Genomic DNA, 102,021 nt, shown 5'->3' on the forward strand with positions numbered 1-102,021 from the left:
CTCTGCGAGGCCGGCCCGCCAGCAGTGTCCCAGGAAACCCTCGTGGACACCGTCACCAACCGGGTGGGGATTCCGCTCCCGGACTCCGCCGACCAGAACAACCGGCTCTCGGTCCGGCGGCGATCGCCGGGATCGCCGTGGGAGCCGGTACGGGCGCCGCCGTGTCGCCGGCCCACCGAGCCGGGCCCGGCTGCCCGGCCGGCTGGGCGGGGCGCTCCCCGGGGTGCTGGCCATGGTCGCCGCCGACGCGCCCCTCGCCGGCTTCGGGATCAGCGATCCCCGTACCTGGTCGGCCGCCGACCGGACCTCGGACGTGATGCCGCACCTCGTCCACGGCCTGGTCACCTACGGCCTGCCGGCCGCAAGGGACCAGCCGCCCTGACCGTCGCCGCTCATCCGGCCCGCCCGTGCGAGTTCGCCGTTTCCACCCGTTGATCAGGCAGGTAGGCGCCTTTTGATACGGGTTCCCGCTGATGCATGCTGGAGGAGCGGCTCGCCCCGATCCCAGAGGTGTGGCCTGTGGTGCGACCGAACCGGAGGAGACAGGCCATGAGCAACGATCAACAGAAGGCGCTGCTGGCGGGCGGGTGCTTCTGGGGCATGCAGGATCTGATCCGGACGCTCCCCGGCGTCCTCGGCACACGCGTGGGATACAGCGGCGGCGACACTCCGAATGCGACGTACCGCAACCACGGAAACCACGCCGAGGCGATCGAGATCGTCTTCGACCCCGCGGTGACCGACTACCGCACGATCCTCGAGTACTTCTTCCAGATTCACGACCCGACCACGAAGGACCGGCAGGGCGGCGACATAGGCGCCGACTACCGCTCCGCCATCTTCTACGTCGACGACGAGCAGAAGCGCGTCGCCGAAGACACCATCGCCGATGTCGAGGCTTCCGGCCTGTGGCCCGGAAACGTGGTCACCGAGGTCGCGCCGGCCGGTGCGTTCTGGGAGGCCGAACCGGAGCACCAGGACTATCTGCAGAAGTATCCGGAGGGGTACACCTGCCACTTCCCGCGGCCGAACTGGCAACTGCCGAAGCGCGCGGAGATCTAGGGCTTGTCGTCACAGGCAGGCCGCGTGCCGTGGCCTGCGTCGTCGAAATCGGCGGTACCGCGTCAACAGCATCTCTCCGCGTCCGAAGCCCGACGGTTCGGGCCGAGCGGAGGCGACTTCGGGCGCCGGGACACGGACGTCACTCAGCCCGACGCCTCCGAGTCGGCCGTCCCTGGCGGAGGGTCAGCCGGCCGGTTCAGCAGATAGCCGGCGACCGTGTTGGCCACTGCCACCAGGGGTACGGCGACGACAGCGCCGCCGATGCCGGCCACCAGCCCTCCGCCGGCCACCGAGAAGATCACCGCCAGCGGGTGCACGCGGACGGCGCGGCCGAGGATGAACGGCTGGAGGATGTGCCCTTCGAGCTGCTGTACGCCGAGCACGATGAGCAGGACCAGCAGCGCGGTGAACACGCCGTTGGCGACGAAGGCGACGACCACGGCCAGCAGTCCCGAGACGACCGCGCCCACCAGGGGGATGAACGCGCCGGCGAAGACGACGACGGCGAGTGGCAGGGCCAGCGGCACACCGAGGATGTAGATGCCCAGGCCGATGCAGACGGCGTCGATGAGGGCGACGATGAGCGTGCCGTGGACGTACGCGGTGAGGGTGTCCCACGCACGGGGACCGGCGCCGGCGAGTGCGGGGCGGGCGGCAGCCGGAGCGAGCTTGAGACTCCATTGCCAGATGCGCGGCCCGTCGTAGAGCAGGAACAGTGTGGAGAACAGGGCCAGCAGGCAGCCGGTGACCAGTTCCAGGACGACGGTCACACCGTGCAGGCCCGCGTCGGTCAGCTGTTCCCTGCTGGAGCCGAATCCGTCCCGCAGCATCCGGGTGAACTCGTCGATCTGCGCTTCCGTGACATGGAAAGGGCTGTTGAGCAGCCAGCGTTTGGCGTCGTCGATGCCGTCCTCGAGGCGGTCGGTGAGCTCGGCCAGATTGGTCACGACCTGCCAGATGACGAACCATCCGACGAGCCCCAGAAGGGCGAAGCCGAGGAGTGCCGTCATGACCGTGGCAGGCCCCTGCGGCACCCCGTGCCGGTGGAGGCGGGCCACGGTGGAGTGGAGAAGCGCGGTGATGAGGAGGGAAGCCACGAAGGCGAGCACGAGCACGCGTACAGCGCTGATCGCCTGCACCAGCACCCAGAGCGTGGCCGCGATGACGAGGAGACGCCACCCGGCTTCCGCGGCGACGCGAACGCCCCACGGGACGGCTGCGGCCGGTTGCGGCCGGGCACCGGTGGGAGGCACGGGGGCCCGGGGCGGCGAGGCCGGTTCAAGAGCGCCGGCGGACTGCCCGGAGGCAGCCGGACGGTCCGAGCCGTGCTTCTCGGTGCGGTGGCGCTTCAGGTTCAGCCACTTCTCACGTCGCACGTCCGCACCTCTCCCTCCGTCGTCCTGCGTTCAGCGGGCGCGCGTCTTCGCGATTCCGCCGGCCGGCTTCGCCGCGGCGAAGGGCGGGACGTCGGGCGCGGTCGGCCGGCTGAAGGTGTCGGTGCGGCGGTCGGCCGCTGCGGCGAACCACTGGGCGCACCCCTCGTCGTCCCACCCCGGGCCGCGGCCGATGTCCTTCGCGCGGGAGGCGCTGAACGCGTCGAGTCCCGCACAGCCGCTGCGGACACGGGGGTTGGGGCTCTCGGAGCAGACCGTCGCGGCCTCCTGCTCGGTTTCCCGGTACGCCCTCGGCGGAGGGGCCGGGAACTCCTGCGGCGTACGGACCCGCAACAGGGCCTTCGGCATCTCGGCCGCGTGGGTCCACCCCGTGTGGACGAAGGAGAGCTGTCCGCACAGCTTCCCCACCCTTGTGTCGTACGTCCACGCACCGACCGGACGCTGCTGAAGCCGTCGCGTCAGCCGCGTCATCGTGGCGCGGTTCGCCTCGGCGCTGCCCGCGGAGAACGCGCGGCGAGCAGTCGGCGCCCGCCCGCACAGTTCGAGGAACTGCCCGACACTTTCGGCCGCACCGAGATCCGAGCCCATGCGCGGCGCGGTGGCCAGGCGGGGTCCGCTGTTCATGGCGTCGTCCACGTGGTTGCGCGGGTCGACATCCTGGTCCAGGAGCGGGCCGCGCCACGCACGCGGCATCGACGGCCGGATACCGGGCCTGGCATCAGATCTCCTCCGCCGTCCGTGTGCCGGGCCGCCGTCGCCGGGGGCCGGTGGTCTGGACTCACCTCACCATCGCCGGGGGCAGGGCAGCACCCGTTGCGCACCCGAACGCGGTACGGCCCAGGGACGCCCCGGCTCCCGGCCGGCCGTCGATGTGCGCGGCGGGACGCGGGGGCGAAGATTGTAGGGAGCGGAGATCGCGAGGTGCGGACACCGGTCGCGTCGTACGAGTCGAGGAGCCGCCCATGTCGTCCGGTCCGACAGGCGAACAGTGGGAGATACGCCGGGACGGCCAACGGGCCGTGGTGGTCCAGCTCGGCGCGGCCCTGCGCCACTACGAGGCGGGCGGCAGGCCGGTGCTGGACGGCTTCGGCGCGGACGAGCCGATCAGCGGCGGGCGGGGGCAGATCCTCGTCCCCTGGCCCAACCGGGTGGGGGACGGGCGCTACCGCTTCGGCGGCGGCGATCTGCAACTGCCGCTCACCGAACCGGAGAAGCACAACGCGATCCACGGCCTGCTCCGCTGGAGCCCGTGGCGGCTGCTCGCCCACGCCGAGGACTCGGTGACGGCCGGCACGACCGTCTTTCCCCAACCGGGATATCCCTTCCGGCTGGACGTCGTCGCCGAGTACCGGCTCGGGCCCGGGGGACTCGACACCACCGTCTCCGCCACCAACACGGGCAGTGTCCCCGCTCCCTACGGCGTGGGGCAGCACCCGTACCTGACGGTCGGCACCGACCGGGTGGACGACGTCCTGCTGACCGTCCCCGCCCGGTACCGGCTGCGCAGCGACGAGAACGGGCTGCCCGTCGGCCGCGAAAGCGTCGACGGCACGGAATACGACTTCCGCACCGCCCGCCCCATCGGCGGCGCGCAGCTGGACACCGCCTTCACCGGGCTGGAGCGTGACCCGGCGGGCCGCGCCGTCGTACGGCTCGCGCACCCCACCGGGCGGCACGGTGTCGACCTCTGGCTCGGCGACGGCACGCGGTATGTGCAGGTCTACACGGGTGACACGCTCGACGAGTCCCACCGGCGCCGCGGCATCGCCGTGGAGGCCATGTCCTGTCCGGCGGACGCCTTCCGCAGCGGCACCGATCTCACCGTCCTGGAGCCGGGGGACGGTCATGTGCTGCGGTGGGGCCTGAGCCCTTGGGGGGCGGGATGACCTCACCTCCGCCGCCGGCCGGGGAGCGGATGACCGGGGACGCGTTCCGGTTGCTGTACACGCGGCTGCGCGAGGGGACGCGAACGGCCGATCCCCGCGGGGCGCTGCGCCATCTGACGCCCGAGCGGGTCGTGGCGGCCGCCGCCCGGGTGCGGCTCGGCCGTACGGTCTCGCTTGCCGCCCCGGTGGACACGCACCCCGGCCCGGACAACCCCGAACCGGCGGAACACCGGATGCTGGGGCCGGCCGCCGGTGAGGCGGGGGCGAAGGGGCTGCACTTCGCCCTGGACCGTATCGCCATGAACGTCCACGGGGACGCGACCAGCCATCTCGACGCCCTCTGCCATGTCCTGTACGACGGCGAGCTGTACGACGGGGTGCCCGCGAGCACCGTGACGGCCGAGGGGGCACGTGCGCTCTCCGTGGATCTGGTCGCGGAGGGGATCGTCGGCCGCGGGGTGCTGCTGGACATTCCCCGGCTGCGTGGCGTGCCCTGGCTGGAGCCAGGTGACTGGGTGACCCCGGACGATCTGACGGCGGCCGAGGCGGCCCAGAGCGTCCGGGTCTCTGCCGGTGATCTGCTGTTCGTACGCGTGGGGCACCGCCGGCGCCGCGACGAACTCGGCCCGTGGGACGTGGCCGGGGCGCGGGCCGGACTGCACCCGGACGCCGTGGCGTTCCTCGCCGAGCGGCAGGTCTCGGTCCTCGGCGGGGACGGCAACAACGACACCGCGCCGAGCGTGGTGGCGGACGTCGCCTTCCCGGTGCATGTGCTGGCCATCCACGCCATGGGGGTGCACCTGATGGACTACCTCCAGTTCGAGGAGCTGGCCCCGGCCTGCGCCGACGCGGGCCGCTGGGACTTTCTGTGCACGGTCGCGCCGCTGCGGGTGCCGGGGGCGACGGGCTCGCCCGTGAACCCGATCGCCGTGCTGTGACCGGGCGGGTGGCGGACCCGCGTCCGGTCGCAGCCCATCCGGAGGGCGGCTACGTTCGAAGGGGCGGGGCGACAGGTCTCCCGGGTGGGACAGCAGGTCTCCGCAGCGCGGAGTGACAGGTCCTGGCGGCGCCAGGGCAGGGCCGCGAGCGCAAGGACGGTGGTCGCGTGGGCGACTTCCCCCACTACGACGTCATCATCATCGGCACCGGCGCCGGCGGCGGCACCCTCGCCCACCGGCTCGCCCCTTCCGGCAAGCGGGTCCTCCTCGTCGAACGCGGCGGCCATCTGCCGCGTGAACGGGACAACTGGGACTCCACCGCCGTGTTCGTGAAGGGCAAGTACCGGGCCCCCGAGTTCTGGCTCGACCGGCACGGCGTCGAATTTCCGCCCGAGGTCAACTACTACGTCGGCGGGAACACCAAGTTCTTCGGCGCCGCGCTGTTCCGGCTGCGGCCCGAGGACTTCGGGGAGACCCGTCACCACGGCGGCCTCTCGCCCGCCTGGCCGCTCCGGTACGAGGACCTGGAGCCGTACTACACCGAGGCCGAGCACCTCTATCTCGTGCACGGGCAGCACGGGGAGGACCCGACGGAAGGGGCGGTGAGCGCGCAGTACGCCCACCCGCCGGTGGAACACGAGCCGCGTATCCAGAAGTTGAGCGACGACCTGGAGAAGCGCGGCCTGCATCCGTTCCATCTGCCCATCGGCGTCAACCTCAGCCAGGACGGCAGCGGCGCGGCCACACACGCGAGCGTCTGCATCCGGTGCGACCGGGTGGACGGCTTTCCGTGCCTGGTGCGAGGGAAGTCCGACGCCGAGGTGATCTGTGTGGAGCCGGCGCTGCGGCACCCCAACGTCGAGATGATCACCAACACCCGGGTGGTCCGGCTGGAGACCGATACGACCGGACGCAGCGTGAACGGGGTCGTCGGCCGGCTGGCAGACGGCTCGGAGGTCCGCCTCACGGCGGACGTCGTGGTCGTCTCCTGCGGGGCGGTCAACTCCGCCGCCCTGCTGCTGGCCTCGGCCGACGACCGCCACCCCGCGGGTCTCGCCAACAGCTCCGACGTGGTCGGCCGCTTCTACATGCGGCACAACAACCTGGCGCTGATGGCCGTCTCGAAGGAACCCAACGACACCCGGCTCCAGAAGACCCTCGCCCTGCACGACTGGTACTTCGGCGCCGACGACTGGGACTTCCCGCTGGGCGGCATCCAGATGCTCGGCAAGTCGGACGCCGAGCAGATCCACGGCGAAGCGCCGAGGTGGGCGGGCGCCGTGGCTCCCGACCTGCCGTTCGAGGTCCTGGCGCACCACGCCGTCGACTTCTGGCTGTGCGGCGAGGACCTCCCGCTGCCCGGCAACCGGGTCACCCTGGACGGCGACGCCCGTATCCGCCTGGCCCTCGACGAGACGAACAACACCGAGGGACTGAAGCGACTGCGGCACAAACTCCAGGGAATGCTCGGCCACTTGGGCATGCATGAACACCAACTGCTGTCCCACAGCATCTATCTCCACAAAGGCATGCCGATCGGCGCCACCGCACATCAGGCGGGCACCGTGCGTTTCGGCACCGACCCCGCCGCTTCCGCCCTCGACGTCAACTGCAAGGCCCACGACCTCGACAACCTCTACGTCGTCGACACGAGCTTCTTCCCGAGCATCGGCGCGGTGAACCCGTCGCTGACGGCCATCGCCAACGCCCTGCGGGTCGGTGACCACCTCGTGGAGCGGCTGAGCTGAGGGGCAGCGGCGTTGGTCCGCCCGGGCGAAGATGCTCCGCCAGGCGGACCAACCCCAGCTCGCCGAACGGGCCGCCCACCGCCGCCGGTGATTGCGTGACCCCGCCCCAGCCGGGTGGACCGGGGCGCCGCAGCGAGGAGGCAGGGCATCATGAGTTCCAGCGAGGGCGCACCTCAGGGGGTCATTCCGGAGCGCCTGCTCAAGGGCCAGAAAGCACTGGTCACGGGCGCCAATTCGGGCATCGGGAAAGCCACGGCCATCGGACTGGCCCGGGCCGGCGCGGACGTGGTCGTGAACTATGTGAGCGGCGCCGACGCCGCGCAGGACGTGGTCGACGAGATCACGGGGTTCGGGGGCCGGGCGGCCGCCTACGTGGCGGACGTCTCACAGGAGGACCAGGTCGTCGCCATGATGGACCGCATGGTCCAGGAGTTCGGGACGATCGACATCCTCGTCGCCAATGCCGGCTTGCAGCGCGACGCGCGCATCACCGACATGACCCTGGCGCAGTGGCAGAAGGTGATCGACGTCAACCTGACCGGTCAGTTCCTGTGCGCCCGCGAGGCGACCAGGGAGTTCCGGCGGCGCGGTGTCGTCCCCGAGGTCTCCCGGTCGGCCGGCAAGATCATCTGCATGAGCTCCGTGCACCAGCTCATCCCCTGGGCAGGCCACATCAACTATGCCTCGTCCAAGGGCGGGGTGCAGATGATGATGGCGACCCTGGCCCAGGAGCTGGCCCCGGAGAAGATCCGGGTGAACGCGGTCGCCCCCGGCGCCATCCAGACCCCGATCAACCGCGACGCCTGGGAGACGCCCGAGGCCCGCGAGGAACTGCTGAAGCTCATTCCGTACGGCCGCATCGGCGAACCCGGGGACATCGCCCAAGCCGTCGTCGGCCTCGTCTCCGACCTCATGGACTACGTGGTCGGCACGACCCTCTACGTCGACGGCGGAATGACCCTCTTCCCCGGCTTCGCCACCGGCGGCTGACCTTCCCTCACGTCCTGACGGCGAAGGCTCCGTCGCCCGCGTGGCTTCCCGCCTCGTCACGTCCCGTTTCCGCGGCCCTGGTTGAGGGTCGCGTCCAGGGTGATGGCCGCGTCGATGAGTGCGAGATGGGTGAAAGCCTGGGGGAAGTTACCCAGCTGTTGCCCCGTCAGGTCGATCTCCTCGGAGTACAGCCCGAGGTGGTTGGCGTACGTGAGCATCTTCTCCAGGACCAGCCTGGCCTGATCGGTCCGCCCGGCCCGGGCCAGCGCGTCGACGTACATGAACGTGCAGAGGGAGAACGTCCCTTCGGCGCCCTGCAGTCCGTCGGGCGAGGCCTCCGGGTTGTAGCGGTAGACCAGGCTGTCGGTGACCAGCTCGCGGTCCATCGCGTTCAGCGTGGACTGCCACATCGGGTCGTCGGGCGTGATGAAGCCGACCGTCGGCATCCGCAGCAGCGACGAGTCCAGCACATCGCTTCCGTAGTGCTGGACGAACGCCTTGCGCTCGGGGTCCCACCCCTTGGCCATGATCTGCTCGTAGATCGTGTCGCGTTCGGTGATCCAGCGACTGCGGGCAGCCGGACGGCCGTTCGCGGCGGCGATCCGCAGCGCGCGGTCGAAGGCGACCCACGACATGACCCTGCTGTAGGTGAAGTTCTCCCGGCCGCCGCGGGTCTCCCACAGTCCTTCGTCGGCCTGGTCCCAGTGGTCGACCAGCCAGTCGACGAGTGTGTGCAGCGAGGTCCAGCCGCTGTTGTCGAGCTGGATGCCGTGCTGGTGCGCGAAGTAGATGCTGTCCAGTGCCTCCCCGTAAATGTCCAGCTGGAGTTGGTTCGCGGCCCCGTTGCCGATGCGGACGGGAGCGGAGCCGCGGTAGCCCTCCCAGTGGCCGAGGGTCTCCTCGACCAGGTCGGAGGAGCCGTCGACCCTGTACATGATGTTCAGCGGGCCGGTGTCGCCGCCCGCCTTCTCCCGTACGCGGTCGCGCAGCCAGCTGATGAAGGACATCGCCTCTTCCTTGAAGCCCAGGCCGAGCAGGGCGTACACGGAGAAGGAGGCGTCGCGGATCCACGTGAACCGGTAGTCCCAGTTGCGTTCGCCGCCCAGTTGTTCGGGCAAACCGGCGGTCGGGGCGGCGACGAGCGCCCCACTCGGCGCGTATGTCATCAGCTTCAGCGTCACGGCCGAGCGTTCCACGGCCTCGCGCCAGCGTCCCGAGTAGCGGGACTGCCCCAGCCACCTCCGCCAGTAGCGGACCGTCTGGTCGAAGAGATCCTCGAACTCACCGAGGCGGATCTCGCGTGGGGGCCCCTCCGGCGCCGACTCCATCAGCACGCCTCGCTGCTGTCCCGCTTCAAGCGCGAGCCTGAAGCGCAGGTCCCTGTCACCCGACAGCGAGGTCAGCAGCCGGTCGTCATTCGGCTCGCGGACGGCGTGCACGGCGAGTTGCAGCTCTTCCGAGGTGAACATGGCGCCACGCTGCGAGATGTGCAGCTCATGGGGCTTGCGGCCGTAGTCGAACCGCGGCGCGATCTCCACATCGAAGGTCATGGAACCGCGTACACACCGCAGCATGCGGACGATCCGATGGCGGTCGGTGGCCTCCGTCCCGGTCACCGGCATGAAGTCGATCACCTCACCCGCACCGGCCTCGGTCATGAAACGGGTCACGAGAAGCGCGGTGTCGGGCAGATACAACTGCTTGGTCGCGTAGTTGTCCACGGCCGGCTTGACCGTGAAATGCCCGCCCTTTTTCCGGTCCAGCAGCGAGCCGAAGATACTGGGGGAATCGAAACGCGGACAGCAGAACCAGTCGATCGTCCCGTCGGTCGTCACGAGCGCCGCGGTCTGGAGATCTCCGATCAGCCCGTGATTCTCGATCAGCGGGTATTCGTCCATGACGAGCCCCTTTCGGACCGGGCCCGCCCGATGGCCTTTTCGCCGTCCATGACCCCGCGAATGGGATGAGGCTGCGCCGACCGCGCCGGGGTGGGTGCCCTTTGCCAGCTTAAGCACGGACCCCTTGGGCAGTCCTGCCGAGCGGTGCGGCGCCCGGCCGCGGGTCCTCTGAGTCGTGCCCGCCGAGCGCGTCGTTTCTGCTGTCGCGCCGCTGTGCCGGCTGTGCCCGTCGTTTCTGCTGCTGAGCCTGCCGTGCCCGCTGTGCTCGCGGTTTCTGCTGCTGCGCCCGCCCGCGCGCGGACTTACCGTGGTGCGGAAGGCTGTGCCGAGCCGGAATGGAGGGTGCGCCGTGCCGTACCGCCGAGCAGCGGCTCCCGCGATGTGCGCGATTCCCGCGATGTGCGCGGCTCCCGCGACTTTCACGAGGGGAAAGGCCTGTCCGTGCGGCGCATGACGTCCTGGGCATCCGTGTTCCGGCTGCGTCAGTACGTGAAGGCCAGTCTGTGGATCCTGCCCCTTTTCGGTATCGTGCTCGGTGTCCTTCTCGCCGAATGCGCCATTGTCGCGGACGGAGTGGACTGGCCGCCGGGCGGCTGGCGGTACTCCGCGACCACGGCGAGCGGAGTGCTCAGCTCCATTGTCGGGGCGATGGTGGCGCTGCTCGGATTCGTGGTGACCATCGGTGTTCTCGTCGTACAGCAGGCGACCGGAACTCTTTCCCCGCGGTATATGCGCCTGTGGTACCGGGACCGACTGCAGAAAGTCGTGCTCGCCACCTTCACCGGGACGTTCGCGTTCGCTTTCTCCCTGCTCCGCAGGATCGAGACGGACGCCGTGCCGGACCTCGGAATCAGCTTCGCCGGTGCGGCAGTTGCCGTCAGCCTGCTGCTCCTGCTCGTCTATCTCAACCGTTTCACCCACAACCTCAGGCCCGTGGCCATCGCTCAGATGGTCGGGACGATGGGGGCGGACGTCTTCTCGCACGGTGCCGAGACGGTCCGGGGCGCCGCGCCCGGGGCCGGTGAACGCGTGCCGTCCGGCGCCCCGGTCGCGGTTGTCCGCGCCGAACGCGGCGGAGCCATCCAGGCGTTCAATGTGACCGCGCTCGTGGCGGAGGCGGTGCGCCACGACTGCTGCCTCGTCGTGACCCATCTGATCGGCGACTTCGTACCGGCCGGCACTGTCCTCGTCGAGGTCCACGGCGGTACATCGGCGCCCGACGCGGCACGGGTGTCCGGCCTCGTCGCGCTCGGGCCCGAGCGCACCATCGAGCAGGACCCCGCCTTCGCCCTGCGCATTCTCGTCGACATCGCCATCCGGGCGCTCTCCCCGGCGGTGAACGACCCGACGACCGCGGTGCAGGTGATGAACTACATCGAGTCCTTCCTCCAGTTGGCCGGTGGCGAGCCGCTCCACGGCCGGTACGTCCTGGCCGACGGCCACGGCCGGCCACGGCTCGTGCTGCCGGGGCGGGACTGGGACGACTACGTGCAGCTGGGCCTCTGCGAGATTCGCGAGTACGGGGTGCATTCCGTGCAGGTCTGCCGTCGGCTCCGGGCGCTCCTCGCGTGCCTGCTGGACACACTGCCGGCCGCACGCCGTCCCGCTCTGCGGGTCCAGTCCGAGCTGCTCCGGGAAGCCGTCGAGCAGGTGTTCACGGACCCGGCCCGCCGGGCCTTCGCGCAAGTCGCCGACCGCCAGGGCATCGGCGGGCGGTACGGGTCCCCGGGGCGGGCGCCGGGGACAGCGGCGGGGGAGGTACCGGGGGCCTGAGGCGTGGTGCGTGTTCTCATCAGGCCTCGACGGGCCGCCGTGTGCAGCCTCGCTCACGGTGGGTGACGAGGTTGTCGCCGAGGGCCCGGGCCGCCCGGGACGGGGGTCGGGTACCGTTGACGGTTGCGAAGGGGAGTAGCCCCGCGAACCGGTCGTCGACACACTGGAGCCCCCGGGCTCCCGGTGGCCGGGCCTGCGGATGACGCGGGCGGGCGAGACCTTCGGTCAGGTATGACGTGCCCGCGCCCTGCGGGTTCGCCGTCGTGCCGGGCCGAGCGGTCCTCCGTCGCCTCTGGCGCTTCGCGAAGACCGGGGCCCGGCTCTCACAGAAAGCCACCCGGAATGAGCCTCGACCCTCTGGCGATCGTCACCGCCTTCGGTCTGATCTTCCTCGCGGAACTGCCCGACAAGACGATGTTCGCCTCCCTGGCGATGGGCACGCGGATGCGTCCCCTCTACGTCTGGTTCGGCACATCGAGCGCTTTCCTCGTGCACGTCGCGATCGCGGTCGGAGCGGGCAGCCTGATCGGGCTTCTGCCCGACTGGATCGTCAAGCTCGTCTCCGCTCTGCTCTTCGCCTTCGGAGCGTTCATGCTGCTGCGCGGCGGGGCCGGGGACGACGAGGAGGACGCCGGGGGCAAGACCGTGACCGGCTTCTGGCCCGTCTACTCCACCGCGTTCATGGCGGTGTTCATCAGCGAGTGGGGCGACCTCACCCAGATCACCACCGCCAACCTCGCCGCCAGTAACGGCACGTGGTCCACCGCCATCGGTTCCGCCGCCGCCCTCATGTCCGTCTCCGCCCTGGCACTGCTCGCGGGGCGCTTCATCGCCAAACGCGTTCCGCTCAAGACCGTGCAGCGCATCGGCGGCCTGTGCATGCTCGGCCTTGCGATCTGGTCCGTGACCGAGATCTTCACCAGCTGACACGGCCCGGCCCGGCGGGCACGCCCAGCCCGGCCGCAGCCGCCCCGGTGGCATCAGCACATGCGCCCCGTTGCGGCCGAATGTATGAAGGAAGGGCAGGCGGGGGGATCGGGCCGAAGCGCTCATCCCCGCCCTGGGCGGTCCGCGGGGCACGCAGAGGGGGGTACCGGAGGGAGAGGCATCTCATGGCCCGAACCAGAACAAGTCCGCAGTCGAAAACGCCGTTCTTCTCGCGGCCCGCCGTCCGCCGCCTCCTGCCGTTCGTCCTGATCACCGCGATCGCCCTGATCTTCATCTTCGAGAACCGCACGAGCGTCAGGATCCGCCTGCTGATCCCCGAGGTGACCATGCCGCTGTGGGGCGCCCTGCTGATCGCATGGGGCCTCGGGATGCTCGCCTGCCTCTTCACGGTGCGCCGGCGGACGTCCCGGCGAACGATGTGACGTACGTCCCGGCGAGCGATGTGACGCGATGCCGAACCCTCGCCGGGGCCGGGGCTCGCGGGCCGGGTGTCAGAGGTCGCGGTGGACCTTGGAGTTGGAGGCCTGGGCGCGGGGGCGGACCACCAGAAGGTCGATATTGACGTGGGAGGGGCGGGTGACCGCCCAGGTGATCGTGTCGGCCACGTCGTCCGCCGTCAGGGGTTCGGCCACACCCGCGTAGACCTTGGCGGCCTTCTCCGTGTCGCCGCGGAAGCGGGTCGTCGCGAACTCCTCGGTCCTGACCATCCCGGGCGCCACCTCGATCACACGGACCGGGGTGCCGACGATCTCCAGGCGGAGGGTCTCGGCGAGGACGTGCTCGCCGTGCTTGGCGGCCACGTAGCCCGCACCCCCCTCGTACGTGGAGAGACCGGCGGTGGAGGACAGGATCACGACCGTGCCGTCGCCGCTCTCGGTCAAAGCCGGCAGCAGGGCCTGGGTCGTGTGCAGCGTGCCGATGACGTTGACCTCGAACATCTGCCGCCAGTCGGCGGGGTCCCCGGTGGCGACCGGGTCCGCGCCGAGCGCGCCGCCCGCGTTGTTGACCAGGACGTCGCAGCGGTCGAGGCTCGCGGCGAAGGCGTCGACGGCCGGGCGGTCGGTCACGTCGAGGGCGTACGCCGTGGCCCGGTGACCCGCCGTGACAAGCTCCGCGGCGAGTGCCTCGATGCGGTCCTTGCGGCGGGCGGTGAGGACGACGTGATACCCCGCGGAGGCGAGTCCGCGGGCGGTCGCGGCGCCGATGCCACTGCTGGCTCCGGTGATGACGGCGACGGGGTTGCCGGCGGCGGTCATGTCCAACTCCTCGCGCATGTGATCGGTACGCGGCCCAGGATAGGCCGCCGCCGGTTCAGCGGCCGCGGGGTGCGTACATGATCAGCGCCATGCCGGCGAGGCACACCAGTGCGCCGACAACGTCCCAGCGGTCGGGGCGGTAACCGTCGGCGACCACGCCCCAGGCGAGGGAACCGGCGACGAACACACCGCCGTACGCGGCGAGGATCCTGCCGAACTCGCCGTCCGGCTGAAGTGTCGCGACCACGCCGTACGCACCGAGTGCGATGACCCCTGCCCCGATCCAGAGCCAGCCGCGGTGCTCCCTGAGGCCCTGCCAGACCAGCCAGGCGCCGCCGATCTCGAACAGCGCGGCGACGACGAACAGGAGGACCGAGCGGGCGACGAGCATGGGCACAGCGTGCCACGGGCGCCACTGGGACGCGCCGGGACTGATGGGCAATCAGTTATATAGGCACACAAAAGGTATCTTCGGGATATGTGTGTGATGCGCAAGGTGCTGCTCGCGGTGTCCGCGGCTGTCGTACTGGTGATCGGCATGGGCGGGGCGAGCGCCGGTGCCCGGGTGATCGCGCCCGAGGCGGACGTGGCGCACCACGGCCATGTCTCGCTGACCGGCGGGCGGCTGGGGATCGCGCTGGTGTCCCAGAGCCATGGTCCGGCGAGTCTGGACAATGCCACCGTGAAGCTCACGTTCTCGGTGCCGCTGGCGGGCGCCCAGGTACTGCCGGAGCGGTGCCTGTGGGGATCCGACCGGGTCGTGCTGTGTGCGGCCGGACCGCTGCGGGCCGGCGGCACGGGGCGGACCGTCGCGCTCGACCTGCGGACGCTGGGCGTCCCGGACGAGGTCGTGGTGAGGGTCGGCACCCACTGGAACGGCGGCGCGACCGACCGGAATGCGGCCAACAACGAGCACGAGGTGCTGGTGCCGTCCACCGGAGACCCGTACGTCTTCTGAGGCCGGGTCCACGGCGGCGGGTTCGGTCCGGGCGGGTGGATCCGGGTCCGCGTCGGTGGGTCCGGTCCGGGGCGGTGAGCCTCGGACCTCGCGAGTGGGTCCGGTCCGGGCCGGTGGCTTGGGGCCACGGCGGTAGGTCCCGTCCGGGCGGGTGGATCCGGGTCCGCGTCGGTGGGTCTGAACCGTGCCGGTGAGCTCTGGTCCACACTGGTCCCGTGATTGTCGAACGCGCGTACGCCCACCTCGCCTCCTGCGACGAGGACGCCTGGCCCTGGTCGGTGCCCTGCGTCCGGCAACTGCTCGACGAAGGGCTGCGCTTCACCGCGCCGGTGACCTTTCTGGTCGGTGAGAACGGCTCGGGCAAGTCGACCCTGGTCGAGGCCCTGGCGGAGGGCTTCGGCCTGGACTCCTACGGCGGGTCCCACGACTGGCGCTACTCCTCCGCCCGTGGCAAGTCGGCCCTCGGTGAACGTGTGCGCTTCGACGCCGCCCCGCGCGGACGCCGCATGGTCACCAGCTGGTCCGCCCGCAAAGGATTCTTCCTGCGGGCGGAGACGGCGCTGGACGCCCTGGACCGGGAAGGCTTCGCGCCGGACTTCGTCAGCCACGGTGAGGGCTTCCTCGCCGCGTTCCGCGGGAAGTTCCTCCAGGCGGGGCTCTATGTGATGGACGAGCCGGAGGCGGCACTCTCCTTCTCCTCCTGCCTCGAACTGATCGGACACATCGACCGGTTGACCAAGGAGGGTGGCCAAATCATCTGTGCCACGCACTCCCCGCTGCTGACCGCTCTGCCCGGCGCGGACATCGTGGAGGTGGGTGAGCACGGCATGCGCCGGGTCGCCTGGCGGGAACTCGGTGTCGTCGACCATTGGCGCCGCTACCTCGCCGACCCGCAGGCCTACCTGCGCCACATTCTCGAGACGTAGGCGCGGAATACTCCCAGGGGCAGGGGCAGGGGCAGGGGCAGGGGCAGGGGCCGGTCCGAGCCGGGAGGGCCGCTCGGTCGGGCGCACCTCGGTCGGCACTCCGCTCATCCGCCGTCCTCCGCCCAGGCGATGTACCCGTCGGGACGGATCAGGAGGGAATCTCCGCGGCCCGACACCCAGTGGGCCCGGACCACGCTCCCCGAAACAGTGGGTATGCCCCGCGGGCCCCTCGCGTCGCCAGAAGCGCCGGTGTCGGGGGTGACGAGCACGAACTCGCCCTTGCGCAGCAGCTCGTAGAGCCGACCCTCGCCGAGCTCCAGGTCCGGGGCACGCGTGCCGGTGAGACGGTGGACTCCGCGCGGTCTGTCGTACGCGATGCCGATGCCGGAGATCATGCCCATGGCCTTGGCGGCGGCCGGGCGGGTGGCGCTCACGAAGCGGGAGAGCAGGGAGCGGACCGCACGCCGCAGTGGGGTGTGGGCCATGGCGAGGCGGACGATGCCGCCGCTGGAACGCAGCACCATCGCGCCGACGGGGTGCCGCTCCGAGTGGTAGCTGTCGAGCAGTGCTTCGGGGGCGGGGGGCTGGCCCTTGAGGACGGACGCCAGCTTCCACGAGAGGTTGGCCGCGTCCTGGAGGCCGGTGTTCATCCCCTGGCCGCCGGCGGGGGAGTGGACGTGTGCCGCGTCGCCCGCGAGGAAGACCCGGCCCACGCGATAGGAGGGGACCTGGCGTTCGTCGCTGTGGAAACGAGAGATCCAGCGGGCGTCGTGCATCCCGTGGTCCGTGCCGAGGGCGAGGCGGGCGATCTCGCGCACCTCGTCGAGGTCGACGGGCTCGCTGTCCGGCACCTGGCGCGACCGGTTCCACCCCATGACGCGGTACCAGCCGTCCCCGAAGGGGGCGATGAAGGCGAAGGCGTCCCCCACGCCGTTCACCGTGAGCAGGCCCTCGGGCTCCTCGGTGAGCCGGACGTCCGCGAGGACGATGGAGCGGATGACGGAATCGCCGGGGAACGGCAGGTCCAGTGCCGAGCGCACCGCGCTGCGCACACCGTCGGCGCCGACGAGGTAGCGGGCGCGCACGGTGGTCCGCGCTCCGTCGCCGCCTCGGACCTCTGCCGTCACGGAGTCGCCGGACTGCTTCAGGTCCAGCAGCTCCGTCCCGTACCGGAAGGTGACGCCCGCGGCACGCGCACGGCGCTCCAGCAGTCGTTCCACCTCGTACTGCGGGGTGATGAGCAGGAACGGGAAGCGGGACCGCAGCAGTGAGAGGTCGAGGGAGAGCCGGCGGAAGAGTCGGAGCTCGGTGATGGGGGTGCCCGTCGTGATGAGCTCGTCGGCGAGGTCCCTCGCGTCCAGCTGCTCCAGCGTGCGGGCATGGACGCCGAAGGCCCGCGTCATGTTGCTCGTCTCGTGGGGACGGCGCTCGATCAAGGTCACCGAGATGCCCGCAGCGGCGAGGTCTCCCGCGAGCAGCATGCCGGTGGGACCGGCCCCCACGACCAGGACATCGGCGGTCACGCTCTCCGCGGTCACGGCATGGGTGGTCATGGCATCGGTGGTGCTGCCCGCTTCCTGTGCGGCCTTGTCGTTCATGGCGCCTCCTCAATGCCAACGCTTGTTGGTCAACGCTTGTTGGCAACGGTAGACCCGGAGGGCTGGCGTGTCAACACCCGTTGGCCTACAGTTGTTGGCATGACGACGGAAGCCCCCGGCCCCCCGCGCCGATCGGATGCCACAAGAGCCGCGATCCTCGAAGCCGCCCGCGAGCGCTTCGCGGAGGACGGATACGAGCGCGCCACCATCCGCGCCATCGCTCGCGACGCCGGGATCGACCCGTCGATGGTCATGCGGTACTACGGCAACAAGGAGGGGCTGTTCGCCGCGGCCTCCGAGTTCGACCTGCGGCTGCCGGGCCTGGGTGCCGTTCCCGACCGGCACATCGGCGCGGTCCTCGTCACCCACTTCCTCGACCGGTGGGAGCAGGACGACGTGCTGACCGCGCTGCTGCGGGCCGGCGTCACCAATACCGCGGCCTCGGAGCGCCTGCGCGAAATCTTCAAGGGGCAGATCGGACCTGTCGCCGTGGCGGTCTGCCCCGACCCGGCCGACGCTCCCCGCCGGGCCGCCCTCGTCGCCTCGCAGATACTGGGCATGGCCCTCGCCCGCTACGTGCTGCGCTTCCCACCCGCCGTGGAGATGTCCCGGGAGGAGGTGATCGCCTGGCTGGCCCCGACCGTCCAGCGCTACCTGACGGCGGAGCGGCCGTAGGCCTTTACCGGGGGCGCGCCACAGCGGCCCCGCATTCCCCGCCCCCACGACCGGGACCGAAGCCGGGGCCGGGGCCGGGCCCTACGGGTGAACTACGCCGGTGCGCCGCCGAATTCGCGGACCGCGTCGTCGACGATCGCCTCCAGCCGTGCGTGGTGCGCGCCCCTCCAGTACACCCGCCCGCACTCCAGGCACTGGGCGAACACGTCGTACGTGCGCTCGGTGCCCCGCTCCAGCCGGTCCTGGACCGCGTCCTTGTCGGCCGCGGTCAGCCGGCCGTTGCACGCGGTGCACCGTGTCCACGGTGCGAGCACGGGTGCGAACCGCTCCAGAACGTCGCGTAGTTGGTCGTCCGGCTTGTCGCTGTAGACGTAGGCACCGGCCCAGATCTCGCGGCGCCGCAGCAGTCCGCGGTCCCGGGAGAGCAGTACGCGCTTCTCCCGCGCGGACAGGGTCGCGAGCGCCGGGTCGCCGATGTCCTCGTTCTCGTACGACGCGTCCACGCCGAGCAGCCGCAGCCGCCGTGCCAGCGTGCCGAGGTGGACGTCCAGCAGGAAGCGCAGCGGGGCGCCGGGCACCTGTTGCGGTCGCTCGACGCCGAGCACCTCGACGCTCTCGCCCGCACTCGGAATGTGCGAGACAGCCACGACGCGGCCGTCGACCAGCAGCCGGCCGGCCTCCGTGAGCGGGACGCCGAGCGATTCGACGACATGGCCGAGTGTGAAGGAGCCGTCGGTGGCCAGGAGTGTCGTGCCCCGGCGGCGCTCCGGCGGTACGAAGAGGCGCAGCTCAGGGGCGACGCGCAGCTGGATTTCCGGTCCGTTCACGCGGCCAAGCATGTCATCGGGCGGCAGGGAAGGGGAGCGGGAAGCGTCCGGACAGGCCGAGGAGCCGACACCCGGACAGGCCTTCGAGCCCCGGCCCGCGGAAGGAGCGGAAATATCTTGAAAGCGCGGAAAGAGCCGTGCGCCGGGCCTCGCGGTCGCACCTCGCACGCCGCCCGGGTGGACAGGGACACGGACTCGGTCATGAGGCAGAGCCCCGCCCGGGCCTACGAGGCCGGCAGTGACTCCAGGTCGAGCCGCCAGTCGTTCGACCGCAGCGGATTGCCCGGCGGGTACTCGAAGTCGTACTCACCGAGCAACTCGAAACCGGCCTTCCGGCACACCCCGTTGGACGGCGCGTTCTCGACGGACGGGAAGGCGTGCAGATAACGGTGCTTGTGCTCGGCGCGAGCCGCCCGGGCCGCCGCGAGGGTGGCCGACGTGGCGATGCCGCGGCCCTGGAAACCGGGCAGGACGCTCCAGCCCGTCTCGTACACCTGCTGCCCCTGCCACTCGTGCTCCCAGAAGCCGACCGAGCCCGCCGCCTCCCCGGTCGCCTCGAGAACGACGCGGTACATCCTGCCCTTGCCGGTGCGGTCGGAACTCAGGTCCACATACCGCTTATGGCGCGTGACCAGCTGTTCATCGGATTCAGGACCGCCGAGGTGGTCCATCATCTCCGGGACGTTCGCCGCGCGCAGCAGCTCGAAGTCGCCCGCCGACCATGGCTCGATACGTACCGCCGATGCTTTGATCTCCATGGCACGCACTGTAGGAGGCAGGTCCGACAACCGGGGGTCAGGAAGATGAGCTTCACCGGTGTCTGGGCGATCGGCGCCGTTGCCGACGCCGCAGTCGCCGCGCTGCCCGCCCGGTTCAGCCATGCGGAAGGCGAGTGGACGACACCGCCGGGCTACGCCGAGGATCTGGCCTGGTGGATCGGGGGCGGCGACCGCGAGCCCTATTTCACACCCCTGCCGACACCGGCCGCGCACCGTTTCGCAGCCTTCGCCCGTAGCGGTGGGCCGAGTTCACCGGCCGTCGCCGCCATGAAGGAGGCGAGCATGGACCTGTTGCGCGACGCGGAGGGCGAGGCCGCCTTCGCCGCGGCCGCGCGCAAGGGTGATCCGGTCGTCGCCCTCTACTACGGCCTCGGGGCGGAGGCCGCGGCGCGGCTGCCCGGCTGGTTCGGCGACTTTCTGCTCACGGCGGCGGAGGTACGCGCCGTTCTGCCCCACGCCGAGTCCGTGCTCGCCGTGAACGGGCCGCGCCGGGCCGAGATCCTCGGCCGCATCGACGTATGGATGTCCGCCATGAGCGACGAACCCGGCTTCGACGCCGAGACGCTGCTGGACGGGCCGTTGCGGGTGCTGCGGTACGCCGTCGAGCACGGGGCGGGAGCGGTCGGGGTCAGCGAGACGTACTGAACCGTCCGGGGACGGGCGGTCCGCGCAGCGGACCTCAGGCCCAGAGGCCGGGCCGGCGTGCGTACGCGGTCGGCGGCACACCCACCGTCGCCGTGAAGTCCCGTACGAGATGGGCCTGATCGCTGTATCCGAGCTCGGCCGCCAGCGCCGCCCAGTCAGGCGCGGCCTGCGGATCCTCGCCCGACTCGGCGCGCTCCAACGCCTCATGGATGCGGTAGCGCAGGATCACCCACTTGGGTCCGACCCCGACGTACGCGGCGAACAGCCGTTGCAGCGACCGGGCCGACAGCCCTTCCGCCTCCGCCAGTTGTGCCACCCGGCGGATCGTGCGGTCGCTGCGCACCCGGTCCACCAGTTCCATGGCGCGCAGTGCCTGGGGGTCGGGCTCCGGGATGAGGCCGAGGAGGAACGCGTCGAGTGCGGCGACCCTGGCGTCCTCGTCGTCGGGGTCGCAGATCGCGGCCGGTGCGGCCACGGGGTCGGTGCCCGGCAGGGCGTCCGCGATCGGCACCCGGCGGCCGGTCCAGTCCGACACCTGCCGCTCGGGCGCGAACGGCCGGTAGCCGCCGGGCCGGAACTGCACCCCGCACACCCGGCCCTCGCCCTCCAGCTTCTGCGTGAACAGCTCCAGGCCGATACCCGCGACCTCGCCCCAGGGCGGCTCGCCGCCGTACCGCTGGAACACGATGTTGACGCAGGGGTGCGGCACGACGTGCGAGGCGTACGGCTCCGGCAGGTCCCAGTCGATGAGCCAGTAGTGCTCGAGGTACGGACGCAGCGCCGGCGTGGGCTCGCGGCGGCGGAAACGGACGCGGTTGAAGAGCTCCCGGGCTTCGACGATGCCGCGGGTGTCGCGGCGCGGACCTGCCATGACGGGGATCCTATGTCGCGTTTGTTCAATACGCAGGCGGGTTGCCGGGCCTACGGTCGGTCCATGACGACCACCATCAGTGATCTTCTCGAAGCGGCGGCGGAGTGTGCTGTTCCGGTGGTGCGCGGCATCACCGACGACCGGCTGGACGACCCGACGCCGTGTGCTGAGTACGACGTACGGGCCCTGGTCGACCATCTGACCCAGGTGGTGATCAACTTCCAGGCGCTGGCGGCGAAGAAGGACGCCGACTTCACCGTGGAGGCGCGCTTCGTCGACAGCGGCGGGGACTGGCGCGAGCGGTTCGCCGAGGAAACGGCGACGCTGGTCGGCGCGTGGGCGGCACCGGAGACGGAGGATGGCACCACGGGCACGTACGGCCTGCCTGCCAGGACGGTCGGGCACATGGTGTTGGGTGATCTGACCGTGCACGCGTGGGATCTGGCGAGGGCGACGGGACAGGAGTTCACGCCGCCGGCGGCGGTGGTGGCGGAGCTCGGTCCCGCGCTGGATCAGATGGCGCCGATGGCTCGCAAGGGGGGCGTGTTCGGTGAGCCGGTGGCGGTGGGTGAGGGGGCGTCCGCCTTCGAGAAGGTGCTGGCGGTCACGGGGCGGGATCCGGAGTGGGCGCGGGTGTAGCCCTCGGTGCGGGTCGCCTCGATCGCCGGCGCGGCGGATGGGGCATGGCCCGGTTTGATCCGCGCGGGCCCCTCGGCGCAGGGTTCGCCTCAATCGCCGGCGGGGCTTGATGTGGTTGCTCGGGCGCACGTATGGCCCGGGCCTTTGGGCGGAAGGTTCGCCTCAATCGCCGGCGGGGCTTGATGTGGTTGCGCCGGCTTGGTGCGCTCGGGTCGTGCCGGGGCGAGCCTGCCAGGGCTTGGTCTGCTCTGCCCCTGGCTCAGCTCCGCCTCGATCGCCGACGGATTCTCCAAGCGGTGGCCCGGCTTGATGTGCCCAGCTCCGCCTCGATCGCCGACGGGGCCCGAAGTGACGCCCGGGATAGATTCGCGCGGGTCTCCTGGAGGGGAGCGCGCCCGGGTGCTTGCTCCGTGCGGGCTCCTCGGTCCGGGCTCCGCCTCGATCGCCGGCGGTCCTTCAAGCGGGGGCCGGCTTGATGTGCTCGGGTCCCCCCGGCTCCGCCTCAACCGCCGGCGCGGCTTGTTCCGTGGTTGCCCCGGCGCGATCCGTTCCGGCGTGAGCTCGCCCGCGCTTGAAGCGGACCACGTCCCCCTACGGCCACACCAAGCAGTACGGCTGATGCCCCGCCTCGTGCAGCCTGTGGCTGAAGTCCTGCCATTCGTGCAGCAGCTGGTACACGTTGAACGCGTCCCGCGGCCCCCCGCGGTCCGGGACCGTCGACCAGATGAAGGCCGCCGCGCCCACCGATTCCTCGCCGATGTCCCGCAGCGGGTCGACCACCGTCATCGGGAGTTTGACCACCGCGTAATCCGGGTGCAGCACCACGAGCTCCAGCGGCGGCACCTTGTTCAGAGGCATGCCCTGGATTCCGGTCAGCACCATCGCCGCTATCGTCTCGGGCTTGATCTTGGTGAACAGCCCGCCCATACCGAGTTCGTCGCCGCCCAGCTCTTCCGGGCGCATCGAAATCGGCACCCGGGCAGCCGTGGCCCCGTCAGGTGCTCCGAAATATTTGTAGGTCACCCCCACTCGGCCGCTCCTGCTTCCTGTGGGCTCGTGCGCCTCCGATTCGCCTCGCCGGTGCTTTCCCCGCCGGGCAGGCTCGGGACCCAGGTCGTCGGTCCCCTCGCCCAGTCCGCCACCGCGATGCATATCTCCACCCGACCACTCGCAGCCCCCGCCGCGCAACCCGATCATCGTGACAGTGACCTCCCCCACGAACGTGCTGTGAAACACCCGTTCCGCGAGAACGTCACAGCCTCTGACACCATGGATTCCGTGAGCTTTCCCTGTGTCGCCCCAGTTTCGCAGACGCGAGGGGGGTGACGCCGTTTCGTAATACGAGGAGATCGCGCTCCCTGCTCACCGGTGGCCGAGATCATCCTCCTTGGCTGCCCGAACACTCGAACCGCAGATCAGGACCAAAGTGGCGTATTCATACGAAGCCCCAGTTTCGCAGGCGCTTTTCGACCGCGCGTCCCTCGTGACGCCCGGCGGCGTCAATTCTCCCGTGCGTGCCTTCCGGGCCGTGGGCGGTACGCCCCGGTTCATGGTGTCCGGTACCGGTCCGTACCTCACCGACGCGGACGGACGCGAGTACGTGGACCTCGTCTGCTCGTGGGGGCCGATGATCCTCGGGCACTCCCACCCGGCCGTCATCGAGGCGGTGCAGGCCGCGGTGGCGCGCGGTACTTCCTTCGGGACGCCCGGTGAGGGCGAAGTCGCCCTGGCCGAGGAGATCGTGGCCCGAGTCGCGCCCGTCGAGCAGGTACGGCTTGTTTCCAGCGGTACCGAGGCCACGATGTCGGCCATCCGGCTCGCCCGCGGATTCACCGGCCGTGCCAAGGTCGTGAAGTTCGCCGGCTGCTACCACGGTCACGTGGACGCGCTGCTGGCCTCCGCCGGCTCGGGCGTCGCGACGTTCGGGCTGCCCGACACGCCCGGGGTCACCGGCGCCCAGGCCGGGGAGACCGTCGTCCTTCCGTACAACGACCTGGAGGCCGTACGCCAGGCTTTCGCCGCGCACCCCGGCGAGATCGCCTGTGTGATCACCGAGGCCTCGCCCGGCAACATGGGCGTCGTCCCGCCGCTGCCGGGCTTCAACCAGGGTCTGAAGGACATCTGCCGGGAGAACGGCGCGCTCTACATCTCCGACGAGGTGATGACCGGCTTCCGCACCAGCAGGTCCGGCTGGTTCGGCGTGGACGGCGTCGAGGCCGACCTGCTGACCTTCGGCAAGGTCATGGGCGGCGGCTTCCCGGCGGCGGCGTTCGGCGGCCGGGCCGACGTCATGGCCCACCTCGCACCTGCCGGTCCCGTCTACCAGGCGGGCACGCTCTCCGGTAACCCGGTCGCGACGGCCGCGGGACTCGCGCAGCTGCGGCTGCTGGACGATGCCGCGTACGCCAAGGTCGACGCCGTGTCCGCGGAGATCCGGTCCCTGGTGACCGACGCGCTGAACAAGGAGGGCGTGGCACACCGGCTGCAGACCGCGAGCAACATGTTCTCCGTCTTCTTCACCGCGGACGAGGTGCGCGACTACGAGGACGCCAAGCGCCAGGAGGCCTTCCGCTTCACCGCCTTCTTCCACGCCATGCTGGCCGAGGGCGTCTACCTGCCGCCGTCCGCCTTCGAGTCCTTCTTCGTCTCGACCGCCCACGACGAGCGTGCTGTGGAGCGGATCGCCGCCGCACTGCCGTCCGCCGCCCGCGCCGCCGCGGAGGCGACGGCATGAGCGACAACAGGGCCGCCGACAGCGAGGCCGTCGCCGACAAGGACATCACCGTCGTCCACCTCATGCGGCACGGCGAGGTCGACAACCCCGACGGGGTGCTCTACGGCCGGCGCGCCGGCTATCACCTGTCCGACCTGGGTCGGCAGATGGCCGACCGGGTCGCCGAGCACCTCGCCGGCCGGGACGTCACCCATGTCGTCGCCTCCCCGCTGGAGCGCGCCCAGGAGACCGCCTCGCCGCTGGCCAAGAGCCACGGTCTGACGCTCGAGACCGACGACCGGCTGATCGAGGCGGGCAACGTCTTCGAGGGCAAGACCTTCGGTGTCGGCGACGGCGCGCTGCGCAAGCCGGCCAACTGGCGCCATCTCACCAACCCGTTCCGTCCCTCCTGGGGCGAGCCGTACGTCGACCAGGTCGTCCGCATGATGAGCGCGCTGAACGCCGCACGGGAAGCCGCCCGTGGGCACGAGGCCGTGTGCGTCAGTCACCAGCTGCCGATCTGGACGGTGCGCAGCTTCGTCGAGCGGCGCCGGCTGTGGCACGACCCGCGTCGCCGCCAGTGCACGCTGGCGTCGCTGACCACCTTCACCTATCAGGGCGACAGGATCGTTTCGGTGGGCTATTCGGAGCCTGCCCGCGATCTTGTCCCCGCGCATCTGCTTGCTGGTGCGAAGCCCGTGAAGGGTAAAGCGAAGGCATTCGGCGCGTAGTTATTCGCAAAAATGTGCTGTAGGCGCGGGAACCCCCGTCTTCTGTGGCCCATCTCAACCGGTGGCCGGTTTGTATGGGCTCTCTCCTCCGGGAGGGTGCGGATGGGATCGATATGCGCGACATCAGCCGAAGGGGCTTGCTCGGGGCAGGACTTGGAGCCGCAGCCGCGATGGGGATCGCGGGCTGCGGCTCCCTCGGGTCGGACAACAGCGGACAAACCGGGTCGAGTGGCAGTGGCAAGGGCGGGACGGGAAAGCCGTCGCCCTCCGAGAGTCAGGCCCGGCTCATAGGTGACGGCTCCACCTCCGACACCGGGGCGCAGCCGCATCAGCCGGCGAAACCGGTTCCCCTCGAACCCGGACAGACGCCCCCGCAGTTCGTCGTCTTCTCCTGGGACGGTGCCGGCGAGGTCGGGAACGGCCTCTTCCCCCGCTTCCTCGAACTGGCCAAGAACCACGACGCGGCCATGACGTTCTTCCTCTCCGGGATCTATCTGCTGCCCGAGTCGAAGAAGTCCCTCTACCGCCCGCCGAACAACGCCACCGGCGCCTCCGACATCGGCTACCTCACCGACGGACACATCAAGGAGACGCTGACGTACGTGCGCCAGGCCTGGCTGGAGGGCCATGAGATAGGCACGCACTTCAACGGGCACTTCTGCGCGGGCTCCGGATCGGTCGGCAACTGGTCGCCCGCCGACTGGGAGAACGAGACGGAGCAGGCTGTGTCGTTCGTCACCCGGTGGCGCACGAACAGTGGCTGGAAGGATCTCGACCCGCTGCCCTTCGACTACCGCAAGGAACTCGTCGGCGCCCGCACCCCCTGTCTGCTCGGACAGGACCGGCTGTTGCCGACGGCGAAGAAGCTCGGCTGGCGCTACGACGCCAGCTCGCCCGGCGGGCGCCAGAAGTGGCCGGAGAAGCGCAAGGGCCTGTGGGACCTGCCGCTCCAGCAGATACCTTTCCCCGGCCGCTCCTTCGAAGTCCTCTCGATGGACTACAACATCCTCGCCAACCAGTCGCAGAATTCGACCAAGGGCATGCCCGAGAACTACCCGCGCTGGAAGAAGCAGGCCACCAAGGCGTACCTCGAAGGATTCAAGCGCGCCTACGAGACCAATCGCGCGCCCTTCTTCATAGGCAACCACTTCGAGCAGTGGAACGGCGGCATCTACATGGACGCCGTCGAGGAGGCGATCAAGGGCATGGCCGGAAAGAAGGACGTACGGCTCGTGTCCTTCCGGCAGTTCTGCGACTGGATCGACGTCCAGGACCCGCAGGTGCTCGCCAAGCTCTGCTCGCTGGAGGTCGGCCAGGCCCCGGCGGGCGGCTGGAACACCTTCTTCAAGGCCGCCTGACACGCGGCCCGACAAACGCGCAGGGGGGCGCGGAAGATCGCCGGAAGGGCCATGCGAAACTTTTCACATGAGTCTTCGCCGTGCCCCTCGCGCCGTCCTGCTGGCCTCTTGCGCCGCGGCAGGCGCGCTCGTCCTGTTCGCCTGCACCGGCGAGGACTCCGGGAAGTCGGGCGGTGGCGGCGACACCAACTTCGTCACCGACACGGGTGGCATCTCCACCGTGGCCAAGGGCAAGCGCACGGCGCCCCACAAGCTCGCCGGTGAGACCCTCGACGGCGCGCAGCTCGACGTCGCCGACCTCAAGGGCAAGGTCGTCGTGATGAACGTCTGGGGCTCCTGGTGCCCGCCGTGCCGTGCCGAGGCGCGGCACTTCGCGAAGGTGGCCAAGGAGACCGAGCCGAAGGGCGTGGAGTTCGTCGGGATCAACACCCGCGACGCCAACAAGGGCCCGGCCATCTCCTTCGAGAAGGACTACGGCATCGAGTACCCGAGCCTTTACGACCCCGCCGGCAAGCTGATCGTCACGGGCTTCCCGAAGGGCAGTCTCAATCCGCAGGCCATTCCCTCCACGATCGTCCTCGACCGTGACGGAAAGATCGCGGCGCGTTCGCTGAAGGCGCTCGACGAGAGCGAACTCCGCAAGCTCGTCGAGCCGCTGATCGCGGAGAAGTGATGAACGAGACGGTCTTCAGCGGGGCCCTGCTGCTCGCCCTGCCCATCGCCGTACTCGGAGGGCTCGTCTCCTTCTTCTCGCCGTGCGTCCTGCCGCTGGTGCCGGGCTATCTCTCGTACGTCACGGGGGTCACCGGAACCGACCTCGCCGAGGCCAGGCGGGGCCGGATGGCGGCCGGCGCGGCGCTTTTCGTCCTCGGCTTCTCCGCCGTCTTCATCTCCGGGGGCGCGCTCTTCGGGTACTTCGGCTGGACGCTCCAGGAGCACCGCGAGACGCTGACCACCGTCCTCGGTGTGCTGATGATCGTCATGGGGATCTTCTTCGTGGGCCTCATGCCGTGGTTCACCCAGCGTGAGTTCCGCTTCCACAAACGTCCGGTGACCGGGCTGGTCGGTGCGCCGGTGCTGGGAGCCCTGTTCGGCATCGGCTGGACCCCGTGCATCGGACCCACCCTGACCTCGGTCAACGCGCTCGCCGCCGAACAGGCCAGCGCGGGTCGCGGAGCGATCCTGACCGCCGCGTACTGCGTGGGGCTCGGCCTGCCGTTCATCCTCGCCGCGATCGCCTTCCGCAAGGCGCTCGGCGCATTCGGCTGGGTCAAGCGGCACTATGCGTGGGTGATGCGGATCGGCGGCGGCATGATGGTCGCGACCGGTCTGCTGCTGCTCACAGGTGCGTGGGACAGCATGGTCCAGGAGATGCAGGGCTGGTCCGAAGGCTTCCAGGTGGGGATCTGATCCATGAGCAAGACCGAGACCGAAGAGCAGCGGGACAGCGGGGAGTACGCCGCCGCCGGCGCGCAGCTCTCCACCGCCCCCGCCGAGGAGGCCCCGGTCTCCGGGCGTTCGTTCGGGGTCGTCGCATGGGCCCGCTGGTTCTGGCGGCAGCTGACCTCGATGCGGGTCGCGCTGATCCTGCTGTTCCTGCTCTCGCTGGGCGCGATTCCCGGCTCGCTCGTACCGCAGAACAGCGTGGACGAGCTGAAGGTGCAGTCGTGGAAGGCCACCCACGAGTTCTGGACGCCGCTTTTCGAGCGGCTCCAGCTCTTCGACGTCTACAGCTCGGTGTGGTTCTCGGCGATCTACATCCTGCTGTTCGTCTCCCTCATCGGCTGCATCGTGCCGCGCTCCTGGCAGTTCGTCGGCCAGCTCCGCAGCCGCCCGCCGGGCGCGCCGGGCCGGCTGAACCGGATGCCCGCGTACACGACGTGGCGTACGGAGGCGGAGCCCGAGCGCGTACGTGAGGCCGCGCTCACGAACCTGCGGCGCCGCCGGTTCCGCGCGCACACCGTCGGCAACGCCGTCGCCGCCGAGAAGGGCTATCTGCGCGAGACCGGCAACCTCCTCTTCCACATCGCGCTGATCGTGATGCTGGTGGCGTTCGCGGCGGGCCAGCTCTTCAAGTCCGAGGGGGGCAAGCTGATCGTCGAGGGCGACGGGTTCTCCAACACGCTCACTCAGTACGACGACTTCAAGTCCGGTTCGCTGTTCAGCACGGACGAGCTGTCGCCGTTCAGCTTCACGCTCGACGGGTTCACGGGGACGTACGCCAAGAGCGGCCCGCAGCGCGGTACGCCGCGCACCTACGAGGCCGCCGTCTCCTACACGCGCGCCGACGGCACCGAGGGCAGGAAGACCATCGAGGTCAACAAGCCCCTCGTGTTCGACGACACCAAGGTCTATCTCAACGGTCACGGGTACGCGCCCGTCGTCACCGTCCGGGACGGCAAGGGCGATGTCGTCTTCAACGGCGCCGTGCCGCTGCTGCCCATCGACAACAACGTCACCTCGACGGGCGCGATCAAGGTGATGGACGGCTACCGGGACAGAACCGGCAAGAAGGACCAGCTCGGTTTCCCGGCGATGTTCGTGCCCACGTACGCGGGCAAGGGCAAGGGCCAGATGTTCTCCCTGTTCCCGGGGCTGGAGTTCCCGGTGCTGAACGTCGGCGCCTACCACGGCAGCCTGGGCGTGGACTCGGGTCTGCCGCAGAACGTGTACCAGCTCGACACCCGCAAGATGAAGCCGTTCAAGGACGCCGACGGCAACATCCTGAAGAAGAACCTGCTGCCCGGCGAGACGCTGACCCTGCCGGACGGCGCGGGCTCCATCACGTTCGAGAAGGACGTGAAGGAGTGGGCGACCTTCCAAATCACGCACCAGCCGGCCACCGGCTGGGCGCTGACCGGAGCGATCGTCGCCATCGCGGGTCTGATCGGCTCCCTGTTCATCCAGCGCCGCCGCGTCTGGGTGCGGGCCGTCACCGGCGACGACGGTGTCACCGTCGTCGAGATGGCGGGCCTCGGCCGCAGCGAGTCCGCGAAGCTGCCCGAAGAACTGGCCGACCTGGCCGCGACCCTCAACGCAGAGGCGCCCACCGCGCCCGAACCAGTGGAAGTTTCTTCCGAAGGGGCTGAGAAGTGACTCTCGCCGCCGCAACCAACGAGAACCTGGCGAACATCAGCAATGTGCTGATCTATTCGGCGATGGCCGTCTACACGCTCGCGTTCTTCGCCCACATCGCCGAGTGGGTCTTCGGCAGCCGCAGCAAGGTCGGCCGCACGGCCGCCGCGCTGACCGGTGCCGCCTCCGCCTCGGCCCCGGCGGTCACCGTCCGCTCGAAGCAGGGCGGTTCGACCACCGTGCTCGACCGGCCGAAGGTCGTCACGCGCTCGGCGGCGGGCACCCGCGACGTTCCGGACGGCCCCGGCGCGGCCGGCGGCACGGAGAAGGGCGATCTGTACGGCCGGATCGCCGTCTCGCTGACCGTTCTGGCCTTCCTGATCGAGGCCGGCGGCGTCGTCGCGCGGGCCATGTCGGTGCAGCGCGCCCCCTGGGGCAACATGTACGAGTTCTCCATCACCTTCTCCACGGTGGCGGTCGGCGCGTACCTCGCGTTCCTGCTCGCGAAGAAGAACATCCGCTGGGTCGGTCTGCCGCTGGTCACCACGGTCCTGCTGGACCTGGGCATCGCGACCACCGTGCTGTATACCGAGAGCGACCAGCTCGTGCCGGCGCTGCACTCGTACTGGCTGTGGATCCACGTCTCCACCGCGATCATCTGCGGCGCGGTGTTCTACCTGGGCGCGGTCGGCACGGCGCTGTACCTCTTCCGCGACAGTTACGAGAACAAGCTCGCCAAGGGTGGCAGGCCCGGCGCCTTCGCCACCTCGGTCCTCGACCGGCTGCCGTCCGCGGCCTCGCTGGACAAGTTCGCGTACCGCGTCAACGCGGCGGTCTTCCCGCTGTGGACGTTCACGATCATCGCCGGCGCGATCTGGGCGGGCGACGCCTGGGGCCGCTACTGGGGCTGGGACCCCAAGGAGGTCTGGTCGTTCATCACCTGGGTCGCGTACGCCTGTTACCTGCACGCCCGGGCGACGGCCGGCTGGAAGGGCCGCAAGGCCGCCTACTTGGCGCTGATCGCCTTCGGCTGCTGGTTGTTCAACTACTACGGCGTGAACATCTTCGTGACCGGCAAGCACAGCTACGCGGGCGTGTAACTCCCGCGGTCCGATGGCGTCCAGCCGGGCGCGCGGCCCGGCTACAGGCCGATCGCGTCGAGCTGGGCGCGGAGATGGACGTGCGAGTCCACGCCCCGCACATCGGTGCCGGGATCGCACTCGTAGAAGAAGACCAGCGACATCAGCTCCTCCGCCGGCGCGTCCGCCGGCGGAGGCAGCACCCGGTGGCGGCCCGAGCGCCAGCGGCCGTCCGTCCAGCGGGCCATCAGATCACCGATGTTGATGGTGAAGGCGTCCGGGGCGAAGGGCGCGTCCTCCCAGCCGGCCTCGTCGGTGAAGATCTGCAGACCGCCCCTGCCCTCCTGCCGGTCCAGCACGGTGACCGTGCCGAAGTCGGTGTGCGGGCCGATGCGGAACTGGCCCGGCCGCGGGTCACCGATGCGGTCCCGGCCCGGATACCAGTTGATGTTGAAGCCCCAGGTGGGGTGTCCCGTGTGCCGGGTGAAGAAGGACTCCGGCTCGCCGAGCGCGACGCCCAGGAGTTCCAGAAGGCCGTCCGACAGGGCTCGCATCTGCCCGAGGTACGTCTCCACCAGGGCCTTGAGCCGGGGCGCCTCGCCGGGCCACGTGTTGGGCAGGAACCACTCGGCGTCCACCGCCGGGTCGCCGGTCGGCTCGTCGGACGCGAAGGACAGCGACTCCTTGAGGTCCGGCGGTGTCTCGGTGCCCTCCGCATAGCCGTTGGCCTCGGCGCCCGGCCCGAGCCAGCCACGTCCGCCGGGGCGTACCGCGTACGGCTCCTTCACGCTGTGCGGCAGACAGAAGAACTCCCGCGCCACGTCCCGGATCTCCGCGCGTACCTCCGGGTCGACTCCATGACCCGTGACGAGGAGGAAGCCGGCGCGGCGCAGTGCCTCGTCGACGACCGCCGCGATGTCCGCGCGGTCCTTGGCGTCCCCGTCGTGCCAGTGGCGCAGATCGATGGTGGGAATCCCGCGTCCGGTCACCGAAGTCCTCTCAGCGGTCGTCGTCCTCGCGCTCGCGGCGCCGCAGCTCCTCCGCGTCGGCGTCCTTCGCCGCCTGGGCCTCATCCGCTTCCTTCGCCGCCCGTGCGTCCTTCTCGGCCGTCTCGTCCTTCAGGGACTTGAGGAAGTCGGGGTTGTCGTCCGGGGCGACCCACTGGGTGCGGCGGCGCTCGAACGGCGAGCCGCCGCCCCCGGCCCGCTTGCGCGGGCGGCCCGCGACCAGCCAGGCGACGGGGCCGAGCAGCACCTCTCCGAAGAGCAGCACGATGATCACCCAGACGACCTTCGGCAGGTGCCGGACCTCCTTCTCGGGAGTGTTCAGGCAGTCGATGAAGGCATAGATCCACAGGGCCAGGACCAGGAGGAAGGGCAGATACCTGAGCATGGTCGTACGGTCCCCCAGGAAGAGGCGGAAGGGCGCGGAACGGGCCCCGGTGACGCGGCCAGGGTAGCTCGTACCGGATACTGGAGCGCATGGCTTACGACGATCTTCGCTCCCTGCTCAGGGCGCTGGAGCGCGAGGGTGACCTCAAGCGCATCAAGGCCGAGGTCGACCCGTATCTCGAGGTCGGCGAGATCGTCGACCGGGTGAACAAGGCCGGCGGCCCGGCCCTGCTCTTCGAGAACGTGCGCGGCTCGGCGATGCCCCTGGCGATGAACGTGTTCGGCACGGACCGCAGGCTGCTCAAGTCGCTCGGACTGAAGTCCTACTCCGAGATCAGCGACAAGATCGGCGGTCTGCTGAAGCCCGAGCTGCCGCACGGCTTCGTCGGGGTGCGCGAGGCGTTCGGCAAGCTCGGCACGATGGTGCACGTCCCGCCGAAGAAGGTGAAGGACGCCCCCGTGCAGGAGGTCGTCCTGCACGGCGACGACGTCGACCTGGACCGGCTGCCCGCGCTGTTCACCTGGCCCGAGGACGGCGGCTCCTTCTTCAACCTGGGGCTCACGCACACCAAGGACCCGGAGTCGGGGGTGCGCAACCTCGGTCTCTACCGGCTCCAGCGGCACGACCGGAACACCATCGGTATGCACTGGCAGATCCACAAGGACAGCCGCAACCACTACCAGGTGGCGGCCAGGAGGGGGGAGCGGCTGCCGGTCGCGATCGCCTTCGGCTGCCCGCCCGCGGTCACCTACGCCTCCACGGCGCCGCTCCCGGGCGACATCGACGAGTACCTGTTCGCCGGCTTCGTCTCGGGCAAGCGGATCGAGATGGTCGACTGCAAGACCGTTCCGCTCCAGGTCCCGGCGCAGGCCGAGGTCGTGCTGGAGGGCTGGCTGGAGCCCGGGAAGACGCTTCCCGAGGGGCCGTTCGGCGACCACACGGGCTTCTACACCCCGCAGGAGCCGTTCCCGGCGCTCACCATCGACTGTGTGACCATGCGCAAGCGGCCGTTGCTCCAGTCCATCGTGGTGGGACGCCCGCCGACGGAGGACGGTCCGCTCGGCCGGGCGACGGAGCGCTTCTTCCTGCCGCTGCTCAAGATCATCGTGCCGGACATCGTGGACTACCACCTCCCCGAGTCGGGCGGCTTCCACAACTGCGCGATCGTCTCGATCGACAAGAAGTACCCGAAGCACGCGCAGAAGGTCATGCACGCGATCTGGGGCGCGCACATGATGTCGCTGACGAAGCTGATCGTGGTCGTCGACGCGGACTGCGACGTGCACGATCTGCACGAGGTGTCCTGGCGCGCACTCGGCAACACCGACTACGCGAGGGACCTGACCGTCGTCGAGGGGCCGGTGGACCATCTCGACCACGCCTCCTACCAGCAGTTCTGGGGCGGCAAGGCGGGCATCGACGCGACGAGGAAGCTTCCCGAGGAGGGATACACCCGGGACGGCGGCTGGCCGGAGATGGTCGAGTCCGACCCGGAGACGGCGGCGAAGGTCGACCGCCGCTGGAAGGAGTACGGCCTGTGAGCCCGATCGACGTGGGCGGCCCCGCTCTGTTCCTCGGGGCCGACACACCGTGCGTCGCCCTGCTGCGCCCGGAGATCGACCCCGGCCGGCCGGAGGTACGCGAGGCGGCCGAGCGCGCGGGCGTCACCCCCGAGGAGTTCGCCGGACCGTCGGGCCTGTGGCAGCTGATCGCCGACCGTACGGACGGCGAGGGGCTGGAGGTCGCGCTGCCCGAGTTCGGCAACGCGGCGGCGGCCGACTTCGCGGACCGGCTGCTGGCCGCCCTGGACGATCGTGACGCGGAGTTCACCGAGGCACTGACCGTGTCAGGCAGTGAGTTGCTGCGTCTGAACGGCCGCCCGGCCGGTGCGGGTTTCGCGTTCCTGGCGCGGCTCACCCCGCCGGAGTCGGCTCCGCTCGATGTGGAGATCGGCCCCACGTCCACGGCGGACCTGCGCGCCGAGCTCGAACTGTTCCGGAGGAACCTCGGATGATGACGACCGCCGACGGCGTGGCCCGGTCCGGCCCGGCGCCGCAGTCCGGACACACGAAGGCGTTCCTGCGCCTGGTGATGATCGAGCACTCGGTCTTCGCGCTGCCGTTCGCCTACATCGCCGCGCTGACCGCGATGTTCGAGCTGGACAAGAACATCCACTGGGGCCGGCTGCTGCTCGTCACCGTCGCGATGGTGGGGCTGCGGACCTTCGCCATGGCCTGCAACCGCATCATCGACCGGGAGATCGACGCCCGGAACCCGCGCACGGCCTCCCGCGAACTGGTCACCGGAGCGGTGAGTGTGCGCTCGGCGTGGACCGGGGCGCTCGTCGCGGTCGTGGTCTTCCTGGGCGCCGCCGCCGCGCTGAACCCGTTGTGCCTGGCGCTCGCGCCCATCGCGGTGATCCCGATGGTGGTCTATCCGTACGGCAAGCGGTTCACCGACTTCCCGCACGCGATCCTCGGTCTCGCCCAGGCGATGGGCCCGGTCGGCGCCTGGATCGCGGTCACCGGGTCGTGGTCGTGGGACGCGGTGATCCTGGGTCTCGCCGTCGGCATCTGGATCGGCGGCTTCGACCTGATCTTCGCCTGTCAGGACGTGCAGGCGGACCGCGCCCACGGCGTGAAGTCGGTCCCGGCCCGCTTCGGCATCCCGGCGGCGCTGTACGGCGCACGCGGCTGCCACGTCGTGACGATGGCGCTCTTCGCCTGGTACGCGCTGGCGACGGACGCGGGCGTGTTCCTGTGGCTGGGCATCGCGCTCGTGGCGGCGGCGTTCCTCTACGAGCACTCGATCGTGCGCCCGCACGACCTGTCGAGGCTGAACAGGGCGTTCTTCACCGTCAACGGCTTCATCGGCATTGCCCTGTTCGTGTGCGCGCTGCTCGATCTCCTGGTTCGCGGCCTGACCGTGTAGCTACGGTGCGCCTACCATCGGGTGCAGGGAATGGAGGCCGACGTGACCATCTCGGAGAGCGACCGCCTGCACTCACAACTCAGCCGGTTCGAGGACATGTTCCCCGGTTACCGGACGGAGATCGTCGAGGGCAACATCGTGCTGAGTCCGGTCAAGCCGCACCACGCCGAGACGATCCGGCGTGTGTGGAACGCGCTGGAGTCCCGGGTCCCGGACGAATGGGGTTTTCTCAGTGATGTCGCCGTGCCCATGGACGACACCAACGAGTTCTGCCCCGATCTCGCCGTGATCCCCGCCGACGAGGTGGCCAAGAACCTCAGTGCGTACTCCCCCGAACTGATCGAGATCGCGATCGAGGTCGTCTCGCCGAGCAGTGTGCGCAACGACTACGAGGTGAAGGACCGGGCGTACGCCCGGCGCGGCATTCCGCACTACCTGATCTTCGACCCGTATCGGAAGCACTGCGTGACGCTGTGGAACCCGGGCCCCGGCGGCTACCTCGGGCGGGACACGATCCCCTACAGCAAGCAGGTCACCGTGGTGAGCGGCATCGGGACGCTCTCGGTCGACACCGCCGCGCTGCCGGTGGACCCCACGGCCGCCTGACCCGGCCGGGGAACGCCGGGCGCACCGCGTTCGGTTCCGTGTCCGCGGCGCCGGATAGGCTCACGGTGTGGAGCAAGGAGAAGTGAACGGCCGCCGGCCCTGGATCGTCGGAGTGTCCGGCGCGTCCGGGACGCCGTACGCCGCTGCCGTGCTGCGGGGTCTGCTCGCCGCGGGCGAGAGTGTGGACCTGGTCGTCAGCCGGGCGTCGCGGCTGACGCTGCTGGACGAGACCGGGATCGCCTTCCGCGACGCGCACTGGCGCGACGATCTGCGGGAGTGGCTGGCGCGCGGTGCCGACGGCAAGCCGGGCACCTTCAAGGTGGACGTGGACGACGTCCGGCACTGGGCCGCCGGTGATCTCGCCGCCGGGCCGTCCTCGGGGTCGTACCCCGTGAAGGGGATGCTGATCGTGCCGGCGTCGACGGCGTCGGTGGCCGGGGTGGCACTCGGGCTGTCGAAGGATCTGCTCCAGCGCGCGGCGAGCGTGACGCTCAAGGAGCGCCGGACCCTGGTGGTCGCGGTCCGTGAGACCCCGCTCAACGGGCAGACGCTCAGGCATCTGGTGACGCTGGACGAGGCGGGCGCCGTGGTGCTGCCCGCCTCTCCTGCCTTCTACGCCGGGGCGACGCACATCCAGGACCTGGTGGACTTCGTCGCCGGGCGGGTGCTGGACGCGGCAGGGGTGCCGCACCGGCTCTACCGCCGCTGGGAAGGAGAGCTCGGTGGCTCTCGTACGGATTAGGGGGTGTCCGAAGACTCCCCCTCAGGCCTTCTTCCCGGCCTTGCGCGCCTTGTCGGTGCGGCGGGCGGCCGCCGGGTGGTGGGCACGCGAGCGGTTGGCCAGCTCCTGAAGCTGTCGCATGTGGGCGTGGGCCATCTCGATCGTGTACACGGTGAAGCACGCTCCTGAAGGATCGTCGCTGATTTTTTGAAAGATTCGCAGGGTCATTGCCCCTGCATGCCTTAGATTCTATACGTAAACTCGCTGGATCGCTGAACAATGGAAGGCTCCAGGCATATGGACGCGGTGGACAGGCAGCTCATCCAGGCGCTGCGGGAGAACGGCAGAGCCTCGTACGCCGAGCTCGGACGGCTTGTCGGCCTGTCCGGACCGAGCGTCACGGACCGCATCAACCGCCTCGAAGCGGCGGGCGTCATCACCGGATACCGCGCCACCGTCGACGCGGCCTCGCTCGGCCTCGGTGTCACCGCACTCATCGGCATCTCGCTCTCCGACGCCGCCGACCACGAGGACGTGGCCCGCCGGCTGAAGGACCTCGCCGAGATCGAGGACTGCTGGTTCATCGCGGGCGACGACTCGTACATGCTCAAGGTGCGGGCGAGCGACGTGGACGGTCTGGAGAAGACGATCCGCAGACTGTCCGGCACCCGGGGCGTCTCGCGCACCCGTACCACCATCGTGCTGTCCACGAAGTGGGAGAACCGGGTCGGCGACTTGCCCGAAGAGGGCTAGACGTAGTCTGGGTGGGTTGGTGGAGCCCGATTGGCATACGTATGGGAGGCCGTCGCACATGGACGTGGGACTCAAGCGCGAGCTAGAGGAGAAAGTCCGGGCCGGAGAGCGGCTGACCCGTGAGGACGGCATCGCCCTCTACGAGTCGGACGACCTCGCCTGGCTCGGCGGCCTCGCCCACGAGGTGCGCACGCGCAAGAACGGCGACGTCGTCCACTTCAACGTCAACCGTCACCTCAACATGACGAACGTGTGCACCGCTTCGTGCGCCTACTGCTCGTTCCAGCGCAAGCCGGGCGAGAAGGACGCGTACACCATGCGCATCGAGGAAGCCGTCCGTCTCGCCAAGGCGATGGAGGGCGAGAACCTCACCGAGCTGCACATCGTCAACGGCCTCCACCCCAACCTGCCGTGGCGTTACTACCCGCGGTCCCTCAGCGAGCTCAAGAAGGCGCTGCCCAACGTCTCGCTGAAGGCCTTCACCGCCACCGAGATCCACCACTTCGAGACGATCTCCGGGATGTCGGCGTCCGACATCCTCGACGAGCTGATCGAGGCGGGCCTCGAATCGCTCACCGGCGGCGGCGCCGAGATCTTCGACTGGGAAGTGCGTCAGCACATCGTCGACCACCGCACCCACTGGGAGGACTGGTCGCGCATCCACCGCCTCGCGCACGCGAAGGGTCTGAAGACCCCGAGCACGATGCTGTACGGGCACATCGAGGAGCCCCGTCACCGCGTCGACCACGTGCTGCGGCTGCGTGAACTCCAGGACGAGACCGGCGGTTTCCAGGTCTTCATCCCGCTGCGCTACCAGCACGACTTCGTCGACATGCAGGACGGCAAGGTCCGCAACCGCCTCCAGGCGCGCACCACCATGGCGACGGGGGCCGAGGCGCTCAAGACCTTCGCGGTCTCCCGGCTGCTGTTCGACAACGTCCCGCACGTCAAGGTGTTCTGGGTGATGCACGGTGTGCAGACCGCTCAGCTCGCGCTCCAGCACGGCGCCGACGACATGGACGGCTCGGTCGTCGAGTACAAGATCACGCACGACGCGGACAACTACGGCACGCCGAACAAGCTGACCCGCGACGATCTGCTCGACCTGATCCGCGACGCCGGCTTCCGGCCCGTCGAGCGCAACACCCGCTACGAGATCATCCGCGAGTACCCGGGCCCGGACGCCGACCGCCGTGAGTCGCCGCAGCCCATGCGCCTCTGATGGCGCTGGCGTTCACCCTGGATCCCGCCGTCGACCGCACGCTGCACGACGGCCTCGTCACGCTCTGGACCGATGTGTCCAACGCGGGCGGCGCCGTCGGCTTCGTGCCCCCGGTCACGGCCGATGCCGTGCGCCCCGAACTGGTCAAGCACCTCGCGTCGATGACCGAGGGCCGCACCCGGCTGCTCGTGGGTCACGACGCGAACGGTGAGGTCGCCGCCGCGGCCTTCCTCACCCTCAACACGCACCGGCTCATGCGGCACTGGATCTGGCTCTACACGGTGATGGTCCACCCCGCCCACCAGGGCAAGGGATACGGTCGCGACCTCCTGGCCTCCGCGGCCGAGGCGGCCCGCGGTCTGGACGGCATCGAGGCGATACGGCTCACCTGCCGCGGCGGCACCGGGGCCGACCGGTTCTACGAGGCGTGCGGCTACAAGGAAGTCGGCCGGGTGCCCGGCGCGATCCGGGTCGCCGAGGGCGACGACCGCGACGACGTCGTGATGCTGCTACCGCTGTACTGAGCCGCCGTGGGTCGTGCTTCACTGGTTTGGCACGATCTGTCGTACGAAGAGAGAAGGCCCACCGTGTCCGCCAAGTCGAGCGCCGCGATCCGGTACACCACTCTGCGCCTCGCCATCTTCATCGGCTGCTTCCTCGCCGTGGGCGGTCTCGTGCAGATCGGCGCGCTCCCCAAGGGACTCGGGGACTCCAACTTCGTCTGGGTCGTCCTGCTCTCCTTGCTCATCTCCGCGCCGCTCAGCTACGTGCTGCTGCGCAAGCAGCGCGACGCGATGTCCGAGCAGATCGTCAACAAGGTCGACCACGCGAAGGCGCGCCTGGACGCCAACCGGTCGCAGGAGGACGGTGCGGTGCAGTAGCCGGCGCACCGCAGTAACCGGTCCACGTCACGCACCCGACACCGGTCCACGTCACCCCGCACGAACGTCCGCGTCGCACCCCCGCACACCGTCCGCGGCACACCCCGGACGTTGTCTGCGTCACACACCCCGGACGGAAGCAGCCGCTTCCGCCGGGGTTTTCCGTTACCCCGAAGGCCACTTGGGATTCTCCGCCCTCAAAGCGGTCCTTTGAGCAGCTCAAAGTTCAAGTGTTAACGTGTTCGACGTGACGACAGCAGTGCGCCTCCACGATGCCGCGAGCCCCCCGCTCGTGGCGCGCCTGCATGTCGATCTCTGCCGCTGTATGTCCGCGGTCTGTTGCCGCTCGGTCTGACCCCGGCATCTCAGCGGCGCCGCGCCATCGCGCACCGGGCGCCGCTCTCCTTGCTCCGTATGGCCCGCATCCCCTGTGTCCCCGCATCCGCCGTATCCACCCGATACGCCGCAACTGGAGTGTGTCCGTGTCCGCGAACGCCGCGTCCACCACGACGGAAGAGCCCTCGGGCTCCGGTTTCCGCATACCCAAGGTCCCGTTCTGGGTCCAGATCGTCGCCGGTCTCGTCCTCGGTGTCCTGCTCGGATGGCTCGCCCGCAGCCAGGACATCAACTGGCTCTACAAGACGCTGGAGCAGGTCGGCGACATCTTCGTCCAGCTGCTGAAGCTCGCGGTCGCGCCCCTGGTCTTCTTCGCCATCCTGGTGTCGATCACCAACCTGCGGAAGGTCAACAACGCCGCCCGGCTGGCCACCCGCACCCTGCTCTGGTTCATGATCACCTCGCTGATCGCCGTCGCGATCGGCCTGGCCATCGGCCTGATCACCAACCCCGGCGCCGGTACCGGCCTGACCCCGAAGGACGGCGAGAAGCCCGAGAACGCGGGCAGCTGGATCGACTTCCTCACCGGCATCGTCCCCACCGACGTCATCACGCCGTTCACCGAGCTGAACGTCCTGCAGATCGTCTTCATGGCCGCCGTCGCCGGTGTCGCCGCGCTCAAGCTCGGTGAGAAGGCCCAGCCGATCCTCGCACTCAGCGAGTCCGTGCTGGAGCTGCTGCAGAAGGCCCTGTGGTGGGTCATCCGGCTGGCGCCGATCGGCACCGTCGGCCTCATCGGCTTCGCCATCGCCGACTACGGCTGGGACCTGATCGGCAAGTACGCGACCTTCACCGCCGACGTCTACATCGGCTGCGCGCTGGTCCTCTTCGGCGTTTACCCGCTGCTGCTCGCGACGGTCGCCAAGGTCAACCCGATCCACTTCTTCCGGGGCGCCTGGCCCGCGATCCAGCTGGCGTTCGTCTCCCGCTCCTCGGTCGGCACGATGCCGGTGACCCAGAAGGTCACCGAGCGGCTCGGTGTGCCGAAGGAGTACACGTCCTTCGCCGTGCCGTTCGGCGCGACGACGAAGATGGACGGCTGCGCCGCGATCTACCCGGCACTGGCCGCGATCTTCATCGCGCAGATCTTCGATGTGCAGCTGGGCATCCAGGACTACCTGCTGATCGCCTTCGTCTCGGTCGTCGGCTCAGCGGCCACGGCGGGCCTCACCGGCGCGACGGTGATGCTCACCCTGACGCTGTCCACGCTCGGTCTCCCGCTGGAGGGGGTGGGTCTGCTGATGGCGATCGACCCGATTCTGGACATGATGCGGACCGCGACGAACGTCGCCGGTCAGGCGCTCGTTCCCGTGATCGTCGCGGCCCGGGAGAAGATCCTGGACCACGACGCGTACAACTCGGCCACCTCGTCCCCGATCGACGAGGCCGAGCCGCGCCCCACCGAGCAGAAGACGGCGGTGCCCGTCGCCGCCTGAGCGGGCCCCCGACGACGCAGGTGAACAGCATGTGGCCCCCCTTCCGTAAGGGAGGGGGGCCTTCGCACGTCGTGCCGCCTTGCGGCCGGCCGTAGGCTTACCGCGGAGTAGGGGTGCGGGGGCGGAGGGATGTTCTGAGATGAGTGCGGTGAAGGGCGTGAAGAGCAAGCGCATGCCGAGGGCGGTGCGCGAGCGGCAGATGATGGACGCCGCTGTGCAGACCTTCGGGCAGCGCGGCTACCGGGCGGCCTCGATGGACGAGATCGCCGAGCTGGCCGGGGTCTCCAAGCCCTTGGTCTATCTGTATCTGAACTCCAAGGAGGAGTTGTTCACGGCGTGCATCCGCCGCGAGGCCGCCGCTCTGATCGCGGCCGTGGAGGCGGCGGTGGAGCCGGGGCTGCCGGCGGACCGGCAGCTGTGGGCGGGGCTCACGGCGTTCTTCACGCACACCGCCGAGCACCCGGACGGCTGGGCCGTGCTGCACCAGCAGGCGCGGACGCACGGGGAACCGTTCGCGCTCGAAGTGGCGGCGATGCGCGACGAGATCGTCACCTTTGTGACCGGTCTGATCGCGACCGCGGCTCGCGAGGCGGGCGCGGCCCGGCAGGATCCCGAACTGGCCGACCGGGACGTGGCGGGCCTCGCGCAGGCGCTGGTCGGCGCGGCCGAGTCGCTGGCCGGGTGGATGAACCAGACCGGTGCGGTGTCGGCGAAGGAAGCCGCCGCGACGCTGATGAACTTCGCCTGGATGGGCCTCGGCGAGCTCATGAAGGGTGAGCGCTGGTCCTCCCACTGAGATGGATCCGGTCGCCGCTGCGGAGCTGGAACACGGTGCCGGAGCCGGCCGGCGCGGCGGCGTACGTCACGGAGGCGGGCAGCAGCACCGGGGCTCTGAACTCGGCACTCGCCGAGGCGAGTTGCGGGATGTCCGACTCCGCGAGGCAGCGGGCGAAGGTCCACATCCCGTGGGCGATCGCCCGGGGGAAGCCGAAGGCCCTGGCGGTCAGCGGATGCAGATGGATGGGGTTGCGGTCCCCGGATGCCGCGCCGTAACGGCGTCCCAGGTCCGCCGGGAGCTGCCAGGTGCCGAGGGCGGGCAGGGGCTCGTCGGCGGCGGGGTGGCCGGTGGCCGGGCGCCGCGTCTCGGGTGCGGGGGGATCCGTGTCCTGCGAGGTCCGGTGCCGCGTCTCGGGAGCCGGGTGATCCGTGTCGTACGAGGTCCGGTGCCGGGCCAGATAGCCGCTGCGGGACTCCCACACGAGGTCGTCGTCCTGGTGCGCCTGGGTGACGATCGTGACCTCGGTGCCCCGCCGGTGCGGGGTCAGCGCCTCGGCGTGGACGGTCAGGACGGGCGTGTCCTCGGGGTGCAGCGGCCGGCGCCCGGTGATCTCGATACGCGTGTGGACCAGCCCGAGCAGCGGGAGCGGGAAGCGCCGGGCTGCCATCAGCCGCATGGCGAGCGGGAAGCCCAGCACATGCGGATAGGGGAGCGGCAGCGGCCCGCCGCGGGGGAAGCCGCAGATGCGTGCGTACGCGGCGAGGCGTGCGGGATCGATGCGGACGGGGCCGCCGATCCTGGTCGCGGGCAGTTCGGCGTCCGCGTGGACGCCGCGCTTCAGCGCTGAGGTGAGGGCCCCGCGGGCCAGCGTGAGGGCGAGGGGCACGTCAGGCTCCCAGCAGGCTCTGGCCGCAGACGCGCAGCACCTGCCCGGTGACCGCGCCGGACCCGGGGTGGGCGAACCAGGCCGTGGCCTCGGCGACGTCGACGGGGAGCCCGCCCTGGGCGAGGGAGTTCATCCGGCGTCCCGCCTCCCGGACGAGCAGGGGAACGGCGGCCGTCATCCGGGTCTCGATGAAGCCGGGCGCGACGGCGTTGACGGTGATGCCCCGATCGGCGAGCCGGGGAGCGAGGGAGCGGACGAGGCCGATGATCCCGGCCTTGCTCGCCGCGTAGTTGGTCTGGCCGGTGTTCCCGGCGATACCGGCGATGGAGGAGGTCGCGACGATCCGGCCGCCGTCGCCGATCACGCCGGCCTTCAGGAGCGCGTCGGTGATGTCGAGTACGGCGGTGAGATTGACGTCCAGCACCGAACTCCATCGGTCCGCCGGCATGTTGACGAGGCGTCGGTCGCGGGTGATGCCCGCGTTGTGGACCAGGATGTCGAGGCCGCCGGGGAGGGCGGCGACGATGCGGTCGGCCGCGTCGGCAGCGGTGATGTCGAGCGTGAGCACGGTGCCGCCGATGCGGTCGGCGGTGGCCCGGAGGTCGGCCGCGGCCCCCGGCACGTCCAGGCAGAGAACGTCCGCGCCGTCGCGGGCGAGGGTCTCGGCGACGGCCGCTCCGATGCCGCGTGCCGCGCCGGTGACCAGAGCCGTACGCCCGGCGAGCGGGCGCGCGGAATCCACGGCGCGCCCGTCGTCCGCCGGACGTTCCGCCGCCGGCCGCCCCTCGTCCGCCACCTGCTCCTCGTGGGTCACCCGTCCCTCGTCCACCGCCCGCCCGGCGACCTCGATGACCTGCCCGCTGATGTACGCCGACTTGGGCGAGAGCAGGAAGCGCAGCGTCGACTCGGCCGCGGCGGGTGCGGTGAGGCGGACGAGGTTGGCGGTGCGCCCGCGGCCCAGCTCCTTGCCCAGGGAGCGGGTGAATCCCTCCAGCGCCTGCTGGGCGGCGGCCTGGTGGTGGTCGTCGGCCGACAGCGGTGAGCCGAGGACGACCACCCGGCCGCCGGCACCGAGCGACCGTACGGCCGGGTGCAGCGCGGCGTGCACCTCGCGCAGTCCGGCGGCCGTGGTGACGCCGGTCGCGTCGAGGACGAGAGCGGCGGGCGCCTGCCGCCCAGCCGGTTCTTCGTCCGGCGCGATGAGCGGCAGTCCGGTGTCGGACAGCGGCTCCCGCAGTGCCGAACCCCCGGCGGTGAGCCGCAGCAGCGGCCCGTCCAAGGCGGGCGCGCCGGCGCTCCAGCGGCGCAGCGGGTGCGGCTGGGGCAGGCCGAGCCGGCGGATCAGAAACCGGCCGGGTGCTGTGCGGGTGAGGTGCAGATAGCGATCGGCCATTGTCCTTGCTCCCAGCTCGGTCGTATATTTACTCCAGAGTAAGGTTACTGATAGGTCAGGAGCTGGTCGAGATGTTCGCTCACGCGCCTCGCCGGGTCGCGGTGATCGGTGGCAGCCGTATCCCCTTCGCCAGGTCCGACGGTGCCTACGCCACCGCCTCCAACCAGGAGATGCTGGGCGCTGCGCTGGACGGGCTCGTCGAGCGGTACGGCCTCCGAGGGCCGGACGCGGTGGGCGAGTTCGTCGCCGGTGCCGTCCTCAAGCACAGCCGCGACTTCAACCTCGCCCGCGAGACCGTCCTCGGCTCGGCACTCGACCCGCGGACTCCGGCATACGACATCCAGCAGGCGTGCGGCACCGGGCTTCAGGCGGTCATCGCCGTGGCGAACAAGATCGCGCTCGGCGCGGTGGAGAGCGGGATCGCGGGCGGCGCCGACACCGCGAGCGACGCACCGCTCGGCGTCAACGACGAGCTGCGCCGGATCCTGCTCGAAGCGCGCCGGGCGAAGAGCGCGAGCGGGCGGCTGCGGACCCTCGCACGGATCCGGCCCCGGCACCTCGTGCCCGACATCCCGCGCAACGCCGAACCTCGCACCCGACTGTCGATGGGGGAGCACGCCGCGATCACCGCACGGGAGTGGGGGATCGGCCGCACCGAGCAGGACGAGCTGACCGTCGAGAGCCACCGCCGGCTGGCAGCCGCGTACGACCGCGGGCTTCTGGACGACCTCGTCGTGCCGTACCGGGGCCTGGCCCGGGACGGGAACCTGCGGCCCGACTCCACCGTGGAGAAACTCGCCACGCTCAAGCCGGTGTTCGGCACCGCGCACCCCGACGCGACGATGACCGCCGCCAACTCCACCCCGCTCACCGACGGCGCGGCCACCGTGCTGCTGGCGAGCGAGGAATGGGCGGCGGCGCGTGGTCTGCGGCCGCTCGCCTTCCTCACGGCGTACGAGACGGCCGCCGTCGACCATGCCGGCGGGCGCGACGGACTGCTGATGGCACCCGCGTACGCCGTCCCCCGGATGCTGGAGCGGGCCGGGCTCACCCTCGGTGACTTCGATCTGGTCGAGATCCACGAGGCGTTCGCCTCACAGGTGCTTGCCACGCTGGCCGCCTGGGAGAAGCAGGGCCTCGCTCCGGTGGACCGGGCGCGGCTGAACGTCGCCGGCTCCTCGCTCGCGACCGGGCACCCGTTCGCCGCGACGGGCGCGCGGATCGTCGCCACGCTCGCCGCGCTGCTCGCGGAGCGGGAGGGGCCGGGGCGCGGACTCGTCTCGGTCTGCGCGGCGGGCGGCCAGGGGGTCACGGCGATCCTCGAACGCGCCTGAAACGCGCTGTTCCGTCGAGCAGTTGGCCCGCGCCGACGCGCCCCCACAGATCCCCCCGCGCACACCCCACGCGTACAAGGAGTCGCCCGTGACCGTCGAACCGGTCCAGCCGAGCAAGAGCCTTCAGGGCGATGTCGTACGCGAGGTCTCGTCGCCGCCGCTCGTGCCCGTCGTCCGGCACGGTTCGCTCGCCGACATCCCCTTCGACAACGCACGCGAGGCGCCCACCGAGGCCGTCCTCAGCCGCAAGGGCCCCGGCGGCGACTGGAAGGACGTGACGGCCACTGAGTTCGCGGACCAGGTGCTAGCGGTGGCCAAGGGCCTGATCGCGGAAGGGCTGCGGCCCGGCGACCGGCTCGCGATCATGTCCCGTACGACCTACGAGTGGACCCTGCTCGACTTCGCGGCCTGGGCCGCCGGGCTGATCACCGTCCCTGTCTACCCGACCTCGTCCGCCTTCCAGGCCCGCTGGATCCTCCAGGACTCGGGAGCTGTCGCGTGCGTCGTGGAGGACACCGCCCAGGCGCGGCTGATCAGCCAGGAACGCAAGCAACTGCCCGATCTCACACGGCTGTGGGCGTTCGCGACGGGCGCGGTGGACTCGCTCATGAAGGCGGGCGCGCAGATACCCGACACGGTCGTCACCGCGCGAAGGGGCGGCCTGGGGCCGGAGTCGGTCGCGACACTGCTCTACACCTCGGGAACCACCGGCCGCCCCAAGGGCTGCGTGCTCACGCACGGGAACTTCTTCGCCGAGGTGGACAACGCGATCGAGCTGCTGCACCCGGTCTTCCGGTCGCTCAGCCGCGAACCCGCCGCCACGCTGCTCTTCCTGCCGCTGTCCCACGTCTTCGGGCGGATGGTCGCGGTGGCCTGTCTGCGGGCCCGGGTACGGCTCGGGCACGCCCCCTCCATCCGGACCGAGGACCTGCTCGCCGACCTGGCCGGCTTCCGGCCCACCTTCCTGCTCGCCATTCCCTACGTCCTGGAGAAGGTCTTCAACACCGGCCGCGCGACGGCCGAGAAGCTGGGCCGGGCCTCGTCGTTCGACCGGGCCGCGAGGATCGCCCGGCGCTACGGGGAGGCGGTGGAGGCGGCCCACCACGGCACCGGCCCGGGCCCCTCGCGTTCCCTGCGGGCGGCCCGCGCGCTGTACGACCCGCTGGTCTACCGGCGTATCCGGGCCGCGCTCGGCGGCAAGGTCCGGTACGCGATCTGCGGCGGCTCCCCGCTCGGACGCCGGCTCGCCGCCTTCTACGCCGGAGCCGGTGTCCAGATCTTCGAGGGGTACGGGCTCACCGAGACGACGGCCGCGGCCACCGTGACGCCACCGCTCAAGCCCCGGATGGGCACGGTCGGTTGGCCACTGCCCGGAACGGCTGTCCGGATCGCCGACGACGGCGAGGTGCTGCTCCGCGGCGGCCAGGTGTTCAGCGGGTACTGGGACCGGGAGCGGGGTGCGGTCGTGCCGGTGACCCGGGACGGCTGGTTCGCCACCGGCGACCTCGGCTCGATCGACGCGGACGGCTATCTGACCATCACCGGGCGCACGAAGGACATCCTCATCACCTCTGCCGGGAAGAACGTCGCCCCGGCACCGCTGGAGGACTGGCTGCGCGCCCACCCGCTCGTCGGCCAGTGCATGGTGATCGGCGACAACCGCCCCTATGTCACAGCCCTGTTGACGCTGGAGCCCGACGGCATCGCGCACTGGTGCCGTATGAAGCGGAAGCAGCACCTCACCGCGGCGCAACTGGCCGTGGACGAGGACCTGCTGGCGGCGCTCCAGCGCGCTGTGGACGAGGCGAACCGACTGGTGTCGAGGGCCGAATCGATCCGCCGCTTCCGAGTCCTGGAGGCGGACTTCACGGAGGAGAGCGGCCATCTGACGCCCTCGCTGAAACTGCGGCGGAGCGCGATCGCCCGGGACTTCACGGCGGAGATCGACAGCCTCTATCGGTGACGGCGCGACACCGCCGCCCGCGCGGTGGCACGCGCCTGGCACGTGCTGTGCGGATCATGGGTCCGGACAAGTGCCGCGGAGTCACCCGGGGTGACGCGACCGGCACCCTGGGGAGGGGATAAGGGCCGATTCGTGCGTGCCCTTCGCCACAGTCGGACCCTTCTCCACGCGCCGGTGGACCGCCTTTCGCGGTCGCCGATTCTCGGGGGCGAGCTGCGACGATGCCCGTCTGTCCGGGGTCCTGCGGGCCGGTGCCACTTACGCGCCCTGTGCCCCGGACAACAGGCGAGTCGGGTCAACGCTGGATAAACTCCTCGTTTGCCGTGCGCGGAACGGGGATTCGCAGCGCACTCCACGACCGAGGGAGAGTGAGAGATGCGTACGAGCCCGTCGCGTGTCGACCGGGGCGAGCCCGGTCCCCGGGATCTGTCCGCCGGCGAACGGCGGACTGCATGACCGTCGCCCCGGAGACCCCGGCTCTCCTCGAAACCCTTCTGGCCGAAGCGCCCGCTCCGGCGCTCTACACCGCCGGTGGCGCCGCACCCGAGCGCACCCTCGTGGACATCCTCGACGAGACCGTCCGCCGCCACCCGGACGCTCTCGCCATCGACGACGGCGTCGCCCCCCTCACCTACCGTGCGCTGCTCGACGAGGTCGAGACGCTGCGCCGGCGGCTCGCCGAGACCGGCACGGGGACCGGCGACCGGGTGGGCATACGCGTCCCCTCGGGGACCTCCGACCTGTATGTGTCCATCCTCGCCGTCCTCGCGGCCGGCGCCGCCTACGTACCCGTCGACGCCGAGGACCCCGACGAGCGCGCCGACCTCGTCTTCACCGAGGCCGCGGTGAGCGCCGTGATCGGCGAAGGCCGCACCATCGTCCCGAGCAGCACTCCCGGCGGCGACACCGGCCGCAGGCCGGCGCCGGACGACGACGCGTGGATCATCTTCACCTCCGGCTCCACAGGCAGGCCCAAGGGCGTCGCCGTCACGCACCGCAACGCCGCGGCGTTCGTCGACGCGGAGGCCGGCCTCTTCCTCACCGGCGCCCCGCTCGGCCCCGGCGACCGCGTCCTCGGCGGCCTGTCCGTCGCCTTCGACGCCTCCTGCGAGGAGATGTGGCTGGCCTGGCGGCACGGCGCCTGCCTGGTGCCCGCCCCCCGCTCCCTCGTCCGCACCGGACTCGACCTCGGCCCCTGGCTCGTCGAACAGCGCGTCACCGTCGTCTCGACGGTCCCCACACTCGCGGCCCTGTGGCCCGCGGAAGCGCTCGACGAGGTACGTCTGCTGATCTTCGGCGGTGAGGCCTGCCCGCCCGAGCTGGCGGAACGCATGGCGGTCCCCGGTCGCGAGGTGTGGAACACCTACGGCCCCACCGAGGCCACCGTCGTCGCGTGCGCCGCCCCGCTGACCGGCGAGAACCCGGTGCGCATCGGCCTGCCGCTCGACGGCTGGGAGCTCGCCGTCGTGGACGGCGGCGGCGACATCGTGGCGATGGGCGAGACCGGCGAGCTGGTGATCGGCGGCGTCGGCCTGGCGCGCTACCTGGACGAGGCGAAGGACGCCGAGAAGTACGCCCCCCTGCCCGCACTCGGCTGGGACCGCGCCTACCGCAGCGGTGACCTGGTGCGCGCGGAGGAGGAGGGCCTGCTGTTCGTGGGCCGTGCCGACGAGCAGATCAAGCTCGGTGGCCGCCGTATCGAGCTGGGCGAGATCGACGCGGCGCTCCAGGCGCTGCCGGGCGTGGCCGGCGCGGCGGCGGCGGTCCGCACGACCGCCGCCGGCCACCAGCTGCTGGTGGGCTACGTCGTCCCGGCGGCGCCGGACGGCGTGACGCCCGCGGACACGCTCGACGACACGGCGGAGGTGCCGGGGACCGAGGACGCCGAGGCCGTGGCGCCGGCAACGGGCGCGCCCGCCGGTGCACAGGAAGCCGACGGCGGCCCCGCCGGTGCACCCGACGCGGACGGCAGCGATGCCGTGCCCGGCGCCGATGCCGTGTTCGACCTCGACGACTCGCTCGCGCGGCTGCGCAAGGAGCTGCCCGCCGCGCTCGTCCCGCTCATCGCCGTCGTCGACGATCTGCCGACCCGCACCTCCGGCAAGGTCGACCGCAACGCTCTGCCCTGGCCGCTGCCGAACGCCGGCACCGGCGCGCAGGCCGCCGAGCTCACCGAGACCGAGGCCTGGCTCGCCGAGCAGTGGACCGACCTCCTCGGCGTGCCGGTGAGCGGACCCGACGCCGACTTCTTCGCCGGTGGGGGCGGCAGCCTCGCCGCCGCACAGCTCGTCTCGCGGATCCGTGAGCAGTACGCCACCGGCTCCGTCGGCGACATCTACCAGAACCCCACGCTCGGCGCCCTCGCGCTCACGCTGGAGCGGACCTCCCCGCGCAGCACGAAGGCCCGCTCCGTGCGGCCGGTGCCGCGCAGGACCGGGATCGCGCAGATCCTGCTCATGCTCCCGCTGCTGACCGTCACAGGACTGCGCTGGTCCGTCGTCGCGGCCGCCGTCAACAACCTCGTCGCCCTGCCCTGGGCCCCCACCGTCTCCTGGTGGTGGGTGGCGCTCGGCTGGCTTCTGTTCCTCAGCCCGGCCGGGCGGATCGTCATCGCCGCCGGCGGCGCGCGGATGCTGCTGCGCGGGGTGCGCCCCGGCACGTACGCGCGCGGCGGCGGCACCCACCTGCGTCTGTGGACCGCCGAACGCCTCGCCGAACTCAGCGGTGCGACCAACCTCGCGGGCACCTGGCTCACCTACTACGCCCGCGCCCTCGGCGTCCGGATCGGCGAGGACGTCGATCTGCACTCCCTGCCGCCGGTGACCGGCATGCTCCGGCTCGGCCGGGGCAGCGCCGTGGAGCCCGAGGTGGACCTCTCCGGCCACTGGCTGGACGGCGACCGGCTGCACATCGGAGCCGTACGCATCGGCGCTGGAGCCACCGTCGGCGCCCGCAGCACGCTCTTCCCCGGCGCGCGGATCGGCAAGCGGGCCGGGATCGCGCCCGGCTCCGGCGTGACCGGGACCGTGCCGGCCGACGAGCGCTGGTCCGGCGTGCCGGCCACCCGCAAGGGCAAGGCCAACCGCCGGCTTCCCGAGGGCCGTCCGCCGCGCAGACGCCGCTGGACCGCCGTCTACTCCCTGACCTCGCTGTTCCTCAGCCTGCTGCCTGCGCTCGCGGCGCTGCCCGCGCTGCTGGTGATGGGTGCCTTCGTGGACGGCACGCACGGACTCGGTGACGCCCTGGCCGCCGCGCTGACCGCCGTACCGCTCGCCACGCTGGTGGCGATGGCCGGTTACGCCCTGCTGATCATCGCCGGCGTCCGTACGCTCGGCATCGGTCTGCGCGAGGGTCACCACCCCGTGCACGGCCGGATCGCCTGGCAGGCATGGGCGACCGAGCGGCTCATGGACATGGCGCGCGTCCATCTCTTCCCCCTCTACGCGAGCCTGTTCACGCCTGTGTGGCTGCGGGCGCTGGGCATGAAGGTGGGACGCGGGGTCGAGGCGTCGACGGTGCTCGCGCTCCCCGCGATGACCACGGTCGGCGACGGCGCGTTCCTGGCCGACGACACGCTGGTGGCCTCCTACGAACTGGGCGGCGGCTGGTTGCGGATCGCCGAGGCCCGGGTCGGCAAGCGCGCGTTCCTCGGCAACTCCGGGATGACCGCCGCCGGGCGCCGGGTGCCCAAGCGCGGTCTCGTCGGTGTGCTGTCGTCGACTCCGAAGCGGGCGAAGGCGGGCTCGTCCTGGCTCGGTATGCCTCCCATGAAGCTGCCGCGTTCGGCGGAGGAGAGCGACCAGAGCCGTACCTTCGCCCCGCCCGCCCGGCTGAAGTGGGCGCGCGCGTGCGTCGAGCTCTGCCGGATCGTGCCGGTGATGTGCAGCGTGGCGCTCGCCGTCCTCGGGCTCGCGGTCTTCGAACTGCTCGCGGCCCGGTACGGATTCGCCGTCGCCATGCTGCTCGGCGGAGTGGTGCTGTTCGTCGCCGGCGTGGTGGCGTGCCTGGTGGCGATCGCGGTGAAGTGGCTGCTGGTGGGCCGGTTCAAGGCCGTCGAGCACCCGCTGTGGTCGTCGTTCGTGTGGCGCAACGAACTCGCGGACACCTTCGTCGAGGTGCTGGCCGTGCCGTGGCTGGTCGGTGCGAGCGCCGGCACCCCGCTGATGAACCTGTGGCTGCGCGGGCTCGGCGCCCGCATCGGACGCGGTGCCTGGTGCGACACGTACTGGCTGCCCGAGGCGGACCTGGTCCGCGTCGGCAGCGGCGCCAGCGTCAATCGCGGCTGCGTCGTCCAGACCCACCTCTTCCATGACCGGATCATGCGCATGGACAATGTCGTTCTCGGCGCGGGCGCGACACTTGGCCCGCACGGCATCGCGCTGCCCGGCGCGGTGATCGGCGACCGGGCCACGGTCGGTCCGGCGTCGCTGGTGATGCGCGGGGAGAGCGTGCCCGCGGACACCCGCTGGCTGGGCAACCCGATCGCGGCATGGCGGAAGTGAGCACGGGCGCGACAGCGCAGTACACGCAAGACCCAAAGGACGCACGGGTGACGGATTCGTATCTGCCGCAGCACGGCGACAGCGGCTACCGGACGACGCGGTACGACCTGGAGCTGGACTACATCCCGCACACCGGGCGACTGTCCGGCCGGGCCGTGATCACCGCTGTCGCCGAGCGCGCGCTGCCCGAAATCGTCCTCGACCTCGGGCAGTTCCGGCTGAGCAAGGTGCTGGTGGACGGCGCTCGCCCGGCTCGGTACACGCACCGCGGGGACAAACTCCGGATACGTCCGGCGCGACCCCTGCGGGCGGGCGCCGACTTCACCGTCGAGGTGCGGTACACGGGAGTGCCGCATCCCGTGCGCACCCGTGACTGGGGCGACCTCGGCTGGGAGCAGCTGGACGAGGGCGCGCTGGTGGCCTCGCAGCCGCACGGCGCCCGGTCCTGGTTCCCGTGCAACGACCGCCCCGACGACAAGGCCGTCTACCGGATCGCGGTGACCGCGCCCTCGCCGTACACGGTGATCGCGAACGGCACGCTCACCTCGCGCACGATGAGCGCCTCCACGACGACGTGGGTGTACGAGCAGTCCGCCCCGATGGCCACATATCTCGCCACCGTGCAGATCGGTCCCTACGAACTCGTCGACGTCCCGCACGCGGGAGCCGTGCCGCAACCCGCCGCCGTACCGCGTCCGCTCCTCGGGCGCTTCGGGCGCGACTTCGCGCGCCAGCCGCAGATGATGACCGTCTTCCAGGACCTGTTCGGGCCCTATCCCTTCGACGACTATGCGGTCGTGGTCGTCGACGAGGAGCTGGACGTGCCGGTGGAGGCCCAGGGCCTGTCCATCTTCGGCGCGAACCACGTCGACGGGCGGCGCGGCAGCGAGCGTCTGGTGGCGCACGAACTGGCCCACCAGTGGTTCGGCAACAGCCTCACGGTCGCCGACTGGCGGCACATCTGGCTCAACGAGGGCTTCGCGAAGTACGCCGAGTGGTTGTGGTCCGAGATGTCGGGCGGCCCCTCCGCGTCGGCGATGGCCGCGAAGTCCCGGGCGCGCCTGGCGCTGCTGCGGCAGGACGTCCGCATCGCCGACCCCGGTCTGCGGCGGCTGTTCGACGACCGGGTCTACGAACGCGGCGCGCTGACGCTGCACGCGCTGCGCCTGGAGATCGGGCACGCGGCGTTCGTGGGGCTGCTGCGGCAGTGGACGTCGTCGCACCGGCACGGTGTGGTCACGACCGAGGAGTTCATCGCGCTGGCCCGCGAGCACTCACCGCGCCCGCTGGACAAGCTGTTCACGACATGGCTGTACGAGCCGAAGCTGCCGCCGCTGCCGAGGCAGCGGTGAGGTGAGCGGCTGACCGCGCGGGATGTCCGGGTCGGAGCGCGGCTGACCGCTCGGCGGCGCGGGATGTCCGGGGCCGGCCCCTCGGCCCTCCGGGCAACGGTCGGTCCTTTGCGCGTCAGCCCTTCGCGCGGGCTTCGCGCCACTCGGTGAGGACCGTGTCGATGTCGAACGGCCTGCGTCCCAGCGGCGGGCCCGGCGGCGGGCGGCGGATCGCCGCGGTGATCTTCTCGTTGATCTCGGTGAGGATGCGCCGGACCTCGGACTCCGTCGTGGCGCGGTCCACCGCGTCCCGGGCGTCCTCCGCCTCCTTGCGCAGCGCCAGCGTCGGCGGCAGGACGGAGACGCCCTCACGGTGCATCTTGCTCTTGACCCACCACAGTTCGTCGTACGGCGCCTTGTCGTCCGGCAGCGGCTTTCCGAAGCCGGGAAGTGAGGTGAAGTCACCGCGTTCCGTCGCGTCGCGGATCTGCTTGTCCACCCACGACTCGAAACTGACACCCGGGGGCTTTCGCTCGGTCACGGCCCGACCTCCCGTCTCGGTCCCTCCATCGTAGGCGGGCCGGGAGAGCGAGGGGGGCGGCCGTGGTCACGGCCGCCCCCGGCCCCGGCAGCGTCAGCAGTTGCCCGCGGCCGTCCTCCCCGCGAACCGGTCCGCCAGCCAGTTCGCCGCCGGAATCGCCTCGGTGATCACTCCCGTGACGTGTTCGCCGAGCACCATCGTCCGCCACTTGACGTTCGCGCCCTTCGCGCACCAGTCCCTGCGCAGCTGTGACCCCTGGCCGTAGGGGATCAGCTCGTCCGCCAGCGCGTGGTACAGGTACACGGGATGGTCGGGCCGGTGCGAGCCGAGGTCGGATTCGTGCAGCCGCTTCTGCCACTGCGGTGTCTCCAGCGGATTGCGCACCGTCATGTCGGAGATCTTCTTGAAGGACCCGACGGTGGTGTCGAGGGCCACGCAGTTGTTGCGCAGGAACGAGATGAGCGCCCTGCCCGCCGGGTTCAGATACGAGTCGAGCTTCAGCTCGGGGAAGGCCGCGTCCTGGCCGGCCGCCGCCATGAACAGCAGCCCCGAACCGTAGGAGCCGTCGTGTACGGGGGCGAGCCCGGTCAGCCGGGCCGGTACGCCGCCGGTCACCGTGCCTCTGACCTTCAGCTCCGGCGCGTACGAGTCGTGCAGTTCGGCCGCCCAGCTCGATGCCTGTCCGCCCTGTGAATAGCCCATGATCCCCACCGGGGAGTCGGCGGAGAGCCCGGCCTCCGGCAGCGCGATCGCCGCGCGGGCCGCGTCCAGCACGGCGTGGCCGGCCGAGCGGCCCACCGTGTAGGTGTGCTCGCCCGGGGTGCCGAGCCCTTCGTAGTCGGTGACCGCGACGGCCCAGCCGCGCAGGGTCAGCTGCTGGATCAGATTGGCCTCGACGGTCGTGCCGGTGGGGAATCCGGCGCTCGGTGCGCAGCTGTCGGCGAGGCCGACCGTGCCGACGGCGTAGCTGACCAGAGGACGGGGGCCGGTGCGGCCGTCCTGCGGGACGATCACCGTGCCGGAGACGGTGTTCGGGGCGCCGTCGGCGGTGGTGGAGCGGTAGGTGATCCGCCAGGCCTTGGTCGCGGTGGGCTGTCCGGGAAGGGGGTGGAAAGCGCTCGGCGCCGAGCCGACGATGTCGCCGGGGCCTACGGCCCGCGTGTCGTCCGCGGACGCTGTGGGGGTGGCTGCCGAGAGGGCGAGTGCGGCCATGACGGCCAGCACCCGGGTGGGTACACGCATTGCGGCTCTCCCAACGGTCCAGTGATGCTGGGCAGTTGACGGAAAGGTAGTGACCCGTGAGTAAGTTCCGTCCTGACCGGGCAGCTCAGCTTCACTGACTGAGGGTCAACTCGCGTCGGTCGACCCGCCGTGATCAACGACGTCGGCCTGTCCGCGGTACGCACCCGGTGTCGTCCCCGTCCACCGCCGGAACGCCCGGTGGAAGGACGTGTCCTCGGAGAAACCCAGGCGCGCCGCGAGTTCCGCTATCGGCTCGTGCCTCTCGGCGAGACCGGCGATCGCCGCGTCCCGCCGCACCGCGTCCTTCAGTTGCCGGTAGGACGTCTCCTCCTGCTGAAGCCTCCGCCGCAGCGTCGCCGGGCTGACCGCCAGCCGGGCTGCGGTCTCGTCCAGCGAGGGGAGCCTCGGGGAAGCCCGCAGTGAGCGGGCGAGCGCGCGGCGCACCTGCTCGCCGACGGTCGCCGCGTACTCCCGCCGGCTCAGCAACTCGAAGGGCGAGGCCCGCAGCATCTCCTCCAGCGCCGGCTCGTCCCGCAGCAGCGGCGATGCGAGCCACTGGGCGGAGAAGACGGCCGTGGTGACGGGCTCCCCGTAGCGGACGGGGCAGCCGAAGAGGTACGGGTACTCGTCGTGGTGCGGCGGCGGGGGGTAGCCGAACCCGGCTCGCAGCAGCGGGATGCGGCGGCCGATGAACCAGCTGCACAGCCGGTGCCAGATGACCACCAGACACTCGGCGAGGAAGCGGTCCTCGTCCCGGCCGAGGTCGTTGCGCACGACGAACGCCGCTTCGTCGCCGTCCCGGGTGAGGGCGAGGTCGGGGCCGCCGGGGAACAGCCCGTAGAAGGCGGCGCCGCGCTCGATCGCAGCGCCCAGATCGCGGCAGCCCAGCGTGGCGTGGCACATCATCGCGAAGGTGCCCGGGCGGCTCGGCGCCGAGCCGAGACCGAGGAACTCGTCGTGGGTCGCCCGGTACAGCGCCCGGAACAGCAGGCCGAACTGGTCGAGGGTGACCCGGGCCCGGTCGTCGCTCAGCAGCAGCGGGGGAATGCCGGCGGTCTGCAGCAGCGGGACGGTGTCGAGGCCGTGACGCTCCGCCCCGCGCAGCACCGCCCGCACATGGTGCACGGTGATCGTCCGCTTCCCCATGGTCATCGACGGTAGCGGGGTTGAGCGGTGGGGTCAGCGGGCGTGACGGTTTCCGTCGTGCCACCGCCGGTGGCCACGTCCTGACGTTCGGTGCATGACAGATGAAGAGCGGGAACGGCCCGGCACGCTCGCGGTGTGCGCCGAGTGGGCCGCCGACCGTACGCGGACCATCCCGCGCTGCCGTTCACGCGGGGCGGCTCCTGGCACACGGTGTCGTACGCCGGACTGCGCGACACCGTCCGGACGATCGGGCAGGGGCTGATGGGCCTCGGCGTGCAGGTCGGGGACCGGGAGGTGCTCGACCAGGAGGGCCGGCTGCACACCGGGGACCTGGGCCCATTCAAGACCGGCGACGCGGATCCGGCGGCCGTCCGCGCCCTGGTCCGAGAAGCCGTCGACGCGGCGAACGCGCAGGCCGCCCGGCCGGCCCGGATCCGGGCCTTCGCTGTGTCGGAGGAGGACTTCACCATCGGGGACGGAGTGCTCACGCCCGCCCTGAAGGTCCGCCGGCGGGCCGTGCCGGAGCGGTACGCCGATGTCATCGACGGGCTCTACGGCGACAGCTGAGGGTCCCGACGGACCAAGGCAGGAGCCCTGCCCCGCACTGGACGTACGGGGCAGGGCTCCTTGGTACTGCTAAGTCGTGCGCGATCGACGACCCGTGGCTGATTAGGCCGGGGTCACGTTCTCCGCCTGCGGGCCCTTCGGGCCCTGAGTGACGTCGAAGTTCACGACCTGGTTCTCCTCGAGGGAGCGGAAGCCAGACGCGTTGATCGCGGAGTAGTGGACGAAGACATCCGGGCCGCCGCCGTCCTGGGCGATGAAGCCGAAGCCCTTTTCAGCGTTGAACCACTTGACGGTTCCGGTAGCCATAAGCCCTCCTTGGGCCAAAGGGTTGCCCTGCTCCAGAACCTGCAAACAAGTCTGAAAACTACAAAAGCCTGCGGGTCACATGCTCCGCAGGCTCTGTACTGCAAGGGAAACCAAACTGCAACTTGCGTCGAGCCTAGCACGCAGGGTGTTCACAGCGGTAGAGGGAAAGATCACGTCACCCGGACGTTTGAAAAGATCTTGGTCTGCTGACGAATCGCAGCTCGGGAGGGGCGCGGCCGGCGTCCACGTGCCCGCCCGGCGCGTGCCGCGCACGCCCCCGGCGCGTCGTGCCGGGCTCCACGGGTCTAGCCTCGCGATGTGGACAGTATTGGAGAAAGCACAGCAGTCGACCACCGTCGCAGCCGCCCCCGCGTGGGACACATCCAGTTCCTCAACTGTCTCCCCCTGTACTGGGGGCTGGCGCGCACCGGAACCCTCCTCGATCTCGAGCTGTCGAAGGACACCCCGGAGAAGCTCAGCGAGCAGCTGGTGCGCGGCGACCTGGACATCGCGCCCGTCACCCTCGTGGAATTCCTGCGCAACGCGGACCGGCTCGTCGCCTTCCCCGACCTCGCGGTCGGCTGTGACGGACCGGTCATGTCCTGCGTGATCGTGTCTCAGGTGCCACTGGAGAAGCTCTCCGGCGCGCGGGTCGCGCTCGGTTCCACCTCCCGCACCTCGGTACGCCTGGCGCAGCTGCTGCTGGCCGAGCAGTACCAGGTCACTCCGGACTACTACACGTGCCCGCCCGACCTCGGCCAGATGATGCTGGAGGCCGAGGCCGCCGTGCTGATCGGGGACGCCGCGCTGCGCGCCTCGCTGCACGACGCGCCGCGCCTCGGTCTCCAGGTCCACGATCTGGGGCTGATGTGGAAGGAGTGGACCGGGCTGCCGTTCGTCTTCGCGGTGTGGGCTGCGCGCAAGGACTATCTGGCCCGGGAGCCCGAGGTGGTGCACGAGGTCCACAAGGCCTTCCTCGCCTCCCGAGACCTCTCCCTCCAGGAGGTCGCCAAGGTCTCCGAGCAGGCCGCACGCTGGGAGACCTTCGACGCGGAGCTGCTGGAACGGTACTTCCGTACGCTCGACTTCCGCTTCGGTCCCGACCAGCTCGCCGGGGTGCGCGAGTTCGCCCGCCGAACGGGGCCGGCCACCGGCTACCCGTCGGACGTGGCGGTCGAACTGCTCGGCGCCCGATGACCGCCGGCCCGTGTGACCGCCGGGCCGCGTGATCGTTTCAGCGCGCTGACCCGCAGGGGTGCGCCGATCCGGAGGCCGCGCGCGGACCCACGGGCCGTGCTCTGGTCCTCAGGACGTGGGGACGGGCGCCTGCATGTGCTTGCTGATCCACTCGATGGATCCGTCACCCATCCCCTGCACATAGGTCTTGGCGTTGTGCTCGCCGTCCTGGATGACCTGGAGGCGGGTCTTCACCGGGCCCTTGCCGTAGTCGCGCACGAACTTCTTCACCCGCGCGACCCCCGACTCCTTCGAGCCCACCTGGAACGCCAGATAGACCGCGTTGGCCCGGGTGTCCGGCCTCGCGCCGAGCGTCTCGGCGAGCTTCTCCGGGTTGTTGGCCTGCCGTTGGGGCTCGTGGCCGGACCAGAGCGGGGAGTCCGGCACGGTGTCCGGGCCCGAGGCGATGACGGCCTTGAACCGGTCCGGCCGCTGGAGCACGGACTTCAGGCCCACGAACGCGCCGGAGGACGAGCCCATGAACGCCCAGCCGTCGCGGCTGGTGAAGGTGCGGAAGTTGGCCTTCACGAAGTCGGGGACGTCCTCGGTCATCCAGGTGCCCATCTTCGCCTGCCCGGGGATGTCGCTGCCGTCGTAGTAGTTCTTCGCGTCCGGGTTCAGCACCGGCATCACCACGATGAAGGGAAGGCTTTTGCCCTCCTTCGACCACGCGGCGATGCTGCTCTGGAGCTTGAGGTCGGTGCCCATCCAGTAGTTGTTGGGATAGCCGTTGCCGCCCGGCAGGGCTATCAGGACGGGGAAGCCGCTGCTCGCGTACTTCTCGTCGAAGTACTGCTCGGGCGCCCAGACCCAGACCTTGCCGGTGAAGCCGGACTTCCTGCCCTCCAGGGTGGTGACGCCGATCCGGGTGCCGTCGTCCAGCGTGTTCTGGGTGGTGAAGGAGGCCTTGGGGCCGGTCGGCATCAGCGTCTTCGCGGCGGCCTCGGCCGCCGCCCCGCCTCCGGACTGTGCGCCGCCGCCCCCGGCGGGGGCCTTCACGGACGGCCCGTCGAAGCTGACCGGTTCGCCCTCGTCGGAGCAGCCCGTGGCGAGCAGGACGGAGCCGAGGGCGACGGCGGTTATGAGGGCCTGGGAGAGGCGATTCACGAAGGGAGCTCCGAGGGTTCCGGCGCGGTCGGCGGCGCGGGCGGGGCGCAGGCATCTTTTCGGACAAGCTGCGCGAACGGCGACCAGGGAGACGGTCGGTGCCCGGGATCGGTTGGCCTGTGGACGCGGGCAATCCCCGTGATGCCGGACACGCCGGGGCCTACCCTGATGAGCAGCAGGGGCGGGCGTGGCAGACACGGAACAACCGGGGGAGTACAGATGCAGCCGCTGGATCCGGGCGAGCCGCGCAGCATCGGCGCGTACCGGCTGCTCGGGCGGCTGGGGGCGGGCGGAATGGGCCGCGTCTACCTCGGGCGCAGTGCCGGCGGCCGTACCGTCGCGGTGAAGATCGTCCATCCGCACTTCGCGCTCGACGAGGAGTTCCGGGCCCGCTTCCGCCGCGAGGTCGACGCGGCACGGCGGGTCGGCGGTCAGTGGACGGCACCCGTGCTCGACGCCGACCCGGAGGCGTCCGTGCCGTGGGTGGCGACCGGATATGTGGCCGGACCCCCGCTGTCCCAGGCGGTGACGGAACACGGCCCGCTGCCCAACCACTCGGTACGGGTGCTGGGCGCGGGTCTCGCCGAGGCGCTGGCGGCCGTGCACGCGCTGGAGCTGGTGCACCGCGATGTGAAGCCGTCCAACGTGCTCCTCACGCTCGACGGGCCGCGGCTGATCGACTTCGGGATCGCCCGCGCCACCGAGGGCACCGCTTCCCTCACCTCCACTGGTGTCTCCGTCGGATCGCCCGGCTACATGTCGCCCGAGCAGATCCTCGGCAAGGGCATCACCGGGGCCGCCGACGTCTTCTCGCTGGGCGCGGTCCTCGCCTTCGCGGCGACGGGCACGGCTCCCTTTCCCGGCGACTCCTCGGCGGCGCTGCTCTACAAGGTGGTGCACGAGGAACCCGAACTGGCCGGTCTGGAGGGCGATCTGCGGGATCTGGTGGCCCAATGCCTCGTCAAGGACCCCTCCGTGCGGCCGTCACCCGGTGAGATCGCGCGCCGGCTCGCGCCCGGCGGCGCCGCCGCGCTGGTCGCCGCCGGCTGGCTGCCGGGACCGTTGGTCGAGCAGGTGAGCCGGTCCGCGGTGACGCTGCTGAACCTGGAGCCCGCGGACGAGGCCGTGCCGGAGGCCGTGTCGGGGCCGGTGGCCTTCAGCAGTCCGGCGATCGGGACGTTCGGACCGCCGGTCGACCCCGTCGGCGGAGGGCCCTCCCACCCCGGCGGGGTGACGGCAGGGCCGGCCGCGCCACCCACCGGCGCCCCCGGCGCCCCCGGCGCCCCCGGGGCACCGCGCGGCAGGCGCAGGGTGAGCTGCACCGTGACCCTGACAGTCGCCGCCGCGCTGGCCGCGGTGACGATCGGCGGCGGCTTCCTGTTCGATCTGTGGCCGGGCACGGGCAGCGGAGCCGGCGACACCGACGCGGGGGCAGAACCCCCGGGCTCCGGCGCTGCGTCCACCCCCGGCCCGTCCACTCCCCGCCCCTCCGCCTCGGCCTCGCAGGAGCCCGGGGACCAGGTGACCGCCATACCGAAGGCCTTCATCGGCAGTTGGGAGGGCCCCTTCAAGGTCAGCCTCGCCGGCAGCGAACTGGAGGCGGGCACCTTCACCGTCGTCATCCGGGCGGGTAGGACGGGGGCGACCTTCGGCACGGTCAGCCAGTACGACGCGCTCGGCAACCTCTCCTGCGAGGACAACCTCGTCCTGCGGGGCGCGACGACCGCCGAACTCGTCGCCGACGGCAGCTCCAGCGGCAAACCCGGCAACACCTGCACACCGGGCACCCACACGGTGAAGCTGCGCCTGGACGGGGACCGGGTCCAGTACACCTCGCGCGAGCCGCGGGCGGGCGATCCGCGCGCCACGCTGGAGCGTACGGACTGACTCCGGGCACCGGCCGGAAGGCCGCCGAAGCGGCTGGCGTAGGCTGGAGCGGCCCGCAGATGCTCCGAAAAACCGCCGAAAGGTGACACCCGGTGACCGAGAAGGCCGACCTTCAGTCCGTGCTGGACCGTGCCGCTGAGGGCGGTCGGATCACGCCCGAGGAAGCGCTGGAGCTGTACCGCTCGGCCCCGCTGCACGCACTGGGCACGGCGGCCGACGCCGTCCGCCGAAGGCGCTACGCCGGTACCGAGCACATCGCGACGTACATCATCGAGCGCAACATCAACTACACCAACGTGTGTGTCACGGCCTGCAAGTTCTGCGCCTTCTACGCGCCGCCGAAGGACACCGCGAAGGGCTGGACCCGCGACCTCGAGGACATCCTGCGGCGCTGCGCCGAGACGGTCGAACTGGGCGGCACCCAGATCATGTTCCAGGGCGGTCACCACCCGGACTTCGGCGTGGAGTACTACGAGGAGCACTTCTCGGCGATCAAGAAGGCGTACCCGCAGCTGGTCATCCACTCCCTCGGTGCCTCCGAGGTCGAGCACATGGCCCGGATCTCGGGCGTGAGCGCCGAGGACGCGATCCGCCGCATCCACGCCGCGGGCCTCGACTCGTTCGCGGGCGCCGGCGCCGAATTGCTCCCGGCCCGCCCCCGCCAGGCGATCGCGCCGCTGAAGGAGTCCGGCGAACGCTGGCTGGAGATCATGGAGATCGCGCACCGCCTGGGCGTGGAGTCCACCTCCACCATGCTGATGGGTACCGGCGAGACCAACGCCGAGCGGATCGAGCACCTGCGCATGATCCGCGACGTGCAGGACCGGACCGGCGGCTTCCGCGCCTTCATCCCGTACACCTACCAGCCGCAGAACAACAAGCTGAAGGGCCAGACCCAGGCCACGCTCTTCGAGTACCTGCGCATCATCGCCATCGCCCGCCTCTTCCTCGACAACGTCGCCCACATCCAGGGCTCCTGGCTCACCACCGGCAAGGAGGTCGGCCAGCTCACCCTGCACTACGGCGCGGACGACCTCGGCTCGGTGATGCTGGAGGAGAACGTCGTCTCCTCGGCCGGCGCCAAGCACCGCTCCAACCTGCACGAGATCATCGAGATGATCCGCACCGCCGACCGCGTTCCGGCGCAGCGCTCCACGACCTACGAGCACATCGTCGTGCACGACGACCCGGCGAACGACCCGGTCGACGAGCGCGTGGCGTCGCACATCTCCTCGACGGCGATCGAGGGCGGCACGGCCCACCCGGAGCTCAAGCTGCTGAACGCCAACTGAGGCCGCCGTGCTGACGATCCATGTGGCCGACACCGTGTTCGCCGGCCACAGGGACGTGCGCGCGGTCGCCGTCGACGCCGGGCTCGTCGTCGGGACGGGCTCCTACGACGCGATGACCGCGGCCCGCCCGCAGGCGCGGGTGCGGACCTGGCCCGGGCTGCTGGTGCCGGGCCTGCGCCACCCCCGGGCCGTCGAACTGCTGGAGTCCGCCTACCACCCCGATCCCCGAGAGGCAGACGAGCTCGGCACCGAGCCGCTGACCGGGGATGCCCTGGCGGCCCTGGAGCTGGACGACAACCGTCTCGGCGGCAGCGCCCGCCGAGGAATCCAGCGGATGCTCGGACACGGTGTCACCGCCGTCACCGGCCCCTTCACCCGGACCCCGGTCCGCACGGCAGTGGCCCGCTCCGGACTGCGGGTCCGCGAGCCCGTGCAGGTCCGGGCGACGGACGTCGTCCCGCTCGATCCCTTGCGGATCCTTCCGCTGAGCGCGCTGCTCGACGGCGAGCTCGCGAACGGATCACCGGCCGACTTCGCCGTCTTCGACGTTCCCGTGGACGGACCGCCCGAAAAAGCGCTGCGCCTGCACGGCGCCGGGAAGTGTGTGGCGACGGTCCTCGGCGGCCGGCTGGTGTACCGGCGCGCCTAGGCGATCCCCGCGGCTGCTTGAATGGGCTGCGTGATCCGAGCCTCCCTGGACAAGCAGCCGCACGAAGTCGCCTCGATGTTCGACGACGTGGCGGCGAACTACGACCTCACCAACGACGTCCTCTCGCTGGGCCAGGACCGGCGGTGGCGCAAGGAGGTCGCGAAGGCGGTGGACGCGCGTCCGGCGCAGAAGATCCTCGACCTCGCGGCCGGCACCGGCACCTCCTCGCTGCCGTTCACCGCGGCCGGTGCGTACGTCGTGCCCTGCGACTTCTCCCTCGGCATGCTCCGTGAGGGCAAGAAGCGCAACGCCTGGCTGCCGCTGACCGCGGGCGACGCGACGCGACTGCCGTTCCGCGACGGCGTCTTCGACGCGGTGACGATCTCCTTCGGCCTGCGCAACGTGCAGGAGACGGACACGGCCCTGCGCGAGATGTACCGGGTGACCAGGCCCGGCGGACGCATCGTGATCTGCGAGTTCTCGCACCCCACGTGGGCCCCGTTCCGGACGGTGTACGAGGAGTACCTGATGCGGGCGCTGCCGCCGGTCGCGCGCGCGGTCTCCTCCAACCCCGACGCGTACGTCTACCTCGCCGAGTCCATCCAGTCCTGGCCCGACCAGCCCGAACTCGCGGCGAAGCTCCAGCGCGCGGGCTGGGCGAAGGTGGCCTGGCGGAACCTGTCGGGCGGGATCGTGGCGCTGCACCGGGGCACCAAGCCGGCCTGAGCCGTGCGCGGCGGGAACAACGGGCGAGCACGTCGGGGGAGTTGACGGGAACCGTCCGGCGGGCAGGATGTGTCAGTTCACTCGCAGCCCCGTTCCCCACGGTCCCGGAGTCCCCATGGCCTCGTACTGTCCGCACTGCGGTTCCCCGTCCCCGGACGAGGCACGCTTCTGCATGAAATGCGGGCGTGAGCGGCTTCCGGCCGCCGAGACCGGCCCACCGCCCGTGCCCCCGGCCCTGCCGCCCGCTCCTGTCGCGCTGCCCGCTCCCGCCCTCCCGCCACCTCCCGCCGGGCCCTCGCCCGTCGGGCAGTTCGCCGGCCGGGTCCTGCGCGGCGACTGGGCGCAGCCCGCGAAGGCCGCGCTCTTCCCGGCCGGGCTGCTGCTCGTGCTGGGCGTGGCCCTCGCGTTCCCCTCGTACGGACAGGACGACGAGGTCGTCGTCGGCTGGGTCGCACGGCTGCGGATCGCGCTCGCGATGCTGCTCCAAGGGGTCGGCGGCGGGTTCGAGATCAAGGCCGCGGAAGGAGGCTCGCCCTTCGGTGGGGACTTCGGGTCGGACTCGGGCCCGGGCTCGGACTCAGGCTCCGGCTCCGGCTTCGGCTCGGATTCCGGGTCCGGCTTCGGTGACGGATTCGGCTCGTCCGACGCCGCCATGGGCAGCGCCTCGCTCTCCCTGGTGCCGCTCACCGTGACCCTGCTCTTCGTCGCCGCGCTGTATCTGGGCGCCCGGATGCTGCGTACGCGCGGCGCCGGACCGGAGGCGGCCGTACGGCTGTCGCTCGTGGTCACCGCGGCGGTGCTGGTCCTCGGACTGTTCGCCCAGCCCGACATCGACGGCGTCGAGGTCTCCTCGTCGCCGCTGCTCGCGATGTTCGGAGCGCTGGCGATCTCGCTCGTCGTGAGCTGCGCCGTCCTCCTGCGCGACCACCTCGCCGGCCGGCTGGGCATGCGCCCGGGTGCCGCATCGGCGGTCCGTGCCCTCGGCACGGCGGTACGGGCGCTCGGCGCGGTCATCGCGCTCTGCTCGGTGGTGGGCTTCATCGTGTACGCGGTCCAGGACGACGTGGACGGTACGGCGCTGCTGGGCGCTCTGCCGTTCCTGCCCAACATCGGGTTCGCGGTGCTCGGAATGAGCTGGGGCGTACCAGTGGAGTACGACATCCAGGGGGAGGCCGGTGCCTTCGGATCGAGCTCGGCGAGCGGCGCCTTCGGACTGTCGGAGATCGGCGACCTGTGGGGCAACGCCGCGGTCGCCGGAGCCCTGGCGCTCGGTGTGGTCTGCGCGCTGACCCTCGGCATCCTGACGGCCCTGCGCTCACCGGACCGCCGTGAGCATCTGCTGACCGGCGGCTTCCTGCTCGGCCTGATCCTGCTGTTCCTGGGGCTCAGCGGACTCGCGGCGGATGTCTCGGGCGGTGTGGGCGACTTCGGCGGCCAGGGCCGTTCGGAGGTGGCCCCGAGCGTTCCGGACGCGTTCCTGTTCGGTCTGCTGTGGGTGGGAGGTGCGGTGTTTCTGGCCCCTTACGCAGCGAAATTGACGGGGCGTCAGCCAGCTGCTCCGCCGTACGCCCCGGGGCCGTCGGCCCACCCGCCGGCGCCCATGGCTCCGGGAGCCGCGGGCGCGACTGTCGCGGGCGCCTGGCCGGTGGCGGGCGCGCCGGGCCAGGGTGGAGCGGATGGGACCGACGGGCACGCGGTGGTGGCCGACGCGGGTCCGCCGCCGACCTCGGGTCACGATCTGCCGGCGACCGGGGAGGCACCCGTGGGACAGCCGCAGCCGGCGGCCCCGGACAAGCCGGCCGACCCGGCCCCCTCCGGCACGCCGGCCGCACCGGCAATCGCGCCGCCCGGCCCGGGCGTTCCGCCCGACGCTGCGCCCGCGGGTCCGCCGCTGCCCGGAACCCCCGGCGCCCCGGCGGCTCCCGGTGCGTACGGGCCGGGCGCTCCCGTGCCGGTGTACGACGCCGAGACGCATGTGCCGTCCGGCTACGGCCCCCAGACCTTCGACCTGGCCGCGAGGCACGTGACCGTGCCCCCGCCCGGGAACGACCAGGCCGCCGCGGCACGCCGGCGCAAGGTGCTCGTCTGGACCGGGACCCTCGTCGCCGCGTTCGTCATCGGCGGCGGTGTCGCGGCCGGAGTGCTGCTCCTGCAGAAGGACGACGGCGGTTCCGACCGCGGGTCGGACAAGTCCGCCGCCTCGCCCTCACAGGCGCCCTCGGCGCCCGCGTCCCCCTCGCCCTCTCCGACTCCTTCGCAGGAGCCCACCGCGGGGCCGGGCGCCAGTACGCCGCCCGGAGCCGACGCGACTCCCTCGCGGCCGGCCGACGGCGCACTGCCCGCCGGATTCGTCCTCAAGAACGACCCCGCCGGATTCACCGTCGCCGTCATGGACGGCTGGCAGCGGCGGCAGACCGGCAGCCAGATCTTCTACGAGGCTCCCACCGGGGGCTCGTACCTCCAGATCGGCGTCATCAAGAACGCGCCGCTGTCGTCCTACGAAAACTTCCTCGACCTGGAAAGCAAGCGCCAGGCGATTCCCGAGGTCCGGTACCAGCGTCTGCAACTGGTCCGGAACACCTTCCAGGGACGCCCCGGCGCGCTGTGGGAGTTCACCAACATCCCCGATCCCGAGAAGAGCACCGTGCTGCGCCATGTCATCGACCAGGCCTTCGTGGCGGCCGACGGCACGGAGTACGCGATCCTCTCCGGCGACCGGGCGGACCTGTGGGACGGCGAGAACGACGTGGTCTTCTCGACGGCTCTCAGCACCTTCAAGCCGAACTAGCCGACCAGACGAACTACCGACCGGCCGAACCCGGGGCGCGCACCTGGCCGTGCACCAGCCGAACAGGCCCAACCGCCCCGGGGCCGGTCCGGACCGCCGGGACCGGCCCACCGCCCCGGGGCCCGGTCCGCCGGCTCAGGCGTCGGCCAGGTCCAGCCGGAAGCAGTACCCCTGCCGCTTCGACACCGGGGCCGTGAACGTCTCCGACAACCGCATCCCGAGCCGCTCGGTCACCGCGATCGAGCGCGCGTTGGCCGGGGCGACCATGGCCACGACCTCGCCGACCCCCGCCGCCCGTACCCGCTCCAGCGTGGTGCGGGCGGCGGCGGTCACATAGCCCCTGCCCCAGGCACGCCGCGCCAGCCGCCAGCCGATCTCGATCTCGCCGACCGGTCCGAAGTCGGTGTGCGGCCAGGGCTGCGCGCCCGTGAAACCGATGACCTCGCCCTGCTCGTCGAGCATCGTCCAGAAGCAGAAGCCGCGCTCCGCGTCGTGCCGGCGCTGGCGTGCCGTGAGCTCCTCGTACACCGACAACTCGGCCGCCCTGCCGCCATGGAACTCCATGACCTCCGGGTCGGCGAAGACCCGGTGCCAGGCGACGGCGTCCTCGTCGGTGGGCACGCGGAGCTGTACGGCGGGGAGGAGCCTGCTCATAGGGGAGCCCTTCGGTCGCGGATCTGTACGCCCCCATAGACTGCACACGTCCAGTGCCATCCGGTACGCAATATCGAGTCTTCGGGAGAACCCGCCGTGACCGAGCCGCTCGCCAAGAACACGGCGCACACCGCGGATGTGATCGTTGTAGGGGCAGGCCCGGCCGGCTCCACGACCGCCTACCATCTCGCCAAGTCGGGCCTGGACGTTCTGCTGCTGGAGAAGACCGCGTTCCCGCGCGAGAAGGTGTGCGGCGACGGGCTGACCCCGCGCGCCACCAAGCAGCTGGTGGGCATGGGCATCGACATCTCCGAAGAGGCCGGCTGGCTGCGCAACAAGGGCCTGCGGATCATCGGCGGCGGAGTGCGGCTCCAGCTCGACTGGCCGGAACTCGCCTCGTTCCCGGACTACGGACTCGTCCGCAAGCGCGACGACTTCGACGAGCAGCTGGCCCGCCAGGCGCAGAAGGCGGGCGCACGGCTCCACGAGCGCTGCAACGTGGGCGCCCCGATCATCGACGAGCGGACCGGCCGGATCACCGGTGTGGAGGCCAAGCTCGGCGAGGAGAAGACCCCGGTCACCTTCCACGCCCCGCTGGTCGTCGCCGCCGACGGCAACTCCTCGCGCATCTCCCTCGCCATGGGTCTGCACCGCCGCGACGACCGCCCGATGGGCGTGGCCGTGCGCACGTACTTCACGAGCCCCCGCCACGACGACGACTACCTGGAGTCGTGGCTGGAGCTGTGGGACCGCCGCGGCCCGGGCGAGGACCGGCTGCTGCCGGGCTACGGCTGGATCTTCGGCATGGGCGACGGCACCTCCAACGTCGGCCTCGGTGTCCTCAACACCTCGGCGGCGTTCAAGGAGCTGGACTGGCGCGAGGTGCTGAAGGCCTGGTGCGCCTCGATGCCGGAGGACTGGGGCTACACCGAGGAGAACATGACGGGCCCGATCCGCGGCGCAGCCCTCCCGATGGCCTTCAACCGCCAGCCGCACTACACCAAGGGCCTGCTGCTCGTCGGTGACGCGGGCGGCCTGGTCAACCCGTTCAACGGCGAGGGCATCGCGTACGCCATGGAGTCCGGGGAGATCGCGGCCGACGTGATCGTCCAGGCGCACTCCCGCCGGACCCCCGCCCAGCGCGAGCTGGCGCTGCACCGCTACCCGAAGGTCCTCAAGGACACCTACGGCGGCTACTACACGCTGGGCCGCGCCTTCGTGAAGCTGATCGGCAACCCGAAGGTCATGAAGATCGCGACCCAGCGCGGTCTGTCCCACCCGATGCTGATGCGATTCACGCTGAAGATGCTGGCCAACCTCACCGACCCGACGGGCGGCGACGCGATGGACCGCATCATCAACGGCCTCTCCAAGGTGGCTCCGAAGGCCTGACGGCGGCCGAGCCCCGGCCCGTACGGTTCACACGGGTCAGGGGCGCTCGCACAGCGGGTCGTCGACGGCGCTCACGGTGTACGGAGGCTGCCCCGGCGGCTCGTCGTTCTGGCTGTTGACCACGTAGAGCCGGCATCCGTACCGGGCGAGCGTGGTCGGCAGGTCGAACCGCTCGCCGGTGAGCCGGTGCGTCACGGACCCGTTGCGCAGTTCTGGGTCCAGTCGGGCGATGTGAACGCCGTGCGGGGCACCGTGGTTGAGCACGGCGTACAGGGTGCGGCCGTGCAGCACCATGCCGTCCGCGCCGAACGACTCGCCGCCCAGCCCGAGTTGTTCCGTCCGCCGCGTGGCGACGTCCACCCGCCAGACGGCCTCGGTCCCGTTCGAGGCCACCAGGAGGGTCCGGCCGGCCGGGTCCGCCACGATCCCGTTCAGCAGCCAGTACTGCGGCGGGAACTGCGGGAAGGCCGAGCGGATGTCGAGCCATGGTTCGAGGGGGCCGAGGGTGCCGCCGCGGAGCGTGGCGCGGTGGACGACGGGATTGGCCCAGTCCGTGACGTAGACGGCGTCCCTCGTGATCACGAAGTCGTTGAGATCCGGTGCGCCGAGCGGACCGTCCGACGCGGTACGGGTGGCCGACAGCCGCCCGTGGCGGTCGTGGACGGTCAGCGTGGCGCCGCCCACCGAGAGCACCCGCCCGCGCGCGTCCGTGTGCACGCCGAGTGTGCTGGTGCGGTTCGCGGCCCCCCGCACGGGGAACGGCCGCAGCCGGGCGTCGCGGACGTGCCCGCGGTACAGCGCGCCGGTGCCGTCCGAGGAGACGTACAGGGTGCCGTCGCGGTCCACGGTGATTCCCTCGGGCAGGACGCCGGGGGAGCGTGAGACCACGTAGGTGCGCGGCAGTTCGTGGGCGCCGGCGGGGGCGGCCGGGCCGCCGAGGGCGACCAGCAGCGCCGAGGCGGCGAGGCACAGGAGTCGGGGAGAGCCGGGCATCGTGGTGTCTCCTTCGGGATCGGTGAACGGATGCCCGGAGCGTGGCGGAGCAGCGGGACGGCTTCATCGCCTTTCACATCTGGGCGAAAGGCTCCGGCGGGCCGATAATCGGTCCGTGTGATCCGTCTACACTTCTCCGACGCCGATCTGCGTCGGATCACTGTGGCCCCGGCGCCCAACGCCCTGTGGGAAACGGCGCTCAGCGTGCGCCGGCTGCGCGGTGTGCGGTCGTCCGGCGGCCGGGCACGGCCCGCGGCCGAGGCCTGGCAGCGGACGATGAACGCCGGCCTGCCGGCCCGGGCGGGCGTCCTGCTGGAGCTGGTGGGCCGGGACGGCTTCGTGCCGGACTTCCTGCTCCAGCCGTCCGCCCCCGACTTCGCGACGGCCGTCGAGTTGGCCGCGGGAGCGTCGGCCGGGCAACTGGCCGTCGATCTGGGGCTCTCCGACGCCCCGGGCTGGAACGGCGGCCTGGCCCGGCCCACCCGGTGGTCGAAGGAGCTCGCCGGCGGATCGCCGGCCGCCCGGCAGACGCTGGCGACGGATCTGCGCCGCTACCACTCCTCGTCGATCGCCCCGCTGTGGCCGCGGGTCCGCGCCGACGCACTGGCCGACCGGGCGCTGCGCTCCGAGGTGCTGCTGCGCGGCGGCGTGGACGCCCTGCTCACCACGCTGGGCCCGAACTGGCGCTGGCAACCGCCAACTTTGCACCTTTTGTCATCTTCCACGTACGACATCCCGTTGTGCGGCCGGGGGCTGCTGCTGATGCCGTCCTGGTTCGCGACCGGTCCGATGGTGATGTACCGGCCGGACGCGGCGACGGTCCTGGTGCATCCGATGCGTCACGCGGAGCGGCAGCCGGCCCCCACCGATGTGCTGGGGCCGCTGCTCGGGCACACCCGGGCCGCCGTGCTCGGAGCCCTGCGCGATCCGGCGACCACGACCGCGCTCGCGGAGCGCGTCGGCGTCGCGCCGGCCACCGCCAGCCAGCACGCCACGGTCCTGCGCAACGCCGGTCTGGTGGACACGGTCCGGACCGGGATCGCGGTGCTCCACAGCCTGACCCCTCTCGGACGGGCCCTGCTGGGCGCCTGAGGGCCAAAGAGGGGATCGCCGAAGGGCCGCGGCTCCGGCGGGAGCCACGGCCCTTCAGAAGGCTGGTGCAGGTGTCAGAGAACCCGGACCGCACCGCTCGCCGGGTAGCCCGACAGGTCCTGGATGACGACGCCCTTGCTGGGGTTGGCGGCGTCGAGGTACTGGCCGTCGCCGATGTAGACGCCGACGTGGTACGCGCTGCCGGCGCCACCCCAGTACAGGATGTCGCCGATCTGGAGGTTGCTGGTGCCCACCTGGGTGCCCGCCACCGACTGGTCCTGCGAGACGCGGGGGAGGTCGACGCCGACCTGCCGGAACGCGGCCTGGACGAGGCTGGAGCAGTCCCACGAGTTGGGGCCGGTGGCGCCCATGACGTAGGCGTCGCCGAGCTGGGCCTTGAGGAAGGCCACCACGGTCGCGGCGGAGCCGGTCGCGTTGGAGCTGCTGCTGCTGTCGCTGCTGTACGCGGCGAGCGTGGAACGCTCGCTGGTACGGGAGGCGCGCTCCTGGGACGCGGCCTCGGCACGCTGCTTCGCCTCGGCCTTCTCGGCCTCGGCCTTGCGGACCGCCTCGGCCTTGGCCTTCTTGGCGGCCTGCGCGGCCTTCGTGGCGGCAGCGTCCTCCTGCGCCTGCAACTCCTGGTCGAGAGCGACCTGCTGGGTCGCCTCGGCGGACTGCGCCACGGCTTGGGAGAGACCGGCGGTCAGGGTGGGCATCTCCATGGTCTCGGTGACCGGGTCGGCGTTGGCCGGTCCGGCGGCTCCGGCCACTGCGATCGTGCTGAGGACGCCACCGGCAACTCCGGCCCGGAGCGCCATCGTCGAGGCGCTGCGCCGGCGGGGTTTCCGGTGGCTGGGTATGTGAGCGGTGTGGGACATGGGACAACCGCTATCAGGGGGAACCGGTTCCCTTCAAGAAACGTGTGTTGCGCCACAGTTACGACCGGAACCTTTCAATCCGCTCCGGTCGGCGCTTTATTGACGCCCTAACGGGCAAACCGGGCATGCGTGATCACGGCTGTGATCATGGGCTTTCCGTAAAAGGTCCGAATTGCCTGGCGCTTACCATCGCTTCACACCGATGGCCAAGCCCGCTTTTGTTGAGAGTTTGAGCGAGTGGTACAGGTCACAGAAAGGTCACCTCCCGGACCCCCGGAAGTTCGTGGACGCGTGCACGCGTCCACCTTCGTCCGCGCAGGCGCTCGCCCGGGTGACGCGGCGTCCTCTATCACCCGATGCGGTCCATCGCCAATTTGCCCGACCGGGCCGTGCCTTGCTATGCCCGCACCCCTCCCACCAGCGGTAACGCAGGCAGATGTCACTTCTCGTGACCGCTCGGGCGCTTCGCGTATGAAGATCACCGCTCATCCGGCTTCATGATCCTTCGCCGGGTGGTGGAGATCACAAAGGCGTTGTCGTACCCCGTGTCGCAGATCACAGACCGGCAGGCATAGGATGCGGGGCAGTCGGGCTTGTGAACTGCCTCACATACACGCGATCTTCGAGGCGGCGAGGCGGATGCCCGGTGCGGTCCAACGGTCAAGGACGACTGGAAGGAGCGAGGAGGGTGAATGCTTACGCGCCCATCCTTGTGCTCGGCGCCCTCGGGGCAGGGTTTGCGATCTTCTCCGTGGTCATGGCCACGCTTATCGGCCCGAAGCGCTACAACAGGGCGAAACAAGAGGCGTACGAGTGCGGCATCGAACCCACTCCCACGCCGGCCGGCGGCGGCCGCTTTCCCATCAAGTACTACCTGACGGCGATGCTCTTCATCGTCTTCGACATCGAGATCGTCTTCCTCTACCCCTGGGCGGTCACCTTCGACGCCCTGGGGCTTTTCGGGCTCGTGGAGATGCTGCTCTTCGTGCTCACCGTCTTCGTCGCCTATGCGTATGTGTGGCGGCGCGGCGGTCTGGAATGGGACTGAGGGGCTGAGGGGCACCAATGGGACTCGAAGAGAAACTGCCGAGCGGTTTCCTGCTGACCACCGTCGAACAGGCCTCGGGCTGGGTGCGCAAGTCATCCGTCTTCCCGGCCACGTTCGGTCTGGCCTGCTGCGCCATCGAGATGATGACGACCGGTGCCGGACGGTACGACCTGGCCCGGTTCGGCATGGAGGTCTTCCGCGGCTCACCGCGCCAGGCCGACCTGATGATCGTGGCGGGCCGGGTGAGCCAGAAGATGGCGCCCGTCCTGCGGCAGGTCTACGACCAGATGCCCAACCCGAAGTGGGTCATCTCCATGGGCGTGTGCGCATCGTCGGGCGGAATGTTCAACAACTACGCCATTGTGCAGGGCGTCGACCATGTCGTCCCTGTCGACATCTATCTGCCCGGCTGCCCGCCGCGTCCGGAGATGCTGATGGACGCCATTCTCAAGCTCCACCAGAAGATCCAGTCCTCCAAGCTCGGCGTGAACGCGGAGGAAGCGGCCCGCGAGGCGGAGGAAGCGGCGCTCAAGGCGCTTCCTCTGATCGAGATGAAGGGGCTGCTCCGGTGAGTGACGTACCCGCGGCCGCCGTGCCGCAGACGACGAAGGATTCCGCACCCCTGTCCCCCCTGCCTTCGGCGGGCGGTACCCCGAGCGCGGGCGGAGAAGCGATTCAGGGGGTGCAGCGATGACGGACCAGCCGAACCCCGAGAAGGAGCTCAGCGAGCAGAACCTTCCGGGACAGCGTGGTGAGGGCGGCGAGGAGATCCGCGTCCAGCGGGGCATGTTCGGCGCCGACAGCGGCGGCGACACCTCGGGCTACGGTGGCCTCGTCCGCTCCATCCGGCTGCCCGGCCCGACGAACCGCCCCTACGGCGGCTACTTCGACGAGGTCGCCGACGAGCTCGAGGGCGCGCTGGAGGAACAGGGCCTCGTCCCCGGGAACGTCATCGAGAAGACGGTCGTCGACCGCGGGGAGCTCACCTTCCACGTCGCGCGCGAGCTGCTGACGCAGGTGGCCCGCACCCTGAGGGACGACCCGGCCCTGCGCTTCGAGCTGTGTACCGGTGTCAGCGGTGTCCACTATCCCGAGGACAAGGGCCGCGAGCTGCACGCCGTCTACCACCTGCGCTCGCTCACCCACGGCCGGCTGATCCGCCTCGAGGTCTCCGCCCCGGACAGCGACCCGCACGTGCCCTCCCTCGTCGCCGTCTATCCGACCAACGACTGGCACGAGCGCGAGACGTACGACTTCTTCGGGCTCGTCTTCGACGGCCACCCCGCCCTCACCCGGATCATGATGCCGGACGACTGGCAGGGCTACCCGCAGCGCAAGGACTATCCGCTCGGCGGCATCGCCGTCGAGTACAAAGGCGCCCAGATCCCGGCTCCTGACCAGCGGAGGTCGTACTCGTGAGTACATCGCACGCATCCGCACGCGAGACCACCGAGGGGACTGTATATACAGTCACCGGCGGCGACTGGGACGAGGTCGTGCAGAGCGCGGCCAAGGCCGACGACGAGCGCATCGTCGTCAACATGGGCCCGCAGCACCCCTCGACCCACGGCGTGCTCCGGCTGATCCTGGAGATCGACGGCGAGACGGTCACCGAGGCCCGCTGCGGCATCGGCTATCTCCACACCGGCATCGAGAAGAACCTCGAGTACCGGACCTGGACGCAGGGCACCACCTTCGTCACGCGCATGGATTACCTGACGCCGTTCTTCAACGAGACGGCGTACTGCCTCGCCGTGGAGAAGCTGCTCGGCATCGAGGACCAGATCCCCGACCGCGCGACGGTCATCCGCGTCCTGCTGATGGAGCTGAACCGGCTCTCCTCGCACCTGGTGTGCATCGCCACCGGCGGCATGGAGCTCGGCGCCACCACGATCATGATCTACGGCTTCCGCGATCGTGAACTGATTCTCGACATCTACGAACTGATCACCGGCCTGCGGATGAACCACGCGTACATCCGCCCCGGAGGCCTCGCCCAGGACCTGCCGCCGGGCGCCGTGGACCAGCTCCGCGAGTTCGTGAAGACGATGAAGAAGAACCTGCCGGAGTACGACAAGCTCGCCACCGGCAACCCGATCTTCAAGGCACGTATGCAGGACATCGGGTACCTCGACCTCACCGGGTGCATGGCGCTGGGCGCCACCGGACCGATCCTGCGCTCGGCGGGCCTCGCCCACGACCTGCGCAAGACCGACCCGTACTGCGGCTACGAGACGTACGACTTCGACGTCCCGACCGCCGACACCTGCGACTCCTACGGCCGCTTCCTCATCCGGCTGGAGGAGATGCGGCAGTCGCTGCGCATCGTCGAGCAGTGCCTGGACCGGCTGGAGCCCGGCCCGGTCATGGTCGCGGACAAGAAGATCGCCTGGCCCGCGCAGCTCGCGCTCGGGCCCGACGGACTCGGCAACTCCCTCGACCACATCAAGAAGATCATGGGCACCTCCATGGAGGCGCTGATCCACCACTTCAAGCTGGTGACCGAGGGCTTCCGGGTCCCCGCCGGGCAGGCGTACGCCGCCGTCGAGTCCCCCAAGGGCGAGCTCGGTGTCCATGTCGTCTCCGACGGGGGCACCCGCCCCTACCGGGTCCACTTCCGTGACCCGTCCTTCACCAACCTTCAGGCCATGGCGGCGATGTGCGAGGGCGGCCAGGTCGCCGACGTCATCGTCGCCGTCGCGTCCATCGACCCCGTGATGGGAGGCGTCGACCGGTGACCGCAAATCAAGAGGTGAGCCTGGGCATGCCCCAGCTCCCCGCCCCCGACTACCCGGCCGATGTACGCGCCAGGCTCGAAGCGGACGCGAAGGAGATCGTCGCCCGCTACCCCGACAGCCGGTCCGCCCTGCTGCCGCTGCTGCACCTGGTGCAGTCCGAGGAAGGCCATGTCACCCGTACCGGCGTGCGGTTCTGCTCCGAGGTGCTGGAGCTGACCACCGCCGAGGTCACCGCGGTGTCGACCTTCTACTCGATGTACCGGCGCAAGCCCTCCGGCGACTACCAGGTCGGGGTGTGCACCAACACGCTCTGCGCGGTGATGGGCGGCGACGCCATCTTCGACGACCTGAAGGAATACCTCGGGGTCGGCAACGGCGGACCCGACACCACGGCGGACGGCAAGGTCACCCTCGAACACATCGAGTGCAACGCGGCCTGCGACTTCGCCCCCGTCGTGATGGTCAACTGGGAGTTCTTCGACAACCAGACGCCCGAGTCCGCCCGCCGGCTCGTCGACGACCTGCGCGAGGGACGGCCCGTCGAGCCGACCCGCGGTGCGCCGCTGTGCACCTTCAAGGAGACCGCGCGCATCCTCGCCGGCTTCCCCGACGAGCGCCCCGGCGCCGTCGAGGCCACCGGCGGAGCGGGTCCCGCGTCGCTGATCGGACTGCGCCTCGCCAAAGGCGAGGCGACGGCCGCCCGGGTGGTCTCGCCACGCGCCGAGTCCCGCCAGGACGCCCCCCAGCCCGGTTCCGAGCACCTCAGCTCGCACGACGCACCGCAGCAGACCTCGGACTCCGACCCGGAGCACCCGGCCGGCCCGGTGACCGAGGAGGGGAAGTGATGACCGTGTCCACCGAATTCGGGGGCAGCGCCCAGGGCGAGAGCAGCCCCGAGAAGCTGCTCGCGCCGGTGCTGTCGGCCTTCTGGGACGAGGCCGAGTCCTGGACGCTGGAGACCTATCGGCGGCACGACGGCTACGAGGGTCTGCGCAAGGCACTGGCCATGTCGCCCGACGACCTCATCGCCTACGTCAAGGACTCCGGTCTGCGCGGTCGCGGCGGCGCCGGCTTCCCCACCGGAATGAAGTGGCAGTTCATTCCGCAGGGCGACGGCAAGCCGCACTACCTCGTCGTCAACGCCGACGAGTCGGAGCCGGGCACCTGCAAGGACATCCCGCTCCTCTTCGCCAACCCGCACTCCCTCATCGAGGGCATCGTGATCGCCTGTTACGCGATCCGCTCGAAGCATGCCTTCATCTATCTGCGCGGTGAGGTCGTCCCCGTACTGCGGCGGCTGCACGAGGCCGTGCGCGAGGCGTACGAAGCGGGCTTCCTCGGCACGGACATCCTCGGCAGCGGACTCGACCTCGAACTCACCGTGCACGCGGGCGCGGGCGCCTACATCTGCGGTGAGGAGACCGCGCTGCTGGACTCCCTGGAGGGCCGGCGCGGCCAGCCCCGGCTGCGCCCGCCCTTCCCCGCGGTCGCCGGTCTGTACGCCTGCCCCACGGTGGTGAACAACGTCGAGTCCATCGCGTCCGTTCCCGCGATCCTCCACAGGGGCAAGGACTGGTTCAAGTCGATGGGCAGCGAGAAGTCCCCGGGCTTCACGCTGTACTCGCTCAGCGGGCACGTCACCAGCCCCGGCCAGTACGAGGCCCCGCTCGGGATCACCCTGCGCCAGCTGCTCGACATGAGCGGCGGCATGCGGGCGGGCCACCGCCTCAAGTTCTGGACGCCGGGCGGCTCCTCCACCCCGATGTTCACTGACGAGCACCTCGACGTCCCGCTGGACTACGAGGGCGTCGGTGCGGCCGGTTCGATGCTCGGCACCAAGGCACTCCAGTGCTTCGACGAGACCACCTGTGTCGTCAGGGCGGTGACCCGCTGGACCGAGTTCTACGCGCACGAGTCCTGCGGCAAGTGCACACCGTGCCGTGAAGGCACCTACTGGCTCGTCCAGTTGCTGCGCGACATCGAGGCGGGCAAGGGCGAGATGGCCGACCTCGACAAGCTCAACGACATCGCCGACAACATCAACGGCAAGTCGTTCTGCGCGCTCGGCGACGGCGCCGCGTCCCCGATCTTCTCCTCGCTCAAGTACTTCCGCGAGGAGTACGAGCAGCACATCACCGGCAAGGGCTGCCCCTTCGACCCCGCCCTGTCGACCCTCTGGGCCGACCGGCACACCACTACGGAGGTGAACGCATGACGGTCACTACAAGCGCTCCCTCCGGGGGCGGGGAGGCGGCTGTGCCGCCCGAGGACCTCGTCTCGCTGACGATCGACGGCGTGGAGATCTCCGTCCCCAAGGGGACGCTGGTCATCCGGGCCGCCGAGCTGCTCGGCATCGAGATCCCGCGGTTCTGCGACCACCCCCTGCTCGACCCGGCCGGTGCCTGCCGGCAGTGCATCGTCGAGGTCGAGGGCCAGCGCAAGCCGATGGCCTCCTGCACCATCACCTGCACCGACGGCATGGTCGTCAAGTCGCAGCTCACCTCGCCCGTCGCCGAGAAGGCGCAGAAGGGCGTGATGGAGCTGCTGCTGATCAACCATCCGCTCGACTGCCCGGTCTGCGACAAGGGCGGCGAGTGCCCGCTGCAGAACCAGGCGATGTCGCACGGCGGCGCCGAGTCCCGCTTCGAGGGAAAGAAGCGGACGTTCGAGAAGCCGGTGCCGATCTCCACCCAGGTGCTGCTGGACCGCGAGCGGTGCGTGCTCTGCGCACGCTGCACCCGCTTCTCCAACCAGGTCGCCGGCGACCCGATGATCGAACTCCTGGAGCGCGGTGCGCTCCAGCAGGTCGGCACCGGCGAGGGCGATCCCTTCGAGTCGTACTTCTCCGGCAACACCATCCAGATCTGCCCGGTGGGCGCGCTGACCTCGGCGGCGTACCGATTCCGCTCCCGCCCCTTCGACCTGGTCTCCTCGCCGAGCGTGTGCGAGCACTGCTCGAGCGGCTGCGCGACCCGCACCGACCACCGGCGTGGCAAGGTCATGCGGCGGCTCGCGGCCGACGACCCCGAGGTCAACGAGGAGTGGATCTGCGACAAGGGGCGCTTCGGCTTCCGCTACGCGCAGCGCCACGACCGTCTGACCACCCCGCTCGTGCGCAACCCCGGGACCCGCGAGCTGGAACCGGCTAGCTGGCCCGAGGCGCTGGCCGCCGCGGCCGCCGGACTGACCGCGGCCCGCGGCCGGGCCGGCGTCCTGCTGGGCGGCCGGCTCACCGTCGAGGACTCCTACGCGTACGCCAAGTTCGCCCGGGTCGCCCTCGACACCAACGATGTCGACTTCCGTGCCCGGGTGCATTCCTCCGAGGAGGCCGACTTCCTGGCCAACCGGGTCGCCGGCCGCGGCCGCGACCTGGACGGCAGCGGGCTCACCTACCGGGCGCTGGAGAAGGCGCCCGCGGTCCTGCTCGTCGGATTCGAGTCCGAGGAGGAGGCCGCCGGGGTCTTCCTGCGGCTGCGCAAGGCGCACCGCAAGCACGGCCAGCGCACCTTCTCCCTGGCCACCCACGCCACCCGCGGTCTGGAGAAGGCGGGCGGCGTCCTGCTGCCCGCGGCCCCCGGCACCGAGACCGAGTGGCTGGACGCGCTCAGCAGCAACGTCGGCCTGGAGGGCGACGGTTCGGCCGCGGCCGACGCGCTGCGCGCCGAGGGCGCGGTGATCGTGGTGGGCGAGCGGCTCGCGGCCGTGCCCGGCGGGCTCACCGCCGCCGTACGGACGGCGACCGCGACCGGCGCCCAGCTGGTGTGGATCCCGCGCAGGGCGGGCGAGCGCGGCGCGGTCGAGGCGGGCGCGATCCCCTCACTGCTGCCCGGCGGCCGCCCGGCCACCGACCCGCGGGCCCGCGAGGAGACCGCCGAGGTCTGGCGGGTCCGCGAACTCCCGCACCGCTACGGCCGCGACACCGGCCAGATCGTCGAGGCCGCCGCCACCGGCGAACTGGGCGCGCTGGTCGTCGCGGGCGTCGAGGTCGCGGACCTGCCGGACCCGGCGCGCGCGCGTGAGGCGCTCGACTCGGTCGGCTTCCTGGTCTCCCTGGAGCTGCGGCCGAGCGAGGTCACCGAGCGGGCCGACGTGGTCTTCCCGGTCGCCGCCGTCGCCGAGAAGTCCGGCACCTTCCTCAACTGGGAAGGCCGGGCGCGGATGTTCGAGGCCGCGCTCAAGCCGGAACAGATGACGCGCCGGCTGGCGCCGTCCGACGCGCGGGTGCTGCACATGCTCGCCGACGAACTCGACGTCCCCTTCGGACTGCCCGACCTCAGGTCGGCCCGCAGGGAGCTGGACCGGCTCGGCTCATGGGACGGCCCGCGGGCCACCGAACCGATGGAGTCCGCACAGTCGCTGCCCCGCCCCGGCGAGGGCGAGGCGGTACTGGCCGGACACCGGCTGCTGCTCGACCAGGGCCTGCTCCAGCAGGGCGACGAGGCGCTGGCGGGCACCCGCCACGCGGCGGTCGCCCGGCTCTCGGCGACGACCGCGGCCGAGACCGGCGTCAAGGACGGCGACGTCCTGTCCGTCTCGGGCCCGTCGGGTTCGGTCAGCTTCCCGCTCCGGGTGACGGCGATGCCGGACCGGGTGGTGTGGCTGCCGCTGAACTCCGCGGGCGGCGGCGTCACGTCGGACACCGGCGCCCTCCCCGGACAGCTGGTCCGCATCGGCCCGGCCGCGGCCCAGGCCGTCACCACTGAGGTACCGGAGGTGCGAGCGTGAATGCCCTCGCTCATTTCGCGGAAGCCCAGCAGAGCGTTCTCGCCGCCGAGGATCTCTCGATGTTCGGGCGCGACCCGTGGTGGCTCGTCGTCATCAAGGCCGTGTTCTGCTTCGCCTTCCTGATGATCACCGTGCTGTTCTCCATCGTGTGGGAGCGCAAGGTGGTGGCCTGGATGCAGCTGCGCATCGGGCCCAACCGGCACGGCCCCTGGGGCATGCTCCAGTCGCTCGCCGACGGCATCAAGCTCATGCTCAAGGAAGACCTGATCGTCAAGCGCGCGGACAAGGTCGTCTACGTCCTCGCGCCGGTCGTCGCCGCGATCCCGGCCTTCATGGCGATCGCGGTGATCCCGTTCGGCCCGGCCGGCAACGAGGTCTCGATCTTCGGCCACCGCACCACGATGCAGCTGACCGACCTGCCGATCGCGATGCTCTACATCCTCGCGATCGCCTCGGTCGGCATCTACGGCATCGTGCTCGCGGGCTGGTCGTCCGGCTCCACGTACCCGCTCCTCGGCGGACTCCGCTCCTGCGCGCAGATGATCTCGTACGAGATCGCGATGGGCGCGGCCTTCGCCTCCGTCTTCCTCTACTCGGGGTCGATGTCGACCTCGGCGATCGTCGAGGCACAGGCGGACCGCTGGTACATCATCCTGCTGCCGGTCTCGTTCATCATCTATGTGATCACGATGGTCGGTGAGACCAACCGGGCGCCGTTCGACATGCCGGAGTCCGAGGGCGACCTGGTCGGCGGCTTCAACACCGAGTACAGCTCGATCAAGTTCGCGATGTTCATGCTGGCCGAGTACGTCAACATGGTCACCGTCTCCGCCGTCTCGGTCACCCTCTTCCTGGGCGGCTGGCGGGCCCCCTACCCGATCTCCACCTTCTGGGAGGGCGCGAACCACGGCTGGTGGCCGATGCTCTGGTTCGTCATCAAGGTCCAACTGCTGTTGTTCTTCTTCATCTGGCTGCGCGGCACGCTTCCCCGGGTCCGCTACGACCAGCTGATGAAGCTCGGCTGGAAGGTCCTCATCCCCGTCTCCGTGGTGTGGCTGATGCTGGTCGCGACCGTGCGGGCGCTGCGGAACGAGAACTACGACTTCCAGCAGATCGTGCTCTACGTCGGCGGCGCGGTCATCGCCGTCCTGCTGCTCTCCTTCGTCTTCGACATCTTCCGAGGCAAGAAGGAGAAGGAGGCGGAGGACCGAGCGGCGAAGGAACCGCCCGCGGCCTTCGACCCGATGGCGGGCGGATTCCCCGTACCGCCGCTGCCGGGACAGGAGTTGCCGCCGGTGCCGCGCAGGCGTCCGCGCCGGGAGCGCGAGCTGATTGTCAGTGGCGGACCCGATACTCAGGGTGACGGACCTCGTGACGGAAAGGAGGCTGACGGTGTCTGAGGGATCCGAGAACAAGTTCCAGAATCCGGTTGCCGGCTTCGGCGTGACCTTCAAGGCCATGTTCAAGAAGCGGCTGACCGAGCAGTACCCGGAGGAGCAGAAGGTCACGGCGCCGCGCTTCCACGGCCGGCACCAGCTCAACCGGCACCCGGACGGCCTCGAGAAGTGCATCGGGTGCGAACTGTGCGCCTGGGCCTGTCCGGCGGACGCGATCTATGTGGAGGGCGCGGACAACACCGAGGAGGAGCGCTACTCCCCGGGCGAGAGGTACGGCCGCGTCTACCAGATCAACTACGCCCGCTGCATCCTGTGCGGGCTGTGCATCGAGGCCTGCCCGACCCGGGCGCTGACGATGACGAACGACTTCGAGCTGGCCGACAACTCCCGCGAGGCGCTGATCTACACCAAGGAGCAGCTCCTCGCCGGACTCGAGGAGGGCATGGTCGACTCGCCCCACTCGATCTTCCCCGGCACGGACGAGCAGGACTACTACCGGGGTCTGGTCACCGAGGCCGCTCCCGGCACGGTCCAGCAGGTCGCCCTCTCCAAGCAGGAGAAGCCGCAGGAAGGCGCCTCCACATTCGGTGACGAGGAACCGGCCTCGGGGAAGGTGGTCGGCTCATGAACGCCCTCGCCGCCACCACCACGTCGACGGGTGAGGCCGTCCAGTTCTGGGTGCTCGGCACCGTCGCCGTGATCGGCGCGCTCTGCACGATCCTGATGCGGCGGGCCGTGCACAGCGCGCTCTGCCTCGCCGGGACCATGATCGTCCTGGCGGTCTTCTACCTCGCCAACGGCGCCTACTTCCTCGGCGTCGTGCAGATCGTCGTCTACACCGGCGCGATCATGATGCTGTTCCTCTTCGTCGTCATGCTGGTCGGCGTCACCGCCGCCGACTCGCTCAAGGAGACGCTGAAGGGCCAGCGCTGGCTCGCCGCGGCCTGCGGACTCGGCTTCGGCATCCTGCTGATCGCCGGCATCGGCAACGCCTCGCTGAAGAACTTCAACGGACTCGGCACGGCCAACAGCGTCCACGGCGGCAACGTCGAAGGACTCGCCGCCCTGATCTTCACCAAGTACGTCTTCGCCTTCGAGATCACCGGCGCGCTGCTGATCACCGCGGCCGTCGGCGCGATGGTGCTCACCCACCGGGAGCGCACCGAGCGGGCCAAGACGCAGCGGGAGCTGTCCGAAGAGCGGGTCCGCGAGGGCAAGCACCTGCCTCCGCTGCCGGCTCCCGGTGTCTACGCCCGGCACAACGCCGTGGACATCGCCGGTCTGCTCCCGGACGGCACACCGTCCGAGCTCACGGTCATGCAGACGCTGCGGCAGCGCGGCCAGATCCGCGACGTGTCGGACGAGGCGCTGGCGGACCTCAAGGCGCTGGAGCGGCGCTCGGAGGACCGGCTCGGCCGTGACCACGACGAGCACGAAGAGGAGGTCGCGAAGTGAATCCCGTCAATTATCTGTATCTCGCAGCGCTGTTGTTCACCATCGGCGCGGCCGGGGTGCTGATCCGGCGGAACGCGATCGTCGTCTTCATGTGCGTCGAGCTGATGCTCAACGCCTGCAACCTCGCGTTCGTCGCCTTCTCCCGTATGCACGGCAACCTCGACGGCCAGATCATCGCGTTCTTCACGATGGTCGTCGCCGCCGCGGAGGTCGTCGTCGGGCTCGCGATCATCGTGTCGCTGTTCCGTTCCCGCCACTCGGCCTCGGTCGACGACGCCAGCCTGATGAAGCTGTAAGGGGTCGCAGACTCGTGGACAATGCAGAGAATTTGATTGCGCTGCTCGTCGCGGCGCCTTTGCTCGGAGCGGCGGTCCTGCTGTGCGGCGGGCGGCGGCTCGACCGCGCCGGCCACCTGCTCGGCACCGTGTTCGCCGGCGCCTCGTTCGTCATCGGCGTCGTGCTGTTCGCGGACATGCTGGGCAGGAGCGGTGAGGACCGGGCGCTGCACAGCACGCTCTACAGCTGGATCCCCGTCGAGGGCTTCCAGGCGGACGTCGCCTTCCAGCTCGACCAGTTGTCGATGACGTTCGTCCTGCTGATCACCGGTGTGGGCACCCTGATCCACATCTACTCCATCGGGTACATGGAGCACGACGAGCGGCGCCGCCGCTTCTTCGGCTATCTGAACCTGTTCCTCGCGGCCATGCTGCTGCTGGTCCTCGCCGACAACTACCTGCTGCTGTACGTCGGATGGGAGGGCGTCGGCCTCGCCTCGTACCTCCTCATCGGCTTCTGGCAGCACAAGCCCAGCGCGGCGACCGCGGCGAAGAAGGCCTTCCTCGTCAACCGCGTCGGCGACATGGGCCTGTCGATCGCGATCATGCTGATGTTCACCACCTTCGGGACCTTCGCCTTCGGGCCGGTTCTGGAGGCGACGGGCGAGACGAGCGAGGGCAAGCTGACGGCCATCGGCCTGCTGCTGCTGCTGGCGGCCTGCGGCAAGTCCGCCCAGGTGCCGCTGCAGTCCTGGCTCGGGGATGCGATGGAGGGCCCGACCCCGGTCTCCGCCCTCATCCACGCCGCGACCATGGTGACCGCCGGTGTGTATCTGATCGTCCGCTCCGGCGCGATCTTCAACGCCGCACCCGACGCCCAGCTGGCCGTCGTGATCGTCGGCGCCGTCACGCTCCTGTTCGGTGCGATCGTCGGTTGCGCCAAGGACGACATCAAGAAGGCCCTCGCCGGCTCGACGATGTCGCAGATCGGCTACATGATCCTGGCGGCCGGTCTCGGCCCGATCGGATACGCCTTCGCGATCATGCACCTGGTGACGCACGGCTTCTTCAAGGCCGGGCTGTTCCTCGGCGCCGGTTCGGTCATGCACGGCATGAACGACGAGGTCGACATGCGCAAGTACGGCGGCCTGCGGAAGTACATGCCGGTCACCTTCGTCACCTTCGGGCTCGGCTACCTCGCGATCATCGGATTCCCGGGGCTGTCCGGCTTCTGGTCCAAGGACAAGATCATCGAGGCGGCCTTCGCGTACGACGACGGCATCCGCGGCTGGATCTTCGGCGGAGTCGCCCTGCTGGGCGCCGGCATCACCGCGTTCTACATGACGCGCGTGATGATCATGACCTTCTTCGGTGAGAAGCGCTGGCAGCCCGACGCGGAAGGCCATGAGCCGCATCCGCACGAGTCGCCCAAGTCGATGACGATCCCGATGGTCGTGCTCGCCTTCGGATCGGTCTTCGCCGGTGGACTGTTCAGCCTGAACGAGTCCTTCGTGAAGTGGCTCGAGCCGGTCACCCAGTTCGAGCACCCGCACCCGGTGATCAGCGTCCCGGCCATCACGGCCTCCACGGTCGTCGTGCTGCTGCTCGGCGCCGGACTCGCCTATCTGATGTACGGGCGCAAGCCGGTACCGGTGGTGGCGCCGCGCGCCTCGCTGCTCACCCGGGCCGCGCGTCGCGACCTGTACCAGGACGACGTCAACCACGTGGTCCTGGTCCGCGGCGGCGAACACCTCACCCGCTCCCTGGTCTACGTCGACCACACCCTGGTCGACGGCGTGGTGAACGGCACGGCCGCCTCGGTCGGCGGGCTCTCGGGCCGCCTGCGCAAGCTGCAGAACGGCTACGCCCGCTCGTACGCCGTCTCGATGTTCGGAGGTACGGCGGTGCTGATCGCCGCGACCCTGCTGATGAGGGCGGTGTAACTGCTATGTCTTTCCCGCTCCTTACGGTGACGGCGGTACTTCCGGCAGTCGGTGCGATCGCCACCGCCGCGGTGCCCGCCGCGCGGCGGACCGCAGCGAAGTGGCTGGCGCTGCTGTTCTCGCTCGCCACACTCGTGCTCGCCGCGATCGTGCTCGTACGGTTCGAGCCCGGCGGTGACCGCTACCAGCTCACCGAGTCGCACGCCTGGATCGCGGACTTCGGCGTCCGGTACGAACTGGGCGTCGACGGCATCGGGGTGGCGCTGATCGCGCTCACCGCGCTGCTCATCCCGTTCGTCATCGGCGCCGGATGGAACGACGCCGAGCCCCAGGAGACCGGCAGCAAGCGCTGGCGGCCCACCCAGGGGTTCTTCGCGCTGATCCTCATGGTCGAGGCGATGGTGATCCTCTCCTTCGAGGCCACCGACGTCTTCCTCTTCTACATCCTGTTCGAAGCCATGCTCATCCCGATGTACTTCCTCATCGGCGGCTTCGGCGACCGGGCCCACGCGGGCGGGGACGAGGCGGCGGCGACCCAGCGGTCGTACGCGGCCGTGAAGTTCCTCCTCTACAACCTGGTCGGCGGACTGATCATGCTGGCCGCGGTCATCGGTCTCTACGTCGTCGCGGGGAGCTTCTCGCTCTCCGAGATCGCGGAGGCCCGGGCGAGCGGTCAGCTGGACATGGCGACCAACACCGAACGGTGGCTGTTCCTCGGCTTCTTCTTCGCCTTCGCGATCAAGGCGCCGCTGTGGCCGCTGCACACCTGGCTGCCGAACGCGATGGGGGAGGCGACCGCACCGGTCGCCGTGCTGATCACCGCGGTCGTCGACAAGGTCGGCACCTTCGCGATGCTCCGCTTCTGCCTCCAGCTCTTCCCCGAGGCCTCCAAGTGGGCCACGCCGGTGATCCTGGTGCTGGCGCTGATCAGCATCGTCTACGGCGCCCTGCTCGCCGTCGGTCAGCGCGACATCAAGCGACTGGTCGCCTACGCCTCGATCTCGCACTTCGGCTTCATCGTCCTGGGCATCTTCGCGATGACCTCCCAGGGCCAGTCGGGCGCGACGCTCTACATGGTCAACCACGGGATCTCGACGGCCGCGCTGATGCTGGTGGCCGGCTTCCTGATCACCCGGCGCGGCTCGCGGCTCATCGCGGACTACGGCGGAGTGCAGAAGGTCGCGCCGGTGCTCGCCGGCACCTTCCTGATCGGCGGCCTCGCGACGCTCTCGCTGCCCGGACTGGCCCCGTTCGTCAGTGAGTTCCTGGTCCTGGTCGGCACGTTCGCGCGCTATCCGGTGGCCGGCATCATCGCCACCTTCGGCATCGTGCTCGCCGCGCTCTACACCCTCGTCCTCTACCAGCGGACGATGACCGGGCCGGTGAAGGCCGAGGTGCGGGGCATGCCCGACCTCAAGGCCCGTGAGCTGGCGGTGGTGGCGCCGCTGATCGCGCTGCTGATCTTCCTCGGCGTCTTCCCGAAGCCGCTGACGGACATCGTGAACCCGGCGGTCGAGCACACGATGTCCGACGTCCAGGAGAAGGACCCCCAGCCCGAGGTGGAGGCGGCCAAGTGAGCGCTACAGCTGTCCACAGCCTGTGGACGACGGCGGCTACGGCCGCACCGACGCCGCCGATCGACAAGATCCCGGCCCCGCACATCGAATACGCCCAGCTGGCGCCGGTACTGATCGTCGTCGGTGCCGCCGTCCTCGGTGTGCTGGTGGAGGCGTTCGTACCGCGCAAGGCCCGGTACCACACCCAGCTGTTCCTGACCGTCGTCGCTCTCGCCGCCGCGTTCGCCGCGATCGTCGGGCTCGCCGCCGGGGGATATGGCACCACCAAGGCGCACATCGCCGCGATGGGCGCGATCGCCGTCGACGGTCCCGCCCTCTTCCTCCAGGGCACCATTCTGCTGGCGTCGATGGTCGCGGTGTTCACCTTCGCCGAGCGCCGGCTCGACCCGGAGGCACACGGCAATCGCGTCGACTCGTTCGCGGCGCAGGCCGCCTCGGTACCCGGCAGCGACAGCGAAAAGGCCGCGGTCAAAGCCGGCTTCACCACCACGGAGGTCTTCCCGATCGCGCTGTTCGCGATCGCCGGCATGCTGGTCTTCCCGGCCGCCAACGACCTGCTGACCCTCTTCATCGCGCTCGAGGTCTTCTCACTCCCGCTGTATCTGCTGTGTGCGCTCGCCCGGCGCAAGCGGCTGATGTCGCAGGAGGCCGCGGTGAAGTACTTCCTGCTGGGCGCCTTCTCCTCCGCGTTCCTGCTCTTCGGCATCGCCCTGCTCTACGGGTACGCGGGCTCCGTCTCGTACGCCCGGATCGCGGACGTCGTCGACGGCAGCGTCCGCGCCATCGACCCGGCGCTCGCCGACACCATGGGCAACGACGCGCTGCTGCTCATCGGCGTCGCGATGATCCTGATGGGCCTGCTCTTCAAGGTCGGTGCCGTCCCGTTCCACATGTGGACGCCCGATGTCTACCAGGGAGCGCCGACCCCCATCACCGGCTTCATGGCTGCGGCGACCAAGGTGGCCGCGTTCGGCGCGCTGCTGCGGCTGCTGTACGTGGTGCTGCCGGGGCTGCGCTGGGACTGGCGGCCGGTCATGTGGGCCATCGCCATCGTCACCATGCTGGGCGGCGCGATCGTGGCCATCACCCAGACCGACATCAAGCGGCTGCTCGCGTACTCCTCGATCGCGCACGCCGGCTTCATCCTGGCCGGTGTCATCGCGACGACGCCCGACGGCATCTCGTCCGTCCTGTTCTACCTGGCGGCGTACTCCTTCGTGACGATCGGCGCGTTCGCGGTGGTCACGCTGGTGCGGGACGCGGGCGGCGAGGCGACACACCTGTCCAAGTGGGCGGGTCTGGGCCGTCGTTCACCCCTGGTCGCGGCCGTGTTCGCCGTCTTCCTGCTGGCCTTCGCCGGCATTCCGCTGACATCCGGCTTCTCGGGCAAGTTCGCGGTCTTCAAGGCGGCGGCGGAGGGCGGCGCGGGTGCGCTGGTCGTGGTCGGTGTGATCTCGTCCGCCATCGCCGCGTTCTTCTACATCCGGGTCATCGTGCTGATGTTCTTCAGCGAGCCGAAGGCGGACGGCCCGACGGTGGCCGTGCCGTCGGTGCTGACGACGACGGCGATCGCCGTCGGTGTCGCGGTGACGGTGGTGCTGGGCGTGGCCCCGCAGTACTTCCTGGACCTGGCGAACCAGGCCGGGGTGTTCGTGCGGTAGCCGTGCGCCGCGCGGTCCACGAAGGGCCCGACTCCCTCGGGGGAGCCGGGCCCTTCGTCTGCGCGGGGTTCCTGTTGTCGGTCAGGTGCGCGCGGCGTAGGCCCTGACGTCCGCGTCGGGGCCTACCCGGCGCGGACCACCGTGGCATGCGCCGCGCGGGGCCTCCGCGGAGGCGTCGCCCAGTGCCTCGGCCGGCGCGGGCACCGCCGTGCCGGGGGTCGTCCAGCGCCCCTACGGCCGTCTCCGCCGCTTCCGCGGGGCAGCCCGTCGCGCGCCGAGCGAATGGCAGGCCCGCCGCCCGCACGAGGACGTCCCGGTTGCCCAGGAGCCGCGTGAGCGAGCCGAGCGTCCGGCCGGGGGCGGCGTCACGCCGCAAGACCCTTCGCCACGGTGACGCGGACCTCAGGGCCGGTCGGTGGCGGCCGTTGTCGGCTCCCGGGCAGCGTCCATGGACACGAGCGCGGACCGTCTCCACCCGGACCCGAGTTCGAGCTCGTCCAGATCTGCCACCGGCGGCGCGCGGCGGGACGGACGTGATGCCCGGAACCCGCCGCTTCAGCCGGTGCTCGCCTCCCGGTCAGGTCGTGCACCCTCCCGCAGGCCATGCGGGAGATCCGCGCCCCGCTCAGGGCGTGCTCCGCCAGTCAGGCCGAGGGGACGATCCGGCCGGAGACCTCGCCGAGCCCCACGCGTACGCCGTCCGGGCCCGGAGCCCACGCGGTCATCGTGACCACATCGCCGTCCTCCAGGAAGGTCCGCTTGCCCTCGGGGAGTTCGAGCGCGTCCCGGCCGTTCCAGGTCAGCTCCAGCAGCGAACCGCGCTGGCCGACCTCCGGACCGCTGACCGTGCCGGAGCCGTAGAGGTCACCGGTGCGCAGGGAGGCACCGTTGACCGTCATGTGCGCCAGCTGCTGCGCGGCCGTCCAGTACATCGTGGCGAACGGCGGCTCGGCGATCACCTGTCCGTTGACCGCCACGCTGATTCGCAGGTCGAAGCCGCCCTTCTCGTCCTCGGCGGAGTCGTCGAGGTAGGGCAGCAGCTCGCGGTCGCGGGCCGGCGGATCGGTCCGGGCGGCGTCCAGGGCCTCCAGCGGCGTCACCCAGGCGGAGACGGAGGTGGCGAAGGACTTGCCGAGGAACGGGCCGAGCGGCACGTACTCCCAAGCCTGGATGTCCCTGGCCGACCAGTCGTTGAGCAGCGACAGACCGAAGACGTGGTCGCCGAAGTCGCCGAGGGCCACCGGCGTGCCCATCGGGGAAGGCGTGCCGACGACGAAGCCGACCTCCGCCTCGATGTCGAGCTTCAGGGACGGCCCGAACACGGGAGCGGCGTCGGCCGGTGCCTTGCGCTGGCCCGAGGGGCGTACGACATCGGTGCCGGAGACCACGACGGTGCCCGAGCGGCCGTGGTAACCGATCGGGAGGTGCTTCCAGTTGGGGGTGAGAGCGTCCCCATCCGGCCGGAAGATCCGGCCGACATTGGTGGCGTGGTGCTCGCTCGCGTAAAAGTCGACGTAGTCGGCGACCTCGTAGGGAAGGTGCAGCGTGACCGCGTCCAGCGGGTGCAGCAGCGGTTCCATGTCGGCGCGGTGCCCCGGCACGGTCACCCATGCGGTGATCGCGCGCCGCACGTCGCGCCAGGCGGTACGGCCCGCCGCGAGCAGGGGGTTGAGGTTCGGCCGGGCCAGCAGGGCGGCATAGGGCGAGCCGAGGGTGTGGGCCGCCGCACCGGCGTCGAGCACATGGTCCCCGATGCGTACGCCGACGCGACGGCGACCGGGGTCGTCGCCCGTGCTGAAGACGCCGTACGGGAGGTTGTGCGGGCCGAAGGGATCGCCCTCGGCCAGATCGAGCGGGCTCTGCTCGGACATCGGTGCCTGCCTCGCTTTCCACGGGTGTGGGTGACACGTTACGTGGACGCGGACCCGCCCCGGCAGGGCGTTCGGCCGGTCCCTCGCGGAAGACGTTTCTCCCAGGTCCGGTGGAAGACGATCTCCTCCCCGTCGCGGCACACCACCTCGTCCTCGACGAGGAAGCCGGCCGCGTCGCAGCTGATCCCGCAGCGGCTCTCGACCGTCACGTCCCAGGCCCTGTCGGGCCGGTGGAGCCGGGCCGTCCACTCGGCGCGGACACGGGCGGAGTGCGGGTCGTGCTCCAGGATCGTGCACGTCTCCCGCGCCTCCTCGGTGAGTTCGAGACCGTCGGGGTGGATCCGCCTGCCGCCCGGCCGGGGGTCGGTCTCCACGCGCCACTCGCCCCGGGCGACGTCCCGCACCACCAGGCGCTCCGGGCGTTCCTCGTCGAGTGTGGCGGGGGAGCTGACACCGAGCGGCTCGTACGGGTCGGGCTCCCCGAAGGTGATCCGGTCACCCGTCGTGGAGAGCGCTTCGCGCACCGGGAGTTCGAGGAAGGAGCCCTCGGGGTCGAGGGTGAAGCCCGCCGAGTCGCCCGCGGGCCAGATCCACGGCCAGTACGCGGAGGAGACGGCCAGCCGGACGCGGTGCCCGGCCGGGAAGGAGTGGCCCGCCGTGCCGAGTTCGAACGTCACGTCCTCCGCCCCGCCCGGCGTCCATGTGTCCTGCGGGCCGGCGCGGTGAGCCGTGAGGTCGACGCCGCCCCGGGCGACGAGCGTGGACGAGCCGTCCGGGGCGATGTCGCACAGCCGGGCGACCGCCTGGCCGTGCGGGCCGTCCGGACGCAGCCGCAGAGCGACCCGGGCCCGGCCCAGGATCTCGACCGGCCGGTCCGTGACGGGAAAGTCGAAGCAGGCGGAGTACGCGTCCTCCGCGCGCTGGTCGGGCGGCGGATCGGAGTCGTTCCCGGTGGGGACGGGCCGGCCGGCGTCCAGCCCGGTGTGCTGGGGCGAGTCGACGACGAGGGGTGCGCCGCCGAGCGGGTACGCGACCGTGCGGACGTGCGGTGACGGCAGGCTCGGTTCGGCGACCCAGTGACCCGAGGGGTGGGGGAGGTGCGGCGTGCTGATCCAGGCGCGGAGCAGGGGTTCGGCGGTGGGCACCCGGCCGCCCGCGTTCTTCAGATGGCGGTCCCACCAGGCGAGCGTCTCGCCGAGGAAGCCGATCGCGGGTCCCGGGTGGTCGGCGTGGTCCGGATAGCGGTGCGGCCAGGGACCGATGAGTCCGCGGACGCGGTCGGGCGGCAGCTGCGTCACCAGCCGCAGGACGGCTTCGCGGTAGGGGTCGTACAGCCCGCCCACGGCCAGGACGGCCGCGGTGATGCCCGCCGTGTCGTCCGCCCGTGCCTCGACGGGTTCCACCCGCGGCCGGTCCGGCTCCCGGGCCTCGGCGGCGTCCACCCGCGGCTGGTCCGTCTCGCGCGGCCGGTCCGGCTCCCGGGCCTCGGCGGCGTCCACCCGCGGCTGGTCCGTCTCGCGCGGCCGGGGCGCGAGCCAGGCGTGGGCGGGCGGCTCGACCGCCTCCAGGCGCTTCAGCCACATCTCGCGCCACTCCTTCCCGGCGAAGAGCGGATCGGGCGGGCGGCAGAGGGCGGACATCAGTGCCGCAGACCGGCTGAGCAGGCCCTCGGCACATACCGAACCGCCCGGGTGGTACGCGCCGTTGTCGTCCGGATCGTCGGTGGCGCACACGGCGACGACCGCCTTCAGCGGTTCCGGGGCGAGGGCCGCGACGCGCAGGGCCAGGGTGCCGCCGGTGCCGATCCCGAACACGCCGACGCGGCCCGTGCACCACGGTTGCGCGGCCAGCCACTCGACCACCTCCGCGCCGTCCGCCACCGCGCCGGGATCGCCCTCGGGGACGGGCAGGCCCTCGCTGTTGCCGTGTCCGCGTACATCCACACGGACGGACGCGTAGCCGTGTGCGGCGTACCAAGGGTGACGCTGGGCGTCACGCGCGGCGGTCGTATCGGTCAGCCTTTCCGGCGAATACTCGAGCAGGACCGGGACAGGCGCATCGGTGTACGGCCGCCACATCCGTGCGTACAGCCGAGTTCCGTCGGTCAGCGGAATCCGGACGTCCTCGTGGCTGGTTTCATACGGGGCATGCTGGAGCTGGTCCATGGCGGAGACCTCGGTGCACGGGGTGCGCCGGTCACGTCGGAGCCGGTCGCCGAACCCGGCGAAAGGGCTCACCCCTGGGCGTACGTGCTGATCACGAACATACCGGCGGCAGCGGGAAGCCGCCCATGGTGATCGAAAGGCGACCGGATACGCTGACTTGAGTGAATCGAGCGACACATCGACAATCCGTGTGATCGTCAGCAGACAGGAGACTCCCTCGTGAGCGTCGTCGGGCCGTTCGGGCTGAGCGTGCGGGACCAGGCTCTTGAGGCCGATGTCCAGACCGGACTGTCGGCCGTCGAGGCGGGTCTGCTCGATGCCACCAAGAGCGAGGTGCCCTTCATCACGGAGGCCGCGCAGCATCTCGTACGGGCCGGGGGGAAGCGGTTCCGGCCACTTCTGGTGATGCTGGCGGCCCAGTTCGGCGACCCCCACGCGCCGGGTGTGGTGCCCTCCGCCGTGGTCGTGGAGCTCACGCATCTCGCGACGCTCTACCACGACGACGTGATGGACGAGGCGGACGTACGGCGCGGTGTGGACAGCGCGAACGCCCGCTGGGGCAACTCGGTTGCCGTCCTGACCGGCGACTTCCTCTTCGCCCGGGCCAGCCACATACTGGCCGACCTGGGTCCGGAGGCCGTACGCATCCAGGCCGAGGCCTTCGAGAGACTGGTCACCGGCCAGATCCTGGAGACGGCGGGCCCGCGCGACGGCCGTGACCCCGTGGAGCACTACCTCGACGTCATCGGCGGCAAGACGGGCTCCCTGATCGCCGTCTCGGGCCGGTTCGGCGCGATGATGTCGGGTGCCGACGAGGGTGTCGTGGACATCCTGACCCAGTACGGCGAGCGGCTCGGCGTGGCGTTCCAGCTGGCCGACGACGTCCTCGACATCGCCAGCGACTCGCACGAGTCCGGCAAGACGCCGGGCACGGATCTGCGGGAGGGCATTCCGACGCTTCCCGTACTGCATCTGCGCGCGCGGGCCGAGGCGCAGGGGCTCCCGGAGGACCTGGAACTGGTCGCGCTGCTGGAGAGCGACCTCTCGGACGACGAGCTGCACGCCGACGCGCTGCGCCGGCTGCGGGTGCACCCCGCACTGGAGCAGGCGCGTCGCGACACCGTGCGCTACGCGCAGGAAGCGCGGGCGATGCTCGGGCCGTTGCCCGAATGTGATGCGAAGGCGGCGCTCGTGGAGCTCTGCGACCTGGTCGTGCACCGAGCGGGCTGACGCACCCCGCCAGACCTCTCCCCACTTGCGCGAACGCCCGGACGGGCGGCGCTGGTGAAGCGCACCAGGACCATCCTTGGCGGCAGCACCGCTGCCGTCGCCGCGGGCGTCGCCCTGGGCGTCCTGCCGGCCTTCGCGGCCGACGGAGACGGCTCCCGCCCACCGCTCCACAGGGGCGGGCGGCAGCGGTTCGGCCCCGGCCGTCCGGAGCGGAACGTCACCGCGACCGACACCTTGTCTCCCTGCACTCTGGGGAACCGAAACGCCGCGCCGTCGCGGTCACCGATGGCGGGCCGTCCCTGCACCGGAACCTCGTTGTGGCCGGACCCGGACCGGCGCGTCCGACAAGAACCTCCGCACAGGTCTTGCGTCACGGGTGCGGCACTTCCCCTACTGGATGGGGGAGGCGTCGCGCCTCTGCGTCATCCCAGAGCAGTACGACAAGTTGCTCCCGGGGTCTGACGCCTGAGTGCGGCCGATTTGGTCAGATTGGTAGTACCAGGCCTGACCAACCACGGAGGTAGGGCACACCATGGCACCGAACGACAGCGCACAGACCACCGAAGAGGCCAAGGACCTCGCAGCGGGCCGCCGCAAGGCCGCTCGCTACATCGTCCCGGTCGCGGTGGCCGGGGTGGCGGCGGCGACCATCGGGCTCGTCCCGGCGCTCGCTGCCTCCGGTGACCCCGATCTGCCGAAGATCAGCGCGCAGCAGCTCATCGAGAAGATCGCCGCATCGGACACCCAGCAGCTGTCCGGCACCGTCAAGGTCAACACCGACCTGGGCATCCCGGACATCGGCGGTCTCGCCGACTCCTTCGCGCCCAAGGGCGGCGACCGCGGGAACGAGCAGGGCTCGTCCGCGGCCCCCGACGGCAAGCTGATGGAGCTCGCCACCGGCACGCACACGCTGCGGGTCGCGGCCGACGGTCCGGACCGGCAGAAGGTGTCGATCCTGGAGGACGCGGCCGAGTACAGCCTGATCCACAACGGCGACGAGGTCTGGGCCTACGACAGCGCGACCAACGAGGCGTACCACTCCAAGGACGCGGCGAAGGACACCGCCGAGCAGCACGGAAAGGACCGCGCGGCGCCCGAGGATCTGCCGTCCACGCCCAAGGAGTTCGCGGACGAGGCTCTCAAGGCGGCGGGTGACACCACGTCCATCACCGTCGACGGCACCGCCCAGGTGGCCGGCCGCGACGCCTACCAGCTGCTCATCAAGCCCAAGCAGAGCGGCTCGACCATCGGCTCGATCAAGGTGGCGGTGGACGCGAAGACGGGCACCCCGCTGAAGTTCACGCTCACGCCGAGCGGCGGGGGCAAGGCAGCCGTCGACGTCGGATTCACCAAGGTCGACTTCTCCAAGCCGGCCGCGTCCACCTTCGACTTCAGCCCGCCCAAGGGCGCGAAGGTGACCGAGGCCGACGAGCTCGGTAAGGACCAGGGAGCCCCGAAGAACGAGAAGGACGTCAAGGGCTTCGAGGAGTTCCAGGGCCTGAACGTGATCGGTGAGGGCTGGACCTCCATCGCGAAGATCGAGGGTCCCGCCGGAAAGGGCTCCGCCGCCCCGAAGGAGGGTGACGTCCCGCCGGAGGCGCAGGGCTTCCTGGACGCCCTGGGCGACCCGGTGAAGGGCGAGTTCGGCTCGGGCACGGTCTTCAAGACCCGTCTCGTCAACGCCCTGATGACGGACGACGGCACCGTGTACGTCGGAGCGGTCACCAAGGACGCACTCGTGAAGGCCGCCGACGCGGGCAAGTAGACCAGGCAAGGGCAGGTAGCCCGATCGTGGTTGTCGTCCGCCCCGCCGTACGCTCCGTACGGTGGGGCGGAAGCCTGAGCGAGCGAACGGGGGCCGGTATGGCAGCTGTGATCGAGACGCACGGACTCACCAAGCGCTACCGCGGCGGCCAGCTCGCCGTTGACCGGCTCGACCTCGCCGTGCCCGCCGGCAGCGTCTTCGGCTTCCTCGGCCCCAACGGGTCGGGCAAGACCACCACCATCCGGATGCTGATGGGCCTCATCGAGCCCACCGCCGGCAGCGCGACCGTCCTCGGCGGCACCATGCCGCGTGCCGTACGGACGGTTCTGCCGCATGTGGGCGCGCTGATCGAGGGCCCGGCGCTGTACGGATTCCTGAGCGGCCGGGACAACCTGGTGCGGTACGACTCCGCCGACCCGAACGCCGATTCCCGCACCCGCGCGGCCCGCGTCGCCGCCGCCCTGGACCGGGTGGGGCTGACCTCGGCCGCGGGCAAGAAGGCCAAGGCGTACTCCCTCGGCATGAAGCAGCGGCTCGGCCTCGCGGCCGCGCTGCTCCAACCGCGCAAGCTCCTGGTGCTCGACGAGCCCACCAACGGCCTCGACCCGCAGGGCATGCGGGAGATCCGTGCCCTGATCCGGGCGCTGGCCGCCGACGGCACCACGGTCTTCCTCTCCTCGCACCTCCTCGACGAGATCGAGCAGGTCTGCACCCATGCGGCCGTCATGGCTCAGGGACGGCTGATCATCCAGGGCCCGGTGGCCGACCTCGCCGCCGGGGCCAGGGGCCGTCTGGTCGTCCTCACCCCCGACACCGGCGATGCCGCCCGGATCCTCAAGGAGCAGGGAGTCGCCGGGGTGGACGCCGAGGACGAGCGGGTGACGGGCGAGCCGCCGGGGCCCGACGCGGACCTGGCCGAACTCAACGCCGCCCTGGTCGGGGGCGGGGTGCGGGTACGGGGGTTCGGCGTCGAGCGCGCCTCCCTGGAGGACGCGTTCGTCGCGCTGACCGGAGAGGGATTCGATGTCGCGGGCTGAGGTGATCGGGACGGGCAGGAGCGACGGGGCCGATGGCGCCGACCGGCCGGGCGGCGCCGGCGGACCGGGCACCGGACCGCGGGCACTGTGGACCCTCGGCCTCTTCCGCTCCGAGCTGTTCACCACGCTGCGCCGCTGGCGGACGCTCGCCCTGCTGGCCGTGCTCGCCGCCGTACCCGTCCTGATCGGTATCGCCGTGAAGACCGAGACCGGCGACGGGGGCTCCTCCGGCGGAGGCGGCGGCGGGGGACCCGCCTTCATCACCCAGATCACCAACAACGGCCTGTTCCTGGTCTTCGCCGCGCTCGCCGCGACCCTGCCCGTGTTCCTCCCGATGGCCGTCGGGGTCGTCGCCGGCGACGCCATCGCGGGCGAGGCGAACGCGGGCACCCTGCGCTATCTGCTGGTCGCACCGGCGGGCCGGACCCGGCTGCTCCTCGCCAAGTACGCGACCGTCCTGACGTTCTGTCTGGTGGCTACCCTGGTGGTCGCCGCGTCCGCGCTCGCCGTCGGGGCGGTGCTCTTCCCGCTCGGCGATGTCACGACGATCTCCGGCACCACCATCTCGTTCGGGGACGGCCTGCTGCGGGCCGCGCTGATCGCGGTCGTCGTCGCGGCCTCCCTGGCCGGCCTCGCGGCCCTCGGCCTGTTCGTCTCGACGCTCACGGGCAGCGGCATCGCGGCCATGGCGACCACGGTCGGTCTGCTGATCACCGTGCAGATCCTGGACACGATCCCGCAGCTGGAGGCGCTCCACCCGTATCTCTTCCCGCACTACTGGCTCTCGTTCTCGGACCTGCTGCGGGAGCCGCTCTACTGGGACGACGTACAGAAGAACCTGGGGCTCCAGGCGCTGTACGCGGCGGTCTTCGGGGCCGCTGCCTGGGCTCGCTTCACGACGAAGGACATCACGGCGTAGGCGCTGCGGCTGTCCCCGCCGAGGCCGGGAGGCGAGACGCTCAGGTCACCGCGGCGAAGAACCGTTTGGCGTCCCTCACGGCCGCTTCGTCGTTCAGGACGTCACCGGGCCGGGAGCCGTTGCCGAGGAGGACGCCGCCCCGTTCCATCTTCAGATAGGCCGCGATGGTGTCGAGCGTGCCCACCAGCGGGTCGGCCGCCGCGCGGTCCGCGTCGGCGAGCGCGGTCACGCCCCACAGCGTGCGTCCCGCCATCCGGGCTCTGAAGTCCACGCCCGGCACCCGCATCCAGCCCGACCAGTGGTCGAGATAGCGCTTGGTGGAGGTCGAGACGGTGTACCAGTACAGCGGTGAGGCGATGACCAGGTCGGTCGCCTCCAGGGTGGCGTCCAGCAGGGTCGCGCCGTGCCCGGTGGGCGCGGGGTAGGCGCCGTCGTCCTCGTGCCGTGCGTCCTCGAAGTCCGGCAGCGGGAGGTCGGCCAGATGGAGCCAGCGCTGCTCGGCGCTCGCGGGAAGCTGCTCGGCGGCGAGCCGGGCCAGGGCCTCGGTATTGCCGTCGGTGCGGCTGCTGCCCAGCAGGAACAGGAACTTCCGGATCATCGCGTCTCCCCCTCGTATCGCGGACCGCCGTCCTCGAACGTGACTGCATGCGTGCGCAGTATATGCACACGCATGCAGTCGGTGGGGGGTGGCGGTCTTCGGGACAGCCGGATCAGCCGGTCAGAAGGTCAGCTTCCAGCTGTTGATGTGGCCCGTGTCCTGCGCGGCGACGTCCTGCACCCGCAGTTTCCAGGCGCCGTTGGCCGGCTCACTCGACGCGTTCACGGTGTAGGTGGCGACGACGTTGTCCGCCGAATCGTTGCTGCTGGAGTTCTTCAGCCGGTACGCGCTGCCGTCGGGGGCCACCAGGTCCACGACCAGGTCGCCGCGCCAGGTGTGCCGGATGTCGACGCCCACCGAGAGGGCGGCGGGTGCGTTGCCGGTGCGGCCGGTGACGGTGACCGTGGAGGTGACGGCCGCGCCGTTGTCCGGGATCGCCACGTCGGCGGCGTTCTCGTACGCCTCACCGGGCGGGACGGTCGTCCCCGCCGAGAGCGTCCAGACGGCGTGGGCGAGCGCGTCGCTGTTGCGGTCCAGGGCGGTGTCGTTGACGTTCGCCGTCGTGTCGCACGAGGAGTGGTAGCAGCGGTCGAAGGCCTGGCCGGCGGTGCCGCCCCACTTCTGGACCTGCGCCGCGGTCTTCGTGCGCCCGGCGCCGGTGAACAGACCGCCGACCGGTATGCCCACGTTCTTGAACGAGGCGTGGTCGGAGCGGCCGTCGCCCTCGGTCTCGATCTCGGTCGCGACGCCGAGGCCGGCGAAGTAGTCCTTGAAGACCTTCTCGATCGCCGGGTCGTCGTCGTAGACGAAGTAGCCCGGGTTGGGCGAGCCGATCATGTCGAAGTTGAGATAGCCGGAGATCTTCGAACGCTCGGCGGCGGGAAGGTTGTTGACGTAGTACTTCGACCCGACCAGACCCAGTTCCTCGGCGCCCCACCAGGCGAACCGCAGATGCTTCGTGGGCTGCAACTGGGCGCGGGAGACGGCGAGCGCGGTCTCCAGGACACCTGCGGAGCCCGTGCCGTTGTCGTTGATGCCGGCGCCGGAGGAGACGGAGTCGAGGTGCGCACCGGCCATCACGATCTGGTTGGCGTCGCCGCCGGGCCAGTCGGCGATGAGGTTGTACCCCGTGGCACCGCTGGAGGTGAACTGCTGGATGGCCGTGGTGAATCCGGCAGCGTCCAGCTTCGCCTTCACATAGTCGAGGGACGCCTTGTAGCCGGCCCGGCCGTGGGCGCGGTTGCCGCCGTTGGCGGTGGCGATCGACTGGAGCTGGTTGAGGTGCGCCTTGACGTTGGCGAGCGGTATGTCGGGGGCGGCCAGTGCGGACGTCGGCGCGGCCGGTGCCGCCGTGGCCGCGGGAGCGGCGGAGGCGAGCAGACCGGCCAGGGCTATCGCGGCGGCCGCGGCCGTGCGTCTGGGAAAGGCGGAGAACTTCATGTGGGGGCTCCGGATTCCGTACGGGGACATGACGGAACGTGCGAGACGCCCCGGAACGGCTCGTTCCAGGGCGTTGGAGCAGTGGCGCTGAACAGAGACGGTGAGCGGTGCGAGCGCGTGGGCATGCGGTGGTGACGGTGCGGTACGGGTTGCGCGGTGTGCGTGCTGAGAGTTCAGCGAGACTTTGACTCACCGTCAAGGGCGGAAATCGGTCAGCAGCGTTCGTATATAGGACGCCTGCTCCGTCACGGAACGGCCAATGCCGCGGCGCCTTTCGGGCACAACTGCCGCGCGGTGGGCGTCAACGGTGTGACAGGGGTTCAGGCTGTGGCCATCGCCGAGCGAGGGTACGCCGTATGAACCTGAATCCGTTCCTGCTGCTGGACGCCGCGATCAGATATCTGCTGCCCGTGGGGGTCACCGCGCTGTTCGTCGTCGTGGCCGCGATGGCTCTCCTCGTCGGCGTGTTCGCCCTGCTGACACGGCGCGTGCGCCGGCGGTACGTGGCGGCGGAGGAGGAGGGCCACGGGCTCGACTTCTTCACCTGGCGGGACAGCCCTTAGGCACGGAGGCCCGCCCGCCGGTCCCCGCGGAAGGCGGTACTACTCCACGCAGAATTCGTTCCCCTCGGGATCCGCCATGGTCGTCCACACGCCCATCGGCTGATCCTGCCGGTAGAGGACGGTCGCACCGAGTCCCTCCAGCCGCGCGACCTCCGCCTCGCGCTTCTCCGGACCCACGTGCAGGTCGAGATGGAGCCGGTTCTTGACCGTCTTCCCCTCGGGCACGCGCTGGAACAGCAGTCGGCGGCCGAGACCGATGTCGGTGTCCTTCTCGAACTCGTCGTCCGGATGCCGGACGGCGGTGTAATCGAGCCAGGCGTCCCGGCCGTGGGCCCGGGTGGTCGAGCCGTCCGGCAGTTGTCCCGCCTGCCGCAGGCTCTCGATCAGCGCGCTGTGGTCCTCTCGTCGGTACTCCAGCGCCGCGGCCCAGAAGTCGGCCTGTGTGTGCGGGTCGAAGCAGTCCACCACAAGTTTCCAGTGCACAGTCATGTAACCGCTTATAATGGTTACATGAGCGAGGTCGCAAGAGGACTGACCCTGCGTACGCCGGATGGGCGTCCCTATCGTTTCGACCCCGGCGCGCTCTGCCTTGAGCTGCTGCTGACCGGAGGGCCGGGCGTTTACGCGCGGTGGGAGGTGCTGCACGAGCCCGCCGACCTGGTGCGCTGGGCGCGGCAGAGCCGACTGCCCGGCGGACTGGAGCCGGTCGTGACCCCTGAGGAGGTCACGCGAGCACGGGCACTTCGCGACGCCCTGTGGCGACTGGCCGCCGACCGGATGCGCGGCGGACCGCTGACCCCGGCGGACCTCGCCGTGGTCAACGAGGCGGCGGCGAAGGCCCCGCCCGTCCCGCGGTTCACCGCGGACGGGAGCCACGGCTGGGTCCCCGGCGCCACGGGCACCCAGTTGCTGTCCGCCGTCGCGCGGGATGTGGTGGACCTGTTCACCGGGCCCTACGCACATCGCATCCGCGAATGCGGCGCGCACGACTGCTTCCTGCTCTTCGTCGACACGTCCCGGCCGGGCCGCCGCCGCTGGTGCGCGATGGAGAACTGCGGCAACCGCAGCAAGGTCAGGGCGCACCGCGCCCGCCACACCGAATCGGAGGGAGACGAGTGATGACGAGCGAACCGAACCGTCAGCAGCCCGGCGACAAGACCGGCCTCACGCAGGACGCGGGCTGGGAGATCGGCGTCTCGAAGACGCTGCCCCTGCCCATCGCCGCGGTGTGGGACTTCATCGTGAGCCCGGAAGGCGTCGCCCTCTGGCTCGGGAAGGGCGTTTCGCTCCCCACGGAGAAGGGCGAGGAGTACGAGACGGAGGAGGGCGTCAGGGGTGAGCTGCGCAGCTTCCGCCCGGGCGACCGCGTCCGTCTGACGTACGGCACCACCACGCTTCAGGTCGCGGTGTCCGCGTCGGGCTCCGGAAAGGCCGTCCTCCACTTCCACCAGGAGCATCTCGCCGACGCGGTGGAGCGCGAGAGGCAGCGGGCCCACTGGAAGGCCGTGACGGCCGAGGTGGTGCGGGCCCTGGGGGTGTCCTGAGGACGACTCCGGGTGCTCCCGCTCGGGGGACGCCGCCGTGTCCGTGGCGAGGAGTCGAGCCCGGAGGGACGCCCGAACCCGCCGCGGGACAAGAACCCGACACCGCCTGGGAGGGGGCGTGCAGGGTCGGCCCCGCAGGGGATCGGCGGCAAGACCTGGGTGCTCAATACATGGCAGCTGTGGGCCGCCGACCCCGAGGAGTCGAGCCCGGAGGGCCCCCGGACCCGACGCGGGACAAGTACCCGAGGCGCAAGCACCCGGCAGCCGCACGTACGGGCACGT

94 protein-coding genes are annotated in these 102,021 nt (G+C 70.7%); 66 read left to right on the forward strand and 28 right to left on the reverse strand.

Annotated elements, in window-relative coordinates; translation table 11 throughout:
• Positions 1 to 232: 232 nt before the first annotated feature.
• Entirely contained in the window at positions 233 to 382 is a 150-nt protein-coding gene (locus tag ABTX78_RS05660; RefSeq protein ID WP_352205558.1) for a hypothetical protein, read from the forward strand.
• A 167-nt stretch (positions 383 to 549) separates the two neighbouring features.
• Complete coding sequence (gene msrA, locus ABTX78_RS05665; RefSeq protein WP_352205559.1) at positions 550 to 1,062, forward strand: peptide-methionine (S)-S-oxide reductase MsrA; 513 nt, start codon at positions 550 to 552, stop codon at positions 1,060 to 1,062.
• 143 nt (positions 1,063 to 1,205) lie between these two features.
• On the opposite strand, the gene ABTX78_RS05670 is transcribed toward msrA, so the two are convergent.
• Together ABTX78_RS05670 and ABTX78_RS05675 are read right to left on the reverse strand one after the other, a co-directional pair.
• The gene (locus ABTX78_RS05670; RefSeq protein ID WP_352205560.1) at positions 1,206 to 2,438 is read right to left on the reverse strand and encodes an AI-2E family transporter; all 1,233 of its coding nucleotides are present in this window, start codon (positions 2,436 to 2,438) and stop codon (positions 1,206 to 1,208) included.
• A 30-nt stretch (positions 2,439 to 2,468) separates the two neighbouring features.
• Positions 2,469 to 3,149, reverse strand: a complete 681-nt coding sequence (locus tag ABTX78_RS05675) for a hypothetical protein (protein ID WP_352205561.1) — start codon at positions 3,147 to 3,149, stop codon at positions 2,469 to 2,471.
• 269 nt (positions 3,150 to 3,418) lie between these two features.
• On the opposite strand from ABTX78_RS05675, the gene ABTX78_RS05680 reads away from it, so the two are divergent.
• The 4 genes from ABTX78_RS05680 (at position 3,419) to ABTX78_RS05695 (ending at position 8,018) form a co-directional block, all read left to right on the forward strand.
• On the forward strand, positions 3,419 to 4,342 hold the full coding sequence (locus ABTX78_RS05680; protein ID WP_352205562.1) for an aldose 1-epimerase family protein: 924 nt from the start codon (positions 3,419 to 3,421) through the stop codon (positions 4,340 to 4,342).
• Complete coding sequence (locus tag ABTX78_RS05685) at positions 4,339 to 5,280, forward strand: cyclase family protein (RefSeq protein ID WP_502993778.1); 942 nt, start codon at positions 4,339 to 4,341, stop codon at positions 5,278 to 5,280. The genes ABTX78_RS05680 and ABTX78_RS05685 overlap by 4 nt, the downstream gene beginning before the upstream one ends.
• Positions 5,281 to 5,447: 167 nt before the next feature.
• Positions 5,448 to 7,028, forward strand: a complete 1,581-nt coding sequence (locus tag ABTX78_RS05690) for a GMC oxidoreductase (protein WP_352205563.1) — start codon at positions 5,448 to 5,450, stop codon at positions 7,026 to 7,028.
• Positions 7,029 to 7,178: 150 nt separating this feature from the next.
• The gene (locus tag ABTX78_RS05695) at positions 7,179 to 8,018 is read left to right on the forward strand and encodes an SDR family oxidoreductase (protein ID WP_352205564.1); all 840 of its coding nucleotides are present in this window, start codon (positions 7,179 to 7,181) and stop codon (positions 8,016 to 8,018) included.
• 56 nt (positions 8,019 to 8,074) lie between these two features.
• Here the strand turns inward: ABTX78_RS05695 and ABTX78_RS05700 are convergent, their stop codons facing one another.
• Positions 8,075 to 9,916, reverse strand: coding sequence for a glycoside hydrolase family 15 protein (locus ABTX78_RS05700; protein WP_352205565.1), 1,842 nt, complete (start codon positions 9,914 to 9,916; stop codon positions 8,075 to 8,077).
• A 450-nt stretch (positions 9,917 to 10,366) separates the two neighbouring features.
• Between ABTX78_RS05700 and ABTX78_RS05705 the strand changes: the two genes are divergently transcribed.
• From ABTX78_RS05705 to ABTX78_RS05715, 3 genes are all read left to right on the forward strand, one after another.
• Positions 10,367 to 11,689, forward strand: coding sequence for a DUF2254 domain-containing protein (locus ABTX78_RS05705; protein WP_352205566.1), 1,323 nt, complete (start codon positions 10,367 to 10,369; stop codon positions 11,687 to 11,689).
• A 342-nt stretch (positions 11,690 to 12,031) separates the two neighbouring features.
• Positions 12,032 to 12,616 carry a TMEM165/GDT1 family protein gene (locus ABTX78_RS05710; RefSeq protein ID WP_352205567.1) on the forward strand — a complete coding sequence of 195 codons (585 nt, stop codon included), beginning with the start codon at positions 12,032 to 12,034 and terminating at the stop codon, positions 12,614 to 12,616.
• 185 nt (positions 12,617 to 12,801) lie between these two features.
• Positions 12,802 to 13,059, forward strand: a complete 258-nt coding sequence (locus ABTX78_RS05715) for a hypothetical protein (protein WP_352205568.1) — start codon at positions 12,802 to 12,804, stop codon at positions 13,057 to 13,059.
• A 69-nt stretch (positions 13,060 to 13,128) separates the two neighbouring features.
• Here ABTX78_RS05715 and ABTX78_RS05720 read toward each other — a convergent pair whose 3' ends face one another.
• On the reverse strand, positions 13,129 to 13,893 hold the full coding sequence (locus ABTX78_RS05720) for an SDR family NAD(P)-dependent oxidoreductase (protein ID WP_352205569.1): 765 nt from the start codon (positions 13,891 to 13,893) through the stop codon (positions 13,129 to 13,131).
• Positions 13,894 to 13,948: 55 nt separating this feature from the next.
• Complete coding sequence (locus tag ABTX78_RS05725) at positions 13,949 to 14,284, reverse strand: YnfA family protein (protein ID WP_352205570.1); 336 nt, start codon at positions 14,282 to 14,284, stop codon at positions 13,949 to 13,951.
• A gap of 87 nt (positions 14,285 to 14,371) precedes the next feature.
• Between ABTX78_RS05725 and ABTX78_RS05730 the strand changes: the two genes are divergently transcribed.
• The gene (locus ABTX78_RS05730; protein ID WP_352205571.1) at positions 14,372 to 14,851 is read left to right on the forward strand and encodes a hypothetical protein; all 480 of its coding nucleotides are present in this window, start codon (positions 14,372 to 14,374) and stop codon (positions 14,849 to 14,851) included.
• Positions 14,852 to 15,066: 215 nt separating this feature from the next.
• Complete coding sequence (locus tag ABTX78_RS05735) at positions 15,067 to 15,777, forward strand: AAA family ATPase (protein WP_352205572.1); 711 nt, start codon at positions 15,067 to 15,069, stop codon at positions 15,775 to 15,777.
• Between the two features lie 104 nt (positions 15,778 to 15,881).
• Here the strand turns inward: ABTX78_RS05735 and ABTX78_RS05740 are convergent, their stop codons facing one another.
• Positions 15,882 to 17,330: an FAD-dependent monooxygenase gene (locus tag ABTX78_RS05740; RefSeq protein ID WP_352205877.1), complete on the reverse strand. Its 1,449-nt coding sequence runs from the start codon at positions 17,328 to 17,330 to the stop codon at positions 15,882 to 15,884.
• Positions 17,331 to 17,474: 144 nt separating this feature from the next.
• On the opposite strand from ABTX78_RS05740, the gene ABTX78_RS05745 reads away from it, so the two are divergent.
• Positions 17,475 to 18,050, forward strand: coding sequence for a TetR/AcrR family transcriptional regulator (locus ABTX78_RS05745; protein ID WP_352205573.1), 576 nt, complete (start codon positions 17,475 to 17,477; stop codon positions 18,048 to 18,050).
• A gap of 92 nt (positions 18,051 to 18,142) precedes the next feature.
• Here the strand turns inward: ABTX78_RS05745 and ABTX78_RS05750 are convergent, their stop codons facing one another.
• Together ABTX78_RS05750 and ABTX78_RS05755 are read right to left on the reverse strand one after the other, a co-directional pair.
• Complete coding sequence (locus ABTX78_RS05750) at positions 18,143 to 18,877, reverse strand: Mut7-C RNAse domain-containing protein (protein ID WP_352205574.1); 735 nt, start codon at positions 18,875 to 18,877, stop codon at positions 18,143 to 18,145.
• A gap of 224 nt (positions 18,878 to 19,101) precedes the next feature.
• Positions 19,102 to 19,635, reverse strand: coding sequence for a GNAT family N-acetyltransferase (locus ABTX78_RS05755; RefSeq protein ID WP_352205575.1), 534 nt, complete (start codon positions 19,633 to 19,635; stop codon positions 19,102 to 19,104).
• Positions 19,636 to 19,680: 45 nt separating this feature from the next.
• On the opposite strand from ABTX78_RS05755, the gene ABTX78_RS05760 reads away from it, so the two are divergent.
• Positions 19,681 to 20,301: a hypothetical protein gene (locus ABTX78_RS05760; protein ID WP_352205576.1), complete on the forward strand. Its 621-nt coding sequence runs from the start codon at positions 19,681 to 19,683 to the stop codon at positions 20,299 to 20,301.
• Between the two features lie 34 nt (positions 20,302 to 20,335).
• Here ABTX78_RS05760 and ABTX78_RS05765 read toward each other — a convergent pair whose 3' ends face one another.
• Positions 20,336 to 21,172, reverse strand: coding sequence for a DUF6597 domain-containing transcriptional factor (locus tag ABTX78_RS05765; protein WP_352205577.1), 837 nt, complete (start codon positions 21,170 to 21,172; stop codon positions 20,336 to 20,338).
• Positions 21,173 to 21,235: 63 nt separating this feature from the next.
• Here ABTX78_RS05765 and ABTX78_RS05770 point away from each other — a divergent pair, with 63 nt between their 5' ends.
• Positions 21,236 to 21,811, forward strand: a complete 576-nt coding sequence (locus ABTX78_RS05770; protein WP_352205578.1) for a TIGR03086 family metal-binding protein — start codon at positions 21,236 to 21,238, stop codon at positions 21,809 to 21,811.
• Between the two features lie 591 nt (positions 21,812 to 22,402).
• Here ABTX78_RS05770 and ABTX78_RS05775 read toward each other — a convergent pair.
• A complete protein-coding gene (locus ABTX78_RS05775; protein WP_352205878.1) occupies positions 22,403 to 22,963 on the reverse strand; it encodes a hypothetical protein in 561 nt (186 codons plus the stop codon).
• A 274-nt stretch (positions 22,964 to 23,237) separates the two neighbouring features.
• Between ABTX78_RS05775 and hemL the strand changes: the two genes are divergently transcribed.
• The 7 genes from hemL to ccsB all read left to right on the forward strand — a co-directional run bounded on the left by hemL (position 23,238) and on the right by ccsB (position 30,788).
• Entirely contained in the window at positions 23,238 to 24,545 is a 1,308-nt protein-coding gene (gene hemL / locus ABTX78_RS05780; protein WP_352205579.1) for a glutamate-1-semialdehyde 2,1-aminomutase, read from the forward strand.
• A complete protein-coding gene (locus tag ABTX78_RS05785) occupies positions 24,542 to 25,255 on the forward strand; it encodes a histidine phosphatase family protein (protein WP_352205580.1) in 714 nt (237 codons plus the stop codon). The genes hemL and ABTX78_RS05785 overlap by 4 nt, the downstream gene beginning before the upstream one ends.
• 113 nt (positions 25,256 to 25,368) lie before the next feature.
• Complete coding sequence (locus ABTX78_RS05790) at positions 25,369 to 26,613, forward strand: polysaccharide deacetylase family protein (RefSeq protein ID WP_352205581.1); 1,245 nt, start codon at positions 25,369 to 25,371, stop codon at positions 26,611 to 26,613.
• 67 nt (positions 26,614 to 26,680) lie between these two features.
• Positions 26,681 to 27,286: a TlpA family protein disulfide reductase gene (locus ABTX78_RS05795; RefSeq protein WP_352205582.1), complete on the forward strand. Its 606-nt coding sequence runs from the start codon at positions 26,681 to 26,683 to the stop codon at positions 27,284 to 27,286.
• Positions 27,286 to 28,023: a cytochrome c biogenesis CcdA family protein gene (locus ABTX78_RS05800; protein ID WP_327681476.1), complete on the forward strand. Its 738-nt coding sequence runs from the start codon at positions 27,286 to 27,288 to the stop codon at positions 28,021 to 28,023. Before ABTX78_RS05795 ends, ABTX78_RS05800 begins: the two co-directional genes overlap by 1 nt.
• A 3-nt stretch (positions 28,024 to 28,026) precedes the next feature.
• The gene (resB, locus tag ABTX78_RS05805; protein ID WP_352205583.1) at positions 28,027 to 29,709 is read left to right on the forward strand and encodes a cytochrome c biogenesis protein ResB; all 1,683 of its coding nucleotides are present in this window, start codon (positions 28,027 to 28,029) and stop codon (positions 29,707 to 29,709) included.
• Positions 29,706 to 30,788: a c-type cytochrome biogenesis protein CcsB gene (gene ccsB / locus ABTX78_RS05810; RefSeq protein WP_352205584.1), complete on the forward strand. Its 1,083-nt coding sequence runs from the start codon at positions 29,706 to 29,708 to the stop codon at positions 30,786 to 30,788. Before resB ends, ccsB begins: the two co-directional genes overlap by 4 nt.
• A 41-nt stretch (positions 30,789 to 30,829) precedes the next feature.
• On the opposite strand, the gene ABTX78_RS05815 is transcribed toward ccsB, so the two are convergent.
• Together ABTX78_RS05815 and ABTX78_RS05820 are read right to left on the reverse strand one after the other, a co-directional pair.
• Positions 30,830 to 31,756 carry an isopenicillin N synthase family dioxygenase gene (locus ABTX78_RS05815; RefSeq protein WP_352205585.1) on the reverse strand — a complete coding sequence of 309 codons (927 nt, stop codon included), beginning with the start codon at positions 31,754 to 31,756 and terminating at the stop codon, positions 30,830 to 30,832.
• 10 nt (positions 31,757 to 31,766) lie between these two features.
• A complete protein-coding gene (locus ABTX78_RS05820) occupies positions 31,767 to 32,159 on the reverse strand; it encodes a PLD nuclease N-terminal domain-containing protein (RefSeq protein ID WP_352205586.1) in 393 nt (130 codons plus the stop codon).
• Between the two features lie 89 nt (positions 32,160 to 32,248).
• Here ABTX78_RS05820 and ABTX78_RS05825 point away from each other — a divergent pair, with 89 nt between their 5' ends.
• The 5 genes from ABTX78_RS05825 (at position 32,249) to ABTX78_RS05845 (ending at position 36,438) form a co-directional block, all read left to right on the forward strand.
• Positions 32,249 to 33,700, forward strand: coding sequence for a menaquinone biosynthesis decarboxylase (locus ABTX78_RS05825; protein WP_327681465.1), 1,452 nt, complete (start codon positions 32,249 to 32,251; stop codon positions 33,698 to 33,700).
• On the forward strand, positions 33,697 to 34,173 hold the full coding sequence (locus tag ABTX78_RS05830) for a hypothetical protein (protein WP_352205587.1): 477 nt from the start codon (positions 33,697 to 33,699) through the stop codon (positions 34,171 to 34,173). The genes ABTX78_RS05825 and ABTX78_RS05830 overlap by 4 nt, the downstream gene beginning before the upstream one ends.
• The gene (mqnP, locus tag ABTX78_RS05835) at positions 34,170 to 35,090 is read left to right on the forward strand and encodes a menaquinone biosynthesis prenyltransferase MqnP (RefSeq protein WP_352205588.1); all 921 of its coding nucleotides are present in this window, start codon (positions 34,170 to 34,172) and stop codon (positions 35,088 to 35,090) included. Before ABTX78_RS05830 ends, mqnP begins: the two co-directional genes overlap by 4 nt.
• Before the next feature lie 42 nt (positions 35,091 to 35,132).
• Complete coding sequence (locus tag ABTX78_RS05840; protein ID WP_352205589.1) at positions 35,133 to 35,696, forward strand: Uma2 family endonuclease; 564 nt, start codon at positions 35,133 to 35,135, stop codon at positions 35,694 to 35,696.
• 82 nt (positions 35,697 to 35,778) lie between these two features.
• The gene (locus tag ABTX78_RS05845; RefSeq protein WP_352205879.1) at positions 35,779 to 36,438 is read left to right on the forward strand and encodes a UbiX family flavin prenyltransferase; all 660 of its coding nucleotides are present in this window, start codon (positions 35,779 to 35,781) and stop codon (positions 36,436 to 36,438) included.
• Positions 36,439 to 36,459: 21 nt separating this feature from the next.
• Here the strand turns inward: ABTX78_RS05845 and ABTX78_RS05850 are convergent, their stop codons facing one another.
• Entirely contained in the window at positions 36,460 to 36,588 is a 129-nt protein-coding gene (locus ABTX78_RS05850) for a hypothetical protein (RefSeq protein WP_340478198.1), read from the reverse strand.
• Between the two features lie 126 nt (positions 36,589 to 36,714).
• Here ABTX78_RS05850 and ABTX78_RS05855 point away from each other — a divergent pair, with 126 nt between their 5' ends.
• From ABTX78_RS05855 to ABTX78_RS05880, 6 genes are all read left to right on the forward strand, one after another.
• The gene (locus tag ABTX78_RS05855) at positions 36,715 to 37,170 is read left to right on the forward strand and encodes an Lrp/AsnC family transcriptional regulator (RefSeq protein ID WP_266533804.1); all 456 of its coding nucleotides are present in this window, start codon (positions 36,715 to 36,717) and stop codon (positions 37,168 to 37,170) included.
• Positions 37,171 to 37,228: 58 nt separating this feature from the next.
• Positions 37,229 to 38,392, forward strand: coding sequence for an aminofutalosine synthase MqnE (gene mqnE / locus ABTX78_RS05860; protein WP_352205590.1), 1,164 nt, complete (start codon positions 37,229 to 37,231; stop codon positions 38,390 to 38,392).
• On the forward strand, positions 38,392 to 38,916 hold the full coding sequence (locus tag ABTX78_RS05865; protein WP_352205591.1) for a GNAT family N-acetyltransferase: 525 nt from the start codon (positions 38,392 to 38,394) through the stop codon (positions 38,914 to 38,916). The genes mqnE and ABTX78_RS05865 overlap by 1 nt, the downstream gene beginning before the upstream one ends.
• A gap of 63 nt (positions 38,917 to 38,979) precedes the next feature.
• Positions 38,980 to 39,273, forward strand: a complete 294-nt coding sequence (locus tag ABTX78_RS05870; RefSeq protein WP_352205592.1) for a DUF4229 domain-containing protein — start codon at positions 38,980 to 38,982, stop codon at positions 39,271 to 39,273.
• A 482-nt stretch (positions 39,274 to 39,755) separates the two neighbouring features.
• The gene (locus tag ABTX78_RS05875; RefSeq protein ID WP_352205593.1) at positions 39,756 to 41,105 is read left to right on the forward strand and encodes a dicarboxylate/amino acid:cation symporter; all 1,350 of its coding nucleotides are present in this window, start codon (positions 39,756 to 39,758) and stop codon (positions 41,103 to 41,105) included.
• Positions 41,106 to 41,244: 139 nt separating this feature from the next.
• Positions 41,245 to 41,901: a TetR/AcrR family transcriptional regulator gene (locus tag ABTX78_RS05880; protein ID WP_352205594.1), complete on the forward strand. Its 657-nt coding sequence runs from the start codon at positions 41,245 to 41,247 to the stop codon at positions 41,899 to 41,901.
• Here the strand turns inward: ABTX78_RS05880 and ABTX78_RS05885 are convergent.
• Positions 41,870 to 42,769 (reverse strand): MaoC/PaaZ C-terminal domain-containing protein, encoded by a 900-nt coding sequence (locus tag ABTX78_RS05885; RefSeq protein WP_352205595.1) that lies wholly within the window; start codon positions 42,767 to 42,769, stop codon positions 41,870 to 41,872. The genes ABTX78_RS05880 and ABTX78_RS05885 overlap by 32 nt on opposite strands.
• 1 nt (position 42,770) lies before the next feature.
• A complete protein-coding gene (locus tag ABTX78_RS05890; protein ID WP_352205596.1) occupies positions 42,771 to 44,162 on the reverse strand; it encodes a 3-oxoacyl-ACP reductase in 1,392 nt (463 codons plus the stop codon).
• 71 nt (positions 44,163 to 44,233) lie between these two features.
• Between ABTX78_RS05890 and ABTX78_RS05895 the strand changes: the two genes are divergently transcribed.
• From ABTX78_RS05895 to ABTX78_RS05910, 4 genes are all read left to right on the forward strand, one after another.
• Positions 44,234 to 45,496: an acetyl-CoA C-acetyltransferase gene (locus ABTX78_RS05895; protein ID WP_352205597.1), complete on the forward strand. Its 1,263-nt coding sequence runs from the start codon at positions 44,234 to 44,236 to the stop codon at positions 45,494 to 45,496.
• A gap of 88 nt (positions 45,497 to 45,584) precedes the next feature.
• On the forward strand, positions 45,585 to 47,459 hold the full coding sequence (locus tag ABTX78_RS05900; protein ID WP_352205598.1) for an AMP-dependent synthetase/ligase: 1,875 nt from the start codon (positions 45,585 to 45,587) through the stop codon (positions 47,457 to 47,459).
• Between the two features lie 452 nt (positions 47,460 to 47,911).
• Positions 47,912 to 51,961, forward strand: coding sequence for a Pls/PosA family non-ribosomal peptide synthetase (locus tag ABTX78_RS05905; RefSeq protein ID WP_352205599.1), 4,050 nt, complete (start codon positions 47,912 to 47,914; stop codon positions 51,959 to 51,961).
• Positions 51,962 to 52,008: 47 nt separating this feature from the next.
• Positions 52,009 to 53,313 (forward strand): M1 family metallopeptidase, encoded by a 1,305-nt coding sequence (locus tag ABTX78_RS05910; protein WP_352205600.1) that lies wholly within the window; start codon positions 52,009 to 52,011, stop codon positions 53,311 to 53,313.
• A gap of 115 nt (positions 53,314 to 53,428) precedes the next feature.
• Here the strand turns inward: ABTX78_RS05910 and ABTX78_RS05915 are convergent, their stop codons facing one another.
• The 3 genes from ABTX78_RS05915 to ABTX78_RS05925 all read right to left on the reverse strand — a co-directional run bounded on the left by ABTX78_RS05915 (position 53,429) and on the right by ABTX78_RS05925 (position 56,221).
• Entirely contained in the window at positions 53,429 to 53,833 is a 405-nt protein-coding gene (locus ABTX78_RS05915; protein WP_352205601.1) for a DnaJ family domain-containing protein, read from the reverse strand.
• 93 nt (positions 53,834 to 53,926) lie between these two features.
• The gene (locus tag ABTX78_RS05920) at positions 53,927 to 55,075 is read right to left on the reverse strand and encodes a lipase family protein (protein WP_352205602.1); all 1,149 of its coding nucleotides are present in this window, start codon (positions 55,073 to 55,075) and stop codon (positions 53,927 to 53,929) included.
• Between the two features lie 105 nt (positions 55,076 to 55,180).
• Entirely contained in the window at positions 55,181 to 56,221 is a 1,041-nt protein-coding gene (locus ABTX78_RS05925; protein WP_352205603.1) for an AraC family transcriptional regulator, read from the reverse strand.
• A gap of 135 nt (positions 56,222 to 56,356) precedes the next feature.
• On the opposite strand from ABTX78_RS05925, the gene ABTX78_RS05930 reads away from it, so the two are divergent.
• Complete coding sequence (locus ABTX78_RS05930; RefSeq protein ID WP_352205604.1) at positions 56,357 to 56,788, forward strand: hypothetical protein; 432 nt, start codon at positions 56,357 to 56,359, stop codon at positions 56,786 to 56,788.
• A gap of 102 nt (positions 56,789 to 56,890) precedes the next feature.
• On the opposite strand, the gene ABTX78_RS05935 is transcribed toward ABTX78_RS05930, so the two are convergent.
• Positions 56,891 to 57,094 (reverse strand): cold-shock protein, encoded by a 204-nt coding sequence (locus ABTX78_RS05935; protein WP_003967102.1) that lies wholly within the window; start codon positions 57,092 to 57,094, stop codon positions 56,891 to 56,893.
• A gap of 318 nt (positions 57,095 to 57,412) precedes the next feature.
• Between ABTX78_RS05935 and ABTX78_RS05940 the strand changes: the two genes are divergently transcribed.
• The gene (locus ABTX78_RS05940) at positions 57,413 to 58,291 is read left to right on the forward strand and encodes a menaquinone biosynthetic enzyme MqnA/MqnD family protein (protein WP_352205605.1); all 879 of its coding nucleotides are present in this window, start codon (positions 57,413 to 57,415) and stop codon (positions 58,289 to 58,291) included.
• 108 nt (positions 58,292 to 58,399) lie between these two features.
• Here ABTX78_RS05940 and ABTX78_RS05945 read toward each other — a convergent pair whose 3' ends face one another.
• Entirely contained in the window at positions 58,400 to 59,437 is a 1,038-nt protein-coding gene (locus ABTX78_RS05945; protein ID WP_352205606.1) for an alpha/beta hydrolase, read from the reverse strand.
• A 219-nt stretch (positions 59,438 to 59,656) separates the two neighbouring features.
• On the opposite strand from ABTX78_RS05945, the gene ABTX78_RS05950 reads away from it, so the two are divergent.
• The 5 genes from ABTX78_RS05950 to ABTX78_RS05970 all read left to right on the forward strand — a co-directional run bounded on the left by ABTX78_RS05950 (position 59,657) and on the right by ABTX78_RS05970 (position 66,779).
• Positions 59,657 to 61,324, forward strand: a complete 1,668-nt coding sequence (locus ABTX78_RS05950) for a serine/threonine-protein kinase (RefSeq protein WP_352205607.1) — start codon at positions 59,657 to 59,659, stop codon at positions 61,322 to 61,324.
• Positions 61,325 to 61,416: 92 nt separating this feature from the next.
• On the forward strand, positions 61,417 to 62,616 hold the full coding sequence (gene mqnC, locus ABTX78_RS05955; RefSeq protein ID WP_352205608.1) for a cyclic dehypoxanthinyl futalosine synthase: 1,200 nt from the start codon (positions 61,417 to 61,419) through the stop codon (positions 62,614 to 62,616).
• 7 nt (positions 62,617 to 62,623) lie between these two features.
• The gene (locus ABTX78_RS05960) at positions 62,624 to 63,265 is read left to right on the forward strand and encodes a hypothetical protein (protein ID WP_352205609.1); all 642 of its coding nucleotides are present in this window, start codon (positions 62,624 to 62,626) and stop codon (positions 63,263 to 63,265) included.
• 30 nt (positions 63,266 to 63,295) lie between these two features.
• On the forward strand, positions 63,296 to 63,991 hold the full coding sequence (locus ABTX78_RS05965) for a demethylmenaquinone methyltransferase (protein WP_352205610.1): 696 nt from the start codon (positions 63,296 to 63,298) through the stop codon (positions 63,989 to 63,991).
• 115 nt (positions 63,992 to 64,106) lie between these two features.
• Positions 64,107 to 66,779 (forward strand): zinc ribbon domain-containing protein, encoded by a 2,673-nt coding sequence (locus ABTX78_RS05970; protein ID WP_352205611.1) that lies wholly within the window; start codon positions 64,107 to 64,109, stop codon positions 66,777 to 66,779.
• 135 nt (positions 66,780 to 66,914) lie between these two features.
• Here ABTX78_RS05970 and ABTX78_RS05975 read toward each other — a convergent pair whose 3' ends face one another.
• Positions 66,915 to 67,433, reverse strand: coding sequence for a GNAT family N-acetyltransferase (locus tag ABTX78_RS05975; protein WP_352205612.1), 519 nt, complete (start codon positions 67,431 to 67,433; stop codon positions 66,915 to 66,917).
• 96 nt (positions 67,434 to 67,529) lie between these two features.
• Between ABTX78_RS05975 and ABTX78_RS05980 the strand changes: the two genes are divergently transcribed.
• Positions 67,530 to 68,825, forward strand: a complete 1,296-nt coding sequence (locus ABTX78_RS05980; protein WP_352205613.1) for a geranylgeranyl reductase family protein — start codon at positions 67,530 to 67,532, stop codon at positions 68,823 to 68,825.
• 36 nt (positions 68,826 to 68,861) lie between these two features.
• Here ABTX78_RS05980 and ABTX78_RS05985 read toward each other — a convergent pair whose 3' ends face one another.
• Positions 68,862 to 69,818: an SMP-30/gluconolactonase/LRE family protein gene (locus ABTX78_RS05985; protein ID WP_352205614.1), complete on the reverse strand. Its 957-nt coding sequence runs from the start codon at positions 69,816 to 69,818 to the stop codon at positions 68,862 to 68,864.
• Positions 69,819 to 69,935: 117 nt separating this feature from the next.
• Here ABTX78_RS05985 and ABTX78_RS05990 point away from each other — a divergent pair, with 117 nt between their 5' ends.
• Positions 69,936 to 70,910, forward strand: coding sequence for an ArsR/SmtB family transcription factor (locus ABTX78_RS05990; protein WP_352205615.1), 975 nt, complete (start codon positions 69,936 to 69,938; stop codon positions 70,908 to 70,910).
• A gap of 74 nt (positions 70,911 to 70,984) precedes the next feature.
• Here the strand turns inward: ABTX78_RS05990 and ABTX78_RS05995 are convergent, their stop codons facing one another.
• Positions 70,985 to 71,788 (reverse strand): C40 family peptidase, encoded by an 804-nt coding sequence (locus ABTX78_RS05995; protein WP_352205616.1) that lies wholly within the window; start codon positions 71,786 to 71,788, stop codon positions 70,985 to 70,987.
• A gap of 688 nt (positions 71,789 to 72,476) precedes the next feature.
• Here ABTX78_RS05995 and ABTX78_RS06000 point away from each other — a divergent pair.
• The 14 genes from ABTX78_RS06000 (at position 72,477) to nuoN (ending at position 88,607) form a co-directional block, all read left to right on the forward strand.
• Complete coding sequence (locus tag ABTX78_RS06000) at positions 72,477 to 72,836, forward strand: NADH-quinone oxidoreductase subunit A (RefSeq protein WP_313944764.1); 360 nt, start codon at positions 72,477 to 72,479, stop codon at positions 72,834 to 72,836.
• Positions 72,837 to 72,853: 17 nt separating this feature from the next.
• Complete coding sequence (locus tag ABTX78_RS06005; protein WP_313944763.1) at positions 72,854 to 73,408, forward strand: NuoB/complex I 20 kDa subunit family protein; 555 nt, start codon at positions 72,854 to 72,856, stop codon at positions 73,406 to 73,408.
• Positions 73,409 to 73,526: 118 nt separating this feature from the next.
• Positions 73,527 to 74,255 (forward strand): NADH-quinone oxidoreductase subunit C, encoded by a 729-nt coding sequence (locus ABTX78_RS06010; protein ID WP_352205617.1) that lies wholly within the window; start codon positions 73,527 to 73,529, stop codon positions 74,253 to 74,255.
• On the forward strand, positions 74,252 to 75,574 hold the full coding sequence (locus ABTX78_RS06015; protein WP_352205618.1) for an NADH-quinone oxidoreductase subunit D: 1,323 nt from the start codon (positions 74,252 to 74,254) through the stop codon (positions 75,572 to 75,574). The genes ABTX78_RS06010 and ABTX78_RS06015 overlap by 4 nt, the downstream gene beginning before the upstream one ends.
• 26 nt (positions 75,575 to 75,600) lie before the next feature.
• Positions 75,601 to 76,419 carry an NADH-quinone oxidoreductase subunit NuoE gene (gene nuoE / locus ABTX78_RS06020; protein WP_352205619.1) on the forward strand — a complete coding sequence of 273 codons (819 nt, stop codon included), beginning with the start codon at positions 75,601 to 75,603 and terminating at the stop codon, positions 76,417 to 76,419.
• Complete coding sequence (nuoF, locus tag ABTX78_RS06025) at positions 76,419 to 77,789, forward strand: NADH-quinone oxidoreductase subunit NuoF (protein ID WP_352205620.1); 1,371 nt, start codon at positions 76,419 to 76,421, stop codon at positions 77,787 to 77,789. Before nuoE ends, nuoF begins: the two co-directional genes overlap by 1 nt.
• A complete protein-coding gene (locus tag ABTX78_RS06030) occupies positions 77,786 to 80,299 on the forward strand; it encodes an NADH-quinone oxidoreductase subunit G (RefSeq protein ID WP_352205621.1) in 2,514 nt (837 codons plus the stop codon). The genes nuoF and ABTX78_RS06030 overlap by 4 nt, the downstream gene beginning before the upstream one ends.
• Before the next feature lie 59 nt (positions 80,300 to 80,358).
• On the forward strand, positions 80,359 to 81,699 hold the full coding sequence (gene nuoH / locus ABTX78_RS06035) for an NADH-quinone oxidoreductase subunit NuoH (protein WP_352205880.1): 1,341 nt from the start codon (positions 80,359 to 80,361) through the stop codon (positions 81,697 to 81,699).
• Positions 81,692 to 82,324 (forward strand): NADH-quinone oxidoreductase subunit NuoI, encoded by a 633-nt coding sequence (nuoI, locus tag ABTX78_RS06040; protein WP_352205622.1) that lies wholly within the window; start codon positions 81,692 to 81,694, stop codon positions 82,322 to 82,324. The genes nuoH and nuoI overlap by 8 nt, the downstream gene beginning before the upstream one ends.
• A complete protein-coding gene (locus ABTX78_RS06045; RefSeq protein ID WP_352205623.1) occupies positions 82,321 to 83,151 on the forward strand; it encodes an NADH-quinone oxidoreductase subunit J in 831 nt (276 codons plus the stop codon). Before nuoI ends, ABTX78_RS06045 begins: the two co-directional genes overlap by 4 nt.
• Entirely contained in the window at positions 83,148 to 83,447 is a 300-nt protein-coding gene (nuoK, locus tag ABTX78_RS06050; RefSeq protein ID WP_069927518.1) for an NADH-quinone oxidoreductase subunit NuoK, read from the forward strand. The genes ABTX78_RS06045 and nuoK overlap by 4 nt, the downstream gene beginning before the upstream one ends.
• 14 nt (positions 83,448 to 83,461) lie before the next feature.
• Positions 83,462 to 85,369, forward strand: a complete 1,908-nt coding sequence (nuoL, locus tag ABTX78_RS06055; RefSeq protein ID WP_352205624.1) for an NADH-quinone oxidoreductase subunit L — start codon at positions 83,462 to 83,464, stop codon at positions 85,367 to 85,369.
• A 5-nt stretch (positions 85,370 to 85,374) separates the two neighbouring features.
• Positions 85,375 to 86,946, forward strand: coding sequence for an NADH-quinone oxidoreductase subunit M (locus ABTX78_RS06060; RefSeq protein WP_352205625.1), 1,572 nt, complete (start codon positions 85,375 to 85,377; stop codon positions 86,944 to 86,946).
• Positions 86,943 to 88,607 carry an NADH-quinone oxidoreductase subunit NuoN gene (nuoN, locus tag ABTX78_RS06065; RefSeq protein ID WP_352205626.1) on the forward strand — a complete coding sequence of 555 codons (1,665 nt, stop codon included), beginning with the start codon at positions 86,943 to 86,945 and terminating at the stop codon, positions 88,605 to 88,607. Before ABTX78_RS06060 ends, nuoN begins: the two co-directional genes overlap by 4 nt.
• A 644-nt stretch (positions 88,608 to 89,251) precedes the next feature.
• On the opposite strand, the gene fahA is transcribed toward nuoN, so the two are convergent.
• A complete protein-coding gene (gene fahA / locus ABTX78_RS06070) occupies positions 89,252 to 90,478 on the reverse strand; it encodes a fumarylacetoacetase (protein ID WP_352205627.1) in 1,227 nt (408 codons plus the stop codon).
• 38 nt (positions 90,479 to 90,516) lie between these two features.
• Positions 90,517 to 92,643 carry a CocE/NonD family hydrolase gene (locus tag ABTX78_RS06075; protein WP_352205628.1) on the reverse strand — a complete coding sequence of 709 codons (2,127 nt, stop codon included), beginning with the start codon at positions 92,641 to 92,643 and terminating at the stop codon, positions 90,517 to 90,519.
• Positions 92,644 to 92,862: 219 nt separating this feature from the next.
• Between ABTX78_RS06075 and ABTX78_RS06080 the strand changes: the two genes are divergently transcribed.
• The 4 genes from ABTX78_RS06080 (at position 92,863) to ABTX78_RS06095 (ending at position 97,594) form a co-directional block, all read left to right on the forward strand.
• Entirely contained in the window at positions 92,863 to 93,873 is a 1,011-nt protein-coding gene (locus ABTX78_RS06080) for a polyprenyl synthetase family protein (protein ID WP_352205629.1), read from the forward strand.
• Between the two features lie 532 nt (positions 93,874 to 94,405).
• On the forward strand, positions 94,406 to 95,638 hold the full coding sequence (locus ABTX78_RS06085; RefSeq protein WP_352205630.1) for a LolA family protein: 1,233 nt from the start codon (positions 94,406 to 94,408) through the stop codon (positions 95,636 to 95,638).
• 98 nt (positions 95,639 to 95,736) lie between these two features.
• Positions 95,737 to 96,675, forward strand: coding sequence for an ABC transporter ATP-binding protein (locus ABTX78_RS06090; protein WP_352205631.1), 939 nt, complete (start codon positions 95,737 to 95,739; stop codon positions 96,673 to 96,675).
• Positions 96,662 to 97,594, forward strand: a complete 933-nt coding sequence (locus tag ABTX78_RS06095) for an ABC transporter permease (protein WP_352205632.1) — start codon at positions 96,662 to 96,664, stop codon at positions 97,592 to 97,594. Before ABTX78_RS06090 ends, ABTX78_RS06095 begins: the two co-directional genes overlap by 14 nt.
• 40 nt (positions 97,595 to 97,634) lie before the next feature.
• Here ABTX78_RS06095 and ABTX78_RS06100 read toward each other — a convergent pair whose 3' ends face one another.
• Together ABTX78_RS06100 and ABTX78_RS06105 are read right to left on the reverse strand one after the other, a co-directional pair.
• Positions 97,635 to 98,192 (reverse strand): flavodoxin family protein, encoded by a 558-nt coding sequence (locus ABTX78_RS06100; RefSeq protein WP_352205633.1) that lies wholly within the window; start codon positions 98,190 to 98,192, stop codon positions 97,635 to 97,637.
• Positions 98,193 to 98,312: 120 nt separating this feature from the next.
• A complete protein-coding gene (locus ABTX78_RS06105; RefSeq protein ID WP_352205634.1) occupies positions 98,313 to 99,632 on the reverse strand; it encodes a M28 family metallopeptidase in 1,320 nt (439 codons plus the stop codon).
• Positions 99,633 to 99,988: 356 nt separating this feature from the next.
• On the opposite strand from ABTX78_RS06105, the gene ABTX78_RS06110 reads away from it, so the two are divergent.
• Complete coding sequence (locus ABTX78_RS06110) at positions 99,989 to 100,195, forward strand: hypothetical protein (RefSeq protein WP_352205635.1); 207 nt, start codon at positions 99,989 to 99,991, stop codon at positions 100,193 to 100,195.
• 39 nt (positions 100,196 to 100,234) lie between these two features.
• Here ABTX78_RS06110 and ABTX78_RS06115 read toward each other — a convergent pair whose 3' ends face one another.
• On the reverse strand, positions 100,235 to 100,684 hold the full coding sequence (locus tag ABTX78_RS06115; RefSeq protein ID WP_352205636.1) for a VOC family protein: 450 nt from the start codon (positions 100,682 to 100,684) through the stop codon (positions 100,235 to 100,237).
• A gap of 21 nt (positions 100,685 to 100,705) precedes the next feature.
• Between ABTX78_RS06115 and ABTX78_RS06120 the strand changes: the two genes are divergently transcribed.
• Positions 100,706 to 101,314, forward strand: a complete 609-nt coding sequence (locus tag ABTX78_RS06120) for a CGNR zinc finger domain-containing protein (RefSeq protein WP_352205637.1) — start codon at positions 100,706 to 100,708, stop codon at positions 101,312 to 101,314.
• Positions 101,314 to 101,739 (forward strand): SRPBCC domain-containing protein, encoded by a 426-nt coding sequence (locus ABTX78_RS06125; RefSeq protein ID WP_352205638.1) that lies wholly within the window; start codon positions 101,314 to 101,316, stop codon positions 101,737 to 101,739. The genes ABTX78_RS06120 and ABTX78_RS06125 overlap by 1 nt, the downstream gene beginning before the upstream one ends.
• Positions 101,740 to 102,021 lie beyond the last annotated feature (282 nt).

Source organism: Streptomyces sp. NPDC096193 (genome assembly GCF_040302905.1).
Classification (GTDB): Bacteria; Actinomycetota; Actinomycetes; order Streptomycetales; family Streptomycetaceae; genus Streptomyces.

Excerpts from the sequence above, each read along its gene's own strand:
- ABTX78_RS05660 (WP_352205558.1), top strand. The coding sequence starts at position 233 with ATGGTCGCCGCCGACGCGCCCCTCGCCGGCTTCGGGATCAGCGATCCC.
- msrA (WP_352205559.1), top strand. The coding sequence starts at position 550 with ATGAGCAACGATCAACAGAAGGCGCTGCTGGCGGGCGGGTGCTTCTGG.
- ABTX78_RS05675 (WP_352205561.1), bottom strand. The coding sequence starts at position 3,149 with ATGCCGCGTGCGTGGCGCGGCCCGCTCCTGGACCAGGATGTCGACCCG.
- ABTX78_RS05680 (WP_352205562.1), top strand. The coding sequence starts at position 3,419 with ATGTCGTCCGGTCCGACAGGCGAACAGTGGGAGATACGCCGGGACGGC.
- ABTX78_RS05685 (WP_502993778.1), top strand. The coding sequence starts at position 4,339 with ATGACCTCACCTCCGCCGCCGGCCGGGGAGCGGATGACCGGGGACGCG.
- ABTX78_RS05695 (WP_352205564.1), top strand. The coding sequence starts at position 7,179 with ATGAGTTCCAGCGAGGGCGCACCTCAGGGGGTCATTCCGGAGCGCCTG.
- ABTX78_RS05700 (WP_352205565.1), bottom strand. The coding sequence starts at position 9,916 with ATGGACGAATACCCGCTGATCGAGAATCACGGGCTGATCGGAGATCTC.
- ABTX78_RS05705 (WP_352205566.1), top strand. The coding sequence starts at position 10,367 with ATGACGTCCTGGGCATCCGTGTTCCGGCTGCGTCAGTACGTGAAGGCC.
- ABTX78_RS05710 (WP_352205567.1), top strand. The coding sequence starts at position 12,032 with ATGAGCCTCGACCCTCTGGCGATCGTCACCGCCTTCGGTCTGATCTTC.
- ABTX78_RS05715 (WP_352205568.1), top strand. The coding sequence starts at position 12,802 with ATGGCCCGAACCAGAACAAGTCCGCAGTCGAAAACGCCGTTCTTCTCG.
- ABTX78_RS05720 (WP_352205569.1), bottom strand. The coding sequence starts at position 13,893 with ATGACCGCCGCCGGCAACCCCGTCGCCGTCATCACCGGAGCCAGCAGT.
- ABTX78_RS05725 (WP_352205570.1), bottom strand. The coding sequence starts at position 14,284 with ATGCTCGTCGCCCGCTCGGTCCTCCTGTTCGTCGTCGCCGCGCTGTTC.
- ABTX78_RS05730 (WP_352205571.1), top strand. The coding sequence starts at position 14,372 with ATGTGTGTGATGCGCAAGGTGCTGCTCGCGGTGTCCGCGGCTGTCGTA.
- ABTX78_RS05740 (WP_352205877.1), bottom strand. The coding sequence starts at position 17,330 with ATGACCACCCATGCCGTGACCGCGGAGAGCGTGACCGCCGATGTCCTG.
- ABTX78_RS05745 (WP_352205573.1), top strand. The coding sequence starts at position 17,475 with ATGACGACGGAAGCCCCCGGCCCCCCGCGCCGATCGGATGCCACAAGA.
- ABTX78_RS05755 (WP_352205575.1), bottom strand. The coding sequence starts at position 19,635 with ATGGAGATCAAAGCATCGGCGGTACGTATCGAGCCATGGTCGGCGGGC.
- ABTX78_RS05760 (WP_352205576.1), top strand. The coding sequence starts at position 19,681 with ATGAGCTTCACCGGTGTCTGGGCGATCGGCGCCGTTGCCGACGCCGCA.
- ABTX78_RS05765 (WP_352205577.1), bottom strand. The coding sequence starts at position 21,172 with ATGGCAGGTCCGCGCCGCGACACCCGCGGCATCGTCGAAGCCCGGGAG.
- ABTX78_RS05770 (WP_352205578.1), top strand. The coding sequence starts at position 21,236 with ATGACGACCACCATCAGTGATCTTCTCGAAGCGGCGGCGGAGTGTGCT.
- ABTX78_RS05775 (WP_352205878.1), bottom strand. The coding sequence starts at position 22,963 with ATGCATCGCGGTGGCGGACTGGGCGAGGGGACCGACGACCTGGGTCCC.
- ABTX78_RS05785 (WP_352205580.1), top strand. The coding sequence starts at position 24,542 with ATGAGCGACAACAGGGCCGCCGACAGCGAGGCCGTCGCCGACAAGGAC.
- ABTX78_RS05790 (WP_352205581.1), top strand. The coding sequence starts at position 25,369 with ATGCGCGACATCAGCCGAAGGGGCTTGCTCGGGGCAGGACTTGGAGCC.
- ABTX78_RS05795 (WP_352205582.1), top strand. The coding sequence starts at position 26,681 with ATGAGTCTTCGCCGTGCCCCTCGCGCCGTCCTGCTGGCCTCTTGCGCC.
- ABTX78_RS05800 (WP_327681476.1), top strand. The coding sequence starts at position 27,286 with ATGAACGAGACGGTCTTCAGCGGGGCCCTGCTGCTCGCCCTGCCCATC.
- resB (WP_352205583.1), top strand. The coding sequence starts at position 28,027 with ATGAGCAAGACCGAGACCGAAGAGCAGCGGGACAGCGGGGAGTACGCC.
- ABTX78_RS05820 (WP_352205586.1), bottom strand. The coding sequence starts at position 32,159 with ATGCTCAGGTATCTGCCCTTCCTCCTGGTCCTGGCCCTGTGGATCTAT.
- ABTX78_RS05825 (WP_327681465.1), top strand. The coding sequence starts at position 32,249 with ATGGCTTACGACGATCTTCGCTCCCTGCTCAGGGCGCTGGAGCGCGAG.
- mqnP (WP_352205588.1), top strand. The coding sequence starts at position 34,170 with ATGATGACGACCGCCGACGGCGTGGCCCGGTCCGGCCCGGCGCCGCAG.
- ABTX78_RS05855 (WP_266533804.1), top strand. The coding sequence starts at position 36,715 with ATGGACGCGGTGGACAGGCAGCTCATCCAGGCGCTGCGGGAGAACGGC.
- mqnE (WP_352205590.1), top strand. The coding sequence starts at position 37,229 with ATGGACGTGGGACTCAAGCGCGAGCTAGAGGAGAAAGTCCGGGCCGGA.
- ABTX78_RS05865 (WP_352205591.1), top strand. The coding sequence starts at position 38,392 with ATGGCGCTGGCGTTCACCCTGGATCCCGCCGTCGACCGCACGCTGCAC.
- ABTX78_RS05880 (WP_352205594.1), top strand. The coding sequence starts at position 41,245 with ATGAGTGCGGTGAAGGGCGTGAAGAGCAAGCGCATGCCGAGGGCGGTG.
- ABTX78_RS05890 (WP_352205596.1), bottom strand. The coding sequence starts at position 44,162 with ATGGCCGATCGCTATCTGCACCTCACCCGCACAGCACCCGGCCGGTTT.
- ABTX78_RS05895 (WP_352205597.1), top strand. The coding sequence starts at position 44,234 with ATGTTCGCTCACGCGCCTCGCCGGGTCGCGGTGATCGGTGGCAGCCGT.
- ABTX78_RS05905 (WP_352205599.1), top strand. The coding sequence starts at position 47,912 with ATGACCGTCGCCCCGGAGACCCCGGCTCTCCTCGAAACCCTTCTGGCC.
- ABTX78_RS05920 (WP_352205602.1), bottom strand. The coding sequence starts at position 55,075 with ATGCGTGTACCCACCCGGGTGCTGGCCGTCATGGCCGCACTCGCCCTC.
- ABTX78_RS05925 (WP_352205603.1), bottom strand. The coding sequence starts at position 56,221 with ATGGGGAAGCGGACGATCACCGTGCACCATGTGCGGGCGGTGCTGCGC.
- ABTX78_RS05935 (WP_003967102.1), bottom strand. The coding sequence starts at position 57,094 with ATGGCTACCGGAACCGTCAAGTGGTTCAACGCTGAAAAGGGCTTCGGC.
- ABTX78_RS05950 (WP_352205607.1), top strand. The coding sequence starts at position 59,657 with ATGCAGCCGCTGGATCCGGGCGAGCCGCGCAGCATCGGCGCGTACCGG.
- ABTX78_RS05970 (WP_352205611.1), top strand. The coding sequence starts at position 64,107 with ATGGCCTCGTACTGTCCGCACTGCGGTTCCCCGTCCCCGGACGAGGCA.
- ABTX78_RS05975 (WP_352205612.1), bottom strand. The coding sequence starts at position 67,433 with ATGAGCAGGCTCCTCCCCGCCGTACAGCTCCGCGTGCCCACCGACGAG.
- ABTX78_RS05985 (WP_352205614.1), bottom strand. The coding sequence starts at position 69,818 with ATGCCCGGCTCTCCCCGACTCCTGTGCCTCGCCGCCTCGGCGCTGCTG.
- ABTX78_RS05995 (WP_352205616.1), bottom strand. The coding sequence starts at position 71,788 with ATGTCCCACACCGCTCACATACCCAGCCACCGGAAACCCCGCCGGCGC.
- ABTX78_RS06005 (WP_313944763.1), top strand. The coding sequence starts at position 72,854 with ATGGGACTCGAAGAGAAACTGCCGAGCGGTTTCCTGCTGACCACCGTC.
- ABTX78_RS06010 (WP_352205617.1), top strand. The coding sequence starts at position 73,527 with ATGACGGACCAGCCGAACCCCGAGAAGGAGCTCAGCGAGCAGAACCTT.
- nuoE (WP_352205619.1), top strand. The coding sequence starts at position 75,601 with ATGCCCCAGCTCCCCGCCCCCGACTACCCGGCCGATGTACGCGCCAGG.
- nuoF (WP_352205620.1), top strand. The coding sequence starts at position 76,419 with ATGACCGTGTCCACCGAATTCGGGGGCAGCGCCCAGGGCGAGAGCAGC.
- ABTX78_RS06030 (WP_352205621.1), top strand. The coding sequence starts at position 77,786 with ATGACGGTCACTACAAGCGCTCCCTCCGGGGGCGGGGAGGCGGCTGTG.
- nuoH (WP_352205880.1), top strand. The coding sequence starts at position 80,359 with ATGTTCGGGCGCGACCCGTGGTGGCTCGTCGTCATCAAGGCCGTGTTC.
- ABTX78_RS06045 (WP_352205623.1), top strand. The coding sequence starts at position 82,321 with ATGAACGCCCTCGCCGCCACCACCACGTCGACGGGTGAGGCCGTCCAG.
- ABTX78_RS06060 (WP_352205625.1), top strand. The coding sequence starts at position 85,375 with ATGTCTTTCCCGCTCCTTACGGTGACGGCGGTACTTCCGGCAGTCGGT.
- fahA (WP_352205627.1), bottom strand. The coding sequence starts at position 90,478 with ATGTCCGAGCAGAGCCCGCTCGATCTGGCCGAGGGCGATCCCTTCGGC.
- ABTX78_RS06075 (WP_352205628.1), bottom strand. The coding sequence starts at position 92,643 with ATGGACCAGCTCCAGCATGCCCCGTATGAAACCAGCCACGAGGACGTC.
- ABTX78_RS06085 (WP_352205630.1), top strand. The coding sequence starts at position 94,406 with ATGGCACCGAACGACAGCGCACAGACCACCGAAGAGGCCAAGGACCTC.
- ABTX78_RS06090 (WP_352205631.1), top strand. The coding sequence starts at position 95,737 with ATGGCAGCTGTGATCGAGACGCACGGACTCACCAAGCGCTACCGCGGC.
- ABTX78_RS06095 (WP_352205632.1), top strand. The coding sequence starts at position 96,662 with ATGTCGCGGGCTGAGGTGATCGGGACGGGCAGGAGCGACGGGGCCGAT.
- ABTX78_RS06100 (WP_352205633.1), bottom strand. The coding sequence starts at position 98,192 with ATGATCCGGAAGTTCCTGTTCCTGCTGGGCAGCAGCCGCACCGACGGC.
- ABTX78_RS06105 (WP_352205634.1), bottom strand. The coding sequence starts at position 99,632 with ATGAAGTTCTCCGCCTTTCCCAGACGCACGGCCGCGGCCGCCGCGATA.
- ABTX78_RS06110 (WP_352205635.1), top strand. The coding sequence starts at position 99,989 with ATGAACCTGAATCCGTTCCTGCTGCTGGACGCCGCGATCAGATATCTG.
- ABTX78_RS06115 (WP_352205636.1), bottom strand. The coding sequence starts at position 100,684 with ATGACTGTGCACTGGAAACTTGTGGTGGACTGCTTCGACCCGCACACA.
- ABTX78_RS06120 (WP_352205637.1), top strand. The coding sequence starts at position 100,706 with ATGAGCGAGGTCGCAAGAGGACTGACCCTGCGTACGCCGGATGGGCGT.
- ABTX78_RS06125 (WP_352205638.1), top strand. The coding sequence starts at position 101,314 with ATGACGAGCGAACCGAACCGTCAGCAGCCCGGCGACAAGACCGGCCTC.